Genomic DNA, 114,543 nt, shown 5'->3' with positions numbered 1-114,543 from the left:
AAGTTCCCGAAAGCGGGTCTCTTCGCCTCCTCGGCGGGCCGGCAATGGAACGGCGTCGCCGCGGAGTTGCGGTCTCATCCGGCCGGCGACCTGCCCGCCATCGTCCCGACCCAGATGGAGATCACGCTCGCGGTCCGGCGCAGCCCCGATGCTCATGTCAGCCGCAAGGGCGCCGGGATCCGGCAGCGGACGCCGGTGGAGACCGGAACGATCTGGCTCTGTCCCATCGGGGTCGGGGAGGACGACATCAACATCTCGGCGCCCCTGGACGAGATCCTCCACATCTATCTGCCGGCGGAGCGTTTCGACCATCTCGCCGCCCTGTATGGCGACGCGCGCATCCGTGCCGATGCCGTGCGCTATCTCGCCGGCGTCGAGGATCCGCTGCTCGTCCAGATCGGCCTCTCGATCCATCAGGAACTGATCCGGGAAAGCTCGGCGGGTCGCATGATGGTCGAGGCTGCCGCCCTCGCCCTGACGGCCCGGATCGCGCAGGCCTACGGTCACGACCGACCGGAAACGCGAGCGCGCCCCACCACGGACGCCGCATCCCCGGACCGGATCAACCGCGCCGTCGCCTTCATCCGCGACAATCTCGAACGGGACCTGTCCGTGGCCGAGATCGCCGCCGTGGCTTGCCTCAGCCCCTTCCACTTCACCCGCATGTTCAAGCGCGTCACCGGGAAAACGCCCTATGCCTTCGTCAGCGAAGAAAGACTGAAGCGCGCACGCCGATTACTGATCGAGCGAAAAATATCCCTGATCGACGTCGCCCTGTCCTCCGGGTTTTCCAGTCAGGGCTCGTTCAACACGGCATTCAAGCGCGCTGTCGGTCGGACACCCGGCGAGTATAGGCAGCATTATTCATAACCCCTCGCAATCCGGACAGCAGGATATGCGAAGTCCACGGCAATTCGGCGAAATACGAGAGCGGCCTCAGCGATTTAAGTGATCTCCATGGTGAATGGGGAAACAGACATGCACGTGACGCCTGTCCACGAACCGGCAAAGCAAGCTCTCGCGCGCCCGGCCCCGGCATCCGCTCGCCCTCGCGCAAGGCAGCATTTTCGTTTCGAGCGAACTCCATGCGATCCGGTTGGCCCATCGAGAATCCGGCTCGGCGACTGGTCCGAGGGGGCCATCGTGCTGATGTCCGGGGACGGCGTCGGAAGCGCGGTCCGGATCGACCGGGTCGATGCGCTCGTTCTCCAGATTCGGCTCGACGAGCCACCGACGCCATGGAACCACGTCGCGCTCCGGGACCGTGCGGATGGTCAGCCACAGATAGAACTGCGCGCAGGTGAGGCGATCCTTCATGACCTGCGTCAGCCCCGCCTGTTGCGGGCTCCGGCGCGAACCCTCCAGATCGGGCTCGATCGCCAGATCCTGACGCAGGTGGCCGAGGATCTGAACATTCACGACGCCGATCCCGTCGAGGAATTCCTACCGGTCTACGGAATGGTGCTGGCGGACCCCGCCTTGTATCATCTCGCCGTCAGTGTCGGAGAAACCCTGGATCGGGGCGATCGCTGGGCCGGGGCCATCCGCCGCCAGTTGACCCATGCGGTGGCGGCCCATCTCCTGGGAACCTATACGCGGCTCAAACCCGCGCCCGAGACCGTTCGCGGCGGCCTGGCTCCCTGGCAGCTTCGTCGCGCTCAGGACCGGATCCGTGCCGATCTCGCCCAGGCCATCGACCTCCGGGCGGTCTCGGAATCCTGCGGCCTATCCGTCAGCCACTTCGCGCGCGCTTTTCGCCAATCCACCGGCATCGCGCCCCATTGCTGGTTGACGGGGGAGCGCATCGCCCGCGCCAAGGTCATGATGCGAAGGAAGGATCGGACGCTGGCCGACATCGCCCTGGCCTGCGGCTTCGCCGATCAGAGCCACTTCACGCGCGCCTTCGCAAAAAACCAGGGCACGACTCCGGGACGCTGGCGTCGCCTGATGGAACCGGAGGCGCGGCACGCCACGATGCCGTGACCGCCGGAGCCCAAGGGGTTACCTCAGGGCATCCTGGGGACGGCGCCGTTCAATCTTCGTCATCGTCCTCCGGAACGATGTCGCTGAACGGCACGGTCAGCACGCGGCGCGCATTCGCGTCCTCGACCTCGAAGGAGCAGGCGAACCAATCCCGCACGGCAAACGAGCGAGATCCAGCGACCAACTCGCGAGCACATTGCAATGCATGCTGGCGCGCGGCGTCCAGATCGGCCAGTTCATCTCCCTCCGGATCGACTGCCAGCTTGCCGAGGCCCGCACCATAGCGAAGGTTGAAGAAGTACCGGGGCATGTCAGGCGCCTTCGATCAGGCGGGCATACTCGGCCTCGGGCGTGCCGTAGCTGCCATTGGCCATCTCCTCCAAGAGCTCCCGATCCAGCACGGTGATGCGCCCGCGCCGAGCTCGGATACGACCGGCCCCTTCGAGCTGCTGCATGGCCAGGGTGACGCCTGAGCGCCGCACGCCCAGCATCATCGACAGGAACTCGTGCTTGAGCAGCAGTTCATCGCCTTCTGCACGATCGTGGCACATGAGCAGCCAGCGTGCGAGGCGCACCTCGATCTCAAAGCTGGCGTTGACGATCGCCGTCTGCCGCACCTGGATCATCTCGGTCAGAACGTAGCGGAGGAGCAGCTTGCGGAGGGTGGGGCTCTCGTCCACCGCCGCGCTGACGATCCCGGCGCGGATCGACAAGGCGTGACCCGGCATCTGCACGAAGTGCCGGTAGGGGACACGGTCCGAGCCGAGCAGCACATGCGACGCACCGACCACGCCCTCTCGGCCGATGATCCCGATCTCGGCCCGGCCGTTGGTACCGTCGGCCGTAATCGAACCGAGACCACTCTCCAGGAAGTACAGGTACTCGGTTCGGATATTGGCTTCGATCAGCGTCTGATCGACCAGCAGGTCAACGGGTTCCAGATGAGGCTGGAGCCGGGCGAAATCCTCACCGGTCATGACCTTCAGCAGGCGATTGCGCACGGCAGATTGCTGGATGTGAGCCATGGGCCCTTGCCTCCTCGTCGGAGCAAGAGCTCGGCGTCTCTTAGCCGCCTACGCTCGGACATCGTTGCAGGCGATCGCTAAGTCATGGCATGGACAACAGATGATCTCAATAACATTTGGCAAACTGTCATAGATTAACCGAAGCTGACCAGCGTATCCGACGTAAGTTCGATACCGCACCGGACGCTTTGTTTTGTTTACTGTCAATTCAGATCATGTTTATAACTGGGTATACGATTTTGCCCGTCAGATGACAGGTGGCCTTCATTTTTGGAGCCCGGACATGGACCTTGCAGCCCGACAACCGACGGTGCTCCTAGCCGAACCGGATTTTCTCATAGCGGAGGACCTCAGCGACGCTCTGATGGGGGCGGGCTACCGCGTGCTGGGGCCATTCGCGACGACGCCCGAGGCACTGGCCGCCATCGACCTGGCCAGTCCCGCCCTCGCGGTGGTGGACGTCAAGCTCAGGGACGGCTTCTGCACCGTATTGGGCCGCGAATTGCGCCAACGCAGAATTCCCATCCTCGTCCATTCCGGTTTCCAGCAGGACGAGCCTCGTGCCTCGGACTTCCAGAACCTGCCCTGGCTGACCAAACCGGCTCTGCCCAACGATATCATCGCGCTGCTGGACAGCCTCACCAAAGCGCCGCCACCGATGAGCGCCGAGGTCGTGACGCCTATTCGGAGGCTTCAACCAGTCGAGGGCCGGAGCAACCCCTTCATCCGCAAGCTGGAGGGGTTCGTGACGCTCTCCCAGGCCGACCGGGAGATCCTGGAGCGGATCAGCGCCAATCCTCGCCCCATCGCGCCGCATACCGATTTCGTCCGGGCGGGCGACCCACCGGATGGCGTCCATCTCGTGATGAGTGGGATCGCCTGCCGCTACAAGCAGCGCTCCAGCGGCGCCCGCCAGATCACCGCCTATCTCGTGCCCGGCGACACCTGCGATCTCGATGTGGCGCTCATGAACCGCATGGATCACACCCTCGCCACGCTCTCCGCCTGCGAGGTGGTGCGGATCCCGGTGACTGTCGTGAAGGATCTCATGGAGCATCATCCGGCCATCGCGCGGGCCTTGCGGATGGCAAGTCTCGTGGATGAGGCGACCCTGCACGAGTGGCTGGTCAATGTCGGTCAGCGAACGGCGCTGGAGCGGATCGCCCATCTGTTCTGCGAACTGATCACCCGCTTTCAGGCCGCGGGTGTCGGAACCAACCAAAGCTGCGACCTGCCCGTCACACAGAACCAGCTCGCTGATACGACGGGAATGACCACCGTCCACGTCAACCGTTCGCTACAGGAGCTTCGACGGCGCGGGCTGATCGAGCTCAAGGGCCGGACCCTGAGGATCCTCGACTGGCCGCGCCTGAAGCGTCTCGCCGAATTCGATGCGGACTATCTGCATCTCGGCGAGCGGTCCGCCGCATAGGATTTCGGCGTCGGCGAAGCGCCGACGCAACGCGCCTCGACGGTCCGGTATCGGTCGACCCGCCTTCCGTCCGCGGACGCGGACGCCTTCCTCACTGAGAGCAGGGTTCTCGCCGCGAGGCCCGCCGGTCCGTAGACCGGGGGCGATATGGTGCTCTCACGATCCTTCGCCGCCGGGCCTGCTTTGGCCCCGCTCGCCCCTGCCTGCGAGCCACGTCCGCCCTGATCATCGAAGATCATCCGGCACATGTGCTCATGGGCTCCGGCCGGATAGCAGGTGCTCGGTTCCGTCGAGGCTCCCTCCTCGCAAGGGTTCGGGCCCTTGGACGAGCCGACGCGGTGCAGGACGAGCCGGCGAGCCGGTTTTTCACCAGTGTGGGGAAAACAGAAGCGGACTCGACCGTTGGGTATCTGCCCGAGTTCTCGCTAAGAGATCGGTCAGCCGCCACGGATAGGGCCACATGTACGACCCCGAATCTCACGCATTTCCCTCTCCGAAATTCGTACCCGTTTGCGCCATCGGCGCCTCGGCGGGCGGCATCGCGGCGCTGCAGGGCCTGTTCCGGCAACTCCCGCCGGATCTCGGCCTCGCCTACGTCGTCATTCTTCACCTCGCACCCGACCACCCGAGCATGCTCGCCGACATCCTGTCGGGCTGCACCCGGATGCCCGTCAACCAGATCCAGGACAGGCCGACCCTCAAGCCCAATTGCGTCTACGTGATCCCGCCCGACCGCGAACTCGTCATCGATGGCGACAGCGTCACGGCACGGGAATTCAGCGAGCCGCGCGGCCGGCGCTCGCCCATCGACATGTTCTTCCGCTCCGTCGCCGCCGCCCGTGGCGACGGCATCGCCATCATCCTGTCGGGCGCCGGCGCCGATGGGTCGGTGGGTATCCAGGCCATCAGGGAGGGTGGGGGCGTCGTCATGGTGCAGGAGCCGGCGGAAGCCAGCTTCGCCTCCATGCCGCAGAACGCCATCTCCACGGGGACGGCCGATTTCGTCGCGCCGCTGGCCCGCCTGGCCGAGCGCGTGGTGGAGTTGGCCCATAGCAAGGAGGCCGTCCGCTCTCTCGACATGGACGCCAGCGCCAACGAGCTTCGGCGCATCGTGGCGTTCCTTCGCGCCCGCCTGGGCCACGATTTCTCAGGCTACAAGCGGGCCACCGTGATGCGGCGCGTGATCCGACGCATGCAAGTCTGTCGCACGGATACGCTCGCGGACTATGCCAATCACCTTCTGGCCACTCCCGAGGAGGCGAAAGAACTCTTCACCGATCTACTGATCTCGGTGACGCAATTCTTCCGCGATCCGCAGGCTTTCGAGGCCTTGAGGCACCAGACGATCCGACCGCTCTTCGACGATCTCGGGCCCGAAAAGGGGGAGAACCTCCGCGCCTGGGTCGTGGGTTGTGCCACCGGAGAGGAGGCGTACAGCCTCGCGATCCTGCTGCATGAGGAGGCTGCGCGGCGGAAGCTCCATCCGCAGATCCAGATCTTCGCCACGGATCTCGATGATACCGCGCTCGGGATCGCACGGGAGGGGCGCTACCCGCGCTCGATCGAGGCCGACGTCTCCAATGGGCGCCTCACTCAGTTCTTCGTCGACGAAGGCTCGCATTACCGTGTGCGCAAGGAGCTGCGCGACAGCGTCATGTTCGCCACGCACAGCGTCATCAAGGAGCCGCCCTTCATGCGGCTCGATCTCATCACCTGCCGCAACCTCCTGATCTACCTCGAGCGCAGCCTGCAGCAGCAGCTCTGCGCGATCTTCCATTACGGCCTCAAGCCGGGACGCTACCTGTTCTTGGGGTCGGCCGAGACCGTGGACGCGGCAACGGACCAGTTCGCCCCCCTCGACCGGGAAGCGCGCATCTACTGCTCCCGGCCGAATGCGGCCCGCACACTGCCGATCCTGCCGCAATTCGCCGTGCCCGAACGGTTCATGCCCCCGGATCACGCTGCGCCCGCGCGCAACGAGAATGGGGACAGGTCGGCCACGCTGCACCTGTCCGCTCTGGAACAGAGCGCGCCCGCGAGCGTGCTCGTGGATGACGTTCAGCACATCCTGCACCTCTCGGCGAATGCGGGGCGCTTCCTCCTCCACTCGGCCGGGCCGGTCTCCAACCAACTCCCCACGGTGGTGCGGCCGGAGCTGCGGCTCGATCTCCAGGCTGGCGCTGACCCGCGCCCTCGACCAGAAGGAACCGACGCTCACCCATCCGACCGTGGTCGCGTTCGACAGCGAGCGGCGCAGGATCGCCATGCACGTCGTTCCCGTTCCCAGCGAGGCGCATATGGGGACGCGCGCGCTCGTGTTCTTCCTGGATGGCGGCCGCGTGCGCGGCAACGACACGTCAGAGGCCGCAACCGACACCCAGCCCGACGAGGTTCGCCGCCTTCATGCCGAGTTGAGGGCTGCCCAGGAAGCCCTGATCGCCAGCCGCAGCGGGCACGAAGCGTCGATCCAGGATCTTCGTGCCACCAACGAGGAGCTGCAATCGATCAACGAGGAGTATCGCTCGACGGCAGAGGAGCTCGAGACCTCGAAAGAGGAGCTCCAATCGATCAACGAGGAGCTTCACACCGTCAATGCCGAGATGAAGAGCAAGCTGGCCAGCATCTCGGTGGCGCATAGCGACTTGCAAAATCTCACCTACGCGACGGAAATCGGCACTTTGTTCCTCGATGCCAACCTGCGCATCAAGATGTTCACGCCACCGATCGCGGAACTCTTCAACATCACGAAAGCCGATATCGGGCGTACGATCACCGATTTCACGCACCGTCTGGAGTATGACGGGATCGAGGCGGACACCAGTCGGGTGCTGCAGGACCTCGTGCCGGTGGAGAACGAGGTCCGCAGCCGGGCCGGGCAATGGTTCATGATGCGGCTCAGACCCTACCGCACCGTGGAGGATCGCATCGACGGCACCGTCATGACCTTCGTCGACATTACCGCGCGTCGCAAAGCCGAGGCGGCACAGAGCCGCTCGGAACAGCAGTTGCGGGCGCTCGTCCAGGCCAGTTCGCAGGTGCTCTACCGGATGAGTCCGGCCTGGGACATGATGCACGAACTCTCCGGGGGAGGGTTCCTGTCCGATACGGACGATCCCGACCAGAGCTGGGTCACCCGGTACATCCCGGAAGAAGATCAGGCGCAGGTCCGTGCCGAGATCGAGGCGGCCAACGCCGCGAAGCGTTCCTTCGACCTGGAGCACCGGGTCCGACGTCTCGACGGCACGGTGGGATGGACGCATTCGCGGGCCATCCCGGTCTTCGACGGCGACGGCAACATCATCGAATGGTTCGGCTCGGCGACGGATGTCACCACGCGCAAACGCGCCGAGGATGCGCTGCGTGAGAGCGAGGCCCGCCAGCGCGCGTTGATCGAGGGCGTCCCACAGCTGGTCTGGCGGGCGGTCGATGGCGGCCAATGGACCTGGGCCAGCCCGCAATGGGGCGCCTATACGGGGCAGTCCGAGGCGGACAGCCTCGGTCACGGCTGGATCGCCGCTCTCCACCCTGACGACCGTGATGAGACCCTCGCGCGCTGGGAGGAGGCGGAGCGTTTGGGCACGCTCGTGGTCAATTACCGGATCCGCAATGCGACGGAGGACCGTTATTCCTGGTTCCAGACGCGCGCAACCCCGGTCCATGACGAACGGGGGAGGATCGTCGAGTGGCTCGGCACCTCCACCGATGTGGACGACCTGCGCACCTACCAGGAACGCCAGAAGGTCATGGTCGCCGAATTGCAGCACCGCACCCGGAACCTGCTCGGCGTGGTCCGGTCGATCGCTGGACAGACGCTGCGCTCCAGCGAGACGCTCGAGGATTTCGAGGTGGCCTTCACGAACCGGCTGTCCGCGCTCTCACGTGTACAAGGCGTTCTATCCCGCGCGGATAACGAGCCGATCACCATGGACGCGGTGCTCCGTGCGGAGCTCGACGCCCTCGGCGCCGCCAACATGCCCGAGCGCGTCCTGTTGTCGGGTCCGAAGGTACGCCTGCGCAAGCGCACGGTGGAAATCTTCGCGCTGGCCTTGCACGAACTCGCCACGAATGCCCGCAAATACGGGGCGCTCACCACCGAGGCGGGCCGCCTGGAGGTGACGTGGCGGACCTATGCGGGCGAGGAAGGCGAGCGCCTCGTGTTGGAGTGGCGGGAGACCGGGCTCGAACATGTGCTGGAGGAAGAGGGTCCGATCGCGAAGGCCGGCGGCTACGGCCGCGAATTGATCGAGCGGGCATTGCCCTACGTCATGCAGGCACGCACCACCTACGACCTCTCCTCGACGGACCTGCACTGCACCATCGATTTGCCACTCATCGATCATGCCCAGGCACAAGATCTGGGGTGACGATGGAATCGAGCCCCTGGGCAAGCCGCGTGATCCTCGTGGTCGAGGACGAGTATGCCCGGGTCGATGCGTTGCGCCGTGACTGCGAGCGAGCCGGCTTACCGGCACGCTTCGCGGATGTGGTCAGGATCGAAGCGCCGGTCGAGCCTGAGAAGATCGCCGAAGCGCTCATCCGCTGAAGCAGTCGGTCTGGGCGCCGGAAGACAGACCGTCGGGCTCCGTCGCCGGGGCAGGGGCCTCGCTGCTATCCATCGATATGCGCCGCGAGCTCATCGGCGGTCCCCATCGGGAAGGCCTCCTTCAGATGGACGAGGAAGGCGGAGACACGTGCGCTCAGCAGCCGCCGCGACGGGTAGAGCGTCCAGAGGGCGATCTCCGGCCGGTCGAGATCGCCCCAGAGAACCATCCTGCCGGCCGCCAGATCGCGGCTGACGAGCGAGATCGGCAGGCGTCCGGCGCCGAGCCCGGCGCGGACCGCCTCGCGGACCATCATGAGCGATGACAGGCCGAGCACCGGATCGACGGTGACGCTCGACTTACCGACGGACGATCGCATGTCCCAGGTCAGCGGACCTCCGATCGGTCCGCGGATGACACCGGGCACGGTCGCCCCTTCTCCCGGCCGGTCCAGGCCCGGGCTCGCCACGACCACCAGCCGGTCACGCAAAAAGATGCGGCCGACCAGAGTCTCGTCCGGCTCCGGGTTGACCCGGATCGCCAGGTCGTAGCCCTCCTCCACCATATCGACGGCCCGGTCCTCCGTGGTGATCTCCAGCCGGATGTCGGGATATTTCAACGCGAAATCGACCGCGAGCCGGCCCATCACGGTCTGTGAGAACAGCACGGGTGCGCTGATGCGCAAGCGACCGCAGGGCCTGTCTCCTCCCGTGGCGATGGCCGACGCCGCTTCGTCGAGTTCGGTGAGCAGCACCCGCGTCCGCTCGTAGAGGGCGCGGCCTTCCTCCGTCAGCTTCAGGCTGCGCGCGCCCCGTTCGAACAGGCGCAGGGCGAGGCTGGCCTCCAGCTCCCCGACCCGGCGGGACAGGGTCGCCTTCGGGCGTCCAGAAGCGCGGGCAGCCCGGCCGAACCCCCCGTGCCGGGCGACGAGGTTGAAATCGGCGAGGGCGAGGAGGTCCATACGTTCCACCTGTGAGACGGACCGTCTTAACAGACGGTCTATCGAACCACGAGTGAGCCCCTCATTCTCCGGGTGTCGTTTGAAACAACCTTGGAGTGACCCCCATGACCATCCTCGTCACCGGCGCGACCGGCACCGTCGGCCGCCACGTCATCAACCACCTCGTCCAGCGTGGCGCCGATGTCTGCGCACTCGTCCGCGACCCCGTAAAAGCGGAGCTTCCTGCGGGCGTGACCGTGGTCCAGGGCGACCTGCTCGATGTCGACACCTTGCGGAACGCCCTGTCGGGAATCTCCACCCTGTTCCTGCTGAACGCTGTGGTGCCGGACGAATTCACCCAGGCCCTGATCGCCCTCAACCTTGCCCGCGAGGCCGGGATCGAGCGGATCGTCTACCTGTCGGTGATCCATAGCGACCTCTACGTGAACGTGCCGCATTTCGCGGGCAAGTTCGGCGTCGAGCGGATGATCGAGGGAATGGGCTTCAACGCCACGATCCTGCGCCCGGCCTACTTCATGAACAACGATGCCCTGATCAAGGACGTCGTGCTCGGCTACGGCGTCTACCCGATGCCGATCGGGGCCAAGGGCCTCGCGATGATCGATGCGGCCGATATCGGCGAGATCGCCGCCCTCGAACTCATCCGCCGCGAGCGGTCCAGCACACCGCTCCCCTTCGACCGGATCAATCTCGTCGGTCCCGAGACGCTGACCGGTGCGGACGTCGCCACCATCTGGTCTGAAATCCTGGGCCGCCCGGTCGCGTATGGCGATGACGACACCGGCGCCTTCGAGCAGAACCTGCGGCAGCAGCACGTGCCCAGCTGGATGGCCTTCGACATGCGCCTGATGTGCGATCGCTTTCTCGACATCGGGATGCGGCCCGAGACCGGCGACATCGATCGACTCACGGCACTTCTGGGCCGTCCGTTGCGGTCCTATCGCGATTTTGCCGCCGGGATCGCGGCGTCCGCCTAACGCCATTTGGGACACCGGCCGTCAGGCTCCAGGAGTTCGGTGGGGAATACCGAACTCCTGAGGCCGGACGGACACGCGCAACGTCAAGAATCCGCTTTGTGCTCGGATCGTCTATCGATCGCGCCCCCTGATCAACCGGCGCGGTGCCGACAGGCACGCTTCAAGAATAAGAGAGCGCACGGATAGCCTGAGCAGAATCAATCTCCCGATCACGGCTCGCATGGAACGAATGAGGTAAAAGCGCTCGAAATATAGCTCCTTATCCTTTTGACAGATTTAGATTTATACATGAATCTGGGCCTATCGATGATCCGTCAAGGGTATCATCTATCCCATGAGACTGGCTTTATCGCGTCATGATCTCGATTAATTGACGTGAATGCATCACCTCGCCCCCGGAAACGCTTCTCTCATCATGAATGTTGCTGTCCGGCCGCATCTCGTCGATCGGCCACGATCCGTGAGCCTTCCCGCTTCCCGCCAACGGCTCCACCCCAGGATCGTCGAGGAGGATGCTCCCTTCCTTGTAGTCGAAGGCGTGTCGCTCGGGTTCGGTGGGACCGTGGCGCTCGATGCCGTGGATCTGTCGGTCGGGGAGGGGGAGATCCATGCGGTCATCGGCCCGAACGGAGCCGGTAAATCCTCCCTGATCAACGCGATCAGCGGGCTTTACGCGCCGGATTCCGGAGCGATCCGGATCGGCGACGACCGCTTTTCCCGCTTGCCGACGCGGCACCTCGCCCGCCTCGGTGTGGCCCGCACCTTCCAGAACCTGGCGCTGTTCCGGGGTCTCACCGTCCTCGATACGGTGACGATCGGGCTGGTCGACAGCCAGTCCGCTGGGCTTGGTGCGCAGGTCCTCGGACTTCCCCATGCGCGTCGCGAAGCGCGCGAGCACCGGGAGCGGGCCGAGGCCGTCATCGCCGCGCTCGACCTCGCCGACATACGCGACCGGCTCGTCGGCACTCTCCCCTATGGTGTGCAGAAGCGGGTCGAGCTCGCCCGCGCCCTGGTAGCCAAGCCGCGCCTCCTGCTGCTCGACGAGCCCATGGCCGGGATGACGGCCACCGAGAAACAGCGGATGAGCGGTGATATTCGCGCCGCGCGGGACTCCACCGGCACCACCATCGTACTGATCGAGCACGATGTCGGCGTGGTGATGAGCCTGTCGGATCGCGTCACCGTCCTCGATCACGGGCGGCGCATCGCCTCCGGGACGCCGGCCGAGGTCCAGGGCGATCCCGCCGTCATCGCCGCCTATCTCGGCCTCGCCTTCGAGGCCGGCGCATGAATCCCGATCTCGCCTTCTTCGTCGAGGTGCTGGTCGGCGGTCTGCTGTCCGGGGTCATGTATGCGCTTGTCGCGATCGGCTTCGTGCTGATCTACAAGACCTCCGGCGTGCTCAACTTCGCGCAAGGCGCGATGCTGCTGTTCGCGGCACTGACCTTCGTCAGCCTTACGGAACGGGGCGTGCCCTTCATCGGCGCCTTTGCCGCGACCCTGGCGGTCATGGCCCTCCTCGGGCTCGCCATCGAACGCGCCGTCCTGCGGCCCCTGGTCAACCAGCCGCCGATCACCCTGTTCATGGCGACCCTCGGCGTCGCCTACGTCATCGAGGGAGCCGCCCAGCTCGCCTGGGGCACGCAGGTACACGGGCTCGATCTCGGCATCGACGATACGCCGATCGACCTCGCCGGCATCCTCGTCAGCCGCTTCGACCTGTTCGCCGCAGCCGTCGCCGGGCTGATGGTAGCCGTGCTGAGCCTGTTCTTTCGCTACACCCGCACCGGCCTCGCCTTCCGTGCGGTGGCGGACGATCCGCTGGCGGCTCTGAACACCGGCCTGCGTCTGCCCCGGATCTGGGCCGCAGTCTGGATCGCGTCGGGCATCGTCGCCCTGGTGGCTGGACTACTCTGGGGAGCGCGCCTCGGCGTGCAATTCTCGCTCTCCCTGGTGGTGCTGAAGGCCCTGCCGGTCCTCGTGCTCGGCGGTTTCGATTCGATCCTCGGCGCCATCGTCGCCGGCCTCATCGTCGGCGCGGTGGAGAAGCTGTCGGAAGTCTATCTCGGGCCGGTCATCGGCAGCGGCATTGAGGGCTGGATCGCCTATGTCGCGGCTTTGGGCTTCCTGCTGCTGAAGCCCTCGGGGCTGTTCGGCATGCGCAGCGTCGAGCGGGTCTGAGCGCCATGGCCGCCACCTCTACTCCGCTGGACAAGTCCCTGCCACGCCTATCCGCCAAGGGCATCGGCGTCGCTCTCCTTCTGACGATCGCCTATGGGATCGTTCCGCTGGTCGGCAGCAGCTACCTCTACGAGGCGATCCTGACGCCGTTCCTGGCCCTGTCGCTGGCGGCCCTCGGACTCAACCTACTCACCGGCTATGCCGGCCAGCTCTCGCTCGGGTCCTCTGCCTTCATGGCGGTGGGGGCCTATGCCGCCTTCAACCTGTCGCTGCGATTGCCCTTCCTGCCGCTGCCGGCGACCATCGTGCTGGCCGGGCTCGTCGCCGCCCTGACGGGGCTGGTGGCCGGCCTGCCGGCCCTGCGGCTGCGCGGCTTCTACCTCGCCGTCTCGACGCTGGCGGTGCAGTTCTTCGTGGCCTGGGTGCTGAACCGCTTCAGCTGGCTCTCCAACGACAGCCCATCCGGAGTCATCAGCGCGCCGCCGCTGGTCGTCGCCGGCCTGTCCGTGGAGGATGCCCGTGGCCGCTACCTGTTCTCGCTCACCGTGGTGACGCTGCTGACGGTCCTGGCCTGGCGCCTGGTCACCTCGCCCACCGGACGCAACTTCGTCGCCGTGCGTGACAACGAGACCGCCGCCCGCGTCATCGGCGTGAAGGTGGCGCGCACCAAGCTCCTCGCTTTCGGGCTGTCTTCCTTCATCATCGGCGTAGCGGGTGTGCTCTGGGCCTTCGCCTACCTGCGCACGGTGGAGCCGGCAGGGTTCAACCTCGACCGCTCCTTCCAGATCCTGTTCATCGTCATCATCGGCGGCCTCGGCACCCTGCGCGGCGCCTTCCTGGGCGCGGGGCTCATCGTCGTCCTGCCGTTGCTGTTGTCACGGTTCGGCGCAGCCTTACTCGGCGACGGGTTCGATTCCGGCACGCTGGAGATGTGTCAGTGCATCGTCCTCGGAATCCTGATCGTCGCCTTCCTGATCCGCGAACCCGCCGGGCTCAGTGCGCTCCTCGACCGCGCCGTGCGCCGCCTACGCCCCTCGGCCTGACCGTTCAAACTCCTGAGACCAGTGAACTAAGGGACTTCCCATGCCCGCATTCAGAACCGCCCTGCGTTCCGTGCTCGTCGCCGGGACCGCCCTCGTCGCGCTCACCGGTTCGGCCGGTGCCGACGAACAGCATTTCCCCCTGCAGAGTTACCGGGTCGGGCCCTATGCGGCCGGCGGCACCGGGTTCTTCGGTGGCTTCATCGATTACCTGAACCTGATCAACACCCGCGACGGCGGCGTGAACGGGGTCAAGCTGACCTGGAGCGAGGGCGAGACCCAGTATGAGGTCGAGCGCGGCGTCGAGGTCTACGAGCGGCTCAAATCCCGTCCCGGCATCGCAGCCTGGAACCCGCTCTCTGTGGGAATCGCCTATGCGATGGTCGACCGGATCACCAAGGACAAGGTGCCGCTGATCACGATCAATCACGGCCGCACCGATTCCACCGATGGGCGGGTCTTCCCCTACGTCTTCCCGCTCCTCCTCAACCCCTACAGCGAGACATCCGGCATCGTCGAATATCTCGGGAGCCGCGAGGGTGGACTCGACAGGCTCAAGGGCAAGACCATCACGGTGCTCTATCATGGCTCGCCTTACGGCAAGGAGACGATCCCGATCTATGAGCTCCTCGCCAAGAAGCACGGCTTCAAGGTCGAGCAGATCGAGGTGCCGCATCCCGGTAACGAGCAGCAATCGCAATGGCTGACCATCCGCCGCCTCAAGCCGGACTATGTGGTCCTGCGCGGCTGGGGCGTGATGAACCCGGTGGCGTTGAAGACCGCCCAGAAGACGGGCTTTCCCGCCAACCGCATCGTCGGCAACGTCTGGTCCAACTCGGAGGAGGACGTGATCCCGGCAGGAGAGGCCGCCAAGGGCTACGTCGCCATCACCACGCAGGCGTCGGGCGCCGAATATCCGGTGCTGAAGGACATCATCAAGACCGTCTACGACGGCAATACCGGCAATCTCGCCGACAAGAAGCGCATCGGCAGCGTCTACCACAACCTCGGCATCGTGAACGGCATCCTCAACGTCGAGGCGGTGCGGGCGGCGCAAGCGAAGTTCGGCAAGCGGACGCTCACCGGAGACGAGGTCCGCTGGGGCTTCGAGCACCTGCGTCTCGACGAAGCCCGGGTCGCGGCTTTGGGCGCCAAGGGCCTGTTCCATTCCATCAACGTCACCTGCGCCAATCACGAAGGCGATGGCCGCGTCACCTTCCAGCAATGGGACGGGGCGAAATGGAAGGTGGTCTCCGACTGGATCGCCCCCGACTGGGCGACCCTGCGCCCGATCATCGAGGCCTCGTCGGCGACCTACGCCAAGGAGCACGGTATCACGCCGCGCAACTGTGCCGCCGAGGAGAATGCGACCCACGCCGCGGCGGCCACTCCGTGACCGGCACGCCGCTGCTACGCGTCGAGGCGCTGGAGGCCCGCTATGGCGGCGCCGTCCGCGCCCTCTCGGGCGTCGACCTCGGCGTCGCGGCGGGCGAGATCGTCGCCCTCGTGGGTTCCAACGGCGCCGGCAAGACCACCGTCCTCAAGGCGGTCTCGAACCTCTTGCCGGCCGAACGCGGGCAGGTGACGGCGGGCCGCATCGTCTATGACGGACAGGACGTGTCCCGGACACCCACCGACGCCCTGGTGCGGACGGGCCTCGTCGGGGTGCTCGAAGGCCGCCACTGCTTCCGAGGGCTCAGCGTGGAGGAGAACCTCGTCACCGGTGGGCTCGGGCGCGGCTCGAACCGATCCGCCATCCGGTCCGACCTCGCGCGGATCTACGCGATCTTCCCGCGCCTGCTGCAGAAGCGCCGGATTCTGGCCGGGCTGATCTCCGGCGGCGAACAACAGATGGTGGCGATCGGGCGTGCCCTGATGGGTCGTCCGCGCCTGCTCGTCCTCGACGAACCCTCCATGGGCCTCGCTCCGCAGGTGGTGGCCGAGATCTTTCGCACCCTCGAGCGCCTCAACCGCGACGAGGGACTGACGATCCTGGTCGCCGAGCAGAACGTCACCGTCGCGCTGCGCCATGCGGACCGGGCGGTCGTGCTGGAGAATGGACGCAGCGTCCTCACCGGCACCGCCGCCGAACTTCGTGGGCGCGACGACATCAAGACGTTCTATCTCGGCCTCGGGACGGTGCCCACCCACGTGCCGGCCTGAACGGTGTCGTTCCAAGAACGGGCCCCTGCGCCTGGGGCAGGGCGCCGTCACGAGGCCGGCAACAACGCTTTCACCCGCGGTATCACCTCGGTGCCGAGCAATGAGATGGATCGCTGCATGGCATCCGGCTCCTGCATCGCCGAACTCATCTGGAAGGTCAGACGGGATATGCCACCGAGCGCGGCGCTGGCCGTCGCCACCTTCGCCGCAACCGTGTCCGGCGCTCCGATCAGGTAGGCGCCGTAGGGGCCGCACATGGCTTCGAATTGCTCACGCTGGTTCGTGTTCGGCCATCCCCGTTCCGCCCCGATCTTCCCGAACAGCTGAGCCCAGCCGGGATAGAACGCCTCCTGCGCGGCCCCGTCGGTGTCGGCGACGAAACCGACGGCATGCACCCCGACCTTGAGTCTTTCCGGTGCATGGCCCGCCTGGCGGCCGGCTTCGCGGTAAAGGTCGACCAGGGGGCGAAAGCGTTGGAAGCTACCGCCGATGATGGCGACCATCAGCGGCAGGCCGAGGGTGCCGGCGCGCGCGAAGGAGGCCGGTGTTCCACCCACACCGATCCAGATCGGAAGCGTCTCCTGGTGCGGACGCGGATAGACGCCTTGGCCGGTGAGCGGCGGGCGGAACCGGCCGCGCCAGGTGATATGGGTCCGCTCGCGCAGCGTTAGAAGCAGGTCGAGCTTCTCCGCGAAGAGGGCGTCGTAATCCTCGGCGGCGAACCCGAAGAGCGGGTAGGCCTCGCCGAAGGAGCCGCGCCCGACCACGATCTCCGCCCGGCCCTTGGCGATCAGGTCGAGGGTAGCGAACTCCTGAAAGACGCGGACCGGGTCGGCCGCGCTCAACACCGTGACGGCGCTTGTCAATCGGATCCGGCTCGTGCGTGCCGCCGCGGCCGCGAGGATGACGGCCGGAGCCGCATCGAGGAATTCGGCGCGGTGGTGCTCACCGATACCGAAGACGTCGAGCCCGGCCCGGTCGGCCACCTCCACTTCCGCGAGCAGACGCGCCATGCGCTCGGCCGCCGGAAGGGACCGGCCCGTTTCCGGATCGGGGAGGGTGACGGCGAAGCTGTCGATGCCGAGTTCCATGGCGGACGGTCTCTCTGGTGCGATCAGATTGAAGAAGCGTGCAGATCGATGAGGCGAGAATGGGAGCGCGGCCCCTTTGCGATGGCGCCGCATCCGTTCGCGTCGGCCGCGGCCATCCCGGGCAACGGCCCCTTACTCAGCGACGGCGCGCCAGGACCGAGAGGATCTGGTCTCGGCGCAGCCAGGCCAGGGTTCCGGTGAGGGCAAGCAGCACGGCAGCCGGGGCCACCGGCGTGGGTAGAACGACCAGATGGGCGATGATGGCACCGACCATGGTGCAGGCCAGCCAGAGGGCGGCAAAGGCTGCGTAGCCGGGGATCAAGAGGGCGACGGCGCCTGCGACTTCCACGAGGCCGGTGACGATGCGGAACCATTGGCCGACGCCGATGAGGTCATAGACCTGCACCATCATCGGCACCCCGGCGAGTTTAGCGCCGCCCGCCGCCAGGAACACGAGAGCGAGCAGGATCTGCAACGACCATGTCGCGATGGTGAGCTTGCGCGACGGAGCGGACGGGGCCGTGAGGGTCTGTGACATGATGAACATCCAGTTCGATGTCGCCGAACTCTGGATCGGCTCGGCTGTGCGCTAAGCCGTAGGCCCCTTCCATCCCTCATCGAAGCCTATATCTTTCGATGCATACCATCACCTGGACAGATGGATGCTCGACCAACTCACCCTCGATCAACTCCGGACTTTCGTCGCCGCGGTGGATACCGGCAGCTTCTCCGCAGCTGCACGCAAGCTCGGGCGGGCGCAGTCGCTGGTCAGCCAGTCTCTGGCAAACCTGGAGACGCAATCCGGCATCAAGCTCTTCGACCGCTCGAACCGTTATCCGGTCCTGACTGAGGCGGGCCGCGTGCTGCTCGCCCATGCACGCGCGACGGTAGCGGCCGCCGAGACGTTCAAGGCCCAGGCCCGGGACCTTGCCGGCGGCCTGGAGGCGGAAGTCAGCATCGTGCTGGACGTCCTGTTCCCGTTCCAAGTGCTCACGCAAGCCGTGGCCGCGTTCCAGCCGACCTTTCCCTCCACGCCCCTGCGCATCCAGGTCGAGACCCTGGGGGCGGTGATCGCGCCGGTCCTCGACGGGCGCTGCGCTTTCGCGGTCGCGGGTGCCACGCCCCTGCTGCCGCCCGAGCTTGCGCGCGAGCCGTTGCGCCAGATCGAACTGGTCATGGTCGCCTCGCCCGCCCATCCCCTCGCGCGCAGGACGGGGACGATCCCGACCGCTGACTTGGCCGAGCATGTCCAACTCGTCCTGACCGACCGCAGCGAGCTGACGAAGGGGCGCGAGTTCGGCGTGTTCTCGCCGAGGACCTGGCGGCTGGCCGATCTCGGAGCCAAGCATGCTTTCCTGCGCTCGGGGCTCGGATGGGGCGGGATGCCCCTGGAGGTCGTGGCGGATGACCTCGCCGTCGGACACCTCGTGCGGCTCGACATCGCCGCTTTGCCGAAGGGCGGCCTGTTCCTGCCGATGTGGGCCGTATACCCGATGGAACGGCCTCCGGGACCGGCCGGGCGCTGGCTCATTGCCCAATTGCGTTGCGCCGACACGGGCCAGTGACGCCAACCATGATGAGCGACGAACGCCTCCGCGCCGACAGAGTGGTCGAGGTCAGAATCAAAAAAAGGTGGTCGTTCCATCCGACAGGGCCGGACGGATTCGGACAACGTTGAGCAGCGCCTGCACTTGGCACGCTTCAAGGAGCGAGTTCGCGTCGTACGTTCGTGTCGATCACTTTAATCCAGCGCCATCGGTGCTTTTTGAATGCATGTCACAGGACTGTTGTGAGCGCGACCTACTGGCAGGATCGTTGATCCCCCGGGTCCTGAGGCCATCATGTCCGACGCCGTTGCTGCTCCGACCGGCCTGCCGCAGGGCGCCAAGGCGCCCGCCACGGGGCCAAAGCTCGACCACGGCATTCATCCGGGCGGCGTCATCGCCTTCCTGCTCGTCCTAGTCGCCGGACTGGGCTACGCGCTCTACAGCCTCGTGACCGACATGAACGCGGTGGGGCAGTCGCCTCTCGCCATCGGCGCCTTCGTGCTGCTCGGACTGGCTCTGCTCATCGCTCTGGCCTTCGAGTTCGTGAACGGGTTCCACGACACCGCCAATGCCGTGGCCACCGTGATCTATACCCACTCGATGCCGCCGCTCGTCGCGGTCATCTGGTCGGGCGCCTTCAACTTCCTCGGTGTGATGCTGTCTTCCGGCGCCGTGGCCTATGCCATCGTCACCCTGCTGCCGGTGGAACTGATCCTGCAGGTCGGGTCATCGGCCGGTTACGCCATGATCTTCGCGCTGCTCATCGCCGCGATCCTCTGGAACCTGGGCACCTGGGCTTTCGGCCTGCCGAACTCGTCGTCCCATGCCCTGATCGGATCGGTCATCGGCGTCGGCCTCGCCAACCAGCTTATGGCCCCCGAGGGACAGGCAACCTCGGGCGTCGACTGGGCGCAGGCCCTGGGCGTGTTCAAGGCGCTGCTGTTCAGCCCCGTCATCGGATTCGTCGCCGCCGCCCTGCTACTGCTGGCCCTCAAATTCACCGTGCGGCGCAAGGATCTCTACGAGGCCCCCAAGGGCGAAACCCCGCCGCCTTTGTGGATTCGCAGCCTTCTGATCCTGACCTGCACGCTCGTGTCGTTCTTCCATGGCGGCAATGACGGCCAGAAGGGCATGGGCCTGATCATGCTCATCCTCATCGGCGCCGCCCCCACCGCCTACGCCCTCAACCGCACGATGGCGGACGACACCACCCCGGCCTTCATCGAGACCTCCCAGAACGCCAGCACGGTATTCGCCAGCCATGCCGGGAACGCGCCGAAGCCTGAAGCCGCCGAGGCCCGCAAGCAAGTCTCGGAAGCTCTCAAGTCCAAGGACCTGAACCAGCCTGCCGTGTACGGGGCCCTCGCCGCGCTCTCCACCGACATCGCCGATAACGTGAAGGCCTACGGCGCCATCAAGCAGGTGCCGGCTGCGGCGACGTCGAACCTGCGCAACGACATGTATCTCGCCGCCGACGCGATCCGGCTCCTGCCGAAGAACGGCGCGACATTCTCGGAAGCCGAGGCCGGTACCCTGAAGGCCTATACCGGCCTCCTCAACGATGGGACACGCTACATCCCGACGTGGGTCAAGGTCTGCGTCGCACTGGCTCTCGGCCTCGGCACGATGGTCGGCTGGAAGCGCATCGTCGTCACCGTGGGCGAGAGAATCGGGAAGACCCATCTCACCTACGCGCAGGGCGCTTCCGCCGAGATGGTCGCCGCCGGCACCATCGGTCTCGCCGAACTCTACGGTCTGCCAGTCTCGACCACGCACATCCTGTCGAGCGGCGTCGCCGGCACCATGGCCGCCAACGGTTCGGGCCTGCAGATGTCGACCGTACGCAACATGGCGCTGGCCTGGGTCCTGACCCTGCCCGCAGCCATCACCCTGGCGGGCGTCCTCTTCTTCATCCTACGGCACGTGTTCTAGCGGCACCTCGACGTGGCCGGCCGGGGACTCGATGCTGGACGATCGCAGCGTCCCGCGGTAGGCGTCCACGGCCGAAGCAGGGTTGCTTCACGAAACGGGACTGGCCCCTTGAGCGAACGAACAGGGGCGGGAGCGCTGACGATCTACCTCGACGTGGACGGCGTCGTCACGACGGTGGACTTTCAACGGCAAGCAGGGAAGGACAGGCTCAACCCGACCCAGGTCGCCCTCGTTGCCGCCCTCGTACGGGAGTTCGACGCGAAGGTGGTCGTGTCGTCCACATGGCGCGTCGACGATTGCCGCCCGACACTGGTGGAAGCCGGCCTATCCGAGGACTGCTTTCACCCGGACTGGCGGACGGCCATCCTGCCGACGAGCAGGAATGCCGAAACGGGCGCGATGCTTCCCGCCGAGCAAGCCGGGCGCGGCGATGAGATCACCGAGCACGCGAGCCGGAACCACATCACGCACTATCTCGTCCTCGACGACGTAGAGGTCGGCCCGGCCCATGCGGGTCGGCACGTTCGTCCCGTTGCAGAGCTCGGACTAAGCGAGGCGGAGGGGATCCTGGCCCGCGACCTGCTGGCGGGTATGGTGGCTCCTCGAGGAATGATGGGTCAGATTGGCTCATTCCCACGCACCGCCGATTTACTTCCCCATAGGGATTGAACTTTTCGAAAGCACCGGTCATTCCATGACAGTGGAGTGACACCCGCGTCACGCTGCCCCCGACATCGACAGGGCCTCCTGGACCTTTGCCGGACCTGCCCGTCCGGTCCCGCCTCGACGCCGCACCCGTGCGGCTACTGAGAGCGCGTCGCGTCGGATCGTCGTTCGGCAGGAAGAAGTGGCTGCGATGTTCGGGTTCAGAACTCACGGAAGGACGTCCAGTCCTTCGCTCGCGGTCCTGGGCATCGCCGAACGGTCGGCCGCGGAGGCCTATGCCGCGCTCATCGCCACAGGCTGGTCGGAGATCGGATTCGGGTACCATGGTACCGTCCATGCGCATCCGGACCATCCGGACGTCATCGTGCGCTTCGCACGCAAGGCCGATGGGTTCGGCGATTATGCGGCCCTGCTTCGCAAGGGGTTCGCAGGCTCCGATGGCCCGCACGCGCCGCGTATCCACGACCTGCAGGTCAGCCGCTGCGGCGCGCTGATGACCGTGGGCTCACGGCTCACGAATCCGGCGCGGGATGCCTGGTGGCTGGCCTATGCCCATGCCGTCATCGCGGACCATCCGGGCGTCGCGATGGACGAGGGCGTCCGAGACCGGTTCAAGGTGGAATGGCCGGCCCACGAGCCACGGATCGATCACGCGAGCTTCGACGGGATCCGCGAGGACTTCAGGGCCGCGTGGCCCGGATACGAAGCCTATGTCGCGTCCTTGCGTGCGGTATCGCCGCAAGGCCTCGATCCGAACATCGGCAACGTCCTGGTGGGCGCCGATGGCAGTCCCGTGGTGAACGATCCGCTCTGTGATGACGGACACGGCCTGTGGCGCTCGCCTCTTGCGCGCTCGTTCACGCGCTACGCGGATGTCCTGCACCGTCTGGCCGGCGAAACACGGGCCAGGTTGAGCAAAACTCTCGTGCCTGCCTGATCGTCGGGCGTCGCTATCTTGCGGTAGAGGTTCAGAAAGCCGGCATCGAGGGCGATGACGAGTTACCGGTGCGCGCCGTCCATTCGATCGTCATCTGAAACCCATCAGAACTATGCGTTTCCCTCAGGCCTAGACGAAAGGCATCTTGCCTGAGCGTCTGAAGGCCATCCGATGCCTTCGGCGCCGAACGTCTCTGGAAAGGTAGCACGCCTCATGACTAAGTCGGGATCGGCTGCCTCCCTCCGGCGTAGAGGCGGTCCTATGCTTCCGATCCTCATCCTTCTGGCCTGGGTGAGCCTTGCCGGCGGTGGCTGCGTGACCATGGAGGCCCGGCGCGAGGCCGTGGTACCGCCACCGAACGCGGCGTTCACCGCCATGTATGGTGCGCGTCCCGACGAACGGTTCCCCCTTCCGGCGACCGAGATCGGCAGCATCGATCCCCGCTACTTTCGCCAGGAGGTCGCCTATCCGCGCGCCGAAACGCCAGGTACGCTGGTCGTCGATCCGGGTAACAAGTTTCTCTATCTCGTACGCGAGAACGGCCGAGCCCTGCGTTATGGTGTCGGCGTCGGCAGGGCCGGTCTGGCCTGGAGCGGATCGGCGCGGGTGGGACGCAAGGCCGAGTGGCCACGCTGGACCCCGACGGCGGACATGTTCGCACGGGAACCGGACCGCAACGGGCCGTGGCGCAACGGCATGGCCGGGGGTCCCGGCAACCCGCTAGGACCGCGCGCGCTCTACCTGTTCGAAGGTCCGCGCGATACGCTCTACCGCATCCACGGCACCACAGAACCGCAATCCATCGGCACCGATGTCTCCTCCGGCTGTATCCGGATGTTCAATCAGGACATCATCGATCTCTACGGCCGCGTTCCGGTCGAGACGCGGGTTGTCGTGCTACCGGCGGACGAGCATGTCGAGACATTTGAAGGCCCCGTCGCCCAGTCTGCATCTTCCTCGGTGCGTGGCTGAGGGCATCGGATCGGCGGGCGGTCTGCGAGAGGCAGGTCTCGAAGCTGGCGCGTGCGATCATGGGAGACGGCGGAGCGATGCGACACCCGGATCTGGAACTCGATCTGCTGCGGGCCTTCGTGGCGGTGGCCGAGACGGGGAGTTTCACGGCCGCCGCCGACGTCGTGCATCGCTCGCAATCGGCGGTGAGCCAGAAAGTCCTGCGCCTCGAGGAGATCCTGGGCCGGCGGGTCTTCGACCGGACCAGCCGCATGCTTGGACTGACGCCGGACGGCGAGCGCCTGCTCGTGGCGGCCCGCCAGATGCTGGAGTTCAACGACCGGTTCCTGCGCGGATGGCGGGAGCCGCCGGCGAGCGGCACCCTGCGGCTCGGTGTGTCGGAGGACTTCATCCCCGGTCAGTTGCCGAAGCTCCTCGCCCGGTTCGGCCGCCTCTATCCCGACGTCCATATCCCGCTGATGACGGGGTTGAGCTGCAACCTCCTCGAAGCCTACGACGCGGACCGGGTCGATGCGGTCATCGTCAAGCGCAGTGGTGCGAACGGGCGGGGGCGCGTGATCTGGCGCGAGCCTTTCGTCTGGCTCGCCTCCGCCGATTATCAGCTCGATTTTACGAAGCCCGCGCGCCTGGTGATGCTGGCGGCCCCCTGCAGCTATCGCGAGCAGATGATCGCGGCCCTCGATTCCGTACGGCGCGACTGGGTCGCCGCGTGCACGGCGAGCAGCCTGATGGGCGTCCAGGCAGCGGTGGCGGGCGGGCTCGGGGTGACGTTGCTCGGGCGCTCCTTCGTGCAGGAGGGCATACAGATCCTGCGGGCGCCCGAGCTCTGGCCGGCCCTGCCCATGACCGAGGTCAGCGTACTCGGCGAAGACCGGGCACCCGACCTCGTGGAGCCACTGATCACCTTCCTCAGCCAGAGCCTCGCCGGCCATGACGGGCTCACCATCGCGGCCTGAGCGTCGGCGGACGATCAGCACGTCTGGGGCGTTGCGCACCATAATGGGGTCCGGCGGGGCCGGTACAGACGCAGGGATAAGCAGATCATGTCCGAGCACGTCCATCTGATCGCCCGCCTTGTGGCCCGCGAAGGACAGGAGGCAGCGCTAGTTCAGGCCATGGCGGCGCTGGTGCCCGCCGTGCTCGCGGAACCCGGCTGTCTCGCCTATGTGGCTCACGAAAGTCGTGAGCGGCCCGGCACGATCGTGATGTACGAGGTCTGGGAAAGTCAGGCCGCCCTCGACATCCATGCCGATGGCGTGAATTTCCATACGCTCGCCGCCCGCTTCGACGAACTCCTGAGCGAGCCGCTCGCGATCGAAATCCTGAACAGGATCGCCTGATCGTCGAACTTCACAGCGCTCGCCGGACGTTCGGGCCCCCTTTCGGCCTCGACATTCCACCGACCGCGAGCGGTGCTCAAGCCTCCGGGGCGTTGCGGGCCATGAAGGTCTCGGGCGCCCCGTCGGCGGGATCGACGAAGATGATATCGGTGGGCGCGCGGCGCGGCGTGTTGATCGAGAGGAGGATCATCGGCCCCTGCGTGATCGTCGGCAGGGCGTGAACGGTGCCGCGCTCGAAGGACAGGAGTTCGCCAGGGCCGAGTGGGCTGGCCCAGACGCGAACAACATCGCCGCACCGGCGCCCGCCAACACGCTACGCCTGTCCGGGGCCGATGCCCCGCTCATGCCCAGCCCTCCAGGACGATCTTGCCCTTGGCCCGCCCGCTCTCGATCAGCGCATGCGCACGCCGAAGGTTGACGGCCGAGATCGGGCCGAAGCTCTCGGCGAAGGTGGTTTTCAGCGTGCCCGCATCCACGAGGCGCGCAACCTCGTCGAGGAGCCGCCCCTGTGCTTCCATGTCGGCGGTCTCGAACATCGAGCGCGTGAACATGAACTCCCAGTGGGTCGACACGCTCTTGCGCTTGAAGGGTACCACGTTGAGGCTCTCCGGATCGTCGATCAGCGCGAAGCGACCCTGCGGCGCGATCAGTTCGGCGATCTCGGCCACGTGCTGATCGGTGTTGGTGGTCGAGAACACGAAGCCCGGTGCGCCCAATCCCAGCGCCGCGATCTCGGCAGCGATCGGTTGGGTGTGATCGATGATGTGATGGGCACCGAGCTCGCGGCTCCAGGCGGCGGTCTCGGGCCTCGAGGCGGTGGTGATGACGGTCAGATTCGTGAGCTGGCGGGCGAGCTGCGTCGCGATGGATCCGACGCCGCCCGCCCCGCCGATGATGAGGATCGACCGGGCGGCACCCGGCACCGGCTTGCCGACGTCGAGCCGGTCGAACAAAGCTTCCCAGGCGGTGATCGCGGTCAGCGGCATCGCTGCGGCCTCGGCCGCCGAAAGCGAAGCGGGCTTGTGGCCGACGATGCGTTCATCGACGCAGTGGAGCTCGGCATTCGTCCCGGGCCGCCCCAGCGCTCCGGCGTAGAACACGGCATCCCCGGTTCGGAACAGTCGAGCCTCTTCGCCGACCGCCTCGACGATTCCGACCGCGTCGTAGCCGAGGATGTGCGGCTGGCCCTCGGCCGGGGTGACGCGGGCGCGGACCTTTGTGTCGACGGGGTTCACCGAGACGGCCTGCACCCGGACGAGCAGATCGCGCGGACCGGGCGTCGGGGCTGGCAGATCGAGATCGACCAGCGACACTTCGTTCTCGATCGGCAGGGATGTGTGAAAACCGACGGCCTTCATTAGAGTGCTCCTCGTTTGGTGGGGAAGTCAGGGACGGGATCGGTACCGTGCTCGCGGCGATGCCCAGCACGATGGCAAAGGACCGACGATCAGGTCGAGGCTCGAGGCCTCGTGCAGGGCTGTGATGGAGAGGGCGAGACCGGTGACCGGCACCGCGACCATGAGGTTCGAGATCGCCCTCGCCGAAGATCGCGCGCTCGCGGCGTTGACGGCGCAGAAGCAGAAGGCCGTGGGACGGGACCGACGAAGACGAGGCAGGTCCAGAAGGTGGCATTGCCGTCACCGGTGAAAGGCCATTCGGCGGCATAGGCCAGCGGTGTCAGGATCGCTGCAGCGAGCGGCCGCACGACATCCCCCATCGGGCGAGCGCGTGCGGGCCCGGCCGAAACCGGCCCATCGCGACGGGCAGGGCGGGCAGCGGCACGTGGGGCAGGAGTCGTCGCTGAGGCGGCCATGATTGGCGTCTTCCGGGACAGGCATCTCGGTTCGGTCGCGTCCGGTTGCGGGGTTCGCGGCGCGAATCCTCATCGACAGCGCCCCCTCAGAATGCCGTCCGATCTACAATTCGATAAGCGCGTAATTCTGATCGATGCGATAAAGAAAACGACTGAACGGTTCGACGGGAGCGACAGGGCACACGCTCCGTCATCGTCCTTTTCACCAAGTAGGTGCTGGACGAACGCTTCCTACGTTACGCACCGGACAACGACGTCCTATCGCGACATGCTGAATTGCGCCGAGATACTTGGAGGGGGGCCCTGGGGGTGGACGGATTGGACAAGGCTGATTGACCGGATTGTTGGATCTTCGAAGGATGAAGACCATGGCACGGCACCGTTCCCATAGCGTCGCGTTCAAGCGTCAGGTTGCGCAGGAGTACCTGTCCGGCGAGACGCTGCACGGCTTGGCCAAGCGCCACGATCTCTTGCGCAACCTCGTGCGCGTCTAAGTGCAGAAGTACGAAGCCGGCGCGTTCGATGATGACGCGGTCGCCGACGACACGATCCAAGCCTACGAGGCGCGCATCGCCGCGCTCGAACGGCTCGTCGGCCGGCAGGCGCTTGAGCTTGAGTTTTTAAAGGGAGCTCTGCGCAACGGACCGTTGCCGAGAAGCGAGCCTACGTCCGTAATCACCGGCCCGGCAGCCTCTCCGTCGCGGAGGGATGCCGACGGATGAGTCTGGCGCACTCCACCTACTACGACGCTCCGATGCGTGCTGCCGACGGCACCGCCCGAGTCGAGGCTATGGCCGCGGTCGGCGACGCGTTCGAAGCCTACGGCTGGCGCCGCGTCCAGGCAGCTCTGCGCCAGCAGGGATGGCGGGTGAATCACAAAAAGGTCCGCCGCCTCATGCGCGCCCATGACCTGCAGCCACGCGTTCGGCGCCGCTATGTCACGACCACCGATAGCGATTACGAGAGCCCGATCTTCCCGAACATGGCCCGACATGGTTGTGTCCCAGGCAGTGGTGTAGCTGACGGGTGGTCATCGGCGGTTGCCGGGTAGGGTCGGGTTGCGACTTCCAGCCCCGAACCGGAGAGCTCCCCGATGACCGACGAGATCATGGCCCTGCGTGGGTTGATGGAGGAGAGCGCCGACACCGATCTGCTGCGCGAAATGATCGGCTTTGTCGCCGAGCGACTTTTGGAGTTGGAAGTGGGCGGCCTGACCGGCGCGGCCCACGACGAGAAGAGCGCCGAGCGGCTGGAGGACGACCGGATCGTCTCGGCCGCCGTCATCGTGGCGGTCGGCGTCAACAGTGACGGCCGGCGCAGGGTCCTCGGCATGGACGTCGGCCCGTCGGAGGCCAAGACGTTCTGGACGGCGTTCCTCCGGAAGCTGGCGCGCCGGGGCCGGCGCGGCGTCAAGCTCGTGATCTCGGACGCCCACGAGGGCATCAAGGCCTCGGTGGCCAAGGTGATGAACCCCACCTAGCAGCGCTGCCGCATCCAGTTCGCTTCGCTGCGCTCGCGGCGCCTCCGGCGTCATGAGGAACGTGCTCGCCCATGCCGGCCGCTCGGGCCGCCGCGTCGTCTTCGCCGATCAGCTTCGCCCCATAGCGCCCAAGCGCGCCGCCCTGATGGACACGGCGGAGCCCGACGTGCTGGCATACATGGGCTTCCCGGCCGCCCACCGGGTCACAAGCTCCACTCCACGACCCCCCTCCAACGACTGAACGGCGAGATCAAACGCCGGACCGAAGCGATCGGTATCTTCCCCGACGAGGCCGCCATCACCCGCCTCGTCAGCGCCATCCTGCTGGAGCGGAACGACGAATGGGCCGTGCAACGTGCCCGCTACATGACCCTGGAAAGCATCGCCCCAATCGGCGATGATCCCCTCATCAGCCTGCCGACCCTGGCAGCCTGATCCTCCCGACCCAAGCCGGTGATCGTGGTGGCCCACACCAAGCTACACCACGCCAAGGGACACGACCTCTGGGAAAGCCGGCGCGGTTCAAACAGTGGGTTGGTTTCGTTTCCGACCGCCCCTTGCCGCGACCCACCCAAGCGGGGTCAAAACACGTTTCCGGTTCCGGTAGCCCTCGAATGGTCCTCGCGTCGAGTCAATTTCGAGGCATCATAAAAGGAAAAAGGTGGTGGGGCACCCATCCGGTCCAAACCGGTCTCTGCTGCCATTTCCCTGCTAACAGGGAAAACAACAGGGAAAACGGCGCGGTACAGTTCCCGAGCTCGGTCTGGCCCGGTAATACAGCAGCCAAGGCAATGACTTAAGGGGCAATTCCCTGTGCGCTGGAACAGGGAATTGGTCTCAGCCAAACAGGGACGCGTGTCGGCGAAACAGGCAAGCCGATCGGCCAGGGCAGGGATCGTCTGGGTTCGAATGCAAAAAAGCCGGAGAGCCGTAAGGCTCCCCGGCTGATTGGGATTATGAGGCATCAGGGGAGGGGGCTAAGGTGTCTCCGAGCCTCGAGCGCATATCGCCAGCGTCGACGAACCGGACTTCAATGCCAGGGTGGAGCTTCGGACGATTGTCCAGGGCCACCTGCCGTTCCTCCGGCGACATCCCATCGAACTCCGTCGCCGGTGCCAGGGCCTTGATGGTATCGAAAAGGAGCTTGGCGGCTTTCATGTCGCCCTGCAGTGCCTTCCGGGTGAGCTGCTGGGCGAGCGCCTCGATCTGAGTGGTCCGGATCGTGCGGCCATCCTTGGTGATGGCAATCGGCTCACGTGCGGCCTGGGTGAGCGCGTCCAGAAGATCGCGCCGACCAAGCGGGGCTGAGTGCCCCCGGGGCCGCCCGCGGGGATTGCCGGACTGACCCTTCCGGAAGCGATGGTCGGCCGGCGGTTTACCGTACCCGACCTCGTACGCGGCGGGCCGCTTCGGTTTGATCATCGTGGTGTTCGCAGCATCCGCCATCACGCAGCCTCCTCGAGCAGGGCAGGGGCCGTACGGACCGATCGGATCTCGTCCCAGGTCTCGTCCGTACCGTCGAGAATGGCGTCACGGCCCGTGAACGCCTGCCAGCGCCGAACAGCGACATCGACATAGACCGGGTCGAGTTCGAGCACCCGCGCCTCGCGTCCCGTCTTCTCTGCAGCCAGCAAGGTCGTACCGCTGCCGGAGAACGGATCGAGGACGATCGCACCGCGGCGCGTCACGTCCTTGATCGCATCGACGACCAGGGCCACCGGCTTGACCGTGGGATGCAGCGCGAGATCGCCCGCGCCCTTGAAGGTGTTGACCCCGGAATAGGTCCACACGTTCGAACGGTTGCGCCCGTGCCGGCCAAGCTCGACATTGTTGGTGTGGCTCGCCGTGCCGACCTTGTAGAGCGCGATGAGCTCGTGCTGCGAGCGGTAGAGCGAGCCCTGCCCCGGATTGGTCTTGCTCCACACGATGAGGTTCTTCTGCTCGCCGTAGAGCGGTCGGGTCGCGGCATGCAGCTCCGGTAGGTGACGCCAATCCATGCAGACGTAGTGCAGAGCCCCGTCACACGAGACCGAGACGGCATTGCCGAGGCTCTCGCTCAGGAAGGCCATGAAGGCCTCCTCCGTCATCTCGCCAGAGCCCATGACGAACTCACGGTGCTGGACCCGGCCGCGGCCCATGACGTGGCCGTTGACGGGCACGTTGTAGGGCGGATCGGTGAAGACCATGTCAGCCTCTCGTCCGCCCATCAGACGCTCGACGTCATCGCTACTGCAGGCGCTGCCGCACAGGATCCGGTGCGGGCCAAGCTGCCAGAGGTCGCCTAGCTGCGAGACCGGTGCTTCCGGCTCATGCTGCTCGTCCTCGCGCGAGGCGAGGCGCTCCTCTTCGAGATCCCCCGTCAGCAGATCGAGCTCGGCGATCTCGAAGCCGGTGATGGAGAGATCCAGCCCAATCTCCGGAAGGTGGATCGAGAGTTCGCCAAGCTCGAGAGCGAGGGTCGCCCGATCCCAGCCGGCGAGGGTGGCGATCTTGTTGTCGGCGATCGCATAGGCGCGCTTCTGCGTGTCGCTCAGGTGATCGAGCCGGACGGTCGGGACGGTGGGCAGGCCGAGTTGCTTGGCTGCCAACAAGCGTCCGTGCCCGGCGAGCACGAGCCCGGTTTCGTCGACGACGAGCGGCACGGTGAAGCCGAACGCCCTGATGCTGTCGGCGATCTTGGCGATCTGCTTCTTCGAATGGGTGCGGGCGTTGCGCGGGTTGGCCCTGAGAGCAGCCGGAACCTGGTCGAGGATGGTCAACCCGGCCGTGGGGAAGGCCAGTGCGTTCGTCGTCATGATGGGGATGTCCTTGGAAAAGCGCGCACGACGACGAGCCCGCGTGCCGGACGGCAGCAGGGTCAAAGTCGGCGCAGTGCTGTAAGAGAAGGGCCGCTCAAGCCCGGAGACAGAAACGCCCCGGGGCAGGTGCCGCGGGGCGAGGGGACGTGCAATCGCGCAGCGAGCCTGTCAGGCGCGCCGTTCGGAAGGGATCACGATTGCGGGTGGGTCCAAGCCGGTCCGCTGCGGACACGAAAACTTCTACTTAATGAAAATGCGCAGTTTACCCGTCGGGTGTCAAGACGCTTCTTCGCGAGTTCTTGGCATCAACGGACACTACGCATCGACGACCTGAACCACTGTCCCGTCATCTTACGGCACGCCGATAGGACTTATCAGCCGTGAAGTTCCCCTCCTTCGTCCGTCATGGTTCGAAATCCGCCGGCCTGCTCTACGACCGGGTTGGGTGGTGAGCCGTCATGAGGTTGTCTCCCGAAAGGCGACATTCGGCTTGGCGCCCGTCGGCACTGAACCTACAGCGGCGGAGACAAGCCAGCTGACCAACTTCTCGACATCTGATTTCCGAACCGAGTGACGCGGGTGAACGACCCAGTAAGGGTGCGCGTCGAGGACTGGCCCGAAGGGTTGGACCAGAGCGCCGCTCATCAACTCGTCGGCGGTCAGCACATCCGAGAGGAGGGCTATCCCCTGGCCGGCGATCGCGGCCTGGATGACGTGCCCCTCGTCGCTGAACCGAATGCCCGCTCTGCCATCGACGCCGGTCACCCCAGCATGCCGCAACCAGGCAGGCCAAGTCGGCGTCTCGTCGGTTAGGCGGGGCCACTCGAAATGCAGCAGCGTGTGATTTCTCAAGTCACCCACGGATCGTATGGCGAGGTGGGGACTACAAGCAGGAGTAACGCGCTCGGACAGAAGCCTGTGAGCGCCGAAATCGGAATAAGGACCCGGCCCGTACCGGACAGCGACGTCCACGCCATCGCGCGCGAAGTCGATCAGGCTGTCGGACGCGTGCAGTCGCAGGTCGCAACTGGGATGCGCGGCACGGAAGTCGGCAAGCCGTGGCACCAGCCATTTCGCGACGAACGCGGTCGGAGCTGAGAGCGTGAGGACACCGGTTGGGTGCCGGCCGCGGATCTGGTCGATGGCTTCGGCGAACGCGTCGAAGCCATCGCGGAGCACAGGCAGCAGTACGGCTCCCTCGGCGGTCAGTCGGACCCGGCGCGTCTCGCGGTGGAAGAGGCGCAGCCCCAGGGTCTGTTCGAGAAGCCGGATCTGATGGCTGATGGCGGTCGGCGTGACGCCCAGTTCATCGGCTGCTCCGCGGAAGCTCAGGCGGCGCCCTGCCGCCTCGAAGGCCCGCAGCGTCGCGAGCGGGGGAAGCGATCTTCTCATCGTCATGGCTGAATGTACCTCATCCGTCCCGTGAGGAGAACGAGTTCGTCATCCCGTATCCCAACTGACACAAAGGCGCCTGCCAACGACAGGAGACTCACTTGAAAGCCATGGTGTTGACGAGGTTCGGGGGGCCGGACAGCTTCGAGCTTCGAGAGCTTCCTGCCCCCCGACCGGGACCGCGGCAGGTCCGCGTGGCAGTGCATGCGACGTCGATCAACCCGCTCGACTACCAGATCCGCCGCGGTGACTACGCCGACCAGGTCGAGCTACCGGCCATCATCGGGCACGACGTCTCCGGCGTCGTCGACCAGATCGGATCCAACGTGACGGAGTTCCGTGTCGGGGATGAGGTCTATTACACGTCGCGGATCTTCGACGGGCCGGGATCGTACGCGGAATACCATCTGGCGGACGTCGACATCGTGGCGCGGAAGCCGGTCAACATCACACATGCCGAGGCGGCGAGCGTCAGTCTCGTCGGCGTGACCGTCTGGGAAGGGCTGGTCGAGCGCGCCCGATTGCAGGTGACCGAGACCGTGCTGATCCATGGCGGCGCCGGCGGCGTCGGGGCCATCGCCGTCCAGGTCGCCAAGGCCATCGGTGCGCGGGTCCTGGCGACGGCGCGCGGCAGCGACGTGGCGCTCGTCAAACGGCTCGGTGCCTCGGCAGTCATCGATTTCGAGCGCGAGGACTACGTGGACGCCGTCAATCGCCTGACTGACGGCAGGGGCATCGACGTCGTCCTGGATACCCTTGGTCGCGACACGCTTTCACGTTCCCCACGCATTCTCCGCGAGGATGGGCGCGTGGTCACCCTGGTCGACACCGCGACGCCCCAGAACCTCATCGACGCCTGGGGCCGGAACGCGACCTACCACTTCGTTTTCTCGCGCCAGAACAGCAGCAAGCTCGATGCCCTCACGCGCCTCATCGAGCGAGGCCTGGTGGTGCCGCAGGTTGGCTTGGAGTTTCCCCTCGACGAAGTCGCACGCGCTCACGCGCGCTCGGAGGAGGGCCGGATGAAGGGCAAGATCGTGCTCCGGGTCAGATCGTGACGCCGCCTGATCTTTGCCGGAGTCCCTGACCTAATACGTCGCCATGTCCTGTAGGCCGAAGACGACTACTACACCCCAAAGCCAGCAAAAGAGGAGATAATCATGAAATTTCGCAACGGCCTTGATTCGCTTCTTCGCCCCGAAGACTCCGTACTCGTTCTGATCGATCATCAGCCCTACCAGCTCACGAACCTGAACAGCCACGATCCACACATGGTCGTCAACAATACGACTGCGCTTGCGAAATCCGCTAAGGTATTCGGCGTTCCCACCATCCTGACGAGCGTGATCGCCGATCGGGGCGGGGTGATCTTCCCACAGGTCACCGATGTCTTTCCTGGCCAAGAAGTGATCGACAGAACGTTCGTCAACACCTGGGAGGATGAGAAGGTAGTGGATGCGGTTAAGGCGACCGGCCGCACGCAACTGATCATCGCAGGCCTCTGGACCGAAGTCTGTGTTGCGATGCCAGCGATCCAGGCGGCAGGCGAAGGTTGGGACGTCACGGTGGTCACCGACGCCTCCGGCGGTGTCTCGGTCGAGGCTCACGAGGTCGCCATCCAGCGTATGATTCGGGCCGGCGTGAACATGTTGACCTGGCTGGCGGTGATGGCGGAATGGCAACGCGATTGGGCTCGGTTAGACACTGCCGTCGGTGTCACCGAAGTGCTCAATCAGCACGCCGCGGGGAGCGGGATCGCATATCTTTGGGAGCAGCAGCTCCTCGCCACACCCGTGCCGAAAGACGCAGGCTGATTGGAGAACGGCCGCCGCGCTCGGGAGGGTTATTGATGAGACCATCGAGCCTAGTCGTTGCGGTGGCGCTCGCCGCGATCTCCACCTCGGCCGGGGCTCAAGTCTCGACCAACGTCGCCCGTGCGCCGACGCTCACCATCGAGCGCTATCCGGAGGACTGATCCTACCACGCCGATCCCGCGAGGCGCACGGGCGGCTGGACGGAGCGGTTCAAGTACATCCCGCTGACCGGGGATGGCTCGATCTATCTCTCGACCAGCGTGGAGATCCGCACCCGCTACGAGGACTATTCCAGCGTCGAATGGGGATCGGCGTGCAACAATTCCTTCGTCCGGCTGCGCATGCTACCCTATGTCGACCTGCACGCGGGAACGCTGCGGGTCTTCGTGCAGCCCATTTTCTCCGCGATCACGGGCACCGGCCGCCCGCCGCGCCCCGTAGTTACCACAGGCGCGGATATGCTGCAGGGCTTCGTCGAGACTCACATGCGGGTCGGCGAGCGCCTCGCACTGCGGCTGTCGGTGGGACGCAAGCTCGTCTCGCTCGGTGCCGGACGCCTGATCGACACGCGCTACGGCCCCAACGTTCCGCAGGCTTTCGACGGCGTCGACGCCAAGCTGACGGGCGAGAGCGGTCAGGCGACCGCCTTGTCCTTCCGCCCGGTCGACATCCTTCGTGGCGATCTCGATAATCGGGCCTCCCGCCAGAAGAGGCTCTGGGTTCTCTATACGACGCGATGGCTGACCCGGGACCAGGCCACCGGGTTCGACGCCTATTATCTAGGGCTGGAGGATCGCAGCGCGGTGTTCGACTAGGGTGATGGCAGGGCGACGGACCATACCTACCGCACGAGGTTCTTCGGTGACACCGACGCATGGTTCTGGAACGCCGAGGCGGTCCTCCAGGGCGGACGCTTTGCTGGCCATCCGATTGCGGACTGGGGTGTTGGCGGCGAAATCGGCCGTCGCTTTCGCGACGTGCCGCTGCAACCCGCTGGCAGCCTCACCGCCGACGTGATCTCAGGGGATGCCGATCAGAACGACGAGAAGCTCGGGACCTTCAATCCGCTATTTCCGAAAGGTAAGTATTTTGGCGCGCTCTCGCCGATCGGCCCGCGCAACCTAATCCACCTCCGCCCCACCGTGATGAGGCCCACTGTCTGACGGGCACGACGCGAAACCAGGCCAGACCGGCGAGCTTTACGGCTTCGCGATAAATTTCCGACACGCCCATGCCGACGAACTGTATCCTCCAGCGGTAGAAGGTTGGCTCGGACACACTCATCTTCCGGCAGCCTTCGTCCACCGTCGCACCATTCTCCGTTTGCCGCGGGGCAAAGGCGGTCTGTTTGTTCGTGAAGCATTTGCAAGGCGTGGCACCCACCCTTCTTCAGGGTTCAGGATGCCCGGAAAACGTGCGCTCATCACGGACCAGTTTGCCGGATCAGGGTCAACTCGCCGGTCAAGTCACGCCGGGTTAAACCCTATTAACCTCAATATGTCAGCTTCGCTGGACGCACCTGTTTTTGCGTAAAGGCTTTTCATCTGAGCGCGGATCGTCTCCCGCGAGAGAGACGCGTCTTGTGCGATCTGATCGACAGATTTTCCGGTTGCGATTCCGGAGACAGCGCGCGTTTCCGCCTTGGTTAGCCCATAGACAAGGGAAACGAGCTGCGGATCGAACGCCGTAGCGCCACGGCCTAATTGTTCCATAAGCACGATGACAGTCGGCCCCTCGAAGTATAGCGAGACACAATCCTTATTCACTAAAATAAATGTCAGCTTTGTTTTGTGCGAGAACTGGCTGACGACCTTTGGCCCAGCATATTTTCTTTCCAACATCCCATTCAGAATGACCTGCAGTTGCGCGTCCCGTAAGCCAAATCGACCCAATGGAGAAATGCGAACAGGCGAATTTTTCGTCAGCATGGCCTGCCCGGCTGTAGAGATGGTTTTGACGCTCGCATCGTCACCGATCACGACGACCCCTATGCCGATCGCGTCAAACAATGCGACGCCTATTTCTGCCGCCGCGCGATTGTTCGCGCCTTTCCTATGGTAGTCGAAAGCGCGCTTAAGATGAGGGCCGAGCCCCGTAAGGCGATCGGCCATAACCTTCTTGAGCTGATGATCGCTTTGAGCGCTCAGGGTGGCAATTGAGAACGAGTAGTGGTTGACATCGCCAATTTTAGCACAGGCCATCGCCTTTATATCGTTCGGTATTAGGTAGTCATTAAAAAACTCACTGGCGACGAGCTTTTGGGGCGGAAACAGTTCATCGTCGATAAATCCGATTCCGACCGCTCGTCTTGTTAACGGTGGCTGCCAGACATTTAAAGCCGCGTAGTGGGCATTGTATATCTCAATTGACCTGTCCTCGAATCCTGCGTTGAGCGGGACATAACCCTGTTCGGGACTGGCGATGCCGTGCATCACCATTACGACTTTTCCATTCGGTATACCTGCCGCAAGGGTGTCCAGAAACTGCTGCCACGACGTCTCGCCGAGTAAAACTGCGTAAATGAGATCAATCAGTTCCTCGGTCATTTCACAGGCCCTCGCCACGCGATCACCTCCTCGTTTGCACAGCCCAGTCCTGGAGCGGCACCTTTAACCCTCAAGGGTTAAGCGGAGGCGAACTTATCGTTCTAGTCTTTTATGGAATCAGTTCCGGTACATGCGCGCCCTTCGCGCACCTCGGTGCCATGGCGAATTTCTCAAACTCGCAATGGCGGGCGAGTGGCAGCTGATCCGGAGACGATGGCTAAGGGTCCCTCCTGCACGAGATACGGACGTTGCTGTACAGATATTTGAACAGGAAGCACGACGGATGACCGGTGTAGCCAAATCACTGACCATATCGAGCATAGGCACGGCTCAACGAGACTTGGGTGGTGGCATCGGGTTCGTTCGGGACGTGATGATCAACGATACCAACCCGCTGAGCACTGCGGCCTGTACAATTTCGTCCGTTGCGAGTTCGCCCCTCGATCGGCTTCTTCCCGTTTTTGCGGGCCTGCATCCAACTAAGGCTTTCTATTTAATCACGAATTTTCTAAATCCTAGGCTCTGGCGCTGTGAGTTCGGCCGTGAACTGCCGCTCGCAGATGGGGCGATGCGCCCAAGAGAGCAAGCTTCCCCGACGTTAGTATTGAAAACTTGCCGGCGCACTGAAATGGGCCATTACAAAAGGTAGTCGTCCCATGCATCGCATTTCCTGCACCCACGTCCTATATTTTGTTTTTACAGTGTTCCCCGCGGTCAGCGTCAGCGTCGTATTTGCTCAGAGTACAAACGCGCCGCAATATCTCTCGCCTATGGCGTCAATAAGCGGCTCCATTGCGTATAATTTCTCGGCTGTTTCGCCATACAGTTGGCCGGGCGATCCCGTGGGTATCCCGTTTGCGCTGAACCAAACCAGCCCCTACTCTTTCAACGGGATAAATCTATCACTGAACAGCTCCGGTGCGGGCTTGTTACTGACGAGCCCAGGCTCGCTCCCTCAGAGCGGTGCGATTGGCGGAATCCTGCAGGCTGCTTCGGGAGGAGCTGCCGCGAACTCCGACGCCCCGTCGGCGGGCGGGACGTCCGGGACCGTAACAACGAATCTCGCTAACATGACGCTGAATCTCAGTTTCATGCAGGCGGGCTGGGCTCCAGACGCGCTGTACGGCCTGTACGCCCAGGCATCAGGCCAAACGGGCGGAGGGAGCACCAGCCACGACAATAGCGGTGCACCGGGCGGCGCGGCGCTCACTTCAAACGTGACGATCAACAACAGTACGTTCACCCTTGCCACGGACGCCAACGTTGCAAGTGGCGCCGCTATCGCGGTCGAGCAGAATGGCGGCACTGGTGGCACGGGCTATCATGACATGTCTGCCGGCCGCGGCGGCGCTGTTCAGGCCATGACTGTGAACCTGACCGACACTAGCGTCAGCACCAGCGGTGACAACATCGCAGCAATAGTCGCAAGGCAGCGTGGTGGCGCGGCCGGCACCGCCATCGGATATGACAACAGCAACGGAGCGGACGGGGGCAGCGGCAGCTCACTGACCGTCACGATGGCACAAGGTGCCTCCGGTCCCGGCAACATCATCACAACGAAGGGCAACAATGCGTCCGGTATTTTTGCTTCTGCAATTGGTGGGAATGCATCGAGTGGTGGTGACGATGGCAACGGTGTGAGCATTGACGTCACGCCCGGCAATGGTGGATCTGGCGGTAATTCCGGCGCCTCTGTTAATCAGACAGCGGTGTCCGTCGCAAGTACTGGCATTCTTTCGATTACGACGAGCGGCGCAAACTCGGCCGGCATCGAGGCGACCACCCAGGGCGGCGCTGGTGGCAACGGTGGCGAAGCGCGTGGCAGTGGCATCAACCCTAGCGGCGGCGGCTCAGGTGGTCGTGGAGATCCGGTCACCGTAAATCTTGGCGAGGGCGTAACCATTGTTACCAATGGCGCGACGTCAAGCGCCATCCTGGCAAAGGCGCAGGGAGGCCAGGGGGGTGATTCCGGTGTCGTCGACGCCAACGACACCTATGCCCAGGGTCAGAATGGCGGATCGGGGGGCATCACAGGGCTCGTCACTGTCTTACTGAGCAATGGCGTGACGCTCAAAACTTCTGGTGAGTCGGCTAACGGCATTACGGCGATCAGCAGCGGCGGCAATGCCGGCGATGCCGGAGATGTCACTGCCGGACTCGGGTCGGGGCATGGTGGCAATGGCGGCCAAGGCGGAAGCTCCGGCGGGGTTACTGTCACTTCGGGCGCATCCATCACGACCAGGGGCGACACATCGCGCGGTATCCTCGTGCAGGCATTGTCGGGCGGCGGCGGAAGGGGAGCAGACGCGACCGGCCTTACAGACAACACCAGCGGGACCGCTGGAGCAGGTGGTTCGGTCGGCCAGATCAGCGTCACGCATTCCGGCGCGATCACCACCTTTGGCGCCTATTCACAGGGCATTCTGGCACAATCGATTTCGGGCAGCGGCGGCGCTGGCGGCAACGCCTCCGGCAGTCCCTTCTCCGACAGCGGCGGCCGGGGTGCATCAGGTGCCGCCGGCGGCGTGATCGCGCTGACCAGCACGGGCATGATTACGACCTCCGGCGAGAGCGCCCAGGCCATCGTGGCCCAGTCCATCGGCGGCGATGGTGGCGCCGGCGGCACTGCAGGCGGCATGATCAGTGTCGATGGCGGGGCGTCCGGCAATGGGGGGGCCGGCGGCAACATCCAGCTCACGCTTGGCGGCGGCTCTGCGGGGGCATTGTCAACGTCGGGCACGCTCTCCCACACGGTAGTCGCGCAGTCGATCGGCGGCGGCGGCGGCATCGGCGGCAACGCCTACGGATCGGGACTCGACAGCGTGTCCATCGGCGGGACGGCGGGAGCGGGCGGCGCGGGCGGCACCGTGACCGTCGGTGCCAATGGCTTGGTCGCCAACACGACCGGCACCGGCGCGATCGGGCTCGTTGCCCAGTCCATTGGCGGCAGCGGCGGCGCCGGTGGGGCTGCCTATGCGACTGATTCCAATGGGTTCCTCAGCTTTTCGGTCGCGGTCGGCGGCAGCGGGGGTGACGGCGGAGCTCCTGGCACGGTGAATGTCGGTTTGTCGGGATCGACGATCACGACTGGCTCCAGCCAGAATGGACAGGCAAGCCAGGATAGCCAATTCGATGCGCCGGGAATCCTGGCGCAGTCGATCGGCGGAAGCGGCGGGGTGGGCGGGGGCGCCTCGGCCCAGGCCACAGCGCTCTCGCTGCCGATCCCCTCGGAGGACGGGATTTCCGGCACGCCGACATTGGCAATGGCTTACGCCGTCGGCGGCTCGGGCGGCAATGGCGGCTCAGCGATCCTCAACGGAAGCACGGCCTCGATCGCCCTTGGCGACGGGACCAGCGTCTCGACCTATGGCACTGGTAGCAACGGCGCTCAGGTTCAGTCGATCGGCGGCGGCGGCGGACAAGGTGGCGACAGCTCCTCGATGGCGGCCGGCGTAGGCTACGGCTCGCTGCCTGGCAACAGCGGCAGCCTGCTTCAGTTCGCGCTCAACCTGAGCGTGGCGGTCGGCGGCCAGTGCAGCTCGTCCTCCTCCTGCGCCGGCGGAGATGGCGGAGCTGCGACGCTGACGGTCGGCAACAACGCTTTGTCCAACTCGATCATCAATACCTATGGCGACTACTCGATTGGCGGCATGGTGCAGTCGATCGGCGGCGGCGGCGGCAATGCGGGTATCGGGTCGGCAAACACGAATAGCATCGGAACCAGCGCGAATCTCAGCATCGGCGTCACCGTCGGATCTACCGGTGGCACCGGCGGAAACGGCGGCGCCGCCACCGGCACGGTCAATTCCGATGGCGTAATCACGACCGCAGGCGTCAGCGCGACGGGACTGCTCGTCCAATCGATCGGCGGCGGCGGCGGCGTCGCTTCCGGAGGCTCTCTCAGCATAGGCGGCCTCATGAGTTGGGCCGGAAGCCTCAGTGAGACCCAGGTGACGCCCACGATTTCAATCACCCCCACAATCAATCTTGGGCGCACCGGCGGCAGCGGCGGCAATGGCGGGACCGTTACAGTCAACCATGCGGGTTCGATCAGAACCCAGGGCAAGAATGCGCCCGGCGTTGTCGCCCAGTCCGTCGGCGGCGGCGGCGGCGTCGGCGGGACGGCCGGCGTCGCGCCCTCGATTCCATCCGCTACGCAGCCTATCGTCGGCGCCGTCGAGGGCATATCGGTGCCGCTGGGCACGATCTACGTCAAGCCAACGCTGTCAATCGGCGGCTTCGGCGGCTCCGGCGGGGTCGGCGGCAGCGTGACCGCGAACCTCTCGGGCGGCATCACCACGCAGGGCGATTTCTCGCCGGGACTGCTGGCGCAGAGCATCGGCGGCGGCGGTGGCCTTGGCGGCATGGCCGTCGCAGGCGGGAGCGCGAACACGCCGCTGACCGCTTTGGCGCAGCTTTCAATCAGCAGTTCGCTCACGCTCGGCATCAGCGGAGGGGGCGGCGGTGGCGCCAATGGCGGTACAGCCACGGTCAACCTTTCGGGCTCACCAACGATTTCCACGAGCGGCTCACATGCGATCGGCATCCTGATGCAGAGCGTCGGTGGCGGCGGCGGCGTCGGTTATGACGGCTCCGAAGCACCGTCGGGCAGCGTTGAGCTCGGCATGACGGTGGCCACGCCCGGCGGCGGCGGTGGCGATGGCGGCACCGTTTCGCTCACGGGCAATTCAGCGAATTTGGCCTTGACGACGCAAGGTGACAATGCACATGGCATCGTTCTGCAATCTGTCGGCGGCGGCGGCGGCCTCTCGGCCACGGGGTCGACCTCCTCGACGAACGACTGGGCGGTGAATTTCACGATCGGCGGCCAAGCAGGCGCGCTGGGAGCGGGTGGCGGCGTTACAGCCGATCTTGGCGGGGGCGTCAGCACCATTGGCACGCAGGGCGTCGGCGCCGCGGGGCTTATCGCCCAGAGCGTGGGCGGCGGCGGCGGCGTGGTCGCGGCCTCGCCAGGGTTGACGGCATTCATCAAGCAGTTCGGCTCGTTGAACATCTCGTCGGGCGCCGGCTCGAGCAACGGCCTACCTGTCTTGGTCACGGCATCGCAGGCGCAGAGCTCGATCTCCACCTCTGGCATCGGCGGCCACGGCATCATCGCCCAGAGCATTGGGGGCGGTGGCGGCCTCTTCACTGGATATGCCGAGACCGGGCCAGCTCCGCAGCTGACCTCGATCTATAGTGGTTCGGCTGCCGGCGGTGTGGGCCTCGGCGGGAACGTCACCGTAAGCACGGCGGCGACTATTTCGACGACCGGGGCAGGAGCCTTTGGCATCCTAGCGCAGAGCATCGGCGGCGGTGGTGGCCTGATCGCCAGCAACGGCAGCGTCTTTGCCGGTCATACCAGCACGGGGGCCGGCTCGGCGGCGGGAACCGTGACGGTGAACGTCGACGGAAGCGTCTCGGCAAAGGGCGAGAACAGCATCGGCGTCTTTGCGCAGAGCAGCGCTCCCGGTGGAGCCGGGCCGATCACCATCAACGTCAATGGTACCATTGAGGGGGGCACCGGAGCACAGGGCGTCGGCATCCTGGTCGCTGGCGGGAACGCCTCTAACCAAATCAATATCGGTCCGAGCGGCTCGGTCTGGGGCCTGTCCGGCAGCGCTATCAAGGCGGTAGGGATGGGGGTCAACGTCGACAATCAGGGCCAGATCTACGGCAACACCTGGCTCCAGGGCGGCTCGATCGACGGCAACTTCCAGAATACCTTTGGGCATCCCCCCGACGAGACGGCCGGCACTTTGACCAATTCCGGCACCCTGATGGCTATGCCGGGAAGGCGCTCCTATGTCGACGGCCATCTTGTCCAGACGTCCACAGGACGGATTTCACCGCATCTCGACTACAGCAACCTGCGCAGCGGCACCTTTGTCGTAACAGGAAACGCCGTTCTCGACGGCAGCATCCGCCCGAACCTTGCCAGCGCGATGCCCAATATTTTTCTGCCGGCTTTGACCGTGGACGGCACCGTTTCGGGTTCGCTCAAGGCCCCTGACAGCCCGCTGTTCTCCTACACACTGCGCGAAACCCTCGGCCAATATGACGTTGCCATCACAGGCACGCATTTCGACCGGGCCCGCTTCGGCCTGACACAGCACCAAGGCGCCGTGCTCAGCGCACTGGAGCATGTGTTCGCCACCGGCAATGCCGGACTTGGTCCGCTCTTCGCTGGGCTCGATGCCAGTGCGGGCTCCGATCGCGGTCAATTCATGCACTCACTTGCCCAGTTCTCACCGCGTAGCATGGCAACGCTGTTCGCCCGCTCCGTCGCAGACGCCTCCAGCATCGCCGACAACTCAATGAGCTGCCCGATATTCAGCAGTGCCCCCGGGAGCTCTCAGGCGCTCCTGGTCGAGGGGGCTTGCTTCTACGCGACGACGCGCGGACAGCGAGCATGGCTCCGGGGCGATGCCGATCGTGGCAGGTCCAGCATGGACTCCGCTGCGTGGCAGGTCGGAGGGCAGAGCGAAATTATCCCCGGACTCCTGCTGGGCGGCGCTCTCGCCTATCAGGGCAATGCCTTTGGCGGTCGCGACGGCGTCTCCGCCGCGGGCTCGACCGTGCAGGGCGCAGTCACGTTGAAATACCAGTCCGGACCTCTGCTGCTGACCGGCGCAGTCTTCGGCAGTTATGGCGAGTACGACATCAAACGCCGGATCGCAGCGCCGGGTTACACGTCGATGGCGAGCGCAGAAAGCGCCTTCTACACTGCCGGCATCCGCACCCGGGCGGCCTACACTCTGCAGGCCGACGACTTCTATCTGAGGCCCTATCTGAACCTAGACCTGGTTCATGCCCGCAACAATGCCTTCACAGAAGTGGAGCCCGGTGGGATCGGCCTTACCTTCGCCGGCAGTTCGTATTCGACGGCCATCCTCACTCCAGCGCTTGAGATTGGTAGGCGTAATGAGCTTTCAGACGGTTTGGTTCTGCGCAGCTTCCTCTCTGCCGGCGTAGGCCTACGCACCACCACGAACTGGCGCGGTTTCGCTAACTTTACCAGCGCGCCTTCGAGCGATGGCTTCGCTCTGCAAGCATCAATCGAGCGGGCCTCGGGCCGCGTCACTGCGGGCGTTCAGCTCTATCAGGACGGAGCACTCGACGTGCGCATCCAATATGACGGCGAATTTGCCAAGGAAATCACGAGGCATGGGGCAACCGCTAGCCTCGCCTATCGTTTCTGAACCCACTTGGGTCCGGCCGATCTCCCGAACTGGAGCACTGAATCAGACGGATGGTTCAGGCGCTCGGTCGAGAGCGTCGAAGATGGCAGGGGCGCCTGTGAACCAGGAACAAGGTCAACTTCAACATTGCTCAAAGCCACACCTCAGGGAGGACCACTTTTAGGGGGTCGCCCCCCAGCGTCCGATAGATCCCGACCAACCTGCCGTGTTCGTCGTGGATGCAGTGACAGGGGATAATGCGTCGGCCACTCCTGCGCTGCCTCTGCATACTAAATGTAAACCGGCCAACTACTGGTATTATCTATATGTCGATCATGTTATTAAGGGTATATTTCATATTTTATATCTATCAATGGTAGTAATCTGCTCGTACCACAGTCATCTTGACGACCATCGGTAAAATAAAACTCTGCTGACTCGCCATTTGTCACTTGAACGGGCCAAATTGTGATAGAAATACTGAGCTGACGGCCGACTCAAGACTGTTCTTCGCATAAAGACCACGACATCGCCGAGCGCGTCGGCTGGGTAGGACCATCGCAGATCGGATTGACCGGTCGGTGTGCTGACCGAAGGTGTATGACCATAATGCTAGCTCTTCCCGCATTGCTGATAGAACTCACTCTGGCCCTGCCGATCGCGGACAGGGTGCCGGTCTTCGATGTCGAGCCGGGCTGCCGGGACGCCACCACGCTGATGGCCCTCGATGCCGGCCGGCAGAAGCTCTGCCTCGCCGACGAAGCGACGGCGCACGCTCAGGTTGCCAAGCAGTGGGCCAGCTATCCGGCCCAAGACAGGACGCGCTGCACGGCCGAAGCCCAACTCGGCGGCCTGGCGAGCTATGTCGATCTGCTTGAGTGCCTGACCATGGCCCGGAAGGCCAAGGCGGGCGACAGTTGGTAGCCGCATCAAGACCACGCCACACGATCCGACCATACCGATGCCAGTTTGAGGGGCCGCCCGTGCCGATCACGCTACATCTTTCCGGGCCCGTCCGACTTCTCGCCGCGACGGCGCTCGCCGCGCTGGCCTCCGGATGCCGCGACACCAACCAATACGTTCCTCCACCGCCGCCCAGCGTCACAGTCTCGCAGCCATCCGAGTGGACGGTGACGCGCTACTTCGAACTCACCGGCAACACCAAGGCGTTCGCGGCAGTCGATCTCGAGGCCCGGGTTCAGGGTTTCTTGGAGGCGATAACCTACACGGATGGGGCGGCCGTGAAGAAGGGCGCACCCCTCTTTTCCATCCAGCGCAACATCTATGAGGCGCAGCTCAAGCAGATGCAGGGCGCCCTAGCGGCGCAGCAGGCTGCCCTGGCGAACACGCAGTCCGAGTATCAGCGCCAATCCACCCTAGGGCAGCAGGAATTCGCATCGCAGGCCCGGGTCGAGGACGCCAAGACCAAGATGGACCAGGCCAGCGCCGCCGTCATGGAGGCGCAGGCCAATCTCGATATCGCCGCCATCAACCTCGGCTACACCCAAGTCTCGGCGCCGTTCGACGGCATCGTCACCAACCACCTGGCTGATGTCGGGGCGCTCGTTGGCATCAGCGGCCCGACCAAGCTGGCACAACTCGTGCGCATCGATCCGCTCTACATATACTTCAATGTGAGCGAGCAGCAGGTCCTACTGGTCAAGCAGCACCTGCTCGCCACGCAGCGGACGCTGGGCGATTTGTCGAAGATCCCGGTGGAGATCGGCCTCCAGAATGAGACCGGCTATCTGCATGCCGGCAGGCTCGACTACCTAGCGCCGCAGGTCGATCCAACCACCGGCACGTTGCTCGCCCGGGCGCTCATCGAGAACAGCGATCATGGGCTGCTTCCAGGTCTGTTCGTGCGGGTGCGGATCCCGGTTGGGCGCGACGACAAGGCACTGCTCGTCCGCGATGATGCCATTGGGACGAACCAGCAGGGCAGCTACGTGCTCACCGTCGGGACCGACGACACGGTCTCGCAGCGGGTGGTGAAGCTCGGTCCGCGCGAGGGGCGCTACCGGGTGATCGAGACCGGGCTCGGTCCCAGCGATTGGGTGGTCACGGACGGGCTCCAACGGGCGATCCCGGGAGCCAAGGTCGCGCCGCAGAAAGCGGCGGCGGCCGATGCCCCGCCCAAGAAGACGCCCCTGCAGCGCTGAAACATCCGCCGATCCCCCAGGCAAAGCCCATGACAGCTGTGGTCCAAGACTTCGATCCTTTCGGCGATCGGCCGTCGGCCACCACGATCCCGCGTGCCCGCCCGTGCGGCGGACCGCCCCTGAGACGTCGGCATCTAGGGTCAACGCCATGATATCGCGCTACTTCATCGAGCGACCCGTCCTAGCCAACGTGCTCGCCCTGGTGATGCTGCTGGTCGGTGCGGTGTCGTTGTTCAACCTCCCGGTGTCGCAATACCCGAACGTCGTGCCACCGACGGTCCAGGTCACCACACGCTATCCGGGTGCGAGCGCCCGCACCGTGATCGACACGGTGGCGCTGCCGATCGAGCAGCAGGTCAACGGCGTCGAAGGCATGCTCTACATGCAATCGACCGGCGCAAGCGATGGCACCTACACTCTCACGGTCACCTTCGCGATCGGCACCGACGGGGATCAAGCTCAGGTGCTGGTGCAGAACCGCGTCGCGATCGCGATGTCGTCGTTGCCACAGGCGGTCCAGGTCCAGGGCGTCACCACCCAGAAGAAGTCCACCTCGGTTCTGCAATTCGTGACGCTGTCCGCCCCCGATGGGCAGTTCGACAGCCTGTTCCTGTCGAACTACGGCGTCATCAACGTGCAGAACGAGCTGGCACGCCTACCCGGCGTCGGCAACGTCACGGTGTTCGGCGCCGGGCAGTACGCGATGCGGATCTGGCTCGATCCCAGCCTGCTGCAGGCGCGCGGCCTCACTCCTGAGTCGATCATCAGCATCGTTCAGCAGCAGAGCCAGGAGGTCACCGCCGGAGCCGTGGGGATGCCACCAGTCCCAGCCGGGCAAGATTTCCAGTACACCCTCAACGTCAGCGGACGGCTTAATGACGCCCCGGACTTCGAGAACATCGTCATCAAGGCGGATGCGCAGGACGGGGGCCGCATCTCCCGGCTCCGCGATGTCGGTCGGGTCGAACTCGGCGCGCAGACGTACAGCCAGTCCTTCACGCTGAACGGGCTGCCCGCTGCCGGCCTCGGCATCTTCCAATTGCCCGAGGCCAATGCGCTGACGGTGGCGGGCGCGGTCCGCGCCCGGATGGCCGAAATGGCAAAAAGCTTCCCGCCGGGCCTCGTTTACGCCGTTCCGTTCGATACGACCGGCTTCGTGCAGGCCTCGATCGACGAGGTCTACACGACGCTGTTCGAGGCAGCAGCCTTAGTGCTCATTGTTATCCTGGTCTTCGTCCAGGATTGGCGCGCCATGCTGGTGCCGGCGACAACGGTGCCGGTGACCATCATCGGCGCTTTCGCCGCCATGGCGGCGATGGGTTTCAGCGTGAACCTCTCGACGCTGTTTGCCATTGTGCTGGCCATCGGCATCGTGGTGGACGATGCCATCGTGATCGTTGAAGGCGTCTCCCACCATATCGACGATGGCCTCACGCCTCGTGCGGCGGCCGAAAAGGCGATGGAGGAGCTGTTCGGGCCGATCATCGGCATCACCCTCGTGCTCATGGCGGTGTTCGTGCCCGCGGCCTTCCTGCCCGGTCTGACGGGGCAGCTCTATAAGCAGTTCGCTCTGGTTATCGCCGCCACTGCGCTGATCAGCGCCGTTAACGCTGCCACTCTGAAGCCGACACAATGCGCCTTGTGGCTGCGCAAGCCGGTGCCGCCGGAGAAGCGCAACGCGTTCTACCGTGGCTTCAACCGCGTCTACGGTGTTGCCGAAGGCTGGTACGCCCGGCTGATCGCCCGCATGGTCCACCGCAGCGGCGCCATGATCGCCCTGGCCGTCGTGCTGATCGGCTTGGCCGGGTGGGGGCTGACCCGCCTGCCGACCGCGTTCCTGCCGACCGAGGACCAGGGCTACGTCCTCATCGGGGCGCAGTTGCCGGATGGCGCCTCGAAGGAGCGCACCGACGCGGTGATGCAGCGGATCAGCGCGCTGGCGAAGGCGACGCCCGGCGTCGACAACGTTCTCACGATCAGCGGCATCTCGGTGCTCGACGCCAACGCCACGTTGCCCAATGCCGGCGTGGCCTATGTCGTGCTCAAGGACTGGGACATTCGGGACAAGGAGAAGGGCCAGGACCTGCGCAGCCTCTATGGGCACTTCAATGCGGTGCTGGAGGGCGTGGAAGGCGCGTCGACCTTCGTGCTGATCCCGCCGCCGATCCAAGGTATCGGCAACGCCAGCGGCTTCACCATGCAGGTTGAATTGCGCAACGGCGATTTCGACTATCCGCTGCTGGAGAGCCTCGCCCGGACGATCGTCGCTGACGGGAACGCGCAATCCGGGCTGCAGAAGCTCAACACCTCGTTCCGGGCCGGCGTGCCGCAGCTCTCGGTCGTGGTCGACCGGATCAAGGCCGAAGCCCTGGGGGTGACGGTCGGGCAGGTGTTCTCGACGCTGTCGAGCTATGTCGGCTCGTCCTACGTCACCCAGTTCAACAAGTTTGGCCGCACCTTCCAGGTCTACGTGCAGGCCGCGCCTGACTACCGGCTGCGCCCGGAGGACATCCAGAACCTGAAGGTCCGGGCCGGCAACGGAGCGATGGTACCGCTCGGCACCGTGGTCGAGATCAAGCCGGTGCAAGGCCCATCCCTGATCAGCCTCTACAATCTCTACCCGACGGCGACGATCGTCGGTGGGGCGGCCCCCGGTTTCAGCTCCGGCCAAGCCCTCGACCTAATGCAGCAGATCGCCACGAAGGTGCTGCCGCCCAGCTCCGGCTATGATTGGACGGCGATGTCGTTTCAGGAGAACGCGGTCGGCTCGCAGATCTACCTGGTCTTCGCGCTGGCTATCGTGCTTGTCTACCTGGTGCTGGCCGGGCAGTACGAGAGCTGGATCCTACCGCTCGCGGTCCTGCTGGGTGTGCCGCTGGCACTCACGGGCACAGTGGCGGCGCTGCTGCTGCTCGGCGTCGCCAACAACCTCTACACGCAGATCGGGCTGATCCTGCTGATCGCGCTGGCGAGCAAGAACGCCATCCTGATCGTCGAGGTCGCCCGCGAGAAGCGGCAGGCAGGACTCGACATCGCCGAGGCGGCCGTGGAGGCGGCGCGCCTGCGCTTCCGCCCGATCCTGATGACCTCGTTCGCCTTCATCCTCGGCGTACTGCCCCTGGTTACCGCCTCTGGGGCCGGGGCGGCGGCGCGCAAGTCGATCGGCATCACGGTATTCAGCGGCATGTTGGCGTCGACCTGCCTGGCGGTGCTGTTCGTGCCGTCCTTCTATGTCGTCTTGCAGCGCATCGAGGAGCGACGCACGCGACGGCGGCCCCCACCGGTCGGGACGGCATCTTCAGCGGTGGAACGCGTGTGAAACCGATCAGCCGCGACTGAGACTGCGGGTGCGAAACTGTTACCCTGGGCAGCCTTGCGCGCTCCGAGGTGCTAATCTGAAAACATCCTGACGCCGGATTGTCGGTCTGATGCCCCGTGTTAGGCCGGCAAATGCTGCCCTCATCCTTCTTACGATCGATGGAGCAATCTCTTACTGTCTTGAAATCGATCAGATAGCTGACACTGCAGCTGACAGGACCAATGTCTTATGCGGTCCGATACGCGCTGGCTCACTCTACGATTGAGTCGGGTGGATTTTCGACCGTCTGCTCTCGGACGTCCATGCATAGGACCGTCGACGTCGCCGCCGCGCCCGCTCACGACCCTTTGCAAAGGTACGGCGCCGGTCGCCCTAGAGGCACCGGTGCTCTTCTTCATTGTTGGATGCCGGCCGCTTCGAGAGCACCGTCGATACGCGCATCGACTTCCTGTTTCGTTGTTGCCCAACCAGGCACCGTCGCCAGCAGTCGCTGTTGCCAGGCCACCAGGTTGGGGAACTCGTTCAGCGGGATCTTCGTACGCTCGTTCTGCGAGAACGGGCCGGCGATATCGAAGTCGGCCAGCGTTAGGCGGTCGCCGACGATGTAGCTGTACTTCGCAAGGTGCACGTCCAGCACGGCGGCGGCCGCACGGATTTTGTTGGCCGCCAGCTTGACGATGGCCTCGTCCGCGGGCTGTCCCATGAAGCGCTTGGCGAGCACCTCATCGAAGGTGAGCGTCGCGAAGACTCGCCACTGCTCGCCCGACCAGAACATCCACTGCAGGATCTCGAACCGTTCGCACGTCGTCCGACCCGCCAAGTTGCTTCCCGCCTTCTCGGCGAGATAGAGGTTGATCGCTGCGGACTCGTAGAGGACGAAGTCGCCGTCGACCATCACGGGGGACAACCCGTGCGGATTTAGCTTCAGGAATTCGGGCGTATGGCTCTCGCCCTTGAAGAGATCGATATCCACGATCTCGATTTCGACGCCCATGGCGGCAGCGGCTGATGTAACGCGACGTCGGCTGCCCGAACCGGGATCGCCGTAAATTTTGATAGACATCTTGGTGCTCCTTTGAAGGGGATCAGATTCGGCGCGCCTGTCGGTTAGAACAGCGCAGTCAGCGCGAACGTTGGGAAAAGGGGTCGGGGTCAGGCTGGGATGCGGGCGCGCAGGCGGTCGAGCATGGCGTCGGCATTATCCTGAAGCTTCATCGCCGTTCTCCTGAGCGCCCTGGTGGCGCCGTAAGCCGGGAAGTAGGCCATTCGTAAAATCCGGTGTATCCACTTCGCACAAACAACATCTATCCGAATTTCGAATGAGTGACCGCTGGCAGGAAATGGCTGTGTTCGTCCGCGTTGCGGAGACTGGCAGCCTTTCGCGCGCGGCCCGCGAACTCACGCTCTCGCAGCCCTCCGTGTCGCGCATCATGGGTGCGCTGGAGGCGCGGCTAGGCACGAAGCTGCTACTGCGCACCACGCGCAGCATCTCGCTAACGGAAGCCGGCAACCTGTATCTCGAGCGCGCGAGATCCCTCCTCGCGGAGGTCGATGAAGCCGAGCAAGCTGCCCGGGGGGTGGACTCACTGCAGGGCGTCATCCGGCTCGCGATACCGGTGCTCTACGGCTCACGCGCGGTCGTTCCCGCGCTGTCGACGTTCCTGGCCCGGCATCCGGACCTGCGGATCGAGATGACCATGAGCGATGCGCGCCAGAACCTCGTCATGGACGGCGTCGACGTCGCCATTCGCCTCGGCGTTGGGCCGCTGGAAGATTCCACCTTCGGAGCCCGCAAGCTTGCGGTGGTCGAACGGCTGGTGGTCGCGGCACCGGCCTATCTCTCGACCCATGGCACGCCCGCCAACCCGACCGAGCTTGTCCGACACGATTGCATCGTCCAGCACGGTCTGTTCGGTCGCGAGAGCTGGCGCTTCACGCACGATCAGACCGTCAGCTCCGTTGATGTCCCGGCGAAGCTCTGGATCAACTCGGCGTCGGGGATCCTGGCTGCCGCAGTCGCGGGGATGGGCATCGCGCTGGCGACCCGTGTCATGGCCGGGGACGAATTGCGGACGGGCCAGCTGACCCAAGTGCTGGAACCCTACCGGCTCGATCCGGCTCAGGTCCATGCGATCTTCCCGGCAGGTCCGAGACCATCAGCGAAAGTCCGAGCAATCGTGGATCATCTCGAAGCGTCGCTCTTCTCAGGCTGATCAGCGACGTCGAGCCGGCATTAGGATGGACCGAATGTCGCCCAACCCTGCCATTGACTACTAACCATCGGTGTCCGCTTTGGAGCTGACAGTTCCCAGTCCGAAATGACCGGCTTGGGTCGACACTCGCCGGTCCGCTTCACGAAGCGGTAGGGCTGACGCCGACAGACACTCGGTGCCGGAAATACCGTCGGTTTATCTACGGCGAAGCGTCGCTCGGTTTTTGGAGAGGGTTATGGAAGCGGGACTTCGAGCGTTTAAGCCGAACCGACGTGAGACCGCCGCTCTGGAAGGCGAATCGGTTGTCTGGTTCGGCACTACTCAAGCGCAACGGCAGATCGTCGGACGCAAAGCCGTTTCTACCTTCTCGCAGGTACAGGTAGTTGGCGTCGAACTCGGCTAGAGCTTTCAGGCCCGCCCAGTCCAGGATGCTCAGACGACGGTTCTTCAATTCGATCAGCCGTCTGCGCCGGAGTTCCTGCAGCGTTCGATTGACGTGCACGTTTGATATGCCGGTGAGGTCCGCCAGATCAGCTTGTTTCAGAGGCAGCTCATAGCTCTGTCCACGAGCCCACCCGACCGTCTGATAGCGAAGATACAATTCGCAGAGGAGATGCGCCAAGCGCTCAATAGACGTGCGGCCTCCGACGTTTAGTAGCCATTCGTGTAGCATCGCCTCATCTACAAGGGCGCTCATGCGCAGACCGTAAGCGATGTTCTGATGCTGCTGTAATTGCTCTATTGTTTCAGGGGTCAGCCATACGACGCGGCAGGCGGAGAACGTGCCAATGGAGTGGTTCATCCTGCGTAGCAGAGGAGCATTGAGATTGCCCAGGTCACCTGGGATGAGGAGCGCTGTGATTTGGCGCCGCCCATTCTTCCGCTGCTTGTAGCGATAGGCCGAGCCTTCCAGGATCAAAAAAGCGCCGGGCGGTTCCTCGCCTTCCTCTATGAGCGCTTTTCGCGGCTCGACATTCCGGCTGGATGTACCAATCTCCTGCAAGAGCGTTCGCTCGACATCGGAGAGGCGAACGAAGCTTTCGATTTTGTGGACCAAAGGGTTCAGCGGACGGGTGCCAAACGGCATTGTCGTCTCCTTCGGATACACAAAGCCTCTTATGGCTTCAGATTTCCTTGACCGAATGAACGACACATTTGTAATTGAGTCAAATCAATACAGAGTACCGATTCCCATAAATGAATCAGGCGTACCTGCATCCTCAAGTTGCGGCCTGTGGTGCTTATCAGAGGTGTACGATCCAACATAAAAACTGAACTGACACCTTACATGATCCACAACGAGACTTTGCTGCCTCTGTTGCATTGCAAACAATCTGGCATACTCAGCCCACGTGCGTGCACGCAGCTTTCATAATGGCATTACCCGCGATGGCGGGCCTTTGAGTACAGCGTAAGTTGGCCTTAACGGCAACGTTGTGGCGATAGCAGCTGATTCTGCGTGACGGAAAAACGGTCATTTTGACGACAGACCGAGGGCTAAGGAACGTGACTAGGATAGGTCACTCGTCTGCTTCTGCCGTCCTAATCATGAAGCGGACCTGCCCCGGTCGTATCCCTTCAACAGGACTGACAAATCGCTTCGATGTTGTTTCCATCAGGGTCAAAAACAAAGGCAGCGTAGTAGTTCGGGTGGTAACGTTCGCGAATACCAGGAGCGCCGTTATCAGTCCCTCCGGCCGCGAGTGCACTATGGTGAAAAGCATCCACAACGTCTCGGCCGGTTGTCGCAAGCGCAAGGTGGATAGGCGTACCTGGCGCCTCTCCATCATGGAACCAGATACTGGGATATCCGTCCCATCCTATGCCGTACCGTACGCCACCCGTGCGTGATCGCTCGGGACCCACACGGATGACGACGGTCATGCCAAATGGGCGGAGCGCTCCTTCGTAGAAGCGCCGCGACCGCTCTGCGTCCGCAACTGCGAACTCGATATGATCCAGGATTGCGCCGCCGGTCGAACTGATCTCCCCATTCATCATCGCTTGCACTCCGTGTTGGAAACTAAAATCAGGATCTGCGGTCGCGGGCGCCCATCCGGACCGACAGACCCGCTTGGGCAAGCCCCTTCGAAATGGCGAGCCCGAGGCCCTTGTTCGCGTCGGTCACCGGCGCCTATCGTTTGTCCGTTATGACAGCATCACCTTGCGGTAGCTTCGGCCGGGGCAGCCACATGGTTGCTGACGTCGCCGAACAGACGGCCCTCGACTTCGCGCAACACGAAGCGCCATGTGCCGTCGTGACGCTCGAAGCTGTCGATGTACCGTCCGGTTACGATCGGCTGCAGCGGAAGACCCGGCAGCTCCTGGTGGACCGTGAAGTAGCAAATCGAGCTGGCGGCCGTCTCGGACCCGACCTCGACGATGACGTTCGAGACCGAGTGCCAAGTGCGCGGCGTGTCATCGACATGATACTGGAGGTTCGTCCTCAGGAAGCGGGCAATCGCGTCGCGCCCTTCCACGATGACGTCGCCGACCTTGAACCTGGCATGTGCCAGCAGATGGGCGTTCGCATCGACCAATCCGTAGTCGAGGTTTTGAGCATATGTGGCCAACAAGCGACGGACCTCGCTTTCGGCGACGAGACGGTCGATGGCGCTTAGGACGGCAGCATCGGTGATCATGGATCTTTCTTTCTCACTTCTTTGGGACGCTTGGTGCACGATCGCCGCACGGTGCCATCGGTGTCGCCGGCACGGGCGGTAATGGGCCGACGGCACGCCACACGATGATCGCATGGGGGCGAGCGCGATCACGCTCGCTCGATTGTGGTGGGACAGAGTGCGGTCGATCAGACCTGCGAGGCGCCGCCATCGGCGAACAGTTCCGTGCCGTTGACGTAGCTGGCGGCGTCGCTGGCGAGGAACGCCACCGCACGTCCGATCTCCTCCGGCTCGCCGATGCGTCCGAGCGTGCTGCGCTCCGCAAGGAACGAGAGGGCGGCATCCGCCTCCTCGGGGCTTGCGAAGATCCCCTTCAGCGAAGGGGTGTTCACCGGCCCGGGGCTGAGGAGATTGATGCGGATGCCGCTTCCCTTGATGTCGAGCACCCAGCTTCGCACCAGGGCGCGTAGGGCAGCCTTGGTCGCCCCGTAGACGCTCAGGCCGGGGCCGGGCTGGATGGACGCCGTCGAGCCGACGATGACGACCGAGCCGCCGGGCGGCATGAGCGGCAGGGCATGCTGGACGGTGAAGAGGACGCCCTTCACGTTCGTGTCGAACATCCGGTCGTAGGCCGCTTCGGTGATCGAGCCGAGAGACTCGATCTCACCGCCTCCGGCGTTGGCGACGAGGACATCGAGGCGGCCATGCTCGTCGCGCACTCGCGAGAAGAGTGTCTCGATCTCATCAGGCTTGGAAACATCAGCCCGAAGCGCCGAGGCGTTGCCCCCCAGCGTGGCGACGGCGTCATCAAGTGGCTGCTGGCGACGTCCTGTGATCACCACGCGAGCGCCCAAGCTCGCAAGTTCCTTCGCGATTGCCAGCCCCAAACCCGAGGAGCCACCCGTCACCATCGCGACCTTGCCTTCGAACGACATGCTTCAAACCCTTTTGCGGCACTTCCGAACGGCGCCTGTGTAGTGATCGCTACATAGACGGATGGACGAAGGCAAGCTCTTATTTAGCGGTCGCTACCTAGCGAAGGGCCAGAGCCTTGCGATTATATAGCGGTCGCTATATGTGGGGCTTGGAGGTGCATGCGGAATGGAAGCGTCACAGCGAAAGCGGCGGCCAGCCTTCGACCGCGAGGAGGGCGTTGCCAAGGCCCAAGCCCTCTTCCACGCACGGGGCTACGATGCCGTAAGCATCGCAGACCTGACCCGTGAACTCGGGATCAACCCGCCCAGTCTCTACGCCGCCTATGGCAGCAAGGCGGAGCTGTTCGAGCGTGCAATGCAGCGGCATGCCGAGAACAGCGCGCTGCCGCTGGCGCGCATCCTGTTGCCCGAGCGGCCGCCAGCCGAGGCCTTGACCGCGCTGCTCGTTGCCGCCGCCCGCCAGTATGGCGGCGATCCGTGCCTCAGGGGCTGCATGATCACCGAGGGCATGCGCGCAGACGACGAGACTGCTCGACGAGCGGCGGAATCGCTGGGACAAGCCGGCTCGGACGCCATCCATGCCTACATCGCGTCCAAGCATCCGACCCGCGCGCGGCAGGTCACCGATTACGTGCTCGTGACGCTGCGAGGCCTTTCCTCATTTGCCTGCATGGGCCTGTCGCAGAAGCGCCTGGTCGAAACCGCACGCATCGCGGGCCGCGCCCTGGAGGGGGAGTTCCAGGAGCACTCAGTGGCGTCCGAATAGGATCGCACGCCACCGCTTCATAGGTCGACGATGCACGTATCCGCGATGGTCTCGGCAAAGCCTGGACCGAATATCAGGGCCGGTGTCTGGAAGCCGGGTTTATGGTCTCCGGACAGGACCCGCCGGGCAGCCTCGACCGCCGCCAGCGGCGTGTAGGAGTAGCCGTTCAGCGTCTCGATGACCGAGCGGCGGACGCTACCTTCGATGCCGGTGACCTCGGCTACGGCCCGGGCTCGATTGGCGTCGCGCTCCTCTGCGCTGGGACCGTCAGGCAAGAGGGAGAGGTCGCCAACCGGGAAGGCATCCCCGGCGACATGCACGAACATCTCGATGTTCGGGATACCCGTCGAACGCCAAGCCGTAACCAGGTCCCCGAAGGAGAGTGGTGCGCACGCGACCTCTCCCACGCCGAAGTCGAAGAAGACCGGCCGGCTGTCCGTCTTTGCAACCAGAGCGCCCCCGGCACGGGCCAACAGGCCCCCACCGATGATCTCGCCGGCACTGATGGCCGAACCGCGGGACATCGAGCCCGCCACCTGCAGGGCGATCCGCAGCCGCCGCGGGGCTTCGACGCGACGCGCCACATGGGCCGCCAGGCAATCGGTCGGCACGACGTCCCAACCGTCCCCCGGGAGGAGCATGACCCCTGCCGCCGCGGCTGCGTCGGACAACCTCTCGGCCAAGCGGTAGACATTGATCTCGGCCGTGATGTCCAGGTAGTGGACGCCGGCCTCGATGCAGGCTCGCATTAGCGGCTCCGCCGTCCTTGCGAAGGGACCCGCACAGTTCAACAGGACCGATGTGCCGGCGATGTGCTTCCGCAATGCCTGGGCGTCATCGAGACCGAAAGTGCGGTGCGCGATGCCGAGCCGAGCCGAGCGGACGCCGCGTGCAACTTTGGACCATCCCGGCCAGCGATCACGAATTTGATGCCGGCGGTTTGGGCGCGCTCCGCCACCAGCCCACCGGTGTAACCGGTCGCACCGTAGATCATCAGATTGTTCATATGCTTGGACGCGTCCCTGCGAGCCTCGTAGCTCGGCGATGCTGGGTGTTTACAACGGAAGGGGTGATCAGGGCCGGGCGTGCTGCCAGCTCTTGTAGACGAACTCCAGGCTATAGCCGTCCGGATCAAGCACCCCGCCGGCATAGTAGCGGGGGTCGTAGTAGAGACGAGCGCCCGGCGCACCGTTGTCGGCAGCGCCTGCCGCGATGGCGGCGGCGTAGGCGTCATCGACTTGCGTCTGCGAGGCTGCAATGATGCCGACATGTGCTGCACGGCCCTCGACGGTGCCAGGGCGCAGCCAAAGGAACATGCGGCCCTTACAACCGAACCCCCTCAGGTCGGGGTGCCCCGGAGGGCCGTCCTGTCCGTCGTAATCGGCGCGGTCCGTGATCCCTAGGGGGGCAAGTGCCGCCAGGTAGAAGGCTGTCGAGCGGTCGAGGTCGCTGACGGACAAGAAGACGTGATCGAGCATCGGTACTTCCTCGCCTGTCCGGTTAGATGCTGTAGCCGCCCGAGACCTCGACCGACTGCGCGTTAATCCAGGCGCTGTCGTCGGAGATCAGGGCAGCAATGACGCGACCGACGTCGTCGGGCTCCCCGACCCGGCCGAGCGCGGTCTGCGAAGCCAGCAACGCTTCGAACTCGCCGTTGAGCCCGCCGCCGAGCTCGGTCCGGATCGCGCCAGGGGAGATGGCGTTGGCGCGGATGCCCCTGGGCCCGAATCCTTGGCCATGTAGCGGGTGAGTACCTCCAGGCCGCCCTTGAAGGCCGCATAGGGCGCCACGCCTGTCGTGGCGACGCGGGTGGTGGCGCTCGTCAGGTTCACGACCTGGCCTCCCTGCGCGATCATGGGCAAGAGGACCTGGGTAAGGAAGAACGGTCCCTTGAGATGGACGGCAAAGAGGCTGTCGAACTCCGCCTCGGTGACGCTTGGGATCGGGCTGTAGAGACCGAAGCCCGCGTTGTTGACGAGCGCGTCGAAATCGGTCCGCCCCCATACGGATTGCAGGGAGCTCTGAACCGCCTCGCGGAACGCGTTGAACGTGTTGGTCTCGCCCACGTCCAGGCGCAGCGCTACAGCCTTGCCGCCGATGGACTCGATCCGCCTGACAGTGGCTTCGGCCGCCTCGGGATTGTCCTTGTAGGTGAGGATCACGCCCATGCCACGCCGTGTGCAATGGACGGCAGCGCTTGCCCCGATGCCGCGGCTTCCTCCGGTGATGATGACGATCTTGCTCATGGATCCCGCTTCCTGGTGTGAGCAGAAGCTATCCCAGGGCTCGGGCGGCCGGCTCGCCCGATCCTGCCGCTATCTTGCCTATTCCTGCTTTTCGATTGTCGCGGACGGGCAATCCGTCGATGGTATGTCGATGGAAGAGCAACTCCACGAACTTCGTGCCTTGGTCGCCCGTGCGCAGAACCGGAGAACAGAGACCGGCATCCCGCGCGTGGCGATGGTGCGGGGCAAGGTTCCCGAGCACGATCTCGCCGCCGTCTACGACCCGATGGTCAACCTGATCCTTCAGGGGACCAAGACGATGACGGTCGGCGAACGCACGCTGCACTACGATCCGGCGACGTACTTCGTCATGTCGGTCGATCTGCCGGCTGCCGGCAACGTCATGGCCACCCCTTCCGGCGACCCCTACATGGCGGTCAGCCTAACCCTCGACCCGACACTCATTGCGAACCTGCTCGCCGACCTCGCGCGCACGCCTCAGAGGCCCACGCTGGAGGTAGCATTCTCGATCGCAGCGGTGACGCCGGAGCTACTGGATGCCTGGCTGCGCATGCTGCGGCTCATGGATCGCCCTGCAGACATCCCCGCCCTAGCCCCAGCCTACGAGCGCGAGATCCTGTATCGTGTCCTTCAGGGGTCCTTAGGGTGGATGCTGCGTGACATTGCGACCCCCGACACAACGTTGGCGAGGATCAACATCGCCATCCAATGGATACGCGAGCACTTCGCCGAGGCGCTGAGGGTCGAGACGCTCGCGGACATGGCAGCGATGAGCCCATCGGCGTTCCATCGCCACTTCAAGGCTGCGACGGCCCTGAGCCCCATCCAATTCCAGAAGCGCATCCGCCTGCTTCAGGCCCGCACACGCCTCGTCTCAGGCGGCGACAGCGCGACGGCGACAGCGTTCGATGTGGGGTATGAAAGCGCGACGCAGTTCAGCCGTGAGTACGCGCGCTTCTTCGGTCTACCCCCTACCCGGGACCTCGTCAGGGTCCGCGAGGAGATGGGCAGTGTTCGCCGCGCCTCCTGACGACCCTGGAACGAACGACTGCTTCGGGGAGCAGCGCAAGCTGTCGTGAACGGCAAGGTTGGGTCGATGCCAGTTCGTCCGCTTCCGGGCGGTCAAATGGTGAAGCGGTCCTTGGTTATCGGCCGAGGCTGACCCGTTGCAGAAGGTAGGAACGTCCGCTTGTCGGCTCCTCGGTGAGGCCGAGACTGACGACCGGAACGGGTGGATTTGCGACTGTCTGCTTCTGAGCGGCAATAAGTCAAAGCGGACGCCGCTATCCCGCCCGCTCGCGATCCTTCAGTGGGACTGGATCATCGACCGGAGGACAGAGGAACGGCTCGCTTCTAGCGCCTCATCGCCAACCAGCGGCGACGCAGCAATACGGAACGCTCGGTGTAGCGTTCGTCGAGGAACGCAATGGCAGCCAGTCGGTCAGTCCGGAACACCCGGAAGTCCTGCCGCAACTCGCACCACGCCATCAGGACGCGAACGGTCGCGACATAGCCGACCATGAACGGACGGATGACCCGTTCGCTCGCCGCTCCGGTCTCGTCGATGTAGCCGATAGCGAGCTTGCGTCCCTCACGGCACCACGTCCTCAGGCGTGCAATGTCGATCGGGTCGTCGCCCCGATGACGCGCGGGTGGTGTGCCGACTGCTGGATCGTCGATCACCCGACGCAGGTCCTCGGGCACGATCGCGGCAATCTTGGCAAGCACGCTGAGCGCCGCGCGGGCCAGGCCCGAATCGGCATGGGCGATCACCCATTGCGCGCCGAGGGCCACCGCCTCGGCCTCGTCCGTAGTCAGCATGAGCGGCGGCAGGTCGAAGCCGCGCTCCAAGACGTAGCCGACACCCGCCTCGCCCCGGATGGGTACGCGCTGGGCGACCAGCGCATCGATGTCACGGTAGATGGTGCGCTTGCTCGTCTCCAGTTCCATGGCGATCCGGTCGGCCGTCAGCGGGCCGGAGGCACGGCGCAACACCTGAATGATCTCGAAGAGGCGGTCAGCGCGGCGCATGGCCCGTATCCGATGGCGGGCGGTCCTACGAAAGCGCCACCAGGATTGCCCACGACATCAGGCTGCCGATAACGAAGAAGGGGGCGTTGAGTGCCGTGTACGCAAAGGGGCGCGGGAAAAGCGGATTGATCGCGATGTTGAGGGTCATCGGAACAAGATAGCCGACAGCGACGAGGGCACCTAAGACGAGCGCATCGCCGTAGGTCGTGATGCCGAGCGCACGCAGGAGGATGGCACTCGTAGCTACCGTGACGGCGGTGCACAGGAAGGGGCCGATCAAAGACAGTGGATCTGGCTTCTCCTGCGATCGATCAGTGATGCCGAGCACGACCGGGTAGTGCTTTCCGACCAGTCCGACGAACCAGATAGCGCCAAGGAGGAAGTGGGCGATGCTGGCGACTCCGACGGCGAGCCAGTTTACGTGGGAGAAAGCTTCGATCATGGGTCCCATTTCCTTGTACCGGCCGTTGCGGAGGACCCTTTGATAGCGCAGCACTGTTGCCACCATGGTGTCAGCAGCGTTGGTGAGTCATGTCGGTTTCCCATTCCGAGCCAACCCCAAGGCGGCCGGCAGATGGCCGCTTTCGGAGAGCCCTAACGTCTCTCTACATGCCCAACTTGGGTCGACGCCCACCGGTCCGCTTCAGGAAGCGGTAGGGCTGACGCCTGCATACGCTCGGCGTCGGGAATACCGTCGGATTTCCTACACGCAGACGATATGCGCCAGATGTATTGTTCCTCCCATTGATCACTAGGCAGGTTTCCGGTGATAGGCCAAGCATTTGCGCAGGCGACCGTACGGACGGGCACGAGGATAGATCAGGAACCGACGTATGGCAGTGACCGTTCAATAAGGCCCGCTTCACGCACCCAGGATATTTTATGGCTGCTCTTAAGACGATGATATTATCCGTCGGAGCTGCATTCGCCGCCGGTGCTGCACTCACCGCTTCGCTTTTATTGCCGTCCGTCAAGACGGGGGCAGACGCGACAATCGGCTCACGAGTCAAGCTCGCCACTGAAACATCAGATCCTGCAGCACATGTCGCGCCTGTGCAGAAGCCCGTTCGCTCATGGTCAGAGCCGGCAAAACCACGCGGTTCAGAGCTGCAAGAACCCGTCCTGAACGAACAAAAGACGTTGAGTCCGGATCGTCCTAGTTCTGCGCCGTCCTTAGTATTCAACGACACGGACTCACATGAAGCTGGCGAGAAGGGGCGAGCCGCGCTTGCTGAGCGGCCAAAAGCCTCGAAAAGCTCAGAGCTTCCCGCAATTGAGCCTTCCCTCTTGCCAAATGTCACTCGGGTGAAGCCGGCCTCAATCCCTGTTGTCAGGTCTCGCGGCGTTGTTACGAACGTGGATCGCTCACGAAGCGAGCCTGCTGAGCGGGTTCGTGGAGAATTCGTATCTGGAGACCGTACGGCCCCGTTCCGTAAGCCACCAGTAGTTTCTCTTCCAGTCCAGCCTTCCAAACGGCGTTACGAGGAGCATCCAAACGCGGGTTATCGGACTGCCTCGTATCCGAGTCGTGGTTACGGGTATGCCGATGCCGACTCCTCAGCCGAGGTTGGCGCTCCCTACAAGAGTCAGCGTTCCATGCGTGCCGAGGGAGAACCGCTCATCACCCGGAAGGTCTCTGCGCAAACTGGAGTGATGCGTTGGCTTCAGGAGCCTGTCGAACGTTAACTGTTTCACGTTCACGTTTGGCCCGGTCCCGTTTTGGAGTTCAGAATGCTGAGATCCTGCTCTTTTGCATTGGCTGTTTGCGGCGTCCTTTTGTCATCGTCGGCAATGGCGTTGTCGCTTTCAGAGATGAGACAGCAGAGCGCCTATATTGCAGAGCGCTATCTCCAGATCTGGTCGTCAAGCAACGCAGCGGCAGTGAAGGGGGTACCGTACATGTACGGTCCCACAGTCCAGTTTTATGGGCGTGCCTACACTCAGGCGCAGCTGATCGATGAAAAACAGCGAGCTGTTCGGCAATGGCCTAACCGAAGGTACGTTCATCGAAGTGGCACAATGCAGGTAACCTGCAACTCAGCTCAGCAGAAGTGTGCTGTCCAGTCTGTTATCGACTTTGACGTCGCGAATCCATCACGACATACGCAAAAAAGCGGATCGGCGAAATTCGAGCTAGGCATCAGCTTTACTGCCTCCCAGCCGCGCATCTTGTACGAAGGCGGCAGCCTAAATAGGAAAAAATTATTGCGAATGGATTAAGCTCCGCTGTCTGTCAGAGCAGCGTCCGACCGGACCATTCCATTGGTTTTGAGACCGATCCTACGAGGTGCCTCAAGCCGTAACGAAGGGAAAATCAGCCCGAAGCCACAGTTCCGAAGCATCTAAGGAAGAAAACCTGCTCTAAGTGTGTACAACTGCACAATACCGACGTATCTCTGAGAACGTGTAAGCCGTGACTCCCGAGGACCGACCGCCGTCGGTAAGGCCGAGCATGAATGATGGATCTGGGGCTTCGCCCGAGAACGCGCACGTTAGCAACGACGAACTCCTTCAGGCCATCCTCGAGAGTGCCACGGATTTCGCGATCTTCGCTCTGGATCCCAATGGCAAGGCTCTGCTCTTGAGCTCTTGGTAAAACCGAACCGGGCGACTGGAACGGGTAGTTTTCGGCCATTCGACTTACGGAACCAGCGATAAGGAAAGCTGCCGCTCGCTGACGCGGCTTGAGCGATAACGGATGGCAGCCTCGTCACACTGCTCGTTAGAAGACGAGGCCGCCACTTTGGGGGCTATGCCCAACCAAGCTCCCTTACGGCCTGGGCGTCGTTCCAGATCTTCGTCATCCCAACAATCCTGTCGCCCTCGAACTGCATGACGTAGCCGTAGTCGGTCGACGTGCTCTTGCCTGTCGGCGGGCACCGACCACCTTCTCCGGTATGGGTTCCGCGAAAGATGCCGTAAGCCGCTACGTTCTGGCGTTCCTCGTCGGTGGCGAACGATTTCACCTCGTATCGACCGTTGGGGATGAAGGTCAGAAGCCTCTTCATCCACTCCGTGTAGTCCCGTAGCGAGGTGACGCCGGCCAGGGCGTCGGCCTGAGCCGAGGAGGTCGCATCGGGGGTGCAATAGCGCTCGCAGGCTTCCCAGCCCCTACCCGTCTCGCAGGCATAGAAGAAGGCCTTCGCAACCGTTGCGATATCGCTCATGTTGAGGTCATTCCTTCACCTTCGCTGCGGACGCCGCCGGTCGCAGATGCCCGTCGGAGTCATGCCTGTAGAGACTTGCTTCGTAAGCCTCCAGCAAACGGACCGGTACAGTAGACGCGACACCCTCGGAAGGATGCCTGCGCGGAACATCGTTCGGTTAGTTCGCCCGGGCGACCTCGACGAGGTTGTCCGAAAATGACGGGGCGTGGCCCATGTCGGTGAAGGCGTGCGACGAGATGCTGTTGACCGTGCCCTCGTTAAGCTGACGCCAGTAGCCTAGCGTCGCGACCACGATGCCCGCCTTCACGTCCTCGGTGATGCGCGCCACGCCCTTGAAGGCGCCGCGGTCGTTGGCGACCTGCACCCGGTCGCCATCCCGGATGCCGCGCGCATCGGCGTCGTGCTGACTGATCATCACGAACTGCTCGCCCTGGCCCTTCTGCTTGTCCTCCATGTTCGCGTAGCAGGAGTTCAGGAAGTAGTGGCTCTTGGGCGAGACGATGTTGAGCGGGAAGCGCTTGGCCAGCTCCGGATCGTTGGTGTGGGACTCGCGCGGGCCGAGATAGTCGGGCAGCGGATCGAGTGCTTCGCCGGGCTGGAAGCCCTCGTACATCTGCCGGAACGGCGGCGCGACGAAGTTGGTGGCACCCTCGACCATGAACATGCACTTCCCGGTCGGCGTCGGGAAGTTGCCTTCCTTATGCGGGGCCCGGTCGTCCGGCGTGCCAACCTTGAGGCGCGCGAAGCCGTGCTCACGCATGTACTGGAGATCGATGCCTTCGCAGGCCGGCGAGTTCCAGTCGACGTAGTGCTCCAGGCACTCCGTGTCGGTCCACTTGAAGTTCTCTTCCTCGAAGCTAAGCCGGGCGGCGAGCTGGCGGAAGATCTCGTTGTTCGGGATGGCCTCACCGGGCGCATCCGCGCACTTGGTGTTGTAGGTCAGGTAGAGGTGGCCCCAGGACAGGATCATGTCCTCCATCTCCGCTCCCATCGTCGCCGGAAGCACGATGTCGGCATAGGAGGCGGTGTCCGAGATGAAGTGCTCGGCGGAGACCATGAACAGATCCTCGCGCATCAGCCCCGCGACGATCTTGTCGGTCTCGGGGGCCTGCGTAACGGGATTCGAGTTCCAGCACATCATCGACATGATCGGCGGGTCGAGCTTCAGCTCGCCGGTGAGCGCGCGTCCGATCTGAAGGTTCGAGACGACGCGGGTGCCCTCGGGGATCAGGTCGGGCCGGCACATCACGTCGAACTTGTAGGGATGCTCCCAGACGCCAAACTGCGTGACGCCGCCTCCGACATGGCGCCAGGCGCCTGTCAGCGCCGGGATGGATGACACCGCCCTGATGGTCTGGCCGCCGCCATAGTGCCGCTCCAGCGCCACGCCCATGCGGATGGCCACCGGCTGCTCGGTCGCCATCTCGCAAGCGAGCTTGCGGATGTCCTCGGCCGGGACGCCGGTGATCTCAGCGGCCCATTCGGGCGTGCGGGTGCTGGCCCGCTCTTTCAGCTCTTCGAAGCCAACCGTGTAATTGTCGACGTAGTCCTGGTCGACGAGGCCCTGTTCGATAATTGAGTTGATCAGCGCCATGGCGAGCGCGCCGTCCGTGCCGGGCTTCGGGGCGATGTGCCAGTCGGCCGCCTTGGCCGTGCGCGAGGCGTAGGTGTCGATGACGACGACCTTGGCACCCTTTTTCTGGGCGTCCTTGACGATGGCCCAGTGATGCAGGTTCGTGCTGACGGAGTTGCAGGCCCAGATCACGATGTACTTGGAGTGGATGTAGCTGTCCGGATCGAGGCCGGCGGTCGGGCCGACGGTGAGCAGCCAGGCCGTGCACGAGCCTTCGCCGCAGAAGGTCCGCTCCATTACGGTGGCGCCCATGCGGTTGAAGAAGGCATCGCCGCCATTCAGGCCGTGCACGAGGCCCTGGTTTCCGAGGTAGCTGTAGGGCGCGATGGCCTCGGGGCCGTACTGGTCGATGATCGCCTTCCAGCGCGTCACGATGGTGTCGAGCGCCTCGTCCCAGGTGATGCGCTCAAACTGCTTCGAGCCCTTCGGCCCGACCCGCTTCATCGGGTAGAGCAGCCGGTCGGGGTGGTAGTGGCGCTTCTCGTAGTCCTTTAGCTTCACGCACAAGCCGCCACGGGTCATCGGGTGGTCCGGGTTACCGCGCACGCCGAGCAGCTCCCCGTTCTTGACCTCGAACAGCATCGAGCACGTGTCCGGGCAGTCGTGCGGGCAGCCGCCGAAGAAGGTCTCGGTCAGGCTCTCGGCCTGTGCGACCAGCAGGGAGTCGGGCTTGACGATCTCGTTCATGTTTCCTCCACGGCCGAGCGTCCTGCCTTATTTTTCTAGCGGGCCGGCCCAGTGCGTCAGCACAATGCATTCAAGTGCAAACAATTCCAAATTTTGGTCCGGTGGAAGGGCCAAAAGAGCGCTGGGCCATGGTACCAACCGTTTTGTTATGGATCGGGGCCGTGCGCCTGAGACCTGGTTCGTTGCGGCAGGGACGGGTTACGCCACGGCAAGCAGGCGACATCGGGCAGGATGGAACGTGTGGAACTGACGCTCACGCTGGACGCCAAGTCCGAGAAGCCACTCCAAGCGCAGGTTTTCGACCAGGTTCGGGTGATCATCCTGGACGGTCAGATCAAGGCCGGCATGGCACTGCCTCCGAGCCGACTGCTGGCGGAGCGACTCCGAGTTTCCCGCAACACGGTGATGCTAGCCTACGAACGCCTTGCGGCGGAGGGCTACGTCAAGGCGCGCGGCACGGCGGGCCTATTCGTCGAGCCGATCTCACCGGACAGTCTTCTACTGATCCAACAGGGCAGTCGGTCGTTCACGAACGGCCCGGTGCCGGACGTGTCGAGCGAGCCCCTGCTTTGCTTCGCAGGTTCGCCCGGCGGGGGCGGCGACCGGCCCGAACTCGATTTCTGGGTTGGGCGGTCCGACCCGGCCGGGTTCCCGCTGGCCATCTGGCGCCGGATCGTAACGCGGCTCCTGGCGCGGGAGACGGCCTACCTTACCGATTACTGCGATCCGGCCGGCCTCCCGGATTTGCGCATGGCCATCAGCACGCACCTACGGCGCGCCAGAGCGGTGGCTGTGACCGAGGATCAGGTCATCGTGACCACGGGTGGGCAGGACGCCCTCAACCTCGTGTTCAACCTGCTGAAGGGACATACCCGGCAGCTCTGCATCGAGAACCCCTGCTATCTCGGAGCCTCGCTGATCTTTAGGAACGCCGGCTTGGAGATCCATCCTATGCCGGTCGACGGCGAGGGCCTGCGCACGGACCTTTTGCCCACGGCCAAGGGCAGCCTGCTCTACGTCACGCCCTCACACCAGTTCCCCACTGGGGCCACGATGCCGCTGACGCGGCGCCTGGCCCTGCTGCGATGGGCGGAGGAAACCGACAGCTACATCGTCGAAGACGATTACGACAGCGACTTCCGGTACGACGGGCCGCCGCTGACGGCCCTGGCCGGTCTCGACGGCGGCCGGCGCGTCTTCTACGCCGGAACGTTCTCGAAGTCCGTAGGCGCCGGACTGCGCATCGGTTTCGCCACGGTCCCGCGCATGTTCTGGGACGAGGCGCGGATGCTGAAGGCACGGATGAGCAACGGTCAAGCCTGGCTTGAGCAGGCCGCGCTCGCTGCCTTTATCGACGAGGGGCACTTCGACCGGCATCTGCGACGCCTGAGACAGGTCTACAAGGCGCGCCGGGACTGCCTCGTCGGAGCGCTGAGTAGGACGTTCGACGGAGCAGTCGTCCTCGGCGGGGAGAGCGGCCTGCACCTGGTCTGGCGCCTCCCACCCGGCTTTCCGCCCGCACGGCAGATCCAGCTGCTCGCGCGCGAGCAGGGCATCGGCGTCTACGCTCTTTCGAGCGGGGCGGCCTACGATTTCGACCCTGGGGCACGGGACGACATGTTGGTCTTCGGATACTCATCGCTCAACGAAATGCAGATCGAGACAGCAGTCGGCGAATTGCAGCGGATATTGCTTGGACAAGCAGACCGCGGCGAAGGCACGTTTTAGGTCTGCTTCATAGCACCCATTGGAATTGTTTCTTCGGCGTAGTTGGGTCGGAGACGGAAAGTCCTCTTCCGGATCAAATGCGGCGGTCCGGTTGCCATCCCGAGCCGCAGTTGCCGAATGGCTAAGAAATGGTTGCTTTCGAGAAGTTTCGAGTGCTGCTCGTATGGCTGGCTTGGGTCGGATGCGGAATGACCGCCTCCGGACAGGCAGCCAACTTCAGCTTATGGCGCGCAGCTGCGGTGTAGCCGGGTCGCAGTGAGATGCTGATGGCTCCTCAAACGGAGTTCCATCATGCCTTCAACCAGCAACACCACCCGCCAACCGTGGAACCTTGGCCGCCTCATCGGTCCCAAACCGCCGTTCAAGCCAAAGCACATTTGGGCGATCCGCACCCGGCTGCAGCACGAGGGCCGCACTCGCGACCTCGCCTTGTTCAACACTGCCATCGACAGCAAGCTACGTGGCTGCGACCTCGTCCGCTTGCGCGTGGCAGACGTCCATCTTGGCGACGGCGTCCGCCTGCGCACCACCATCGTCCAGCAAAAAACTGGACGACCCGTCCCGTTCGAGCTGACCGAAACCTACGTGAGACGCTGACTGCCTGGCTCAAGCTGCGGGGGCTTCGTGCGAGTGATTGGCTGTTCCCAAGTCGCAGCCGCCCGGGCGAGCACCTGACGACGCGCCAGTATGGTCGGCTCGTCGACGAATGGGTAGCGCTGATCGGCCTCGACCCGGCGGGGTACGGTACGCACAGCCTGCGTCGGACGAAGGTCGCGCTAATCTACCGGCGGACGGGCAACCTGCGTGCCTGTCAGCTGCTGCTCGGCCACACCAAGCTGGAGAGCACGGTGCGCTACCTCGGTATCGAGGCAGACGACGCGCTGCTTATGTCCGAGCAGACTGACATCTAACCAACATCGCGGCGGCCTACTGCAGGCCGCCGCACCCAGTTCCCCACCGTCCTATAAGGGCGCCAAGCAGCGGATTGGGTCTGACCGGAAAGAGATGGTGCGCTTCCAAGTAAGCGCGGCAGAGAAATCAGACGCTCGCCTCGGAGGTTTTAGAACGGGAGGAGCCGCCGAAAGCGGGCAATGTTCACGAGCGCAACGAGTGATGAGGCCACGTATGTGAGGGCGGCGGCGCGCAGTACGGTGCGGGCACCAGGCATGTCGCTGGCGTCAAGGAAGCGACCCGTCTCCAGGATGGGCAGGGCCCGGCGGAAGCTCGCATCGAGTTCGACAGGTAGCGTCAGGAAGTGGAAGAGGAGGCGGACGCCAAGGAGCGCCATGCCGATACCCACCTGCAGGACGAGCAGGACAGGCGAATGAACGAAGGCGAGCACCACGGGCGCGGTCATCATCACCACGGCCGCGGCGAACTCGAAGCCCTGCACAACCGGGGCGAACCTCACCCGCGCTGCGAGAAGTCGGTCCCCCGCCGCGTGCTGGAGCGCATGGGCAACCTCGTGTGCCGCGACCGCGACCGCCGTGATCGAGCGGCCATCATGGTTTTCCGGCGATAGCCGCACAACGTTCGCGACCGGATCGTAGTGGTCGGCTGGCGCGATCTCGACGAGGACGTGCTCCAGCCGCGCCAGATCGAGGAGATGGCGGGCGAGTTCGCCGCCGGTTCCAGGCAAGTCCGGCCGCTCGGTGGCGTGTTGCTGCATCGCCCGGCGCACCCACCATTGGGGGCCGAATACCAGAACGAACAGGAGGAGAGCGCCAAGCGCTAGGAGGACGGGCACAAGGACAATGTAGGCACACGGCCGTATCCGTTAAAGCGCGGCGCCCGATCCAAGATGTTCCCCGTCCGACAATCGCACGACAAGCGTCAAAGACCGGACTGGGTGGAGAGTGGGCTCTGGCCTCTCGCCCCGAAGCGGACGTTCCGCCTCTAATACAGGGCGTGGAGGCTCAGCGAACGAGGAGCTGTGATGACAATTCGTACCTTAAGCCGTCTGGGCCGATTTTCCGAACATACGTGACCAGACGCCACCCACTATAGCGGATTTGTCAAGATCATGAATGTCCTGACTGTAGCGGCCGGTATAAAGCTCCACAATCATTCTATCTCTATCTCTACCGGAAACCTTAAATATAAATTTCACTGTATATGGGCGATTCGCCAAAATCTCAGAAATTTTCTCGATTGTGCAGTGAAGAAGCGGGAATCCTTCGGTCTTAACGGTTATAGTCTGGCCTAGGCTAAACTTAGGATCGAACTCGAACTCGGCAATTCCACTTTCTAAAGATAGGCTGACGATCCGTGCGGCGTGGTAGCGAGCACCAGGACCAACGATATGTGCAGCCTCGTCCGTGGCGAAGCTCTCAGACAATGGGCGGGGCTTCTCGAAGCAGATGAGCGCAGCAACCATCAGGACAACGATGTTGATGACAGCCCAATATGCGGAGACGACTGAGAACTCCCCCTCGCCGATGCGAGACCATTCTGGCACGATGTTCACTATGAGGCCGAGCGCGGTAACTGCGATCAAGATCGCAATAGAGAAAAAGGTGTAGGCGTCGAATTCTGAATCCTCGTTGCCCGAGCCTTTGGGTGTGACCTTGAATGGTACCCCAAATGGCTTGACAAGGCTTGAGATCACCACTGGCAGCATGCGGAATGTGGCGAATGCTCCTACAGCACTGGAAACCAGGGGCAGATAGCGGGTTGGCGTGAGCCATCCCATCAGTAGAAAGTAGGCCGCTAGCACAGGAACTTGATAGTAGATAATATCCTCAGTGCCCGTAAAGAAAAGCGGTGCCGTGCCGGTCCATAGGTAAACTGCGGGAACGAGAAGTATTACAAGACGGACCGTGTATTGCACGAGCCATGAGAGCGGAATGAACATAATACGCTGAAAAAGATTTAGTCCCGGCCCCCGAAGTGGCCCGTTATGCAGGTAGATCGTCTGGATTCCACCCCGGCACCAGCGGCCTCGCTGCACGAAGTAGCCCTTCAGATTTTCCGCGGCGAGGCCCATTGACAATCGTTCGTTGAGATAGCGGGTCTTATAGCCCTTATTGAGCATCGATAGGGTAGTCAGAAGGTCTTCCGTGATCGAGTCATGCGGGAACCCGCCGATAACCTCCACAGCTGCTCTACGAGCAATAGAGCATGACCCGCAGCAGAAGCTTACATCCCATGCATCGCGGCTTGCTGCCATCTCGTCGAAGAACAGTCGCTGCTCATCGGGCCAAACCTTCTCCAAGCTCAGATTTGATTGTACTGGATCCTTGTTGAAGAAGTGCTGCGGCGTCTGAACAATGCCAATGGTTGGATCCTGAAAGAACGGTACAGTGCGTCGCAGGAAGTTCCGGTATGGCACAAAATCTGCATCAAAGATGGCGATGTAATCCCCGCGCGAGACTTTCAGCCCGTTGTTCATGTTGCCCGCTTTCGCGTGCGAATTATCCGGCCGAGTGACGTGAATGACGCCCTTCTCCTGGCAGTACTCGCGCAACCAGCCCCTTCGTTTGTCATCTAAGACATAGATGGTGAGCTTGTCCTTTGGGTAATCGAGGGCTAAAGCGCCGATGATTGTCCGTTCGAGCACATCGAGCGGCTCATTGTAGGTCGGGATGAAAACGTCAACGGTGGGGAGGCTCGCCGGGTCCTGAGCAAAATAATCTCGTTCCATGCGGTCCGCTTCCGTACTGCGGTCCACATATCGCCCCATCGTCACCAAGAAGATGAGAATGTCGGCGAACGCCCCCAACTCGACACAGAATACGAACCACGTCCAGAAAAAACTAAAACTGTAATCCAGAGGGTGCGGCAAGACAGTCGCAGTGAAGCGCCACCAAAGGTAGCGCACCGCTATGGCTAGAACAAACGTGCAGGTGACTGCTCTAGCCCACGTTTTATTTCGCGGCCAGTTCAGTGTAAAGATGAAGAAAAAGGCAGCAACGAGTAGCGTTGGTGCGAGGACTAAGTAATACTGAACCACAGGCTCTTCACCCAATGCAGCATTGGAATATTATTGCTAGCGCGCGCGATGCGTACCTGTACGGTTCGGCCTACCTGACAGAAATTGGCATAATCCGTTTGCATCTCACTCTTTGCCAAGGCAACGCGAATGCGCGCACTCTTGCCGCGGCTGACTGGTGGAACAGCTGCAAGTGTGACCTCCTCGACCGCCGCACTTGCGCCTCGCACTGAGACAACCTTTCCTGGGATCACTTCCGATGTTCCAAGCAGGCGGACCTCTGCGTCCTCGCCCGGCTTGATTTCATCGTAATCCACCTCATTGACCAGGATATCTACGAAGAGATCGCGGCAATCGAGCAGGCGCATCAGCTCGTTGCCCGCAATGACGTTCGATCCAGCTACAACATTGTTGCGCCAAATCACTCCCTGGAAGGGCATTTGCACGGGGGAGTACGTAAACCGATCATTGCGAGTTCGTTCAATGACCAATTGTTTGCTCAGCTGCTGGATTCGAGCGCGCTCTGTTATCGCTTGCGCCTCTACGTTAGCCATCTGAATCATAATTTCATCGGTACGCTGCTGGCTGTACGGTACATCGTTCCGTCCTTCGCCCACGAAGGTGCCCCGCTTTAGTGCTTCCAGCTGGTACCCAAGGCGATCAAGTTCGGCCTTTGCGATAGTACCCTCGTTACTTGCTGAAATTGACGCAGCACGCGCTTGTTCGACGGAACTGTTCGCCACTACACCCGTTACACCTAAAGTCTGCTTACGACTTAAATCGGCGTCCGCCGACACTTTATTTGCTTGAGCTGTGCTAATCCGCTGCTGGCGAATAACAATCTCTTGCTGAATGCTTTGGATACTCGCCTTTTGATACTCTGCAAGTCGCGATACAAGCTCCTTCTTCATCTCGGCTAGATGGCTCAACTGTGACTCTAGCGCCTTTAATTTTTCGCGCGACGCACCAAGATCAGCGTCTAGCTGAGCTTCGGCCGTCCGAGCAATGCGCATGTTGTGGATTTGAAAGACTTCAGTACCCTCCGGTAGCGACGTTCCCACTTTTGGAGGAGTATCGAAGATAACGCCTTCAATAGGCGCAGAGACGAGTGTGAAGCGAGCGTTCACCGTTCCATCAAGGCTGGTGTGCCCGGTTAATCTTGGGAGCACGGCAAGAATAGCGGCACCGAGTAAAAGGATTCCAACGAAAATGCGTACTGCTCGGCTGTTCCAGTTCATTTGCGATTCCTAAGGAAACCAATGATTACGTAGAACCGACTTCCCATTCGTTTAGGTGAATACTCAAATTTAAGCCAAACTCGATATCTTGTCCTGTAGGTTTGGAGGCAGTCTTCTGGCGTGGGATGGCAAGCAGTTCTTAGCGCCTGGAGAGCGCTGCCTGCCCGTTTCGCCCGTTCAGTTTTGATCGAGCAGCGGGTATGCCGCTTCGATATTATCGAGCAAGCCGCGGGATGACTAGGGGCTGAGCACGGGCAGGACCGGAAGACGATGACGACTGCTAGCTTAATAGCCAACGTGTAGTTGCGCGTCGGCTTGTCGTCGCGCTGGGCGATGTGATGGAAGACCTAAAAACGCCTGCCTTGGAAAAAGTTCCTCAGTCATGTGGGCTTTGCCGCTGATAATTTTGAAGAACGGGCAGTCACTAATCCACCCAACCCGGCCGTACCCTCTGTTTCACCAAGCTGCCTGGAGGCGGACCTTCTCAACGTCTGCAAAGGGTCGACACCGGACGGTCGCATACCTGCAACTAAATGTCTGTTTCCGGGCCGGAGGCCAACTTCCGCTCTTGGCGCTTTGCCGACGGAACAAAATGGCGGCGAGCGTCCATCTGATAGGACTGCATGGATAGTCGGTGAAGCCTAGCAAGTGCTCTTTCACTTTGCGCTGCCGCCGCAAGCGTCAGGATGCTTGCTCCAGACCATGGGTGCGTTCATGAGCGCGGAGATACCGAACCCTTCCGGCAATGTGCCGGCGATCGCCGCCTGGATGAGGGATGGAGCCAGGAAGGCAAGGTTGAGGGTCATGCGCACCGAGCGCTCGCTGCAGCCTTCCGCTATGGCGATGGCATGGGTGTCCGCCACGCGGCCGCTGACAAGATCGTCGAGCCAGAAGCGCGCCTTGGCGATCCCGTCGACAAGACGGGCCCGGGTCTCGGCCCGCATCGGCCGGGGCGGCGCTGGCCCTTCATCGCCTTCAGCGCGGATGACCTCGCACCGACGACGGCTCGGCCGGGCTGACCACGGTACACGGAGGGAGGGAGGCTCGATTGCTCCTGCTTCGCCCGCTCTGTGGTCGTGCTCTGCCCCATCCGGCGGGACGAAGCTGATAGCAAGATGGCTCGGGTGAACGACGATGCGGCCAACCTGGGCGAACAAGTGCGTCTCATCGTTCGGGAAGGGGAGGTCAGGGGAGGGCGGTGTAAGCGCCTCCCGCACGGCCTGCTCGATCTCGGGTGCAGACACCCGCGGGACCGAGCCGGCCTTGCCGCGCTGTCCCGTCTCGAGCGCACGTGAGACGTAGTAGCGGTAGCGGAGCGCCCCCTTCCTGGCCGAGCTCGGCGTCATCCGGTTGCCGCGGTCATCGTAGAGCAGCCCCGTCAGCCACGAGCCGGTGTTGCCCCGGAGGGAACCTTGCGCCTGCGCCTTCTCGCTTAGCGCCGCCTGGACCGCATCGAACAGCTCGCGCGGGACGATGCCCTCGTGCTCTCCGGGATAGTGCCGGTCCTTGTGGATCACCTCGCCGATATAGACCCGGTTGCGCAGCAGATAGGCCAGCGGACCCTTGGTGAAGGCGATGCCGCCCCGGATCGTGCCATCCCGGCGCGGGGTTCGCTTGGTCAGGATGCCCTGGACCTGCAGATCGACCGCCAGCCCGTTGAGGCAGCCGAGCGCGAGGTAGCGCTCGAAGATCGCCCGCACTCGCGGCCCCTCATCGGGGCAAGGGACCAGCTTCTTGTCATGGACGCGGTAGCCCAGTGGGACGGGTCCACCCATGCGCATGCCCTTGCGCTTCGAGGCCGCGATCTTGTCGCGGATGCGCTCGGCCGTGACCTCGCGCTCGAACTGGGCGAACGACAGCAGGACGTTGAGCGTCAGCCGTCCCATGCTGTTGGTGGTGTTGAAGGCCTGGGTCACCGAGACGAAGGAGACGCCGTGCGCGTCGAACAGCTCGACGAGCTTGGCAAAGTCCGAGAGAGCACGGGTGAGCCGGTCGACCTTGTAGACCACCACCACATCGACGCGCCCCGCCTCGACCTCGGCAAGCAGCCGCTGCAGGGCCGGCCGCTCGAGGCTGCCACCCGAGACACCGCCATCGTCGTAGGCCTCGGGCAGCAGGCGCCAGCCCTCATGCGCCTGGCTCTTGATGTAGGCCTCGGCGGCCTCGCGCTGGTTGTCGAGGGAGGTGAAGGCCTGATCGAGCCCGTGCTCGGTGGATTTGCGGGTGTAGATCGCGCAGCGCAGAGCCTTGGGGGCGTGGGTCTTCGACGGCAGGGCCTTGGCATGCAGCGGCTTGGAGGGGGATGCCATCACGCGATCCCCCCCTTGGCCAGAGCCGAAAAGGACTCGTCGCCGCTGCTTGGCGCCCTGGTGGCTCCCTTGTCCCGAAGCCCGAAGAAGCGGGGTCCGTTCCAGCGGGTGCCGGTGATCGCGCGGGCGACTTCCGACAGGCTGGCATAGGTCGTCTCCCTCCAGGCAAACCCACCCGTCATCACGGTGACGGTGTGGACCTCACCCCCGAACTCCCGCACCAGCAGCGTGCCGGGCCGAAGCCCGGGCGTCGGGATCGGCGGGACGAGGGGCGGTGCCTTCGGCTTGGCCGCGCGTTCGGCGGCGGCGCGCCGGCGCAGGCGCTCCTTCGCAATCCGATCGAGCAGTCGGGCACTGTCGCGATCGAGGTCGCCCAGGGCCTTGGCCTGGATGCGGTAGGCGAGAAGCCGCACGATCAGGGTTCGGGACAGATGCGGGGGAGGGGCCGTTCGCAGATGCTGGCGCCACCGGATGCGAAGATCACCCAGATCGAGGGAGGCAAGCCTCTCGATCTCGGCCTTGAGCTGGGGGCTGATCGCGGCAGCCATCACCGGGCCTCCGTCGTGGCATCGTCGGTCAGGCGATAGGCGGTCCGACCCTCCGCATCGCATCCCTTCGTGAGGATCATCCCTCGCTTGCGCAGGCCGGTCAGGGCGGCGCGCGTCGAATGGGCGAGCCAGCCGGTGGCGGCCATCAGGTCGGCGAGCGTGGCGCCCTCGTCACGCTGCAGCATCGCGATGATCAGCGCCTGCTTCGTGCCGGATCGCGGCTTTGTCTCAGCCCCGTCTGCTCCGGCATCGAGACCAAGGCTTTCCCGACCGGTTGGCGTGAGGCGTAGCCCGATCGGACCGCGCTGGTCTTGGTGCCAGTGCGGCTCATCCGCGGTGACAACGACCTCGACCGCCAGCGCGGTCTTACACAGCTTGGCGGACTGCACCTTGGCCGCTCGGGCGTTCAGCCTGGCGGGACGGGCGATCAACTGGTCGTGGGATTCGGCGGCAGCCGTGAGCAGCGCCTGGTGTGTCTCGTCGATCATTACGGGTGGCCTCGCGATGGGTCGGCAGCGGGTCTGCTGCCACCAGCGCAACCCCGCGGATCGCGAAGGATCGGCAGGGGGTCGAGGGCGCACCGCGCCGGCGGCCTCAAGGACGCTGACAGTTCCGCTCCATTCGCAGCGCAAGTCCAGTCCGAAGTGGCGGTCATCGCTCACACGCCAGTGCACAGCCACTACCGAACCACGGCTCTGCTAGCCTGCGAACCGGTCTCCAGCTAGGCCACCTAAAATGCTGCGGAAGCTGCACCGGCGGCAGGCGAGAAACCGGCCGAAATCGCCGAGAATCATGCCCGCAGGACCGCCCCGGAGAAGAGGCCACAAAGCGGCAGCTTTTCGCTATGCCCTTGAGACGCCGCACGTCTCCCGCCAAACGCGAACGTCCGTCGTTCGCGGGGAGCGAGTGGTGGGGCACGCATCCTGTCGGAACCGGTCTCTGGCGCCGTTTCCCTGCTAACAGGGAAAACAACAGGGAAAACCGAGTGATGCAGTTCCTGGGCTCGGTCTAGGGCGGCAATACAGCAGCCAAGGCAATGACTTAAGGAGCAATTCCCTGCGCAGCGGAACAGGGAATGCTCCCAGCCAAACAGGGAGCGCGTATCGGCGAAACAGGCAAGCCGACCGGTGGGATCAGGGCTCGTCCGGGCTCTCCGGCTGCATGAGGTTTTCAGGGGTCACGGGGGGCTTAGATATCTTTAAGCTTCGAGCGCATATCGCCAGCGTCGACGAACCGAACAGTGATACCGGGGTGTTGCCTCCGTCGATCGTCCAGGGCCGCCAGCCGTTCCTCGGGCGACATCCCATCGAACTCAGTCGCCGGTGCCAGGGCCTTGATGGTATCATAGAGGAGCTTGGCCGCCCTCATATCTCCCTGCAGTGCCTTCCGGGTGAGCTGCTGGGCGAGTGCCTCGATCTGAGTGGTCCGATCGCGCGACCATCCTTGGTGACGGCAATCCCCCCATCTCCTCGACGCGATCACGCCGCACCAGAAACGAGGTCCCCACGCAGAAAGTGCAGCCCCAGGCATCTTTGGCGGGCTGGAACACATCGAAGAAGATTCGCTGATCGTCGACCCAGGCCTCGGACGCCATCAGGTTGTGCTGGATGGGATCGGCGTTGAAGAAGAATTGCGGGGTCTGGACGTCGGCCGCCCGTTCGTCGTGGAAAAGGCCTACGGCGCGGCGGAGGATGTTGGGTGCCCCCGCGAAATCCGCGTCGAGCACCAGGATGATCGGTGCGTTGGACTGGTTCGCGGTATGGCGCAGGGAGTTATTCAGGTTGCCGGCCTTAGCGCCTTGGTTGTCGGGCCGCGTGTCGTAGTTCGCCCCGACCTCCTCGCAATAGGCCCACAGCCAGTCGCGCCGGGTGTCGTCGCAGATCCAGACCGCGGCGTTCGGATAATCCACCGCCAATGCCGGGATGATCGACTTCTCGACCACATCCAGGGGCTCGTTGTAGGTGCAGATTGTCAATCGTGCGCATCATCTCGACGAGCGAGCGGCCGAGGCGATCGAGATCCCAAACCACCAGCACGTCCGTGGGGCGCAGACAGGCAAGGGCAGCCTCGAACTGAGGCCGCTTCGTAATGGCCGTTCGCAGCCGGCCTTGGTCAGCGTATCGCGCTGAAGGTCAAGGTTTTGATCGAGGGTGGAAACGCAGGCATATCCAACAAGCATGTCGGGATAGTGATTCAGGCACGTTTATCTAGCAATAGAAAACGAGTCTTATTTCCCCGACAGAAACGGAGCCGTTCAGCCGATATAAGGAGAGCATTCTCAATATGTCGGGAAAACGAACGTTTTCACGACACGCAAATCGTTCGCGTATGTCCTCATGTGGAACTCAGTCGAACAAGAGCTTCAGCTCAATGTCGCGTTGATTGGCATTATGGAACGGCTGTTCTCCTCTGATTGGCTAAGCTCGGCGGGAACCTGAGCGCTTTGCACAGAGTTGGGCGCGAGTTGTGTCAGCGAGTGTCACAGCCTGTGCTCTCGTGCCCCTGAACCACTCATGCCGACACGCATCGCCAAGAACGTCTCGATCACGCCCGAACTCCTGCAGTTCATCCAGGCCCGGATCGCATCTGGCCGTTATCAGAATAGCAGCGAGGTCATGCGGGCTGCCCTGCGCGCGCTCGAGCGCGAGGAGATGGTGGATCAAGAGCGACGGGGCCAGCTAGCGAACACACAGGTGCAGTCATGAACCTGCCCGAGCAGACGGAGGATGAAGATCCGCCGCGGATCTCGACCGGAAGTGCCGCGCTCGACAATATCCTCGGCGGTGGCCTCGATCGCAACCGCATGTACCTCTACGAAGGCCGGCCTGGCACGGGTAAAACGACAATTGCCTTGCAGTTCTTGTTGGAGGGGGCCCGTCAGGGTGAGCGGGTCCTCTACATCACGCTTTCGGAGACACAGCAGGAGCTACGGCTTGTCGCCCGACGCCATGGCTGGTCGCTCGATCAGATCGACATCTTCGAGCTCATTTCGCCAGAAACCACGCTCGACCCAGACCGCGAACTCACCATCCTGCATCCAGCCGAGATGGAGCTCAGCGAGACCACCAAGCTCGTGTTTGAGCGTGTCAGCGAGATCAACCCGACCCGTATCGTCTTCGATAGCCTCTCCGAACTTCGGCTCTTAGCGCAGAGCTCGTTGCGCTATCGCCGTCAGGTACTGGCGCTCAAGCACTTCTTCACCAGCCGCTGCAGCACCGTCATCCTGCTCGACGACCTCTCATCGCAGGAGAACGACCTTCAGCTGCACTCGATCTCGCACGGGGTCGTTCTGCTGGAGCAAATTGCCATCGACTATGGAGCCGAGCGTCGGCGTCTGCGTGTGATCAAAATGCGCGGCATCCGCTTCCGCGGCGGCTATCATGACTTCACGATCGAGAAGGGCGGCCTCGAGATCTATCCCCGCCTCATCGCGGCCGAGCATCACACGCCCTTCGTGGGTGAGTTCGTCTCGAGCGGCAACGCCGAGCTCGACAACCTGGTCGGCGGTGGTCTCGAACGAGGCACCAACGCCCTGCTCATTGGACCGGCAGGCGTCGGCAAATCCACCATCGCTTTGTCGTATGCCGTTACGGCAGCCGAGCGTGGGGAAAACGTCGCTTTCTTTGCTTTCGACGAGAACCGTGGGACGATCGAAGCCAGGGCTCGCAGCCTCGGCCTTGGCCTCCAGCCCGCTCTCGATGCCGGCCTGATCTGTCTGCAGCAGATCAATCCTGCCGAGCTCTCACCCGGCGAATTCGCGGCCATCGTTCGGCGTAGCGTTGAAGCGGGCGGTGCCCGGGTCGTCGTGATCGACAGCCTTAATGGCTATCTCAACGCCATGCCGGACGAGCGCTTCCTGATCCTGCAGATGCACGAGTTGCTCACCTACTTGGCCCAGCAGGGGGTCCTCACCATCCAGGTCCTGGCCCAGCACGGTCTCGTTGGTCCGACCCAGACCCCACTCGACATCAGCTATCTCAGCGATGCGGTGCTGATGCTGCGCTACTTCGAGGCCGAGGGCGTTGTCCGACGCGCTGTTTCCGTCGTGAAAAAGCGCAGCGGCCGCCACGAGCACACGATCCGGGAGTTCGTCCTGAGCTCAGAAGGGATCACCGTCGGACCGCCGCTCAAGAACTTCACCGGGATCTTCTCGGGCTCGCCACGCTACTCAGGCGACGCCACACCCCTCATGCCGGTCGATGAACATGTTGCAAGCTGAACGAGACAGCGGGCGGGTGCTCATCTTCGCGCCGATCGGGCGAGATGGGCCGGCCTCGGCGGAGCTATGCCGTCGCGTCGGTTTGCCAGCCGAGATCTGTCTGACTCTGGCGCAGCTGCTGGAAGGCGTTGAGGCAGGCGCGGCCGCGGTGCTGGTTGCGGAGGAAGGTCTGTTTGGAAAGGACCTGCTGCCGCTCTTCGCATGCGTCGAAGGCCAGCCGGCCTGGTCAGACCTGCCGTTCGTGATCCTGACCAGCCGTCAGGAGCAGCCCGCAGTCGCCGCGTGGCGTCAACGCCTCGTCAAATCGCTGCGCAACGTCTCCCTTCTGGAGCGGCCGGTGCACGCGATTACGCTGACGAGCAGCGTCCAGGCGGCGGTCAGAGCTCGCCTGCGCCAGTACGAGGTGCGCGCGCTCCTCGAAGCCCGTGATCGAGCGGCACAGGAGCTGGAGGCGCTGGTCATCGCCCGCACCAGCGAGCTCGAAGAGGCCAACCGTCAGCTGCGCAAGCAGATGTTTGAGCGAGCCCAAGTCGAAGAAACCCTGCGGCAGGCTCAGAAGATCGAGGCCATCGGCCAGCTGACCGGCGGGGTCGCGCACGACTTCAACAACCTGCTTATGGTGATCTCGGGCGGGCTCGACATGCTCGATCGCCAGACCGATCCCAACCGTCGCAAGCGCCTCATGGACGGGATGCGGCAGGCCGCCCAGCGGGGTGCTGGTCTGACACGCCAACTGCTCGCCTTCTCGCGCCGGCAGTCCCTAGCCCCGGAGGCGGTTGATCTCGCGCGTCAGATTGGAAGCATGCGCGAGCTGCTCGATCGCAGCTTGCGCGGTGACGTGCACGTCCGTCTGGAATTCGCGCCGGACCTTTGGCCGATCGAGGTCGATCCCGGCGAGCTCGAACTTGTCGTCCTGAACCTTGCCGTCAACGCCCGCGACGCCATGCCGGAAGGCGGTACCATCCTGGTGCGGGCCGAGAACGTACCCGCATCACCAGGATCTGAGGGCGACTTCGTGCGCCTTTCTGTCGTTGACACGGGAACGGGGATGCCTCCGGAGGTGAGAGCCCGCGTGTTCGAGCCGTTCTTCACGACGAAGGACATCGGCAAAGGATCCGGTCTTGGACTAGCGCAGGTACATGGCTTTGCGACCCAGTCCGGGGGCACCGTGGAGATCAAGAGCGAGGCCGGACAAGGCACCAGCGTCATGCTGCTTCTGCCGCGCTCTGACCGGACACCCGCAGCCGATCAGCATCACCTGATTGACTTGCACGTGAACCGCCCGACGGCAGGGTCGGTGGGATGTGTGCTCCTCGTCGAAGACGACGACGAGGTCGCTGCCCTGGTCGCCGAGATGCTGGGCCAGCTCGGATATGAGGTCGTTCGCGTAGCCAGCGCTCGCGCAGCACTCGGCGCGTTAGCGAACGGTCGAGCAGTCGATATCGTCGTGTCCGATATCATGATGCCGGGTGGCATGAACGGCGTCGACCTGGCGCGAGAGGTGCGACGCCGCCGTGGTGAGCTCCCGATCTTGTTGACCAGTGGCTATGCGGAAGCGGCCAAGCGAGACGCGGATGCGGAGGGGGTCCGCATTCTTCCGAAGCCCTACCTGCTGACTGAGCTAGCGGCCGCAATTCAGGTCGCTATCGATCAGAACACGAAGGGCCCACACGCACCGTGGACCCACTGAGGCTCACATGCGCGGACACGCAGTTCTCGCTTCAACCGCCCAAAATCACCATCGCCGAGGTTACACACTCAGGCCGACGCACGCTCTGCCTTGCCATAATGCTCGCAGCCGCGCCTCACTGGGAAGGAACGATTTAAAAAAAATTACTAACCACCGCCGATGCCGGTAATGACCTTGCCGGTGCCCTTGCACTCGGGACAGGCTTTCCCCTCGATTATACCGGTTCCGCTACAATCAGGGCAGAGGTTCTCACCTGTTCCAGGAGTTCCTAGCGTTGCCTCGTCTCCGGGTTTTGCTGCGTCACTGTCAGACATCCAGCCCTCCCACGTAGAATAGAACTGAACGAACCGCATCATAGTGCGTTCCACCACCTGATCTCAGACGAACCATTCTAGGGCGCCCGTACGGGCAAGCAACTGGATGTACGAAAAACGAACGTTTTCACCACAGATCACCTCTTGCGAAAGCAGCTCGGGGCTGGGCCGCACATAGGGCAAAAAGGAAAGTTTTAGCCGGTAGCGATACGGCTTGCTGTAGCGACGGGCGCGTACGTCGACGAGATTTCCTCACATGATCGGCGCTCCGAGCTTTCCCGACCTCTCGGCAGTCATCGCTGATGAGAGCCTCTACGTTCGCCGTATCGTTCGCGACATGCTGCAGCGGACCGGCCTCCGACGGATACAGGAGGCGGTCGACGGGGCAGAAGCGCTGGCTGTATTGCCGAGGTTCGCCCGGATTTAGTGATCCTGGACTGGGATCTGGCCATCCTCTCGGGCGAGGAGGTTATTCGCCTCATCCGGAATGTGGAGACTTCTCCGGCTCCTAGCGTGCCGCTCGTCCTGATGATGGCTCGGCCACAAAAGAACACCGTCGAGCGCGCTGTCCGTCTCGGCGTCAACGAGGTTATCGCCAAGCCCTTCTCACCCAAGACGCTTTGGTCCCGACTTGACGAGGTGATCAATCGACCGAGGCCGTATATGACGGCCAAAGGCATGCTGCGCCCCAGTCCTAGGCAACTCATGGGGGCAACAGCTGCTAGGTAGGCACGGCGCAGGAGCCGCAACGTCGGCCCATGGCCCTGGAACTAAACAGACATCCCGTCCCTTTGAGGTTCGTCGCACCTCCTTGGCCCTCAGCCAAAAGCAGGTTGACGAAACACACTGGGAAGAACGTCTATGAGCACCGGCACCGTGAAGTGGTTCAACGAGACCAAAGGCTACGGTTTCATCCAGCCTGATGATGGCGGGAAGGATGTGTTCGTGCACATTTCCGCTGTGGAGCGTGCAGGCATGCGCAACCTGATCGAGGGCCAGAAGGTCTCGTTCGACGTTGAAGCCGACAAGCGTTCCGGGAAGGAAAGCGCCAGCAACCTTCAGTCCGCTTGATCCTTGTGAGGGCGGTGCTTCCTCCCTCCCATTGATCCGAAAGGGCGAGAAGATTGCTGACGTCTGCACTCGATCGTCAGCGCTCTCCGACGACCAGCTTCGCAGCCTTGGTCGGAGTTCGCGTTAGAGACTGTTGGCCTTAAGCCTTCCAATCCCGCTCCTCATGCTGGCCGGGATGCTGACCATGGTCGCTGCGATCGCAGTGTGGGTCGATGTGTAGGCTGAAGCTCGCTGAGACTGGAATGTCCGGGATGGGTAAACGCTGTGTGAAAATGCGGGCGCCTCCCGAAAAGGTAGAGCAATCTTCCATGAGGCGGACGGCGCAGCCGGCAAAGTTGCCGTCCGCGCGGGAGAATTAAGCCATTCCGACTCTGCCAAGAGGCCTTAAAGGGAGATTTTTCTACCGCCTTGCGTTTTCAAACACCCTCGGTCGACACCCCCGGTCCGCCTCACAATGCGGTAGGGCTGACGCCGGCAGACGCTCGGTGTCGGAAATACCGTCGTTTTCGCGACAGCAGAAGTCGTTCGCGTAAGCGCCTCCATGAAGCGTTCTTCGCGGCGGTCATTGGCCTTTCCGTCCGTGCGACCTTGCATCCAGCGGCGCCTCCTCTCAGGGTGAAGTCGCGGGCTTATCCTTTGCTCGCTGGCGAAAAGGGCTGAAATAGGAATGAGCGTGTCGAGCACCCGCAACCGCCTCTTGCAGGTGCTGCCTCCCAGCGAGTTAGACCGGCTCTTGCCCCATTGCGAGCGCGTGGACGTCCACAAGGGCGAGGTCCTCATCCACCAAGGCCAGCCGCTTGAGTTCGCCTACTTCCCGGAAGGGGGCCTATCATCGAACCTTGCGGTCACGAGCGACGGACGTAGGATCGAGGTCGGATGCTTCGGGTTCGAGGGCATGGTCAGCACCGCCACTGTGCTGGGATCGGATCGGGCATCTCACGACATCCTTGTGCAGGTCGGCGGGCCGTGGCTCCGGATACGGGCCGATGTTCTGGAAGAGGCCGTTCAAGCGAGCCATGCCTTGCGTGTGGTTCTGCTGAGATACGTTCAGATCCAGATCCTGACTCTCAGCCAGTCCGCCCTGGCCAACGGCGCCTACGTGATGAAGGAGCGCTTGGCACGATGGCTCCTGATGGCTCACGACCGGCTGGGCGGCGAGGATCTCGCCCTCACGCACGACTTCCTGTCCCTCATGTTAGGCGTGCAGCGTTCGGGCGTCACGCTCGCCATCCAGGAGCTTGAGGGCTTGGGCATGATCCGAGCAAAGCGGGCGCTCATCACAGTGCTGGACCGAGACAAGCTCCGCGACATGGCGGGCGACAGCTACGGCTTCCCGGAGGCGGAGTATGAGCGCCTCATCGGCCCCTTCAGAGGCGAGGCACCACCGCATCTGTCTTAGGTGTCCGGTTAGATTTACTTGAAGCAGAAGCGTGCGATATCGTTCCAACTGCTTTGCGTCGGAACGCTTTCCTGTAAGTTAAAGTTTCTGCTTATTGAGGAATACAGGCGGCCTCCGAATGCCGAGGTTCTACTCCCACATCCGGCGGGCAGAGACCTTCGTGGAGGATCCTGAAGGAGGGGAGTATCCCGGCCTTGATGCGGCGTGGCGTGACGCGGTGGTGAGCGCCAAGCACATCATCAGCGAGGCGCTCAGGAGTGGCACTCCCCTTCGATGTGCTCTGAACCGGACGTTCGAGATCACGGACGAGCATGGACGGCAGGTCGTTGTCTTGCCCTTTGCGGAAGCCGCGGAGGTCAACCTATCGCCTCATGAGTTGTTCTTCACCAGCACCGCGAGGTTGCGGCAGTGTTGATGACCTATGGGGTATTTCTCAGCGGCACCCTGGCGCTTGCGTGAGCCGTCGTCTGACGCACGAAACCCCGGGCCGCTGGAGCGGCCGGGGCTTCGCTCATTGGTATGAGGCAGGTCGCCTTTAAGCGACGTGCTAGCGCCCGTTAGACCATCAGCAATCGTCACCCTTCTTGCCGAGGCCCTGGTTCTCACCGGCATTGTTCATGGCGCCTACGGTTTTGGGCGCGGCAGGCTGCTGGCCACCGGCCAAGTTCTTACTGGCAGGGTCCTCGTTCCCCTTGCCCGCAGAAGTGTTTGCGGCCTGACCCGTGGCAAGACCCTGGTTCGCTCCGACGTTGTTCATCGCACCAACGGTCTTAGCGGAGCTGGACTGTTGGCCACCTGCCATGTTCTTGGTTGAGTGATCGGCGCTCGAACTCTTGTCATTCGAGGTCTGCTGCTCTGGGCTATTACCCTTCGTGGTGCCGGTGTTGCAAGGCGCGGCAATAGAAGTCCCAGCCGTGAAGGCGAGAATGATTGCGGCACTGGCGATCAGGGGAAATTTCATGGGGCATTCCTCCAAGAGTGTTATCGGAAGAATAATTCCGCGCGTTGGCATCGGTTCCAATAGGAGCAGAGGTCATAGCAACATAGATTACTTGGGAGCCTCGCCAGCCTTATCGCTGAAGTGTCCTATGTTGTACATTTTTAGAAGAGCGCAAGGCAGTTGGTTTTCGATGACTGGAAACCAACTGGTTCAAAAGTGGTTTGTACCTGTGCCGGCTTATTTTGATACCAGGAACGGGTCGGTGCCGACGACGCAGGCGTTTCCTCCAGGAACTTATCGGCGTCGTCGGCTTCACCCGTCTGGATCAAGAACGTCCAACCAATAGCTACGGCCAGACACCGACCTCGGTGGGGTGCCGCAGCCCGTGGCGGACGTTTTGGGGCAGAAAAACCACATTGGTCAGATCGGCCATCGGAGCCAGCGGGTCCAAATTGACATGGGCCGCATTCCGCGCGGTGCCGCCTGCTCCGACCTGTGATGAAGGCCGGCTCGCCAAACGCTTTCCCATCGCTGCTTCAAAGGCCTGAAGAGCCTTCGCAATGCGCTCAGGAAACGCGCCCTCCACCGGCGGAAAAGCCTGCCCGATGGCACTGTCTACGAGGTCCTTAAAGAGCGGTGACTGACTGTTGCCGCCACGAAGCTGCCAAATGTTGAGCAAGTTATCGTTCATATGTTAAAATAACGACTACGACGCCGGCTCACTGACGGGCGGCCAATCCACCCGTGAGAATGCTTAATTCATGACCGATGACTTGGTTCTGCTGTCAGTCGAACAATCTTGATGGTTTTCGTGGTGCGCTGTAGCAGTGACCTATCCTGATATAGGCGTTCATCGTCAGTTTCATTGCATGAATTAATACGATCCCTTCCTGGCCACAGGGGGTATCGCTCTTGTGTTAATCTTGGCTTCGCTGTCCACCGCTGGCCGTCACCGCTTCGAGGCCGCGAGCCGCCTGAGTACGATAGAGCTGCGTCGGAAGCGGACAGTTCCCTTTGCGATCAAGGCGAGCCAACGCCAACCGCCATTCGACGTCGGAAAAACGTACGTTTTCTGGACATCCACCTTTGTGACGCGTCAATATTGCCTCCGCACGCAGTTGAACCCAACCGTTGTGAGATCTTTGTCAGTGTGAGCCGATCAACGAGAGGGAAAGCATGACGGAACCCCGGAATTCCCAGTTCCCCCTGGTCGCAGGGAAGAGCATCGATGTTGCTACTGCAAATGCCCACGCCAACTCAGGTCGCGCTAAGATAATTCGTGGTATGGCTATCGGGACGGCTGTAGCGCTCGGAGCATCCATCTTATGCATTGCTCCCCAAGCGGCTGAGAATATGGCTTCGCGGTCATCCAATGATCAGAGGGTACCTCCTGTGGAGATCCTCATGACTGTTGAAAACGGGGGCGCAAAGTGTGCACCTGCCGAGCTTCGGTTGCCTGCCAACAGTGATGTCGAGATGGATATTGTCAATAAATCCACAAGCCAAATTACACTCACGGCACCACGTATTTTCGAGAACAAAAATGTACTGCATCACGACGGAGATTTAGTCCACGTCGCGAGTAACGATGGCTACCTTGTGAAGGCTAACGGACAAGGGGTTCTGAAAGTAAGAACAATTGTGGAGGGAAATTACCCTTATGGGTGTACAAGTGTTACAAATCAATCGAAGCCATTCGAGGGTAAGCTGGTTCTGACACCGCCAAACCAATAGAGATGTATTCTCTTAGACTGCGAGGAGAGCCTGGCGTGACCGGCGGCCTTTTGGCCGGGCTGATCAAGAGAATTGCCGGAGTCCGCCGCCACCCTGACCGGATCCCGGTCGACTAGGACGGCGGACAGGAAGCTATCACCTATGTTGCGCCGCAATGTGATTGTACCCATGCGGTGATGTGGGAGCGATTATTGGCAACAAACGAGCAAGCGAACCGCCTTCCGAGTGGCGAGGCAATCACGTTTAAAGGTCGCGGCTATGCCCTGCGCATAGGTACCTCATTCACGCTGAAAGTCTGCCCCGAGTGCTCGCAAGGGAAGGCTCGCCAAGCCGCCGAAAGAGGGCAATGCGAGTGGTGCGCCTACGTCCCCTTGTAACTTGCCTCGTGCCGCATCTGGTAAGCTTTCCGGTGCGGTGGCAGGCGAGAGACCGTTGTTCCCAAGGGCCGGCGAGCCCGCAGGAGAGCTTGGGTCTTCGCCTGCCGTTCCATCGACCCCGAACAGTCGCTTGGGCCGCGTTTCGCGAAGCCCGCTTGCGCAAGGATGGGATCGGATGGACGCCATCGTGATTGGGATCGACGTCTCCAAGGACCGGCTGGATGTGCATGTCCTGCCGAGCCAGGACACCTTCCATGTCCCTCGGGACGGGGCGGGCATCGCGGAGTTGTGCGGGCGGCTGGCTCCCCTGGCGCCGGGCGCCGTCGCTCTCGAGGCCACGGGCGGCTTCGAGACCGTGGTGGCGGCCGGTCTGGCTTCGGCCGGGCTGCCCGTCGTGGTGGTCAACCCGGCCCAGGTGCGCGCTTTCGCCCGGGCGCTGGGCCAACGCGCCAAGACCGACCCGATCGACGCGGCCGTGATCGCTCGCTTCACGCAAGCCACGAAACCGGCCATCCGCCCGTTGCCGGATGCCGAGACCCGGCTCCTGGCCGATCTGGTGGCGCGCCGCCGTCAGATCGTGGCGATGATCGGTGCCGAACGCCAGCGGGAGAAGCGGGCGCCGGCGCGGATCCAGAAGAGCATCCGGCGCCTGATCAAGGCGCTGGAGAAGGAACTGGCCAGCGTGGACGTGGACATCGACGGTGCCGTGCGCGGCTCGCCCGCCTGGTGCGAGAAGGAGGATCTGCTCGTCTCCGTGCCGGGCGTCGGGCCGACCATCGCCCGCACCCTGTTGGCCGAGATGCCCGAACTCGGCAGCCTCGACCGCCGCCAGATCGCGGCCCTCGCCGGCCTCGCCCCCTGGACGCGCCAGTCCGGCCAGTGGCGCGGCAAGAGCTTCATCGGCGGCGGCCGGGCCAGCGTGCGCACGGCCCTCTTCCTCGGCGCCATGGTGGGAGCCCGTCACAATCCCATCCTCAAAGCCTTCCGCGACAAGCTCGTGGCGGCCGGAAAACCCAAGATGGTCGCCCTCGTCGCCACTGCCCGAAAGCTCCTCACCATCCTCAATGCCATCCTGCGGAGCACCACGCCATGGCAGCCCCAAAGCGCTTGACCGACAAGACAGTCGCTCTCCTGCTGATGCAGAGGATGCAGACCCGGCCTGATTTGCTACGACGATCCATAACCCTCAGCCAGCGAACTCACGCAGCTCCATACCCGAGCAGCCTCAGACAACGTCTGCCTTAACGACCACTCGAATACCCGCCTGATGCGAATGCGATCCTTCGCATTAGATGACCGCCTCGATCAGTCCTAAGGCTGAGGCTTCTTCCGCATGGACGTACCAGTTCGATGGGGCGCGTCGTAAGACCTCGTCCATCGTGACGCTTGATCCCCGTATAAGGTTTGCGAAACCCTCGTTCTGTATCTCGATCGAGCACTCGATCTCATTCAGAGCCGCCTTGACCGTGGCGACGCACGTCGTCAACGGACCGTCGAGCTTCAGCTCCTTCGACAGCTTGCGCTCATGGATCATCAAGCGTGTCCCAGGCGTGAGATAGCGATTGCAGCGCGCGAAAAAGCTCATGAAAGTGGCGCCGGCCGAATAGATCACCGCCTTGCCCAGGAAGACGAAGCGACGATCTGGCGTCATTGCGGTATGAAACCGAATGTCCTCCCCCATCATCCGCGCGACTTCCGGATCGCCGCCGAGCGTGGATAGCTCGACGACCACTAACTTCTGTTCCGAGGCCTGGTCGAATTGGCGCCGGAAGTCCCGGTACATATCGTGGTCGACAAAGCCCGACAGCAGGATGGCTGGGGCCTTGAACGCAGGGGCCGAGAGCGGTGTGGTGTCCATGAGTGACCTCCGGCAAGGATTTGTCGGACAACTGGACACAATCGACTTTGTTCGCGACGGAGGAGTTAACGCTTGATTGTCCCGCCCGCGGCGTCGGAGGCAAATCTTAACGGAGGATAGTCAAGTACATCAGTCAGACGGCAACCGGCCCAACCTTCGACGATCTGTTTGAGTAGGCGCTGGCTCTCGACGCTGACGTGAGCGGAGCGGTGGACGCCCATATGGCGGACGCGCAGACAGCAGCCTTCCCTATAGGTGCGAAACAAACTCCGCAGGAGACTGCGATATCGCTGATGGATGGGGGACGTCGCACCTGAGCACGAGGAGTGATGCGCACAAGCCTCGGGGATATGTGCGAGGAGGTGTTTTCGAAGCTATCGGATGCCGTGGAACGTCGTAACAGTTAAATTGAGGAGAACGCCGACGGCAGTCTAGAGTCGGAATCTGGCAGCGTTTGCCCCGAATGCCATATGATCCGCCACCGGCTAGAGCATCAGTGAAGGCGCTGGCGAACCTTGTTTTACAGGGTGGCCATGGGCGACCTGTTCCGCGGGCCGTATGGTGCGGAAGACGGGTCAGACGGAACCAGGTGTCCCCCTGGCTCCATCCACCTCTTCCTCAGTAGGCAACTCGCAGCGGTTATGGATGTCGGTAGCCGCCATTGCGCCATGACCCATAGCGACCACGACTTGGTCGAGGCCGCGTACCACCCCGCCGGCGGCATACAGGCCGGGCACCGTTGTGCGGTTATGCTCGTCGACGACAAGCGCACCCGTCCCATCGTGCTTGGCCCCCAAGGCGAGGGCGAGCTCTGAGCGCAGCTTCAGCCCAAGCGCTGAGTACAGCACCTCGAAGTGATGCTCCCCGCCACCTACGGTACGCAGCACCGTGATCGTGTCGTTCTCAATACCGAGGCTAACGACCGGCTCATGTACCACCTTGATGCCGTGCTTGTTGACACGCTCGCGCTCACCGGCATCAAGGTCCATGCCCTGGCCCAGCGTCAGCAGCGTCACGTCACGCGAATAGGTTCGGGCCACAAAAACCGCCTCGCTCAGGCCCTTATCGCCATGGCCGAGGACCGCGATGCGTTTGCCCCTGGCTTCATAGCCATCGCAGATCGGGCAATAGCACACGAGCCCGCGCCGGATCGCATCCGGCAGGTCCGGCAGGTCCGGCTCTACGTCGTCCGCCCCCGTTGCGAGCAGTACCCGACGCGCGTGGAGCTTGCGCATGATGCCGGCTTCTTTTCCGTCCTCGAAACCGACGGCGAAGCCTCCGTCGGCTTCGTGCAGGGCCTTGACGGTGCCGCTCAGGAACTTCCCACCATACCGTAAGACGTGGTTGCGTTGATGGTCGAGGATCTCCTGCCCAGAGATCCCGTCAGCGAAGACTGGGATGTTATGGCTCGTCGGTATCTAGGACGCCCGGGAATCCCCCGCATCCACCACCAGGAAGCGGCGCCCGAACCGGGCCAGGTACAGGGCGGCTGTCAGGCCGGCTGGGCCGCCGCCGACAATCACACAGTCGAGCATCTCATCCATCTTGTCGGCCCATCGTTCCGTCATCAGCCTACCTATCCAGACGAACCACTTCAGGAGGATCCAGGGACATCTCACAGGGAACATATAAGCCCTAGCTTTGCGCGCTCCTCTTCCTCACCCCATCCGCACCGCCGCTCGCTCCTCATCCACATAACCGATGTACCATTCAAGGTGCCCGGCCACCTCTTGGTCCAGGCGGTCGGGCGATGCCTTCAGCGCCTCGGCCGTGGCGTTCACAGTGCCATAGGGCTCGCAGACCTCGCCGAGGTAGAGGTTGATCTCCTCGTTCAGCTGCTCCTCGGACATGGTGTCGAAGCGGTTGGCCTTCTTCGCCTTTTCCAGCTTGCGGAGCCGGAAATCGATCACTTTCGAGGTCATGGCTGGGTCATCTCCTCCAGGCGGGCAAGGCGCTCGTGCAGGTCCGTCGCCTCGATGGCGCGGACATGAGCATCGACGGATTTCGAGATGTCGGCGGCCTCCGACGGAGTGAGCTCTCCGGCGGCAACAGCCTGCAATAGGGCGTGCGTGGCCTTGGGGAGGTCAGCAGTGGTCTCGATCACGGGGAGGTCGAACTACCGGGCGGTCCTTCCTGGCCGGCATGAGGCGATCCAGGCACATCCGGAGGGCCTGCGTTTCGCCGTCGGTGGCGAGCTCGATGGCCTTGCGGACGATGCTCTCGGCATCGCCCTCCAGGATGGCTTCCAGGGCCAGCGTAGAGCGGTTGCGGCTGCCCTTCGGGCGGCCGGCGGGGTTGCCGCTCTTGCCAGGTTGAAAGCCGGGTTTCCTCGTGGTCATGCTTCGTGTTGAACGCCCATCGATACGGGAAACACATTGTATTGAACAATGTTCAAACAAGGAAGCCGGATGCGGGGCCGATCAAGGGGTTAGCATCGTTCGTCATGGTGGAATGATAAGCTTGCCGGTGGCGCCAAGGGCAACGGCGCTCCCACGGGTGAGCGGAACGGGGCCTATCGGCATGGGCGCTTCACCGCGGAGGAGGTCGCATTTACGCGCGACTGCCGGGCCGTGCTAATCGAGAACCGTGACAGCGAGGCCGTTCATTCGGGCTCCGCGAGGAATTTCACGATGGCGTGGCTTTGTTGGGCTTGAAGGAGGGTCGTCTCTATCAGGCGGAGCACCTGCCGCGCCTCGGCCTGCTCTTTTTCCTGGCCGGCGAGGGAGGCGATCAAGGCGATCTGCGTATCCCGGCGCCGCTGGGCCTCCTCGACATCTCTCTGCAGATTGAGAAGTAGGCGGTCAGGGTCGATCATGGATTCCCAATTACGGATACCAATGGTCGTTATGCCATTGGCTCCGGGGACAACAGGCCAATCCGCTGATCATTGAGGCGGACGGGGTCGCCCTCGATCTCGACCAGGACCCGCATCGCCTCGGTGCTGCGCTCCCCACAGGCGATCAGGGCACGCAGGTGAGCGACCCACTCAATATGCCGGACCTCGGCCTCCGCGATGAGCCGATCCACGACATCGAGCATCTGCGGCTCGACCTCGCCCGTGTTTTGCTCGTTCATGCCCCCGGATCTGAGGCGAGCAAAAAGGATTGCACCTGCCGCAGCCTATCAAGGTTGCGCTCAACCTCCACCAGCTCTCGCATGGCCTCGGTGATGCTCTCACCCTTCGCGAGAAGGCGGCGCATGAGGGCGACCTGTGTGTCGTGCCGCTCGTGCTGCTCAATGAAGAAACGATCCACGACCTCAAGCGTAAGGGGATCTGATGTGCCTTCGTCCTGCTCGTCCATTCCCCTGGCCCCGGATACGTTTCGTTGAACCGGGCTTAAAGCGAAGCCAGCCCATGCAGTAAGGCCTGCAAAATTTAGCCCATCCTACTCTGAGCCGGGCCTTTTCATAGAGGCCGCTCACTCTGGCCTCACCCATAGGTGAAGGGCGCAGCGCCTCCCGCCCACGGACAGGCCGCACCTCTCCATGCCAGACGCTCGATCGCCGCCGGCGCGAACGCCCGCGCATGGTTGAAATCCAAAAGCTGGTTAGTGTGTGAGCGCGTGCCGAACCGCACGACGTCCCTGGCGAGGCGGGCCTAGATCAAGCTCACTGAACAAGTCACGGCCAACCGCCATCCGACGGAGACCGCGCAAACCCAAGTGGATTGCGCCATGAATACTCGTATTGCTTCTGCTGTTGCTGCTGTCGTCCTCAGCCTCAGCGCCGTTGCTTCGCCCGCCCTTGCCAAGACGTATCTCGCACGGGGGCAGGTCCCGGCCTATGACGTGATGTCCTCCAACGCGGGCCGTGTCACAGCCGATGACGATCTGACTACCGGATCGATCGGGTACAGCCGTGGCCGGGGCCACGACTCGGCTCAGGAAAGCAACGCCAATCAGCCGAACTTCCCGGTCCAGCAGTACGGCCAGACCTCGGGTGGCGGTCGCTAAGCCTTCACATCCATATGACGACCACCGGCGGGGCGAGAGCCTCGCCGTTTCCGTGTGCGGGATCCGACTAACATATTGGATTTCGATCTGGGTGAATGAAGGCAGTGTCCCGAAGGTAGACACGCTTGCTCCTGACTTAACGGGAGAAGCCGCCATGCTCGAACGATCCGGGGAATTCTGGGAAGCGATCCCCGGCCTCGTAGAGGCGAGAGTGACCTCCGTGCTTGGTCGGGCACCCAAAGCGCGAGAGCCTGTGATCGAATATCTCCGGGATCTTGAGGTGGTTGCCCGGCAGGAATGTTCTCGCCGCCAAGCCGTGCAGGTGATCGCATCCGGGCGTCGCCTGCTTGGCGATGAGACCGACGTCGGCAACGGCTTGGGCCGGTCGTTTGAGAAAGCACTGCTGGAGCAGGCATAGACGTCCACCACAGGTTTTTCGGGGCTCATGCGGTCCAGACGTCGTGCTCGCCGCCGACGCCGTCCCACCCCTTGTCGAGCATGTCGCGGCGCACCTCGGCGTTGCGCGGGTCCAGGCCAGCCACCTTATGGCAGATGACCCGCATCCCATCGACAGAACCCATAAGGTCATAGGCGCGGCGGCCGAAGTTTTTCAGGAAGGGCCGAGTCTCATGCGCTCCACTCTCAGCGAGGACGAGACGGGATAGCTCGGCGTGGATCTCGGCTACGAGGTCGGCGACAGGACCGTGCTCAGGGAGAGCTGCAGCCTCCCGCTCCAGGCGGGCGAACTCGGTACGGCGATTCCGGACAGTGGTCATGCGAGCGATCTCCTGAGGGTGCCGACCGTCTGAGGCTGAGGATAGATCAACCTGGTTCTGGTCTGATGTCATGAGCGCCACCCCGCGAGGTCAGTCCACGCCTCCGTCAGGATTACCTCTCGATGGTCGGCCGTGGTCGGGCTCGGGGCCTGATCGCGGATGAAGGCCAGCGCGTAGTCCAAAACCCTAATGCCGCCGATCTGGGCGAGCTCGTCGCCCTTCCTGCGGATGGCCTTGTGAAAGGCGGTGGCGGCCGGGCTCGGGGCCGTCGCGTTCTCCAATGAGACGACGAGGGCGCTGGGGCTGGACGAGCAGGTCACAGAAAAGGACTAGAGGCTGACCGAAGTGCGCAACTTCATTGAGGCACTCGTCAGACCGCACCAGAGTTCACGTACGCGAGCCTGAACTCCCATCTCGCTTCCGTTCGACCTTGCATTCAAACCATGGCAGCTCTGCCGTCCTGATGAGACCACAGCCACTTATGCGAAGGGGTGAGGCGAGAACCACATAGCACGCTCCATAATCACGGCTGGATCTGCTCTCCGCCCTTGTTGAACAACGCCAAGGCCGCTGCCCTCCTCGGATGGTACTTTTTGAATTCTCAACCGTTAACAGAGCACGCAATCGGAGATCCGACGATGAAACACTTGCTACTTGCAGCGACCCTTGCTCTGTCTTCCGTCTCGCTGGCAGCTACTGCGCAAGCGCAGGGCACCGTACGCGGTGCGGAACGTGGTGCTGAAGACGGCAACCGCGCGGCTGGGCCAGTCGGCGGCGTGGTGGGTGGAGCGGTTGGTGCTGCAACTGGGACTGTCGGCGGCGTGCTCGGCGTCGATCCCGACTGGCGTGAGGACCGCCTTGAGCGGCGTGAGGAGACGACCACCGTGCGCGAGCGCCGCGACCGTTGAGGCAAGCAATCCGCCGCGCCCAGTTTGCGGCAAGCCCCTCGCGATCTCATGTGGGGGGATGGGCAGGCCCAAGCTGAAGGGCCTGCCACTCACAATTCATAGAAGGCTCTGGATCAGCAGAGCCTTCCAGCGTTCAGCCCCCAATCTTTGATCTTCAGACCAACTTTCCGGACACATTCGAGCGTCAGGGAAACCGTCGTTTTCTTTACATTCTGCGCAGCCGCCTCTGGAACGTTCCACTGACACAATCCCTATTGGAATGTCGCAGCGCCTCTCAGCCCCAATTTTCATCATCCGGCACGGTGGCGCTAAACGGCACCGTTAGGACCCGCTCGGCATCCTCGTTCTCAATCTCGAACGAGCAGACGAACCAGTCGCGGATGAGACTGATGCGGCCTCTCGCGACCAGATCGCGCGCCATGATCAAAGCGCGCTCACGCCCGGCTTCGAGTCCCGCAAGTTCTTCGCCTTCTTGGTCTACCGCCAGCCCAGCGGGTCCTGGGCGGTGCCGAAGGTTGAAGTCGTAGCGAGGCATCTCATGCCCCCTCGATCAGGCGGGCATACCCCGCCTCTGCCGTGCCGTAGCTGCCGTCTGCAAGAGCAACCAGCCCCTCCCGATCACATATCGTGATGCGCCCACGCTTTGCCTTGATAGTGCCGGTGCCTTCCAGCGTTTGCACTGTGATCGTCGCACCCGCGCGCTGGACGCCGAGCATCAGCGCGATGAACTCGTGGGTCACTGGGATTTCGTCGCTATCCGCGCGGTCGTGGCACATCAGCAGCCAGCGGGCGAGACGCACGTCCATGTGGTAGGCGGCGTTGACGAAGGCGATCTGTCGGGCCTGGATCAGCTTGGTCTGGACGTAGCGGAGCATCAGTCTGCGCAAGGTCGGGCTGTGGTCTACAGCGCAACAGAAGGCGCCTGCTTCGATGACGAGCATCTCACCTGGGCACTGCACGAACTCCTGATAAGGCGTAGTGCCAGCGTCATGTAGGACGACCGAGGCTCCGACGAGCCCTTCGCGTCCGATCATGCCGACCTCGATCTTGCCGCCTGCGTTCTCTCCTATGATAGAGACGTAGCCACTTTCCGGGAACAACAGATGCGTGACCGAGTCATGCGGCCAGATCAGCGTCTGGTGCAGCGTAGTCCGCAATGGCTGAAAGTTCGGCTGGAGCAGTGCGAAATCGTCGGGTGAGAGGCGTTTCAGCAAGAGGTTTTGAACAACGGATTGTTGAGGCTGCGACACGGCTCTGCTCCCCGCTGGGGCAAGAGCACTTGCGGTCTCTCAAGCACCTGCGCCCTGACGGTTTACAAGCGATGTCAATAGTATGACAGTAAGCGGTGATTGTTTCATATAATATATATTCCGCATAATTTAACGCCTGCAGCATGTTTAGAATCACACCGAAGTGAGTCGATATCTTTTGCGGATGATTATTAGCCGCTATGCCATGAGGTAATTGCGTCATGCGCCAGTGGCCTGCCCCCATGCGGTGGCCCAAGTTCGAAGTTAGTGCATCGTCGGTCGCGTGACGATGGCGGGGTGAGCGAGCGGCGCTGAGCCACTTGGTTCCGTTGGCCAGATAACGACCTCCGGTGCAGGTGGCTGGTAGCCCAGCGAGGAGTGCGGTCGGATAGTATTGTAGTCTTTCCGCCACTGCTCGATGACGACACTGGCTTCCTTGAGGGTGTAGAACACCTCGCCGTTGAGGAGTTCGTCGCGGAGCTTCGCGTTGAAGCTCTCGCAGTACCCGTTCTCCCATGGACTGCCCGGCTCGATGTAGGCGGTCACTGATCCAACCGCCGCGATCCAGTCCTGAACAGCCTTGGCGATGAACTCCGGCCCGTTGTCCGAGCGGATGTGACCGGGCACCCCGCGAAGACTGAACAGGTCTGAGAGCACGTCGATCACGTCCAGCGCCTTGAGCTTACGAGCGACCCGGATTGCCAAGCACTCGCGGGTGAACTCGTCGATCACATTTAGCATTCGGTACTTGCGCCCGTTGTGCGTGCGGTGCTCGACGAAGTCGTAGGACCAGATGTGGTCGGGGTGCTTCGGCCGTAGTCGCAGACAGGAACCGTCGTTGAGCCAGAGACGCGCTCGCTTCGGTTGCCGAGCCGGGACCTTGAGCCCCTCTCGTCGCCAGATCCGTTCGACCCGCTTCACATTTACCGTCCAGCCGTCACGCCGGAGCAAAGCCGTGATCCGACGGTAGCCGTAGCGCCCATACTGCAGAGCCAGGGCGATGATGGCGGCTGTCAGAGTGGCCTCGTCCTCGACCATCACAGCACACTTGCGCTGGGTCGAACGATGCTGTCCCAGGACACGGCAGGCAAAGCGTTGCGACACGCCATGCTCAGCAACGACGTAGTCGACACAAGCCCGGCGGCGAGCCGGGCTCAGAAGTTTCCCGATGCCGCCTCCTTGAGGATCAGCTTCTCCAAGGTCAGGTCGGAGATCGCCCGACGAAGCCGTTGGTTCTCCGTCTCCAGGGACCTCAGCCGTTTGACCTGGTCACCCTTCAGGCCGCCGTACTCAGAGCGCCAACGGTAATACGTAACCTCTGTTACCTCGATGGACCGGATTGCTTCGGCAACCTTGCGACCCTGCGAGACCAGAACATCCACTTGGCGCAGCTTGGCAACAATCTCTTCAGCCGTATGCTTCTTCCGTCCCATGATGACATCCTCCACATGGCTCACAGCCATACCTCAGGGAGGACCACTTTTCAGGGGGCAGGCCACCAGCGAATTTCGCATCAGGCTCAGCGAAGCGGAGCCGTGCATGAACTCGTTGGATGTGCATCCCGTCGTCCTGCTTGCTGAGGCTGATGCTTTGGTCGCTATGGACCTCAGCGACACGCTGGAAGAGAAGGGCTACCGTGTGCTCGGGCCCTTTGCGACGGGAGCCGAGGCGCTGTCCAGCCTCATGCGCGAGACGCCGACACTGGCGATCACCGACGTCGTGCTGAAGGATGGGGCCTGTACTGAATTGGTTCGCGAGCTACGCCAGCAGGGAATTCCCTTCCTCGTCCACTCGGCTTGCCGGCCGGATAGATCGTTCGTCCCTGACTGCCAAGACGTGCCCTGGCTGAGCAAACCGGCCATGTCCGAGGATGTGGTGGCGATGTGTGATCAGATGTCCCTCTCGTCCCCTGTGGCGACGATTGCACCAGCGAGCCGCCCGCAAATCACTCTCGAACAACCGCTTACGCCGGTAGGCGGCAATCCCTTCGTTCGCAAGTTGGAGAGCCTTACCACCTTGTCGGACGCTGAGCGGGCGGTGCTGAAGCAGATCAGTGCGAAACCCCGCACCGTTCCCGCGCATACCACTCTCGTGCGTGAGGGCGACAAACCCGATGGTGTGTTCCTCGTCATGGAGGGCTTCGTCTGCCGCCAGAAGCACCAATCGAACGGTCAGAGCCCGATCATGGCCTACCTGCTGCCGGGCGATTTCTGCGGCCTCGATGTGGCTCTGCTAGACAGGATGGATCACACCCTCACCACCGTCTCGTCATGCCGGATCGTTCACATCACGCCTGAGACAATCGCGGAGCTGATGCGGGAACACCCCGGCATCGCCCGGGCTCTGCGCATGTCTACGCTCGTGGACGAGGCGACATTGCGAGAATGGCTCGTCAACGTCGGTTGCCGTTCCGCTCTGTCACGAATGGCGCATCTGTTTTGCGAGCTTCTGACGCGCCTGAAGGCAGTTGGACATGCCGTCGAGGACAGCTGCACCCTACCGCTGACGCAGGCCAATCTGGGTAATACAACCGGGATGACGACGGTTCACGTGAACCGCCCATTGCAGGCGATGCGACAGCAGGAGCTGATCACATTCAAGGGCGGCCGCCTGACGGTTCTGGATCTTCCGCGATTGACGAAAATGGCCTCGTTCAAACCGAACTATCTCCACCTGGGACGCCGCTCCGCTGCGTGATGCCCGCCCGTCAAATGGCACGAGTTGCCATCGAGGATTCACAAGGCTCCGCGAACGTCCGCTCCCGGGCACGATGAGAAACGTCTGTTACCGCGAGGTAGGGTTGGGGGCGAAACGTTCGCTTCGGGGCGAAAGGCCAGGGTCCGCTCCCCACCGAGGCTGTGTGGAAAAGCGGAATCGATAGAAGGATTTCCTTTCGAACACCTTAGTAGCGCCGGAACCGGCATCCCACCGGCATCAGAACGGTGGTCTGGCAACTTGGAATGCCTGTCACGGAGAGGATTATTCTACGTTTTCAGAACGAGGCGGCGTCTTCACCCAGCCTGCACCCGTTCCAGTCGGATTCTCTGTCCCGGCAGGTGGCCTGGAAGCGGACCTTTCTAGGGGCTGCCCAGAGTCGTCATCGGACCTTCCTGCTCCTCCTGGCCGGCGGGTCCGTCCTGGAGACCCTCATCGGCGGTCAGCCCCTCGGGCCGATTCACGGAGCGGTTCTGCTCCCCCTGGCTTGCTGCGATCCTGTTGGCCTCGCCCGTCAAGATCTGGTGCTTTCATCCAGTCTGGGTGTGAGCCCGGGTGTCGATCTCGACGGCCACAGCGAACGGCATGGTCAGGACGGTAGCGCCGGTGTCATCAGTGACCTCGAAGGATTTCTGGATGGCCTCGCTGAACGGAGCCCCGGCTCTGAGCGCTTCGGAGACGACTTGCTTGGCGCTGATGACTAGGTCGTGCCAGACCGCTTCGAGATCGGGGTATTCGTCACCCTCGGGTACCTGGCGCAGCCCCTCCTTGGAGCGGACGTTGAAAAAGTACCGGGGCATGGTCTGTCTCCTTCGGTTCGCCGGAGGCTCTCGGAGGATGCAACGATGGTCCTAACTTATACAAGGCCAGCCTTGGAGGGGCTCGTCAACGGAGCGTGCGTAACCATGGCCCATATGAGTGTCCCGGGCGACCGAACCTTAGATTAGGCTTTATGATCCTCAGACTCCCACGTAATGCCCACACATAACTCCGCGGGCAGCGTCACGCTCTCGTTGCCGGGCGTTCCCCTAACCGGAGAACGAGCCGAAACCTTCAAAATCGGTCGTGGGTGGAACAGACTTACCAAGCGTGCTCAAACGACCTAGGGGCTCCTGACCCATCTGGCGCTCAAGCGCAGCCTTCATTCGGCTGTTATTGTTGCTGGAAGCTGGAGCATAGCTAGGTTGCTTTGACACAGAAGGCCAAATGCAACGGTCGGGCTTGATGTGATTGTGCATTCGCTAATCTCATCGACGTGGGTGGCGATTATGGAGATGAGCGGAGAATGCCTCGTCTCACAGGACGTTCCACCGGCCAGGGCCATGGTGCGAAGTCCAACCAACACCGCCTCTGTGACGAATGGCTTGGCATTCGGCGCCCTGGGTGTGCCAGACGTAGTTCTGCATAATGCCATTCGTGGGCATGCGGAACGTCCCATTCGCCCATGAGGAACAGTCTTCCGAAAGCTTGGTTGTAGGTCCCAAGTACCCGGGCCGCGTGTGTGCCCTGGGCAACGGGAGACATGATGGCTGCCGATCCAAAGCCGCTGAAGCTGTGGGACCGCGACAAGGGCAAGTCGGTCGAGGAGTGGATGCCTGACCACCAAGCCACCTACGAGACCCGTCCGAGACGCTCGCCCTTGCAGTGGCTGCAATCGACCCCGCTCTACGACAGGCTCTACGCACTCTATCAAGACGCGCCCTGGACTGCCCGCCAGATCGAGCCTTTTGCGCGTGAGTACAACATTGACATGAGTGAGTTCGAGCCGCGTAAGTATCGCTCCTTCGCTGACTTCTTCGTTCGCGAGTTTCGGCCGGGCGTGCGGCGCTTCCCCGACGATCCAGCCCAGATGGGCGCACCAGCCGAGGCGCGCTACTTCGGCTGGAAGCGCTTCAATCCCGAGCAACGCTTCCCAATCAAGGGGCAGTCGCTCGCAGCTGAGGACATCCTCGGCAGCGCCGAGCGTGCCAAGCCATTCCTCGGTGGACCTGTCATCCTGATGCGGCTCTCACCTGTTGATTATCACCACGTGCACTATCCCGACGATGGCCGTACCGTGGATCACCAGCGGCTCGGACGCAGCCTCTGGACCGTGACTTGGCCGGCGCTGCAGAACAAGCCAGACATCTACGTTCGCAACGAGCGCCAAGTGAACATCCTAGAGACAGAACACTTCGGACGGCTCGGCTTCGTCGAGTTCGGCGCGCTTACTGTCGGCCGCATCGTGCAGCACCACCCGCTCGATCAGCCTTTCAAGCGCGGCGCCCAGAAAGGGGTGTTCAAGTTCGGCGGCTCGGCGGTGGCGATCTTCGGCGAGCCGGGCGCGTGGCAGCCATCTGACGACATCCTGGAGCATACCCCGGCGGGCATGGAGACCATCGTGCGTCTGGGCGAGTCAGTCGCCAGGGTCTCATAGCCTGATGGATTGAGCCGAAGGTCTAAACGACCGCGTTGGCCCCGGTCCGGCGTGACGTTGATGGAAGGAACGGGTGAGCAGGCAGGCTTCGTGAGCTGTTTCGCGCCCGCTCAGACAGGACAACGCGAAGCGCGGGATTTTCGACAAGTGAATTCCCAGTGCAAAGGCGTCATTGGACTCGCGGGAGCAGCGCGGGTCTGACGTCCCAGTCCCGCTTAGCCGGCGGAGCGGCCGCCACGTGCGCCACCCAATGGGTGTCGTTCACGAACAGGTTCAGCCCCGACTTAGCGCCCTGCAAGGCGCTGGGTTGATCCGGCCAATGCACCGCATCGAGCGCCCAGACCGATGCCCCCCACCGAGAGTCCCGCCGAACAGGCCGTTGACTGCCAGGAGGACCCAGCGATTGGGACGGCGCCGATGGAACGCGATGAACGACAGCACGCCGTAGACGGCCACGCAAACGGTGACCGCGACTAGGCCCCACGCTGCGTTGCCGTTCACGCGCCGCGCGCCTGCAACAGGAGCGGGGACCTATTAGCAGACTTGTTTCGCCGCATCCAAATCTTGAAACGAGGCGCGGCCACACTAGTTGAGCAGCTTGCCGAGCTTACCGCGCCGGGAGCCGTTGCATGGAGCTGCAGCAGCGCGCCGAGCGCGCGTTGGACGCCCTGAGCTTTTTCGCCTCCGACGCCCGATACGGGCTCGGCGCGTACCTGGGCGTTTATCTGATGACCGAGCACGGCTGGGATGCGGCGAGCATCGGCGCGGCGCTCTCTGTTGGTGCCCTGACCGGTCTCGTGTCGCAGGCGCCATTGGGCGCACTTGTCGATGCAGTAAGGGCAAAACGCGCGCTAGTCGCGCTCGCGGTCGTGGTGGCGACCGCAACCTGCCTCGTGATTCCGCTGGCGCCCCAGTTCTGGTCGGTCGCAGTAGCGGGCCTCGTCGGGGCGCTGGCGGCCGTCATGATCGGGCCGACCCTTGCCGCCATCTCGCTCGGCACCGTCGGACCCGCGCGCTTTGCCCGGCGGGCCGGGCGGAACGAGGCCGTGTTCCACCTTGGCGACGGCTCAATCAGCTTGGTGATTTTGCTCGCTGCGCCCTTCCTCGGCACTTCGGTCCTGTTCTGGACGATGGGATTTTCGGCGATAGCCACCGTAGCGGCCGCTGCGGCTGTCCCCTCGCGCTCAATTGACCAAGATGTTGCTCGAGGCCTTCTGCCCGGTGAGGCAGTGCACGGGGCGAAACTGTCGGCCTGGAGCCTACTGTTAGGTTCCCGGCCTCTTATGGTGTTTGCGGCATGCGGGGCCCTGTTCCATCTCGCGAACGCGTCCATGCTGGGACTGGTCTCACAGAAACTCGCTTTGCAGAACGTCGGCCAGGGCATCGCCTTGACGGCGGCATCCGCCATCGCGGCGCAGTCGGTGATGGTTCCCGTAGCGTCACTCGCGGGTGCTCGGGCAGACGTGTGGGGGCGCAAGCCGTTGCTGCTGGCCGCCTTCGTGGCACTCGCGCTGCGTGGAGCTCTCTACACCTTTTCCGACAACACGGCGTGGCTGATTGCGGTGCAACTGCTCGATGGCGTCGGTGCGGGGCTGATCGGGGCCTTGTTCCCAGTTGTAGTTGCCGACCTCACACGAGGGAGTGGACACTTTGCGGCTGCTCAGGGCGTGGTCGGCACGGTGCACGGGATCGGTGGCGCGATAAGTATGGCGCTCACCGGCGCATTGGTGGTCTGGGCGGGGTACAATGCCGTCTTCCTCGCTCTTGCCGCAGTAGCCGGACTCGGCGCTGTGCTGTTCTGGCTGTTCATGCCGGAAACCCGAACCGCCAGCGCGGTGGCCACGGGCCGCCGAACCATAGGCTGAGCTGCTACCTAAGGTACGATCATAATGCCCTAACGTGACGGCTGGATTAGAAAGCGACTAACAGAACCGGCTGATCTGGTTGCGGGTGATGAGGCTGGCGGCGGGAGTGGTAAAGGCTTAGTAGATATTGGCGCGTCGTTCGTAGCGGATAGGCAATCGCGGGAAGACGTCGGCGCCTAAGCTAGCGATAGGCTGCGCTGGGGCGACTTCGGCCATGGGCAGATCGACATTTCGAGGCTGCCTAACGAGCTGCCCGTTTAGGCCGCATCCTGAACTCCGTCGCTCGACAGCCCCTCGGCCTGAAGGCGCCACATCCGGTCAAACAGCCCGCCGGCACGGCGAAGGTCGGCGGCCTTTCCGTCCTCAACGATCCGGCCGTCCTCAACCACGAGGATGCGGTCGAAAGTAGCGAGCGTGGACAGGCGATGCGCGACAGAGATTACCGTGCGCTCGCGCATGAGCCGTACGAGGTTATCCTGGATCTCCATCTCTGACTCGGTGTCGAGAGCCGAGGTCGCCTCGTCAAAGATGATGACTTGCGAGTCTTTTAGGAAGGCGCGGGCGATGCCGATGCGCTGGCGCTGCCCCCCGGAGAGCTTGGCGCCCCGTTCTCCCACAACGGTGTCGTAGCCCTGGGGAAGGCGGCGAATGAAGCGGTCGCAGGCGGCAGCATGGGCGGCCGCATAGACTTCCCCATCGGAGGCATCCGGGCGCGCGAAACGGATGTTCTCCATCACCGAACGATGAAGCAGGCTGATTTCCTGGGGAACCACAGCCAGCGCGTCGCGGAGAGAGTCCTGAGTGACAGTCTCGATACCCTGTCCGTCGATCAGGATGGTGCCGCCATCCGGGTCGTAGAGGCGCTGGATCAGGTGGACTACCGTGGACTTGCCCGCCCCCGAGGGGCCGACGATGCCGACCTTTTGCCCGGGTGGGATCTTCAGGCTGAACCCGTCGAGCGTTTTGTTGTGGGGCCCGTAGCCGAAGTTGACATTCCGGAACTCGATCTCACCGCGGTGAAGGGAAAGGCTCGGCGCATCCGGCAGGTCTTGCACCAGGCGGGGCTTGGCGATGACCGAGAGCGTCTCCTCAATGAAGCCGAATTGTTGAGCGAGGTCGACAAGCGAGAGGGCCATGTCTTTTGAGCTGTGAAGGACACGCAAGGTCAGCCCGGATACCACCACCACATCGCCGGGGCTGGCCTTGCCCTCGCTCCAGAGGATCAGGACCCAGCTCAGAAGGGCGGCTGCCATAACCCAGAGAGCCCCATCGTGGAGCATGCGTGCCTTCTCCAGGTACATCCAGCTTCCCTGCTGGCGCATCGCCTCGCGGCGGAACAGGGTATCGAGTCTTTCGTATTCCCGGCGACGGGCTGAAAAGGCCTTGATCGTCCACATGTTGGCAATGCCGTCGATCAAGTCGCCCGCAGCGAGGGCCGCTTCACCGGAATAGGCACGATGGCGGGGACGGCCACGCTCACCGAACCATATCTGCACGGCGGTGACGAAGACGACGAAGGCGAGGAGAACCGCCGACATACCAGCGTTGACACCCGCGAAGATGACGATGGCGCCGAGAAGATCCACGAGCGGCGGGATGATACGCCAAACGAGCGTGTTGATCAGGGCACCGAAATTACCCGCGGTCGCGGTTATACGCTGTCCCAGCGAGCCCGCGAGGTTCTCGGCAAAGTAGCGCATTGCCTGCCCGCTGAGGCAGTCGAAGAGTTCGAGGCGTAACTCAACCCCGATCCCGACGGTGGTCTTGCACGTCAGCCATCCCGTCAGGCGGTGGAAGATCGACTCCGCTGCAATAAGGCCGAGGAAGAACGCGAGGGATAGGGTCACCCACCCTGACAGTTCGCGCGGCCCGACCATGCCATCGACCAGGAGCTTCATGACGTATTGCTGCGCCACCCCACAGGCAGCGGCCAGGACAATCAGCGCGAAGAGCGTGCCGAAATGCCAGCGCCAGCGCAGGACATGGTGCAGCATGAACCGGCTGGGAAGGCGCAGGTGCTCAGGCAGCGCCACGCTCTCTGCGGCGGAGGGGGGCGTCTCAAATGGCATCTCGTTGAAACTCCTCTTGGCGACCGAGCACGAGGATAGGGGCCTGCCGCGCGATTTCCTCGACCAAGTCGGAGTTCACTGTGCGGCGACCACTCTGGTCGGCTACTCGAAGCCGTCGAGAATGGCGCTTCCTAGAAGGAAAGATGGCTGCTCTTTCACCGGAGGGTTTCCTCCATGCGTGGACTATCATTCCGCAGCCTGCCCCCGTGTCTGGTCCTTGAAGGCTAGGCGGTCTCGAACGAAGCGGTCGATGGCGCTGTCGAGCGACGGCATCATGAGCCCGCGGACGCTCGTAAGGGCCGTGTTGGTTGCGCCCCCGCACAGCCGCGTCAACGGCGGACATGCAACGCCCATGGTTGCCGCCATGCGGTCGGCGAGGCCGGTCCATGTGGTCTCTCCCTGGTTGGCGAGGTGCCAGATCCCCCTTTCGCCGTCGATCAGGAGGTCGAGGGCAGCGTGGATCAAGTCCGGCACGTAACTCAGCGAAGTAACGTTCGATGGTAGGGTGGGTAGGAACTCACCAGCCACGAAGGCTGCGTGCAGGGTCGATGGCAGGCTGAGCGTCTCCGATGCAGCCATGAGGCAGCCGGTGCGGATCTGGAGCGCCGCGGGGTGGGCCTTCGCCACCAAGCCCTCGGCCTGCGCTTGGCTCGTACCGAACAGGCTGAGCGGAACCGAGTGGGCATCCTCGGCATGGACGGGTCCCGTGCTGCCGTCGAAGACGAGATTCGAGGTGAACCCGAGGAGCGGCAGGTTGCCGGCGGCGCAAGCGGCGGCGACGGCCTGCGCCGCGTAAGGATCGGTCCAGAGGGTGGCGCCCGGATAGCGGACGGCCTTTGCAGACAGTTCGAGAGTCGAGGCGTCCAGCACGGCCCAGGGCCTACGGCCCGCACTAAATGTAAGGGTGTCGCCAACATCCATGACGCAAGGGATGTGCAGGGTGTCGAGGCCTCGCCACGCGCAAACGCGCAGGACTTCGTCCGTGAACGGGCCCTGCGCCCCAAGGACGACGAGGGGCCGCCCGGGCTCCTGGGGCGGGCTCTGGTACAGGGAAGGCTGGTAGTGCCGCCCGAGCCGGCGCCACCAACCGGGACGTTGCAGGACGGGGTGCTCGAAGTGCCCCTGAATCGCGAGGTCGCTCGCAGCGCGGCCCAACGCGGTCAGGCGGGGCGGCTGGGAGCGGGTGTCGAATGCGCCTGGCTCGTAGAACCCATGTCGGTTCACCAACAGGGAGTTCCAGTCCACGGCGCCAAGCAGCGCCCACACCGTGACAGCTTCAACAGGGCAGCCGGCGCGCCGAAGATTGCATGCTGCCTCCCAAACCTCTTGCAGCCATCGCAGCTGCTCGTCACGGGTGCAGCCATGGTGGGCCTCCGTGACTGCCAGCGGACGCCGGTAGCGATGCCAAACCTCGGCAAGGCGCGCCTCCGGACCGGTCGTCCCGGCCAGCAGGTCAATGCGGACGGCTTCTGCATCGGCGTAGCGGTGACGTCCGTTTCCACCTCGCAAGCTGCTTGGATAGGCCATAGCGTTGGTATCGAGGTAACGCTCGCTTGTGAGATAATGGTTGACCCCGATCAGATCCGGGGCGCCTTCGCCCTCGGCGAGGAGGTCCAGATCAGATCGTGCAATGCCGATGGAGAGAAGACGGGCATGCCAGGGATGGGATGGCCCTACCCGCCCGTCGAGAAGGTCAAGGCTGAGCCAGCGACGTTCGTTCTCGTAATTGGCCTGATACGCCAGCTTGGCGACTGAGAAGGTCTTGCCGATATCCTCGGTTTGGATGAGGCGAGCTTCAGGCGTGACGCGGCGGATGGCGCGCATGCTGAGCAGTACGGCCTTGCATTGGTTCACAAGGGCTCGAAGGAAGTCCGCCTGGTTAGTCCGGTGTGGATACCAGTGGCCATAAAGCGCGCTAAACCGCGCCGTGGTCAGGGGCTCGTTGACGGGCGTGTAGTCCGTGACCCAGGGATAGCGCGCCGCGACGCGGCCCGCATGAACAGCGAGGCCCTCGGCGAAGCCCGGGTCGAGGAGGCTGGTATAGGAGGGGCCGCTTCCATGATGCACGAGGCCGACGACGGGGCGGATGCCAAGTTCCCGCAATCGGGAGAGACGCGCGTCGGTCCAGTTCCACTCGCAAGTGTCCGAGCGCAGGGGCGAAATAGTCTCCCAAAGGACGGGGTACCGCAGAGTACGAATGCCGAGGGCGGCCGCGGCATCGAGATCCCTAATGCGGTTGGCATGTCCCGTCTCTATGAACTGGTCGCGGAACCGGGCGCCGAGGCGGACGGTGCTACACTCAAACCCACCCCATAGATCCGGGAAGCCATGCGGCGGTTGTGATAAGGCCACGTCATTCCCTAGGAAAGGGTTAGACTTTCTTTCCCTTGCTGGAAACTCTCCGCATCGGCGTGAGTTTCATTCTAGAGTCCACTAATTATTCGGCAGAAAATTCCTTCAAGCACCAAAACTAAACGCATGTGTATTGCTTCAAGTTAATGCGCAGGTCGTAGATATCTGCCGAGACCGAATCTTGGCGGGTCCTATATTTTTTGCAGATCTTCAATCAGGAGTTACGCAACCTTGGATCGCGGAACAAGTCAGCCAGTCGGACAAACTTCCGCTCTCGGAACGAGTGAACCACAGCCAACTCCGGCATTTCCCGCTTGCAAGGACCTGTCAGCCAAGCCGCTTCTGCTGTGCCTCTCACACCTGCGATGGGCCTTCGTTTGGCAGCGTCCGCAGCACCTCCTCGTACGAGCCGCCGCACATTTCGTCGTGATGGTGATCGAAGAGCCGCTCTACGAGGATTGCTCCGTCCCGTACCTGCGCATCGAGACAGTTCAGTCAGGCGTCAGGGTGGCAGCCCCGATTATCCCGCCAGGAACCCCGCCGGAGGAGGCAGCCGCGATCCAGGAGAAGCTCATCGGCCAATGGCTGGCGGTCTCTCCGCCCGGCCCCCGGATCTTCTGGTACTACACGTCCGCGGCCATGGCCTTCACCCGCAATCTGCCGCGCGACCTCACCATCTACGACAATATGGACGAACTATCCGCCTTTCGCGGCGCGTCACCGAGCCTTCTCGGGCTGGAGGTTGAGTTGCTCGGCCGGGCCGAGATCGTGTTCACGGGCGGTGCCAGTCTCTATGAGGCAAAGCGGCACCGGCACGACAATGTCCACTGCTTTCCTTCCTCCATTGACGTCCGCCATTTCGGGCGTGCCCGGAAGGCCCCTCGAGAGCCTGCGGACTTAACAGAAATCCCACGTCCGCGCCTTGGCTTCTTCGGCGTCATCGACGAACGTTTCGATGCTCTCCTGCTCGCCTCGGTGGCCAGCCTTCGGCCTGACTGGCATTTCGTTATGATCGGCCCGGTGGTGAAGGTCGACCCCGCGCTGCTACCGCGCGGCGCCAACATCCATTGGCTCGGGCCAAAGCTGTACGACGACCTGCCCGAGTATCTTGCCCACTGGGATGTCGGCCTAATGCCGTTTGCCCTGAACGAGTCGACTCGGTTTATCAGCCCGACGAAGACGCCCGAGTTTCTCGCTGCAGGCCTCCCCGTGGTTTCCACACCCGTGCGCGACGTAGTGGACGCTTATGGCAAGGAGGGCCTCGTCGAGATCGCCTCGACAGCGGCGGACGTGGTCGCGGCCGTAGAGCATCTGATGCGGCGTCCTCCCAACGCCTGGCTCGAATGCGTCGACGCGCGCCTTGCGACGGGATCTTGGGACACGACTTGGGGGGCCATGCTGGCCATGATCCGTACCGGACTCGCCGCACCGGCCCATCCCGTGCCACGGCTCGCCACGTCAATCTGATCCAAGCCTCGACCGACCGGCCCATCCCCGACCCATCAGGAGAATCCCATGTACGACTGGCTCATCGTCGGGGCCGGCTTCGCCGGTAGCGTGCTCGCAGAGCGCCTGGCCCGCGAGCGCGACGAGCGCGTGCTCGTGATCGACAGGCGCGATCATGTCGGGGGCAATGCCTACGACGTCCTCAACGATGACGGTCTGCTCATCCACCGCTACGGCCCGCATATCTTCCACACTAACGCGAAGTCGGTCTTCGACCACCTCTCGCGCTTTACCGAGTGGCGTCCCTACGAGCACCGGGTTCTCGCCGAAGTAGACGGGCAGCGCGTTCCTATCCCCATCAACCTTGACACGGTCAACCGGCTCTACGGCTTGGATCTGGCACCCGACTCCCTGAAGGAATGGCTCGCGGCACGAGCAGAGCCGGTCGCCGAGGTCCGTACCGCGGAGGATGTCGTCGTTTCCGCGGTGGGCCGCGAACTCTATGAAAAGTTTTTCCGTGGGTATACCCGCAAGCAATGGGGTCTCGACCCCTCTCAGCTCGACAAGTCCGTGACGGCGCGGGTGCCGACCCGCTTCGACCGTGACGACCGCTACTTCACAGATGCCTACCAGGCCATGCCGAAGCACGGTTACACGGCCATGTTCGAGGCGATGCTTGATCATCCCAACATCACCGTCTCGGTGGGCACCGACCATGGGGCGCTAGGCGCCGGGAGGACGGCACGGCGCACGATCTTCACCGGCCCTGTCGACGCCTACTTCGACTACCGGCACGGGCCGCTGCCCTACCGCAGTCTGCGCTTCGAGCATGTCACGCGCGAGGTGGAATGGCATCAGCCCGTTGGCGTAGTGAACTATCCCCAGACCGAAGACTTCACCCGGGTCACCGAGTACAAGCACCTCACCGGACAGGTTCATCCCCATACCGCTCTCACCTACGAGTTTCCCGAGGCGGAAGGCGACCCTTACTATCCGGTCCCGAACCCGGAGAACCAAGCCCTGTTCAAGCGCTACGAGCGCCTCGCGCTAGACGAGCGTGAAGTCTGGTTCGTCGGGCGCCTCGCGACCTACCGCTACTACAACATGGACCAGATCGTGGGCCAGGCCCTCGCCACGTTCCGTCGCATCGAGGAAAACGTGCCTCGTAAGGACGGTCGCTCGAGCCGCGGCTCCGAGGCGATGGCCCCTAACGCCACGGCCAGCTAAGCCAGAATTAGTAGTGGGTCTTGTTGGGCGTTTTCGACACCTTGGTACAGATCAAGGCGGCGACGGCAGGCGTGCGGCGGATTTGGAAGGCGGGTTATCGATATTCGAAGGCTGAGGGTTTATCATCGGTGATCTTGTGCCCCAGGCGGCCTTACAGCGCGCGCTGTTCGTCGGTCTCGACCGTGAGCGAGGTGGGGCGCTAATGGACGCTCTCGACGCCTGCAACCGCCGCTGGGGGCTCGGGGCGGTGGTTTTCGGCACAGCCGGCTTCGGCGCGCACCGACAGGGCCCGGCAAAAACCTGCCGATGCCATAACGTGATCGAATGATTCTACCTTCAGCCGCGCTGGCCGCTCATCATCGCCTGCATCTTTGTGGGCTGGGAAATGTGAAGGCGAATAAGCGGGACAGCTACTTGAGCGATGCGGCGGAGCTGCGGGTCCTCACCGCTTTCCGCGTAGGAACTATGGATTGCATAAGCCTCTTGATGGCCTTGCAGCGAAGCGCCCACGAATGCCGCATCGTACTGCAGGCCGGCTTGAGTGCCCGAGAGCTGCAAGAGAAGCCGTGCTTTCTGCTCATCCGTGGTTATACGGCTGGACGGGGGAGCACCCAGCACGCCACCAGCGACACCAACCGCTGCGCCAGTGACACCTCCTGCAACGGCAAGGGAGCTGCAAAAAGGCCTCCGATTAAGCCTCCTGGCCCCGGAGTGCCGCCTGCGGCCACAGCGACCGTCGCCTCCGAGTAGGACCCAGCTCGCGAGAGAGACTCACCTGCTTAACGACCTCAGCGCGGGTGAACTTCTTCAAGCGCGGGTTCGCGGTCTTATCGTTAGCATCCCGCGCGGTGTTCTCCAGAAACAATCCACCCTTGGTCGCCATGTTGAGGTAGACCGGCATTGGTAGGGCACCTGCGGAAGTAGGCTGGGCGACAGCAGTGCGGGTGACAGCTAGAGCCGCCGTTGCGGTGAGCATGCCAAGAACGAAGGCGCGACGATGGATTGAGGTGCTCCAAGAGCTTGAAATTGATCCTCGCGGACGTGCTCAAGATTCAGGTGCCTGGTCAAAACTTGTCTAAGTTATCAATGCTACGCCATTAACCGACAAGAGATAGCAATAATTATCGATTTGGCTTGACACATACATAGATTAAGCCTGCGCGATGGGGCATCCATTCCACCATTTATCGCAGGCCGCAAAGGATCTTTACTCGACCTACGAACTTCACATGGACGGCCTTCGTTACTTGCGACGCACGAGGCCAAGCGGGAGGCAGAACGTGGGAAAAAACGCTCGCTATGCCCAGCTCATACCGATGGTTCGGGGAGTCCTTGAGGCGCTCGACAGCGGGATTGAGGCCGATGAGATTGCATCCGCTGATCTCGCTGGCATCGCTTACGCCCTGCCGGGCGGACAATCCGAGGTAGCGACTTTGCTGCTGCATGCCAGCCGTCAGCTCCAGGTGAAGGCCTTGCAGATGCATGGCAAAAGGGCGGCCCTTCTCGCTGAATATGGGTTGGCATAGTCACCGGGGTACGCATATTCGCCGCGAGCAGACTTCAGGCCCACCCCCGGCCGCTGGCCTGCTCCCATTCGGTGCTCGGTCTCGTCGATGTGGCCGGCGGTGGGCAGAGCCATTAGCCGTTCGAGTTCGCGCACGGCGGAGGCCGTCGATATGGGCCGGCTTACGAGGTGGCCCTCATCCAAGTGGGGCCGCCACGAAGGCGGGCCGCCGAGTGTCGTTGAAGAACAGGTTCAGCCCGGATTCCCCACCCTGCGATGCGCCAGGCTGTTCCGGTCGATGCACAGCATGAAGCACCCACACCAATGCCACCACCCACCCAACGAGCGTCCCGCCGAACAGGCCGTTGACCGCCAGAATGACCCAGCGGTTGGGGTGGCGCCGATGAAAGGCAATGATCGAGGGCAGGCCGTAGACGGCCACGCAAAGCGCGAGGCGTGGGGGCGGTGTCGTTCGTCGCGGCCGAACAGGATCACGCCGGGCGGTATGGCTGTGGCTATGCTGGTCGAGGTGTTCGGGGTCATCAAAGGGCTCCAGAAACGACGAAGGCGGCCCGGAGGCCGCCTTGTGTTAAGTATGAGGGGGAGGATGCACCCGCTCGCTGCCGGTAAGGCTTCGGTGGCGGTAAGGGTCGCAATGGCAGGGGCATCGGGGGCATCCGGTCAGCTGCGAAACACATCGCAGCGACCAGCACATTATAAGATTATCGTCCTAATTTCAAGCTTAGGTTGTGCATTGGCTCGGGATCCCGGTGGCTGAGTTGCAGACTGCCACATGACGAACAGGCGTATCGCAACGGCAGCAACGCCCCACTCGGCCCGCCGGGGAAGGGCGCCATTTTGAAGCTTTCGACGTAGCCATTCTCCCACGGTGAGCCTGGCGTGATGTAGGCCGTCTTTGCTCCAACGCCGGTAATCCAAGCTTGAACGGCCTTCGCAACGAACTCCGGCCCATTATCCGAACGAATATGGCCCGGTACGCCACGCAGGATGAACAGGTCCGAGAGCACGTCGATGACGTCGATCCCCTCGAGCTTGCGTGCGACCCGGATCGCCAGGCATTCGTGCGTGAACTCGTCGACCACGTTCAGCATCCGGATCTTGCGCCCATCGTGCGTGCGGGCCTCGACGAAGTCGTATGACCACACGTGATTGCGGTGTTCCGGGCGAAGACGGACGCAGGAGCCGTCGTTGTCCCAGATCCGCCCTCGCTTGGGCTGCTTGGCCGGCACTTTCAGACCCTCACGCCGCCAAATGCGTTCGACGCGCTTGTCGTTGACGAACCACCCGGCCGCCTTCAGCAACGCACTGATCTTGCGGTAGCCGTAGCGCCCGTACTTCTCGGCCAACGCCACGAGATCAGCCGTCAGAGCCTCTTCGTCGTCGCGGCCCCGCGGTACCTTGCGCTGTGTCGAGCGATGCTGTCCGAGCGCCCGACAGGCGCGGCGCTCGGAGATGGTCATCGCCAGCATGATGTGTTCGACACAGGCGCGTCGGCGCGCGGGGCTCAGAAGTTTCCCCGGGATGCCTCCTGCAGGATGAGCTTATCTAGGGTGAGATCCGCAATTGCCTTTCGGAGCCGGGTATTCTCGGTCTCCAGATCCTTCATCCGTCTAACCTGATCCGACTTCAGGCCGCCAAACTCACGCCGCCACCGGTAGTACGTCACTGAACTCACGCCGAGCGCGCGGATTGCATCTGCAACGCTCTGGCCCTGTGAGATCAGAGTGGGTCCCAATTGGACGCCGATCAGCCCGTCAGCCGGGTTCTTTTTCCACGCCGATTCTCACCTGCGCCGTGAGTCTGAAAAGAATTACAGGCATGACCAATACTAATTACCAAGCAAAATCACCGAATATTGTCGAAATCAAGACTGAAGTCATAAGACTCAACCAAGTTAACGTAAAGCTGCGGAAGACTTGGCGGCGCACCGTCTGAGTGTCATTCATCAGCTTACAAACTAACGCCGACTTCAATGGACATGTCATGCAGCGCATCCGCTGGTCCACTGAAGTTACCCGCCACGGGCATCACTTGGCGAATGTCGCAGGCGGCCGCGACTGGGATCAGGTTCGCTCCGCCCACGCTGCGGTTGGTAGGGTCGAAGCTGATCCAGCCCGCGCCCGGCAGGTAGACTTCAGCCCAGGCGTGAGTGGACCCTGCCCCCGCAGAGCCGGCGAGCGTATGCCCCGGATCGTAGAGGTAGCCAGAGACGATCCTTCCGCCGAAGCCGAGGCTGCGAGCCGCCTCAACGAAGAGTGTCGCGAGATCCCGACACGACCCTCGACCGAGCATGAGTGTTTGGCTCGGTGACTGGGTTCCCTCATCGTCTCTGGTCTCATAGTCGACCCCACCCGCTACGCCAGCGTTTAGATCCTTGAGGAGGGACAGGGTGTCGGTCGGGTTGCACGCGACGAACCCTTGTGCCCAGCTCTGGAGCCTCCCCTCCTGGTCCGAGTACTGTGGAACTGCGAGGGCGCCCAGATCCCTCCACTCGTCGTCGGAATAGCGGAAGGGAAACAAGGCCGCTGACGCCGCGATGTCGAACACAGGGTAGGCAACAGCGCTAAGCTCGACCCGCGCTACGCTGTCGATAATGAGCGTAGAGGCAGGCGCGACAAACGTAGCCGTCGCCACGGCATTACCAGCGACGTCGTAGGACCAAGTCACGGTCGGATGGGGCGTCACCGTAAGGTCGCTCGATATGAGGCGGACATCGCGGGATTCGCGGGGCCGCAGCAGCAGCCGATGCGGTCCGAAGTTTACCGGTTGTCGGTAGCGGTAAGTCGTCCGATGATGGATCCGTAGATTGATCAAGAATGCTCCTTAAAAATTAGCGCGGCTCTGCTACCACGGTTGGCACTCATGATGTGAACTGACCTGCATAGTTGATGCCAATTGGCGCCTGGCCCTTTTTCAGCTCCGATACGCACGCGTAAACGACCTCCGTCGAACTTTCGTCCCTCGGCAAATTGGGAGTTAAAGGTCATTTTCAGCAATGCAATCGGCAAAGGGTGGGCGCGATCACCTCAATCGCCGGTGAGGCGTCGTTGGTGTTGAGCAATCTGCGTCCGGACAATCTCATGGAACGTCGAG

General features: G+C 63.2%; 100 protein-coding genes and 10 pseudogenes (1 of these 110 cut by a window edge). 55 read left to right on the top strand and 55 right to left on the bottom strand.

The features are described from left to right. Together ACYQOP_RS21515 and ACYQOP_RS21510 are read left to right on the top strand one after the other, a co-directional pair. On the top strand, positions 1-870 hold the 3' portion of the coding sequence (locus tag ACYQOP_RS21515) for a helix-turn-helix domain-containing protein (RefSeq protein WP_461223977.1). The gene continues 27 nt to the left of window position 1, outside the view; only the last 870 of its 897 coding nucleotides appear in the window; its start codon lies beyond the left edge, outside the window; it ends in the stop codon at positions 868-870. A gap of 279 nt (positions 871-1,149) precedes the next feature. Continuing rightward, on the top strand, positions 1,150-1,983 hold the full coding sequence (locus ACYQOP_RS21510) for a helix-turn-helix domain-containing protein (protein WP_461225418.1): 834 nt from the start codon (positions 1,150-1,152) through the stop codon (positions 1,981-1,983). 49 nt (positions 1,984-2,032) lie between these two features. Here ACYQOP_RS21510 and ACYQOP_RS21505 read toward each other — a convergent pair whose 3' ends face one another. Further along, a complete protein-coding gene (locus ACYQOP_RS21505; RefSeq protein WP_056426362.1) occupies positions 2,033-2,293 on the bottom strand; it encodes a DUF6894 family protein in 261 nt (86 codons plus the stop codon). Between the two features lies 1 nt (position 2,294). Next, positions 2,295-3,008, bottom strand: coding sequence for a Crp/Fnr family transcriptional regulator (locus tag ACYQOP_RS21500; protein WP_461223975.1), 714 nt, complete (start codon positions 3,006-3,008; stop codon positions 2,295-2,297). Positions 3,009-3,291: 283 nt separating this feature from the next. Between ACYQOP_RS21500 and ACYQOP_RS21495 the strand changes: the two genes are divergently transcribed. The 4 genes from ACYQOP_RS21495 to ACYQOP_RS21480 all read left to right on the top strand — a co-directional run bounded on the left by ACYQOP_RS21495 (position 3,292) and on the right by ACYQOP_RS21480 (position 8,983). Further along, positions 3,292-4,440 (top strand): helix-turn-helix domain-containing protein, encoded by a 1,149-nt coding sequence (locus ACYQOP_RS21495; protein ID WP_311275557.1) that lies wholly within the window; start codon positions 3,292-3,294, stop codon positions 4,438-4,440. A gap of 460 nt (positions 4,441-4,900) precedes the next feature. Beyond that, positions 4,901-7,078 carry a chemotaxis protein CheB gene (locus tag ACYQOP_RS21490; protein ID WP_461223973.1) on the top strand — a complete coding sequence of 726 codons (2,178 nt, stop codon included), beginning with the start codon at positions 4,901-4,903 and terminating at the stop codon, positions 7,076-7,078. Further along, the gene (locus tag ACYQOP_RS21485) at positions 7,041-8,804 is read left to right on the top strand and encodes a PAS domain-containing protein (protein WP_461223971.1); all 1,764 of its coding nucleotides are present in this window, start codon (positions 7,041-7,043) and stop codon (positions 8,802-8,804) included. Before ACYQOP_RS21490 ends, ACYQOP_RS21485 begins: the two co-directional genes overlap by 38 nt. Positions 8,805-8,806: 2 nt before the next feature. After that, complete coding sequence (locus tag ACYQOP_RS21480; RefSeq protein WP_461223969.1) at positions 8,807-8,983, top strand: hypothetical protein; 177 nt, start codon at positions 8,807-8,809, stop codon at positions 8,981-8,983. A gap of 65 nt (positions 8,984-9,048) precedes the next feature. Here the strand turns inward: ACYQOP_RS21480 and ACYQOP_RS21475 are convergent, their stop codons facing one another. Beyond that, positions 9,049-9,942 (bottom strand): LysR family transcriptional regulator, encoded by an 894-nt coding sequence (locus ACYQOP_RS21475; protein ID WP_461223967.1) that lies wholly within the window; start codon positions 9,940-9,942, stop codon positions 9,049-9,051. Between the two features lie 104 nt (positions 9,943-10,046). Between ACYQOP_RS21475 and ACYQOP_RS21470 the strand changes: the two genes are divergently transcribed. From ACYQOP_RS21470 to ACYQOP_RS21445, 6 genes are all read left to right on the top strand, one after another. Further along, the gene (locus ACYQOP_RS21470) at positions 10,047-10,919 is read left to right on the top strand and encodes an SDR family oxidoreductase (protein ID WP_461223965.1); all 873 of its coding nucleotides are present in this window, start codon (positions 10,047-10,049) and stop codon (positions 10,917-10,919) included. 415 nt (positions 10,920-11,334) lie between these two features. Further along, positions 11,335-12,210, top strand: coding sequence for an ABC transporter ATP-binding protein (locus ACYQOP_RS21465; protein WP_461223963.1), 876 nt, complete (start codon positions 11,335-11,337; stop codon positions 12,208-12,210). Continuing rightward, positions 12,207-13,100, top strand: a complete 894-nt coding sequence (locus tag ACYQOP_RS21460; RefSeq protein ID WP_056426341.1) for a branched-chain amino acid ABC transporter permease — start codon at positions 12,207-12,209, stop codon at positions 13,098-13,100. Before ACYQOP_RS21465 ends, ACYQOP_RS21460 begins: the two co-directional genes overlap by 4 nt. A gap of 5 nt (positions 13,101-13,105) precedes the next feature. Further along, complete coding sequence (locus ACYQOP_RS21455) at positions 13,106-14,143, top strand: branched-chain amino acid ABC transporter permease (protein WP_461223961.1); 1,038 nt, start codon at positions 13,106-13,108, stop codon at positions 14,141-14,143. Positions 14,144-14,183: 40 nt separating this feature from the next. Continuing rightward, the gene (locus ACYQOP_RS21450; RefSeq protein ID WP_461223959.1) at positions 14,184-15,536 is read left to right on the top strand and encodes an ABC transporter substrate-binding protein; all 1,353 of its coding nucleotides are present in this window, start codon (positions 14,184-14,186) and stop codon (positions 15,534-15,536) included. Beyond that, the gene (locus tag ACYQOP_RS21445; protein ID WP_461223957.1) at positions 15,533-16,303 is read left to right on the top strand and encodes an ABC transporter ATP-binding protein; all 771 of its coding nucleotides are present in this window, start codon (positions 15,533-15,535) and stop codon (positions 16,301-16,303) included. Before ACYQOP_RS21450 ends, ACYQOP_RS21445 begins: the two co-directional genes overlap by 4 nt. A 47-nt stretch (positions 16,304-16,350) precedes the next feature. Here ACYQOP_RS21445 and ACYQOP_RS21440 read toward each other — a convergent pair whose 3' ends face one another. Together ACYQOP_RS21440 and ACYQOP_RS21435 are read right to left on the bottom strand one after the other, a co-directional pair. Next, entirely contained in the window at positions 16,351-17,394 is a 1,044-nt protein-coding gene (locus ACYQOP_RS21440) for an LLM class flavin-dependent oxidoreductase (RefSeq protein ID WP_461223955.1), read from the bottom strand. A 136-nt stretch (positions 17,395-17,530) separates the two neighbouring features. Then, positions 17,531-17,932, bottom strand: coding sequence for a DoxX family protein (locus tag ACYQOP_RS21435; RefSeq protein WP_461223953.1), 402 nt, complete (start codon positions 17,930-17,932; stop codon positions 17,531-17,533). A 124-nt stretch (positions 17,933-18,056) separates the two neighbouring features. Between ACYQOP_RS21435 and ACYQOP_RS21430 the strand changes: the two genes are divergently transcribed. The 7 genes from ACYQOP_RS21430 to ACYQOP_RS21400 all read left to right on the top strand — a co-directional run bounded on the left by ACYQOP_RS21430 (position 18,057) and on the right by ACYQOP_RS21400 (position 24,788). Beyond that, positions 18,057-18,959 carry a LysR family transcriptional regulator gene (locus ACYQOP_RS21430; protein ID WP_056453266.1) on the top strand — a complete coding sequence of 301 codons (903 nt, stop codon included), beginning with the start codon at positions 18,057-18,059 and terminating at the stop codon, positions 18,957-18,959. Positions 18,960-19,235: 276 nt separating this feature from the next. After that, entirely contained in the window at positions 19,236-20,873 is a 1,638-nt protein-coding gene (locus tag ACYQOP_RS21425; RefSeq protein ID WP_461223951.1) for an inorganic phosphate transporter, read from the top strand. Positions 20,874-20,981: 108 nt separating this feature from the next. Then, the gene (locus tag ACYQOP_RS21420) at positions 20,982-21,542 is read left to right on the top strand and encodes an HAD domain-containing protein (RefSeq protein WP_056426320.1); all 561 of its coding nucleotides are present in this window, start codon (positions 20,982-20,984) and stop codon (positions 21,540-21,542) included. Between the two features lie 187 nt (positions 21,543-21,729). Next, positions 21,730-22,476 carry a hypothetical protein gene (locus tag ACYQOP_RS21415; RefSeq protein ID WP_461223949.1) on the top strand — a complete coding sequence of 249 codons (747 nt, stop codon included), beginning with the start codon at positions 21,730-21,732 and terminating at the stop codon, positions 22,474-22,476. 261 nt (positions 22,477-22,737) lie between these two features. Next, positions 22,738-23,448, top strand: a complete 711-nt coding sequence (locus ACYQOP_RS21410; RefSeq protein ID WP_461223947.1) for a L,D-transpeptidase — start codon at positions 22,738-22,740, stop codon at positions 23,446-23,448. A gap of 77 nt (positions 23,449-23,525) precedes the next feature. Continuing rightward, positions 23,526-24,404: a LysR substrate-binding domain-containing protein gene (locus tag ACYQOP_RS21405; RefSeq protein WP_461223945.1), complete on the top strand. Its 879-nt coding sequence runs from the start codon at positions 23,526-23,528 to the stop codon at positions 24,402-24,404. Positions 24,405-24,491: 87 nt separating this feature from the next. Beyond that, on the top strand, positions 24,492-24,788 hold the full coding sequence (locus ACYQOP_RS21400; protein WP_461223943.1) for a putative quinol monooxygenase: 297 nt from the start codon (positions 24,492-24,494) through the stop codon (positions 24,786-24,788). Positions 24,789-24,864: 76 nt separating this feature from the next. On the opposite strand, the pseudogene ACYQOP_RS21395 reads toward ACYQOP_RS21400, so the two are convergent. After that, a pseudogene (locus ACYQOP_RS21395) lies at positions 24,865-25,047 on the bottom strand (cupin domain-containing protein); the annotation flags it as partial. 82 nt (positions 25,048-25,129) lie between these two features. Beyond that, positions 25,130-26,146, bottom strand: a complete 1,017-nt coding sequence (locus ACYQOP_RS21390; RefSeq protein ID WP_461223941.1) for a zinc-binding alcohol dehydrogenase family protein — start codon at positions 26,144-26,146, stop codon at positions 25,130-25,132. Positions 26,147-26,969: 823 nt separating this feature from the next. Between ACYQOP_RS21390 and ACYQOP_RS21385 the strand changes: the two genes are divergently transcribed. From ACYQOP_RS21385 to ACYQOP_RS21370, 4 genes and pseudogenes are all read left to right on the top strand, one after another. Beyond that, positions 26,970-27,095 (top strand): hypothetical protein, encoded by a 126-nt coding sequence (locus ACYQOP_RS21385; protein WP_461223939.1) that lies wholly within the window; start codon positions 26,970-26,972, stop codon positions 27,093-27,095. Further along, positions 27,096-27,323, top strand: coding sequence for a hypothetical protein (locus ACYQOP_RS21380; RefSeq protein WP_461223937.1), 228 nt, complete (start codon positions 27,096-27,098; stop codon positions 27,321-27,323). After that, positions 27,320-27,652, top strand: a complete 333-nt coding sequence (locus tag ACYQOP_RS21375; RefSeq protein WP_056426305.1) for an IS3 family transposase — start codon at positions 27,320-27,322, stop codon at positions 27,650-27,652. Before ACYQOP_RS21380 ends, ACYQOP_RS21375 begins: the two co-directional genes overlap by 4 nt. Positions 27,653-27,694: 42 nt before the next feature. Then, positions 27,695-28,516, top strand: a pseudogene (locus tag ACYQOP_RS21370) (transposase). Between the two features lie 519 nt (positions 28,517-29,035). Here ACYQOP_RS21370 and ACYQOP_RS21365 read toward each other — a convergent pair. The 3 genes from ACYQOP_RS21365 to gcvA form a co-directional block, all read right to left on the bottom strand. Next, complete coding sequence (locus ACYQOP_RS21365) at positions 29,036-29,527, bottom strand: DUF5681 domain-containing protein (protein WP_461223935.1); 492 nt, start codon at positions 29,525-29,527, stop codon at positions 29,036-29,038. Continuing rightward, positions 29,527-30,876 (bottom strand): site-specific DNA-methyltransferase, encoded by a 1,350-nt coding sequence (locus ACYQOP_RS21360; protein WP_461223933.1) that lies wholly within the window; start codon positions 30,874-30,876, stop codon positions 29,527-29,529. Before ACYQOP_RS21360 ends, ACYQOP_RS21365 begins: the two co-directional genes overlap by 1 nt. 459 nt (positions 30,877-31,335) lie before the next feature. Then, positions 31,336-32,277: a transcriptional regulator GcvA gene (gene gcvA / locus ACYQOP_RS21355; protein WP_461223931.1), complete on the bottom strand. Its 942-nt coding sequence runs from the start codon at positions 32,275-32,277 to the stop codon at positions 31,336-31,338. A 95-nt stretch (positions 32,278-32,372) separates the two neighbouring features. Here gcvA and ACYQOP_RS21350 point away from each other — a divergent pair, with 95 nt between their 5' ends. From ACYQOP_RS21350 to ACYQOP_RS21335, 4 genes and pseudogenes are all read left to right on the top strand, one after another. After that, entirely contained in the window at positions 32,373-33,329 is a 957-nt protein-coding gene (locus ACYQOP_RS21350) for a zinc-dependent alcohol dehydrogenase family protein (RefSeq protein WP_461223929.1), read from the top strand. Between the two features lie 102 nt (positions 33,330-33,431). Further along, positions 33,432-34,085 (top strand): hydrolase, encoded by a 654-nt coding sequence (locus tag ACYQOP_RS21345; protein ID WP_461223927.1) that lies wholly within the window; start codon positions 33,432-33,434, stop codon positions 34,083-34,085. 35 nt (positions 34,086-34,120) lie between these two features. Beyond that, positions 34,121-34,246, top strand: a complete 126-nt coding sequence (locus ACYQOP_RS21340) for a hypothetical protein (RefSeq protein WP_461223925.1) — start codon at positions 34,121-34,123, stop codon at positions 34,244-34,246. A 57-nt stretch (positions 34,247-34,303) separates the two neighbouring features. Beyond that, a pseudogene (locus tag ACYQOP_RS21335) lies at positions 34,304-35,248 on the top strand (alginate export family protein). A gap of 46 nt (positions 35,249-35,294) precedes the next feature. On the opposite strand, the pseudogene ACYQOP_RS21330 reads toward ACYQOP_RS21335, so the two are convergent. Together ACYQOP_RS21330 and ACYQOP_RS21325 are read right to left on the bottom strand one after the other, a co-directional pair. Further along, positions 35,295-35,468 (bottom strand): annotated as a pseudogene (locus tag ACYQOP_RS21330) (transposase); the annotation flags it as partial. Between the two features lie 83 nt (positions 35,469-35,551). Next, positions 35,552-36,631 carry a helix-turn-helix transcriptional regulator gene (locus ACYQOP_RS21325; protein WP_461223923.1) on the bottom strand — a complete coding sequence of 360 codons (1,080 nt, stop codon included), beginning with the start codon at positions 36,629-36,631 and terminating at the stop codon, positions 35,552-35,554. 656 nt (positions 36,632-37,287) lie between these two features. On the opposite strand from ACYQOP_RS21325, the gene ACYQOP_RS21320 reads away from it, so the two are divergent. The 4 genes from ACYQOP_RS21320 to ACYQOP_RS21305 all read left to right on the top strand — a co-directional run bounded on the left by ACYQOP_RS21320 (position 37,288) and on the right by ACYQOP_RS21305 (position 49,293). Then, complete coding sequence (locus ACYQOP_RS21320; RefSeq protein WP_461223921.1) at positions 37,288-43,833, top strand: hypothetical protein; 6,546 nt, start codon at positions 37,288-37,290, stop codon at positions 43,831-43,833. Positions 43,834-44,421: 588 nt separating this feature from the next. Then, positions 44,422-44,736 (top strand): hypothetical protein, encoded by a 315-nt coding sequence (locus tag ACYQOP_RS21315; protein ID WP_461223919.1) that lies wholly within the window; start codon positions 44,422-44,424, stop codon positions 44,734-44,736. Positions 44,737-44,795: 59 nt separating this feature from the next. Continuing rightward, on the top strand, positions 44,796-45,974 hold the full coding sequence (locus tag ACYQOP_RS21310) for an efflux RND transporter periplasmic adaptor subunit (protein ID WP_461223917.1): 1,179 nt from the start codon (positions 44,796-44,798) through the stop codon (positions 45,972-45,974). A 148-nt stretch (positions 45,975-46,122) separates the two neighbouring features. Continuing rightward, positions 46,123-49,293 carry an efflux RND transporter permease subunit gene (locus ACYQOP_RS21305; RefSeq protein WP_461223915.1) on the top strand — a complete coding sequence of 1,057 codons (3,171 nt, stop codon included), beginning with the start codon at positions 46,123-46,125 and terminating at the stop codon, positions 49,291-49,293. A gap of 394 nt (positions 49,294-49,687) precedes the next feature. Here ACYQOP_RS21305 and ACYQOP_RS21300 read toward each other — a convergent pair whose 3' ends face one another. Continuing rightward, positions 49,688-50,356: a glutathione S-transferase family protein gene (locus tag ACYQOP_RS21300; protein WP_461223913.1), complete on the bottom strand. Its 669-nt coding sequence runs from the start codon at positions 50,354-50,356 to the stop codon at positions 49,688-49,690. A 256-nt stretch (positions 50,357-50,612) separates the two neighbouring features. Between ACYQOP_RS21300 and ACYQOP_RS21295 the strand changes: the two genes are divergently transcribed. After that, positions 50,613-51,506: a LysR family transcriptional regulator gene (locus ACYQOP_RS21295; RefSeq protein WP_461223911.1), complete on the top strand. Its 894-nt coding sequence runs from the start codon at positions 50,613-50,615 to the stop codon at positions 51,504-51,506. A gap of 199 nt (positions 51,507-51,705) precedes the next feature. Here the strand turns inward: ACYQOP_RS21295 and ACYQOP_RS21290 are convergent, their stop codons facing one another. From ACYQOP_RS21290 to ACYQOP_RS21275, 4 genes are all read right to left on the bottom strand, one after another. Further along, complete coding sequence (locus tag ACYQOP_RS21290) at positions 51,706-52,593, bottom strand: Crp/Fnr family transcriptional regulator (RefSeq protein ID WP_461223909.1); 888 nt, start codon at positions 52,591-52,593, stop codon at positions 51,706-51,708. A gap of 491 nt (positions 52,594-53,084) precedes the next feature. Further along, entirely contained in the window at positions 53,085-53,507 is a 423-nt protein-coding gene (locus ACYQOP_RS21285) for a VOC family protein (protein ID WP_461223907.1), read from the bottom strand. Positions 53,508-53,665: 158 nt separating this feature from the next. Beyond that, a complete protein-coding gene (locus ACYQOP_RS21280; RefSeq protein ID WP_461223905.1) occupies positions 53,666-54,148 on the bottom strand; it encodes a nuclear transport factor 2 family protein in 483 nt (160 codons plus the stop codon). A 167-nt stretch (positions 54,149-54,315) separates the two neighbouring features. Then, positions 54,316-55,062 carry an SDR family NAD(P)-dependent oxidoreductase gene (locus tag ACYQOP_RS21275; protein ID WP_461223903.1) on the bottom strand — a complete coding sequence of 249 codons (747 nt, stop codon included), beginning with the start codon at positions 55,060-55,062 and terminating at the stop codon, positions 54,316-54,318. 166 nt (positions 55,063-55,228) lie between these two features. On the opposite strand from ACYQOP_RS21275, the gene ACYQOP_RS21270 reads away from it, so the two are divergent. Further along, positions 55,229-55,828 carry a TetR/AcrR family transcriptional regulator gene (locus tag ACYQOP_RS21270; protein WP_461223901.1) on the top strand — a complete coding sequence of 200 codons (600 nt, stop codon included), beginning with the start codon at positions 55,229-55,231 and terminating at the stop codon, positions 55,826-55,828. Between the two features lie 17 nt (positions 55,829-55,845). On the opposite strand, the gene ACYQOP_RS21265 is transcribed toward ACYQOP_RS21270, so the two are convergent. From ACYQOP_RS21265 to ACYQOP_RS21255, 3 genes and pseudogenes are all read right to left on the bottom strand, one after another. Continuing rightward, on the bottom strand, positions 55,846-56,652 hold the full coding sequence (locus ACYQOP_RS21265; protein ID WP_461223899.1) for a saccharopine dehydrogenase NADP-binding domain-containing protein: 807 nt from the start codon (positions 56,650-56,652) through the stop codon (positions 55,846-55,848). Between the two features lie 249 nt (positions 56,653-56,901). Next, positions 56,902-57,306 carry a VOC family protein gene (locus ACYQOP_RS21260; RefSeq protein WP_461223897.1) on the bottom strand — a complete coding sequence of 135 codons (405 nt, stop codon included), beginning with the start codon at positions 57,304-57,306 and terminating at the stop codon, positions 56,902-56,904. A gap of 22 nt (positions 57,307-57,328) precedes the next feature. Continuing rightward, a pseudogene (locus tag ACYQOP_RS21255) lies at positions 57,329-58,074 on the bottom strand (SDR family NAD(P)-dependent oxidoreductase). Positions 58,075-58,204: 130 nt separating this feature from the next. Here ACYQOP_RS21255 and ACYQOP_RS21250 point away from each other — a divergent pair. Then, a complete protein-coding gene (locus ACYQOP_RS21250; RefSeq protein WP_461225416.1) occupies positions 58,205-59,104 on the top strand; it encodes an AraC family transcriptional regulator in 900 nt (299 codons plus the stop codon). A 323-nt stretch (positions 59,105-59,427) separates the two neighbouring features. Here the strand turns inward: ACYQOP_RS21250 and ACYQOP_RS21245 are convergent, their stop codons facing one another. The 4 genes from ACYQOP_RS21245 to ACYQOP_RS21230 form a co-directional block, all read right to left on the bottom strand. Further along, entirely contained in the window at positions 59,428-60,105 is a 678-nt protein-coding gene (locus ACYQOP_RS21245) for a helix-turn-helix transcriptional regulator (protein ID WP_461223895.1), read from the bottom strand. A 25-nt stretch (positions 60,106-60,130) separates the two neighbouring features. Beyond that, positions 60,131-60,547, bottom strand: coding sequence for a DUF1761 domain-containing protein (locus ACYQOP_RS21240; RefSeq protein ID WP_461223893.1), 417 nt, complete (start codon positions 60,545-60,547; stop codon positions 60,131-60,133). Between the two features lie 2,308 nt (positions 60,548-62,855). Further along, positions 62,856-63,272, bottom strand: coding sequence for an ester cyclase (locus ACYQOP_RS21235; protein WP_461223891.1), 417 nt, complete (start codon positions 63,270-63,272; stop codon positions 62,856-62,858). A gap of 157 nt (positions 63,273-63,429) precedes the next feature. Further along, entirely contained in the window at positions 63,430-65,592 is a 2,163-nt protein-coding gene (locus tag ACYQOP_RS21230) for a molybdopterin-containing oxidoreductase family protein (protein ID WP_461223889.1), read from the bottom strand. Positions 65,593-65,832: 240 nt separating this feature from the next. Here ACYQOP_RS21230 and pdxR point away from each other — a divergent pair, with 240 nt between their 5' ends. Beyond that, on the top strand, positions 65,833-67,320 hold the full coding sequence (gene pdxR, locus ACYQOP_RS21225) for a MocR-like pyridoxine biosynthesis transcription factor PdxR (protein ID WP_461223887.1): 1,488 nt from the start codon (positions 65,833-65,835) through the stop codon (positions 67,318-67,320). Positions 67,321-67,611: 291 nt separating this feature from the next. Then, a pseudogene (locus ACYQOP_RS21220) lies at positions 67,612-68,231 on the top strand (tyrosine-type recombinase/integrase). A gap of 149 nt (positions 68,232-68,380) precedes the next feature. Here the strand turns inward: ACYQOP_RS21220 and ACYQOP_RS21215 are convergent. From ACYQOP_RS21215 to ACYQOP_RS21180, 8 genes and pseudogenes are all read right to left on the bottom strand, one after another. Beyond that, on the bottom strand, positions 68,381-69,067 hold the full coding sequence (locus ACYQOP_RS21215) for a zinc metallopeptidase (RefSeq protein ID WP_461223885.1): 687 nt from the start codon (positions 69,065-69,067) through the stop codon (positions 68,381-68,383). A gap of 204 nt (positions 69,068-69,271) precedes the next feature. Further along, positions 69,272-71,272, bottom strand: coding sequence for a glycosyltransferase family 2 protein (locus ACYQOP_RS21210; RefSeq protein ID WP_461223883.1), 2,001 nt, complete (start codon positions 71,270-71,272; stop codon positions 69,272-69,274). Then, positions 71,254-72,489: an HlyD family secretion protein gene (locus ACYQOP_RS21205; protein ID WP_461223881.1), complete on the bottom strand. Its 1,236-nt coding sequence runs from the start codon at positions 72,487-72,489 to the stop codon at positions 71,254-71,256. The genes ACYQOP_RS21210 and ACYQOP_RS21205 overlap by 19 nt, the downstream gene beginning before the upstream one ends. A 656-nt stretch (positions 72,490-73,145) precedes the next feature. After that, positions 73,146-74,798, bottom strand: a complete 1,653-nt coding sequence (locus ACYQOP_RS21200; RefSeq protein ID WP_461223879.1) for a recombinase family protein — start codon at positions 74,796-74,798, stop codon at positions 73,146-73,148. After that, positions 74,798-75,346, bottom strand: coding sequence for a DUF2924 domain-containing protein (locus ACYQOP_RS21195; protein ID WP_461223787.1), 549 nt, complete (start codon positions 75,344-75,346; stop codon positions 74,798-74,800). The genes ACYQOP_RS21200 and ACYQOP_RS21195 overlap by 1 nt, the downstream gene beginning before the upstream one ends. Then, positions 75,346-75,834: a DUF3489 domain-containing protein gene (locus ACYQOP_RS21190; RefSeq protein WP_461223877.1), complete on the bottom strand. Its 489-nt coding sequence runs from the start codon at positions 75,832-75,834 to the stop codon at positions 75,346-75,348. The genes ACYQOP_RS21195 and ACYQOP_RS21190 overlap by 1 nt, the downstream gene beginning before the upstream one ends. 962 nt (positions 75,835-76,796) lie before the next feature. After that, a pseudogene (locus ACYQOP_RS21185) lies at positions 76,797-77,315 on the bottom strand (glycosyltransferase); the annotation flags it as partial. Continuing rightward, positions 77,302-77,525, bottom strand: a pseudogene (locus tag ACYQOP_RS21180) (recombinase family protein); the annotation flags it as partial. The pseudogenes ACYQOP_RS21185 and ACYQOP_RS21180, both read right to left, overlap by 14 nt. A 334-nt stretch (positions 77,526-77,859) precedes the next feature. Here ACYQOP_RS21180 and ACYQOP_RS21175 point away from each other — a divergent pair. From ACYQOP_RS21175 to ACYQOP_RS21145, 7 genes and pseudogenes are all read left to right on the top strand, one after another. Next, entirely contained in the window at positions 77,860-78,051 is a 192-nt protein-coding gene (locus ACYQOP_RS21175) for a type II toxin-antitoxin system ParD family antitoxin (protein ID WP_461223875.1), read from the top strand. Continuing rightward, entirely contained in the window at positions 78,048-79,565 is a 1,518-nt protein-coding gene (locus ACYQOP_RS21170) for an ATPase domain-containing protein (protein ID WP_461223873.1), read from the top strand. Before ACYQOP_RS21175 ends, ACYQOP_RS21170 begins: the two co-directional genes overlap by 4 nt. Then, the gene (locus ACYQOP_RS21165; RefSeq protein WP_461225414.1) at positions 79,555-81,255 is read left to right on the top strand and encodes an ATP-binding protein; all 1,701 of its coding nucleotides are present in this window, start codon (positions 79,555-79,557) and stop codon (positions 81,253-81,255) included. Before ACYQOP_RS21170 ends, ACYQOP_RS21165 begins: the two co-directional genes overlap by 11 nt. Positions 81,256-81,825: 570 nt before the next feature. Beyond that, positions 81,826-82,298 (top strand): annotated as a pseudogene (locus ACYQOP_RS21160) (response regulator). Between the two features lie 132 nt (positions 82,299-82,430). Further along, positions 82,431-82,640, top strand: coding sequence for a cold-shock protein (locus ACYQOP_RS21155; protein ID WP_461223871.1), 210 nt, complete (start codon positions 82,431-82,433; stop codon positions 82,638-82,640). A gap of 667 nt (positions 82,641-83,307) precedes the next feature. Beyond that, on the top strand, positions 83,308-84,039 hold the full coding sequence (locus ACYQOP_RS21150; RefSeq protein ID WP_461223869.1) for a Crp/Fnr family transcriptional regulator: 732 nt from the start codon (positions 83,308-83,310) through the stop codon (positions 84,037-84,039). Positions 84,040-84,157: 118 nt separating this feature from the next. Then, the gene (locus tag ACYQOP_RS21145) at positions 84,158-84,454 is read left to right on the top strand and encodes a DUF6894 family protein (protein ID WP_461223867.1); all 297 of its coding nucleotides are present in this window, start codon (positions 84,158-84,160) and stop codon (positions 84,452-84,454) included. 150 nt (positions 84,455-84,604) lie between these two features. Here ACYQOP_RS21145 and ACYQOP_RS21140 read toward each other — a convergent pair whose 3' ends face one another. Both ACYQOP_RS21140 and ACYQOP_RS21135 read right to left on the bottom strand, forming a co-directional pair. Continuing rightward, complete coding sequence (locus ACYQOP_RS21140; RefSeq protein WP_461223865.1) at positions 84,605-85,000, bottom strand: exopolysaccharide production protein YjbE; 396 nt, start codon at positions 84,998-85,000, stop codon at positions 84,605-84,607. 325 nt (positions 85,001-85,325) lie between these two features. After that, the gene (locus ACYQOP_RS21135) at positions 85,326-85,670 is read right to left on the bottom strand and encodes a hypothetical protein (protein ID WP_461223863.1); all 345 of its coding nucleotides are present in this window, start codon (positions 85,668-85,670) and stop codon (positions 85,326-85,328) included. A 713-nt stretch (positions 85,671-86,383) separates the two neighbouring features. On the opposite strand from ACYQOP_RS21135, the gene ACYQOP_RS21130 reads away from it, so the two are divergent. After that, positions 86,384-86,713 (top strand): anaerobic typically selenocysteine-containing protein, encoded by a 330-nt coding sequence (locus ACYQOP_RS21130; RefSeq protein WP_461223861.1) that lies wholly within the window; start codon positions 86,384-86,386, stop codon positions 86,711-86,713. Between the two features lie 552 nt (positions 86,714-87,265). Beyond that, a complete protein-coding gene (locus ACYQOP_RS21125; protein ID WP_461223859.1) occupies positions 87,266-88,201 on the top strand; it encodes an IS110 family RNA-guided transposase in 936 nt (311 codons plus the stop codon). A 177-nt stretch (positions 88,202-88,378) separates the two neighbouring features. On the opposite strand, the gene ACYQOP_RS21120 is transcribed toward ACYQOP_RS21125, so the two are convergent. The 9 genes from ACYQOP_RS21120 to ACYQOP_RS21080 all read right to left on the bottom strand — a co-directional run bounded on the left by ACYQOP_RS21120 (position 88,379) and on the right by ACYQOP_RS21080 (position 92,250). Beyond that, positions 88,379-88,948 carry a peptidase S14 gene (locus ACYQOP_RS21120; RefSeq protein ID WP_461223857.1) on the bottom strand — a complete coding sequence of 190 codons (570 nt, stop codon included), beginning with the start codon at positions 88,946-88,948 and terminating at the stop codon, positions 88,379-88,381. A 575-nt stretch (positions 88,949-89,523) separates the two neighbouring features. Beyond that, the gene (locus ACYQOP_RS21115) at positions 89,524-90,183 is read right to left on the bottom strand and encodes an NAD(P)/FAD-dependent oxidoreductase (protein WP_461223855.1); all 660 of its coding nucleotides are present in this window, start codon (positions 90,181-90,183) and stop codon (positions 89,524-89,526) included. 183 nt (positions 90,184-90,366) lie between these two features. Beyond that, entirely contained in the window at positions 90,367-90,516 is a 150-nt protein-coding gene (locus ACYQOP_RS21110) for an FAD-dependent oxidoreductase (RefSeq protein ID WP_461223853.1), read from the bottom strand. A 90-nt stretch (positions 90,517-90,606) separates the two neighbouring features. Beyond that, the gene (locus ACYQOP_RS21105; RefSeq protein WP_461223851.1) at positions 90,607-90,870 is read right to left on the bottom strand and encodes a hypothetical protein; all 264 of its coding nucleotides are present in this window, start codon (positions 90,868-90,870) and stop codon (positions 90,607-90,609) included. Further along, positions 90,867-91,052 carry a hypothetical protein gene (locus ACYQOP_RS21100; protein ID WP_461223849.1) on the bottom strand — a complete coding sequence of 62 codons (186 nt, stop codon included), beginning with the start codon at positions 91,050-91,052 and terminating at the stop codon, positions 90,867-90,869. Before ACYQOP_RS21100 ends, ACYQOP_RS21105 begins: the two co-directional genes overlap by 4 nt. Continuing rightward, complete coding sequence (locus ACYQOP_RS21095; protein ID WP_461223847.1) at positions 91,033-91,287, bottom strand: DUF5681 domain-containing protein; 255 nt, start codon at positions 91,285-91,287, stop codon at positions 91,033-91,035. The genes ACYQOP_RS21100 and ACYQOP_RS21095 overlap by 20 nt, the downstream gene beginning before the upstream one ends. A gap of 263 nt (positions 91,288-91,550) precedes the next feature. Beyond that, a complete protein-coding gene (locus ACYQOP_RS21090) occupies positions 91,551-91,763 on the bottom strand; it encodes a hypothetical protein (protein ID WP_461223845.1) in 213 nt (70 codons plus the stop codon). A 29-nt stretch (positions 91,764-91,792) separates the two neighbouring features. Further along, positions 91,793-92,023, bottom strand: coding sequence for a hypothetical protein (locus ACYQOP_RS21085; RefSeq protein WP_461223843.1), 231 nt, complete (start codon positions 92,021-92,023; stop codon positions 91,793-91,795). Beyond that, entirely contained in the window at positions 92,020-92,250 is a 231-nt protein-coding gene (locus tag ACYQOP_RS21080) for a hypothetical protein (RefSeq protein WP_461223841.1), read from the bottom strand. Before ACYQOP_RS21080 ends, ACYQOP_RS21085 begins: the two co-directional genes overlap by 4 nt. Before the next feature lie 372 nt (positions 92,251-92,622). Between ACYQOP_RS21080 and ACYQOP_RS21075 the strand changes: the two genes are divergently transcribed. Together ACYQOP_RS21075 and ACYQOP_RS21070 are read left to right on the top strand one after the other, a co-directional pair. Next, positions 92,623-92,901, top strand: a complete 279-nt coding sequence (locus ACYQOP_RS21075) for a hypothetical protein (protein ID WP_461223839.1) — start codon at positions 92,623-92,625, stop codon at positions 92,899-92,901. 154 nt (positions 92,902-93,055) lie between these two features. After that, entirely contained in the window at positions 93,056-93,319 is a 264-nt protein-coding gene (locus tag ACYQOP_RS21070) for a hypothetical protein (protein WP_461223837.1), read from the top strand. A 25-nt stretch (positions 93,320-93,344) separates the two neighbouring features. On the opposite strand, the gene ACYQOP_RS21065 is transcribed toward ACYQOP_RS21070, so the two are convergent. Then, complete coding sequence (locus ACYQOP_RS21065) at positions 93,345-93,677, bottom strand: hypothetical protein (RefSeq protein WP_461223835.1); 333 nt, start codon at positions 93,675-93,677, stop codon at positions 93,345-93,347. Positions 93,678-93,745: 68 nt separating this feature from the next. After that, positions 93,746-93,997: a hypothetical protein gene (locus ACYQOP_RS21060; protein ID WP_461223833.1), complete on the bottom strand. Its 252-nt coding sequence runs from the start codon at positions 93,995-93,997 to the stop codon at positions 93,746-93,748. A gap of 318 nt (positions 93,998-94,315) precedes the next feature. Between ACYQOP_RS21060 and ACYQOP_RS21055 the strand changes: the two genes are divergently transcribed. After that, a complete protein-coding gene (locus tag ACYQOP_RS21055; protein ID WP_461223831.1) occupies positions 94,316-94,585 on the top strand; it encodes a hypothetical protein in 270 nt (89 codons plus the stop codon). A gap of 274 nt (positions 94,586-94,859) precedes the next feature. Here ACYQOP_RS21055 and ACYQOP_RS21050 read toward each other — a convergent pair whose 3' ends face one another. The 3 genes from ACYQOP_RS21050 to ACYQOP_RS21040 form a co-directional block, all read right to left on the bottom strand. Then, entirely contained in the window at positions 94,860-95,120 is a 261-nt protein-coding gene (locus ACYQOP_RS21050; protein ID WP_461223829.1) for a DUF6894 family protein, read from the bottom strand. A 1-nt stretch (position 95,121) separates the two neighbouring features. After that, complete coding sequence (locus tag ACYQOP_RS21045) at positions 95,122-95,835, bottom strand: Crp/Fnr family transcriptional regulator (RefSeq protein ID WP_461223827.1); 714 nt, start codon at positions 95,833-95,835, stop codon at positions 95,122-95,124. Positions 95,836-96,099: 264 nt separating this feature from the next. Then, positions 96,100-97,268 (bottom strand): IS3 family transposase gene (locus tag ACYQOP_RS21040; protein WP_461223825.1). Its coding sequence is split into 2 segments (ribosomal slippage): positions 96,100-97,004 and positions 97,004-97,268, totalling 1,170 coding nucleotides; the frame shifts between segments, so codons are not numbered across the junction. Between ACYQOP_RS21040 and ACYQOP_RS21035 the strand changes: the two genes are divergently transcribed. Next, positions 97,228-98,532, top strand: a complete 1,305-nt coding sequence (locus ACYQOP_RS21035) for a cyclic nucleotide-binding domain-containing protein (protein WP_461223823.1) — start codon at positions 97,228-97,230, stop codon at positions 98,530-98,532. The genes ACYQOP_RS21040 and ACYQOP_RS21035 overlap by 41 nt on opposite strands. A 548-nt stretch (positions 98,533-99,080) precedes the next feature. On the opposite strand, the gene ACYQOP_RS21030 is transcribed toward ACYQOP_RS21035, so the two are convergent. After that, positions 99,081-99,350 carry a DUF6894 family protein gene (locus tag ACYQOP_RS21030; RefSeq protein ID WP_461223821.1) on the bottom strand — a complete coding sequence of 90 codons (270 nt, stop codon included), beginning with the start codon at positions 99,348-99,350 and terminating at the stop codon, positions 99,081-99,083. A 725-nt stretch (positions 99,351-100,075) separates the two neighbouring features. Here ACYQOP_RS21030 and ACYQOP_RS21025 point away from each other — a divergent pair. Together ACYQOP_RS21025 and ACYQOP_RS21020 are read left to right on the top strand one after the other, a co-directional pair. Continuing rightward, the gene (locus ACYQOP_RS21025) at positions 100,076-100,966 is read left to right on the top strand and encodes a phosphatidylserine decarboxylase (protein ID WP_461223819.1); all 891 of its coding nucleotides are present in this window, start codon (positions 100,076-100,078) and stop codon (positions 100,964-100,966) included. A gap of 629 nt (positions 100,967-101,595) precedes the next feature. After that, entirely contained in the window at positions 101,596-102,831 is a 1,236-nt protein-coding gene (locus ACYQOP_RS21020; RefSeq protein ID WP_461223817.1) for an MFS transporter, read from the top strand. Positions 102,832-103,088: 257 nt separating this feature from the next. On the opposite strand, the gene ACYQOP_RS21015 is transcribed toward ACYQOP_RS21020, so the two are convergent. Both ACYQOP_RS21015 and ACYQOP_RS21010 read right to left on the bottom strand, forming a co-directional pair. Then, a complete protein-coding gene (locus ACYQOP_RS21015) occupies positions 103,089-104,900 on the bottom strand; it encodes an ABC transporter ATP-binding protein (RefSeq protein WP_461223815.1) in 1,812 nt (603 codons plus the stop codon). Positions 104,901-105,086: 186 nt separating this feature from the next. Next, positions 105,087-107,252, bottom strand: a complete 2,166-nt coding sequence (locus ACYQOP_RS21010) for a sugar nucleotide-binding protein (protein WP_461223813.1) — start codon at positions 107,250-107,252, stop codon at positions 105,087-105,089. Positions 107,253-107,681: 429 nt separating this feature from the next. On the opposite strand from ACYQOP_RS21010, the gene ACYQOP_RS21005 reads away from it, so the two are divergent. From ACYQOP_RS21005 to ACYQOP_RS20995, 3 genes are all read left to right on the top strand, one after another. Beyond that, positions 107,682-108,719: a glycosyltransferase gene (locus ACYQOP_RS21005; RefSeq protein ID WP_461225412.1), complete on the top strand. Its 1,038-nt coding sequence runs from the start codon at positions 107,682-107,684 to the stop codon at positions 108,717-108,719. 48 nt (positions 108,720-108,767) lie between these two features. Then, on the top strand, positions 108,768-109,925 hold the full coding sequence (gene glf, locus ACYQOP_RS21000) for a UDP-galactopyranose mutase (RefSeq protein ID WP_461223811.1): 1,158 nt from the start codon (positions 108,768-108,770) through the stop codon (positions 109,923-109,925). A 202-nt stretch (positions 109,926-110,127) separates the two neighbouring features. After that, positions 110,128-110,253 (top strand): DUF4113 domain-containing protein, encoded by a 126-nt coding sequence (locus tag ACYQOP_RS20995; protein WP_461223809.1) that lies wholly within the window; start codon positions 110,128-110,130, stop codon positions 110,251-110,253. Between the two features lie 8 nt (positions 110,254-110,261). Here the strand turns inward: ACYQOP_RS20995 and ACYQOP_RS20990 are convergent, their stop codons facing one another. Beyond that, a complete protein-coding gene (locus tag ACYQOP_RS20990) occupies positions 110,262-110,483 on the bottom strand; it encodes a DUF4142 domain-containing protein (RefSeq protein ID WP_461223807.1) in 222 nt (73 codons plus the stop codon). Between the two features lie 722 nt (positions 110,484-111,205). On the opposite strand from ACYQOP_RS20990, the gene ACYQOP_RS20985 reads away from it, so the two are divergent. Further along, on the top strand, positions 111,206-111,451 hold the full coding sequence (locus ACYQOP_RS20985; protein WP_461223805.1) for a hypothetical protein: 246 nt from the start codon (positions 111,206-111,208) through the stop codon (positions 111,449-111,451). A 174-nt stretch (positions 111,452-111,625) separates the two neighbouring features. Here the strand turns inward: ACYQOP_RS20985 and ACYQOP_RS20980 are convergent, their stop codons facing one another. From ACYQOP_RS20980 to ACYQOP_RS20970, 3 genes and pseudogenes are all read right to left on the bottom strand, one after another. Beyond that, positions 111,626-111,871, bottom strand: coding sequence for a superinfection immunity protein (locus ACYQOP_RS20980; RefSeq protein ID WP_461223803.1), 246 nt, complete (start codon positions 111,869-111,871; stop codon positions 111,626-111,628). 418 nt (positions 111,872-112,289) lie between these two features. Then, positions 112,290-113,200, bottom strand: a pseudogene (locus tag ACYQOP_RS20975) (IS3 family transposase); the annotation flags it as partial. A 200-nt stretch (positions 113,201-113,400) separates the two neighbouring features. Continuing rightward, positions 113,401-114,264, bottom strand: coding sequence for a transglutaminase family protein (locus ACYQOP_RS20970; protein ID WP_461223801.1), 864 nt, complete (start codon positions 114,262-114,264; stop codon positions 113,401-113,403). Positions 114,265-114,543 lie beyond the last annotated feature (279 nt).

Source organism: Methylobacterium sp. CM6247 (genome assembly GCF_054817925.1).
Note: the sequence above shows the minus strand (reverse complement) of the source record. Positions and strands in the feature narration are given on the sequence as shown.

Coding starts and splice junctions, on each gene's coding strand:
- ACYQOP_RS21440 (WP_461223955.1), bottom strand. CDS start 17,394: ATGGAACTCGGCATCGACAGCTTCGCCGTCACCCTCCCCGATCCGGAA.
- ACYQOP_RS21410 (WP_461223947.1), top strand. CDS start 22,738: ATGCTTCCGATCCTCATCCTTCTGGCCTGGGTGAGCCTTGCCGGCGGT.
- ACYQOP_RS21235 (WP_461223891.1), bottom strand. CDS start 63,272: ATGAGCGATATCGCAACGGTTGCGAAGGCCTTCTTCTATGCCTGCGAG.
- ACYQOP_RS21025 (WP_461223819.1), top strand. CDS start 100,076: ATGGCTGCCGATCCAAAGCCGCTGAAGCTGTGGGACCGCGACAAGGGC.
- ACYQOP_RS21065 (WP_461223835.1), bottom strand. CDS start 93,677: ATGACCACTGTCCGGAATCGCCGTACCGAGTTCGCCCGCCTGGAGCGG.
- ACYQOP_RS21270 (WP_461223901.1), top strand. CDS start 55,229: ATGGAAGCGTCACAGCGAAAGCGGCGGCCAGCCTTCGACCGCGAGGAG.
- ACYQOP_RS21415 (WP_461223949.1), top strand. CDS start 21,730: ATGTTCGGGTTCAGAACTCACGGAAGGACGTCCAGTCCTTCGCTCGCG.
- ACYQOP_RS21155 (WP_461223871.1), top strand. CDS start 82,431: ATGAGCACCGGCACCGTGAAGTGGTTCAACGAGACCAAAGGCTACGGT.
- ACYQOP_RS21455 (WP_461223961.1), top strand. CDS start 13,106: ATGGCCGCCACCTCTACTCCGCTGGACAAGTCCCTGCCACGCCTATCC.
- ACYQOP_RS21110 (WP_461223853.1), bottom strand. CDS start 90,516: ATGACGGAACGATGGGCCGACAAGATGGATGAGATGCTCGACTGTGTG.
- ACYQOP_RS21470 (WP_461223965.1), top strand. CDS start 10,047: ATGACCATCCTCGTCACCGGCGCGACCGGCACCGTCGGCCGCCACGTC.
- ACYQOP_RS21385 (WP_461223939.1), top strand. CDS start 26,970: ATGGCACGGCACCGTTCCCATAGCGTCGCGTTCAAGCGTCAGGTTGCG.
- ACYQOP_RS21325 (WP_461223923.1), bottom strand. CDS start 36,631: ATGACCGAGGAACTGATTGATCTCATTTACGCAGTTTTACTCGGCGAG.
- ACYQOP_RS21400 (WP_461223943.1), top strand. CDS start 24,492: ATGTCCGAGCACGTCCATCTGATCGCCCGCCTTGTGGCCCGCGAAGGA.
- ACYQOP_RS21150 (WP_461223869.1), top strand. CDS start 83,308: ATGAGCGTGTCGAGCACCCGCAACCGCCTCTTGCAGGTGCTGCCTCCC.
- ACYQOP_RS21105 (WP_461223851.1), bottom strand. CDS start 90,870: ATGACCTCGAAAGTGATCGATTTCCGGCTCCGCAAGCTGGAAAAGGCG.
- ACYQOP_RS21345 (WP_461223927.1), top strand. CDS start 33,432: ATGAAATTTCGCAACGGCCTTGATTCGCTTCTTCGCCCCGAAGACTCC.
- ACYQOP_RS21170 (WP_461223873.1), top strand. CDS start 78,048: ATGAACCTGCCCGAGCAGACGGAGGATGAAGATCCGCCGCGGATCTCG.
- ACYQOP_RS21200 (WP_461223879.1), bottom strand. CDS start 74,798: ATGGCATCCCCCTCCAAGCCGCTGCATGCCAAGGCCCTGCCGTCGAAG.
- ACYQOP_RS20995 (WP_461223809.1), top strand. CDS start 110,128: ATGGACGCTCTCGACGCCTGCAACCGCCGCTGGGGGCTCGGGGCGGTG.
- ACYQOP_RS21090 (WP_461223845.1), bottom strand. CDS start 91,763: ATGATCGACCCTGACCGCCTACTTCTCAATCTGCAGAGAGATGTCGAG.
- ACYQOP_RS21450 (WP_461223959.1), top strand. CDS start 14,184: ATGCCCGCATTCAGAACCGCCCTGCGTTCCGTGCTCGTCGCCGGGACC.
- ACYQOP_RS21205 (WP_461223881.1), bottom strand. CDS start 72,489: ATGAACTGGAACAGCCGAGCAGTACGCATTTTCGTTGGAATCCTTTTA.
- ACYQOP_RS21080 (WP_461223841.1), bottom strand. CDS start 92,250: ATGGACGAGCAGGACGAAGGCACATCAGATCCCCTTACGCTTGAGGTC.
- ACYQOP_RS21465 (WP_461223963.1), top strand. CDS start 11,335: ATGAATGTTGCTGTCCGGCCGCATCTCGTCGATCGGCCACGATCCGTG.
- ACYQOP_RS21085 (WP_461223843.1), bottom strand. CDS start 92,023: ATGAACGAGCAAAACACGGGCGAGGTCGAGCCGCAGATGCTCGATGTC.
- ACYQOP_RS21475 (WP_461223967.1), bottom strand. CDS start 9,942: ATGGACCTCCTCGCCCTCGCCGATTTCAACCTCGTCGCCCGGCACGGG.
- ACYQOP_RS21485 (WP_461223971.1), top strand. CDS start 7,041: ATGAAGAGCAAGCTGGCCAGCATCTCGGTGGCGCATAGCGACTTGCAA.
- ACYQOP_RS21495 (WP_311275557.1), top strand. CDS start 3,292: ATGGACCTTGCAGCCCGACAACCGACGGTGCTCCTAGCCGAACCGGAT.
- ACYQOP_RS21315 (WP_461223919.1), top strand. CDS start 44,422: ATGCTAGCTCTTCCCGCATTGCTGATAGAACTCACTCTGGCCCTGCCG.
- ACYQOP_RS21480 (WP_461223969.1), top strand. CDS start 8,807: ATGGAATCGAGCCCCTGGGCAAGCCGCGTGATCCTCGTGGTCGAGGAC.
- ACYQOP_RS21505 (WP_056426362.1), bottom strand. CDS start 2,293: ATGCCCCGGTACTTCTTCAACCTTCGCTATGGTGCGGGCCTCGGCAAG.
- ACYQOP_RS21280 (WP_461223905.1), bottom strand. CDS start 54,148: ATGATCACCGATGCTGCCGTCCTAAGCGCCATCGACCGTCTCGTCGCC.
- ACYQOP_RS21425 (WP_461223951.1), top strand. CDS start 19,236: ATGTCCGACGCCGTTGCTGCTCCGACCGGCCTGCCGCAGGGCGCCAAG.
- ACYQOP_RS21095 (WP_461223847.1), bottom strand. CDS start 91,287: ATGACCACGAGGAAACCCGGCTTTCAACCTGGCAAGAGCGGCAACCCC.
- ACYQOP_RS21120 (WP_461223857.1), bottom strand. CDS start 88,948: ATGGACACCACACCGCTCTCGGCCCCTGCGTTCAAGGCCCCAGCCATC.
- ACYQOP_RS21360 (WP_461223933.1), bottom strand. CDS start 30,876: ATGACGACGAACGCACTGGCCTTCCCCACGGCCGGGTTGACCATCCTC.
- ACYQOP_RS21390 (WP_461223941.1), bottom strand. CDS start 26,146: ATGAAGGCCGTCGGTTTTCACACATCCCTGCCGATCGAGAACGAAGTG.
- ACYQOP_RS21050 (WP_461223829.1), bottom strand. CDS start 95,120: ATGCCTCGCTACGACTTCAACCTTCGGCACCGCCCAGGACCCGCTGGG.
- ACYQOP_RS21250 (WP_461225416.1), top strand. CDS start 58,205: ATGGAAGAGCAACTCCACGAACTTCGTGCCTTGGTCGCCCGTGCGCAG.
- ACYQOP_RS21365 (WP_461223935.1), bottom strand. CDS start 29,527: ATGGCGGATGCTGCGAACACCACGATGATCAAACCGAAGCGGCCCGCC.
- ACYQOP_RS21340 (WP_461223925.1), top strand. CDS start 34,121: ATGAGACCATCGAGCCTAGTCGTTGCGGTGGCGCTCGCCGCGATCTCC.
- gcvA (WP_461223931.1), bottom strand. CDS start 32,277: ATGACGATGAGAAGATCGCTTCCCCCGCTCGCGACGCTGCGGGCCTTC.
- ACYQOP_RS21275 (WP_461223903.1), bottom strand. CDS start 55,062: ATGTCGTTCGAAGGCAAGGTCGCGATGGTGACGGGTGGCTCCTCGGGT.
- glf (WP_461223811.1), top strand. CDS start 108,768: ATGTACGACTGGCTCATCGTCGGGGCCGGCTTCGCCGGTAGCGTGCTC.
- ACYQOP_RS21290 (WP_461223909.1), bottom strand. CDS start 52,593: ATGCCGTTTGGCACCCGTCCGCTGAACCCTTTGGTCCACAAAATCGAA.
- ACYQOP_RS21130 (WP_461223861.1), top strand. CDS start 86,384: ATGACTGTTGAAAACGGGGGCGCAAAGTGTGCACCTGCCGAGCTTCGG.
- ACYQOP_RS21115 (WP_461223855.1), bottom strand. CDS start 90,183: ATGCGCAAGCTCCACGCGCGTCGGGTACTGCTCGCAACGGGGGCGGAC.
- ACYQOP_RS21260 (WP_461223897.1), bottom strand. CDS start 57,306: ATGCTCGATCACGTCTTCTTGTCCGTCAGCGACCTCGACCGCTCGACA.
- ACYQOP_RS21125 (WP_461223859.1), top strand. CDS start 87,266: ATGGACGCCATCGTGATTGGGATCGACGTCTCCAAGGACCGGCTGGAT.
- ACYQOP_RS21175 (WP_461223875.1), top strand. CDS start 77,860: ATGCCGACACGCATCGCCAAGAACGTCTCGATCACGCCCGAACTCCTG.
- ACYQOP_RS21190 (WP_461223877.1), bottom strand. CDS start 75,834: ATGATCGACGAGACACACCAGGCGCTGCTCACGGCTGCCGCCGAATCC.
- ACYQOP_RS21300 (WP_461223913.1), bottom strand. CDS start 50,356: ATGTCTATCAAAATTTACGGCGATCCCGGTTCGGGCAGCCGACGTCGC.
- ACYQOP_RS21195 (WP_461223787.1), bottom strand. CDS start 75,346: ATGGCTGCCGCGATCAGCCCCCAGCTCAAGGCCGAGATCGAGAGGCTT.
- ACYQOP_RS21375 (WP_056426305.1), top strand. CDS start 27,320: ATGAGTCTGGCGCACTCCACCTACTACGACGCTCCGATGCGTGCTGCC.
- ACYQOP_RS21320 (WP_461223921.1), top strand. CDS start 37,288: ATGCATCGCATTTCCTGCACCCACGTCCTATATTTTGTTTTTACAGTG.
- ACYQOP_RS21305 (WP_461223915.1), top strand. CDS start 46,123: ATGATATCGCGCTACTTCATCGAGCGACCCGTCCTAGCCAACGTGCTC.
- ACYQOP_RS21030 (WP_461223821.1), bottom strand. CDS start 99,350: ATGCCCCGGTACTTTTTCAACGTCCGCTCCAAGGAGGGGCTGCGCCAG.
- ACYQOP_RS21015 (WP_461223815.1), bottom strand. CDS start 104,900: ATGCCATTTGAGACGCCCCCCTCCGCCGCAGAGAGCGTGGCGCTGCCT.
- ACYQOP_RS21135 (WP_461223863.1), bottom strand. CDS start 85,670: ATGAACGATAACTTGCTCAACATTTGGCAGCTTCGTGGCGGCAACAGT.
- ACYQOP_RS21070 (WP_461223837.1), top strand. CDS start 93,056: ATGCTCGAACGATCCGGGGAATTCTGGGAAGCGATCCCCGGCCTCGTA.
- ACYQOP_RS21245 (WP_461223895.1), bottom strand. CDS start 60,105: ATGCGCCGCGCTGACCGCCTCTTCGAGATCATTCAGGTGTTGCGCCGT.
- ACYQOP_RS21075 (WP_461223839.1), top strand. CDS start 92,623: ATGAATACTCGTATTGCTTCTGCTGTTGCTGCTGTCGTCCTCAGCCTC.
- ACYQOP_RS21500 (WP_461223975.1), bottom strand. CDS start 3,008: ATGGCTCACATCCAGCAATCTGCCGTGCGCAATCGCCTGCTGAAGGTC.
- ACYQOP_RS21510 (WP_461225418.1), top strand. CDS start 1,150: ATGTCCGGGGACGGCGTCGGAAGCGCGGTCCGGATCGACCGGGTCGAT.
- ACYQOP_RS21140 (WP_461223865.1), bottom strand. CDS start 85,000: ATGAAATTTCCCCTGATCGCCAGTGCCGCAATCATTCTCGCCTTCACG.
- ACYQOP_RS21490 (WP_461223973.1), top strand. CDS start 4,901: ATGTACGACCCCGAATCTCACGCATTTCCCTCTCCGAAATTCGTACCC.
- ACYQOP_RS21240 (WP_461223893.1), bottom strand. CDS start 60,547: ATGATCGAAGCTTTCTCCCACGTAAACTGGCTCGCCGTCGGAGTCGCC.
- ACYQOP_RS21430 (WP_056453266.1), top strand. CDS start 18,057: ATGCTCGACCAACTCACCCTCGATCAACTCCGGACTTTCGTCGCCGCG.
- ACYQOP_RS21230 (WP_461223889.1), bottom strand. CDS start 65,592: ATGAACGAGATCGTCAAGCCCGACTCCCTGCTGGTCGCACAGGCCGAG.
- ACYQOP_RS21005 (WP_461225412.1), top strand. CDS start 107,682: ATGGTGATCGAAGAGCCGCTCTACGAGGATTGCTCCGTCCCGTACCTG.
- ACYQOP_RS21020 (WP_461223817.1), top strand. CDS start 101,596: ATGGAGCTGCAGCAGCGCGCCGAGCGCGCGTTGGACGCCCTGAGCTTT.
- ACYQOP_RS21285 (WP_461223907.1), bottom strand. CDS start 53,507: ATGATGAATGGGGAGATCAGTTCGACCGGCGGCGCAATCCTGGATCAT.
- ACYQOP_RS21295 (WP_461223911.1), top strand. CDS start 50,613: ATGAGTGACCGCTGGCAGGAAATGGCTGTGTTCGTCCGCGTTGCGGAG.
- ACYQOP_RS21405 (WP_461223945.1), top strand. CDS start 23,526: ATGCGACACCCGGATCTGGAACTCGATCTGCTGCGGGCCTTCGTGGCG.
- ACYQOP_RS21460 (WP_056426341.1), top strand. CDS start 12,207: ATGAATCCCGATCTCGCCTTCTTCGTCGAGGTGCTGGTCGGCGGTCTG.
- ACYQOP_RS21435 (WP_461223953.1), bottom strand. CDS start 17,932: ATGTCACAGACCCTCACGGCCCCGTCCGCTCCGTCGCGCAAGCTCACC.
- ACYQOP_RS21145 (WP_461223867.1), top strand. CDS start 84,158: ATGCCGAGGTTCTACTCCCACATCCGGCGGGCAGAGACCTTCGTGGAG.
- ACYQOP_RS21055 (WP_461223831.1), top strand. CDS start 94,316: ATGAAACACTTGCTACTTGCAGCGACCCTTGCTCTGTCTTCCGTCTCG.